The sequence below is a fragment of the Candidatus Uhrbacteria bacterium CG10_big_fil_rev_8_21_14_0_10_50_16 genome, assembly GCA_002774875.1.
Lineage (GTDB): Bacteria > Patescibacteriota > Patescibacteriia > UBA9934 > UBA11717 > UBA11717.
On sequence record PCYM01000005.1, the window covers coordinates 1 to 91,468 of the forward strand.

Here is a 91,468-nt window from a genome sequence, read left to right on the forward strand (position 1 = left end):
AGATCGTGAGCAACCATCCGTCATTGCGAGTTTCACGAAGCAATCTTATTTATTCAGCAAAATTCTGCAAAATCAATTAAGGTTGCTTTGTCGTAGGACTCCGCGCAATGACGACTGACTGAGATCGCTTTTTGCTGACTACGTAGATTCGAAATAGCAACGAACATTAAAAAAATATCACGCCGCCGCCCAGGAGGGACGACGACGCAATAGTCAGGGGGTCCGAGTTGTGATCCGTCCTCGGAGACGGTGGGGCGACCTAGGTGCGGCCACCGAAGGACTCGCGGCCCAGGCGCCGCAGAGCCTCCTGGACGATGGGGTCGCTCTTGAAGATACCACCGAGCAGGATGGGCTCGACGCCCAGCTGTTCGGCGAGCTCGGAGAGCACGTTCTTGATCTCGTTGATCGCCTTGCGGCCGAAGTTCTCGATCTTCAGCAGATCCTGCTCGGAGTTCATGAGCAACTCAACGATGTAGCGGACGCCGGCGTTCTGCAGGCAGTTGGCCGATCGGACGGACAGCTCCAGGGTGTCCACTTCGGTCATGAAGTAGGGGAGCAGGCGCCAGTCCGTGCTGGCGTTGGCCTCTCCCGGAGCTTCGCGTTCCACGGCGAAGCAGTCGTTGTTGTCGCAGGCCAGATCCACGAGGATCCGATCCGCATAGGTCAGACTCTCCGCCGGCACTTCCGTGAGGATCTCGCGGTTGCTGTCGGTGTTTACCGCCAGTCCCAGAGTGGGGTGGGTGTTGAAGGCGTTCTTGGCTTGCCAGCGCAGGGTCTCCATGCGTTGTTGCGCCTGCATCGCCGTCTGGACGGCGCCCATGTCCACGTAGTCGTGGAGCAGCTGGAGCTGTTCCTTGTGAGGTCCCAGTCGCAGGTTGCGCAGGGCCTTGGCCTCAACTTGGCGGACACGCTCTTCCTTGACCCCAAGCTTCTTGCCGACCTGCTTGAGGGTCATGTGCTCGAAGCAGCGGATCTGCAACACCTCCTGCTGTCGTGGCAAGAGGCTGTTGAGGGCTGTATCCACCACCGCTACCGCCTCGATGCCGTGATCCACGCGGGTTACGTCCCGCATGTTCATGCCTATGCGTTGCGCCAGCAGACGGGTGAACTCGTGCGCGTTGTCGATGACCACGTGGCCCCTGGCCACCTCCTGCTTGAGGTCGATGAGTACCTCCACTCCCCATGCTGGGGAAGCGGCCTTTCCGAACAGCGCACGCAGCAACGTGCAGATGCCGCAGGCGTCCCGACCTTCGGATGCGTAGGCGCAGGATCCCTGCACCGCGTACCGTGCGGTTTCCTCCATGTGGATGGCCGTCGCACGGATGTTGCTGAGTCCGAGAACTTCGGTGGCCTTGTCCTCCAGATCCTCGATCCCACGGAGCTCGGGGTACTGGAGCTCCATGGAGTTGTGGGCCCACTGGCAGATCGCGGACGCGTAATCCGTTCGGGCGGGGAACACCAGGTCGGGATCCTTGCGAAGAGCGATCCTGGTGTCGTAGGTGACGTTTCCGTCGGTGATGCCCAGGATCTGGGCGGTTGCGCCAGAGCCGAAGCCCAGACTTCGAAGGGCCACCACGCGCTTGCGGCGCAGGGTGACCGCGGGGTCAGTGGGAATGGGCATGTTGCCTCCTCGCTGTGTCTGCATTGCAGACGGTGAAACCATTTAAAAACCGTTTTTTCTATACCAATTTTCTGCAGAACTTTCAAGGGTTGCTTAGGCTTTGTATAAAAAGGACATTCGATATTTCCTGCGAATATCTCATTGACGCAGTAAACAAAAGACCCTCGTTCCTCAGGGCCTAGCTCTTTTGTTCACTTAGTCCATTTTTTATACAAAACCTTCGCTGCGACATCTGCCAATCTTTCTCCAAAATGGCCTTTGTGCTACCATCCCTTCGCAATAAGCATAATCAAATCTATGGCTTTAGAACTTACAACACAGAACTTTGATGAACAAGTAACCAACGCAGAAGGCGTTGTGGTGGTCGATTTTTGGGCTCCTTGGTGCGGCCCTTGTAAGATGATGTCGCCTGTTGTGGAGGAGTTAGCGGAGGAGATGGGGAACGTCACTATTGCTAAGGTTAACGTGGATGAGAATCAGGAGGTGAGCATGCAATTCAACGTACTGTCTATTCCAACGTTTATTATTTTTAAAGGCGGACAGGTAGTGGATCAATTTGCCGGTGCCATGGGTAAAGACGCCTTAAAAGCACGTGTTGAAAAGCATTTATAGTATGCGAGAGGTTGTTATTTTAGGATCGGGGCCGGCGGGATTGGCAGCAGCCATCTACGCGGCACGGGCGGACTTAAAACCGCTTGTTGTTTCTGGTCCGCAACCTGGAGGACAACTCACAACCACAACGGAAGTGGAAAATTGGCCGGGCGAACCAGACGGAATCGACGGCACCGCGCTGATCGAAAAGCTCAAAAAACAAGCCGCACGATTTGGCACGGAGTATAAGGAAGGATGGGTGACACAGGTGGATTTTGCGAGCTCGCCCAAGAAGCTGACGTTTGAAGGCGGGGAGGTGATTGAGACGCGGGCCGTGATTGTGGCCACGGGTGCGTCGGCCATGTACTTGGGTGTGCCGGGCGAAGAAGAACTTAAGAGTAAGGGCGTGAGTGCGTGTGCTACGTGTGATGGATTTTTCTTTCGCGATAAACAGGTGGTCGTGGTCGGCGGGGGAGACGTGGCTATGGAGGAGGCGATGTTTTTGACCAAGTTTGCAACCTCGGTGACGGTGATTCATAGGCGGGAGACGTTGCGTGCTTCCAAACCAATGCAGGAACGCGCGTTTGCCAATCCAAAAATAACATTTGAATGGAATACGGAAGTGGTAGAAGTGCTCGGCGTGGATCAGGGGCATATGACTGGCGTGCGAGTTAAAAACAATCAAACGCAAGAGGAGAAGACGATTGAGGCGCAAGGGTATTTTGCGGCCATTGGACACAAGCCAAACACAGATGTGTTTGCGAGTGCCTTGGAGGTTGATGCAAAAGGCTACGTGGTGCTGCAACCGGGATCAATGCGCACGAGTGTGGAAGGCGTGTTTGCGGCGGGGGACGTGGCGGACCATGTGTATCGCCAAGCAATCACAGCGGCAGGTACGGGGTGTGCGGCAGCGTTGGATGCCGAGCGCTGGCTAAGTGAACAGGTGCCATCTTAGAGAGAAAAAGTTGAGCCCCCGCTACCTGAGACGGTGCGGGGGCTTTGTTGTTGAGGCCGTCAGGCGTTCTGCCTGCGGTTGTGGGCGATAGCTTTGTTGATCTCTTCCTCTGCCGCGCGGACATCAGGGTCTGCTTCGGTGCTCGGCGGGATGATCCCGCCTACGATACCCGTGGCACGCGCGATCAGACCATTGTAGGTCTGCATGAGCTCTTGGAGTTGTTGTTGAGCGAGCGCGGCCTCCGATCTCGGTGCGGTTCGGATCACGTGCACGTCGTCCGACGTCTCGTTGAGGAGCTGGAGTACCACGCGGATCAGATCCCAGGCTTCATTGAGTCGAACCTGCAGGGTCTGAACAGCAGCGCCTCGATTGTTTATGTCGAGGTCTGTTGGCGCGGAGGTCTTGCTGGAACGCAAGCGCTTCTTCTCTGCGCGGATGCTCTTGGTGAGGTTGTCTACGCGCTCAAAGAGCCGGCCTAAGTACGACGGCGTTGCACCGTTCGTGTCGCCCAGCAAGTTGACGAGACAGAGTAGCTCCGAGAGCAACGGGTTGTTGCCCGCCGCTTGCCTAATGTACAGCAAGGCTTGATCCGCTTGGCGTCGTTGCGATCGTACGCTCACCAACTTCTTTTGTACTCGGCGATCGACTCCTTCACGTTGCCGTTGTTCACGTGCAACTCGTCGAGCGACTGCCGTACTGCTCCTCCACTCCGCGAACCAGCCTGCCGGAAAGCCAAACAGCTCGGCGTAGAGGAAGGTGGCCATCGGTTCAATTACCGGGACGTTGTAGGAGAACGATCCGTCGAAATAGGTGCCCACAACACAGACCCAAAGGGCGAGTGTGCAGAGACCAATGGTTGTGATGAAGATGGCGTCTGCTGCGTCGGCCGTTCCTTGACGAACCCTGTATGCCATTGCGCCTAAAAAGACGGAGATGGTGTAGCTGCACATCAACAGGACAAAAAACCACATGAGCGATTCCTCCCTTCAAAGATTTGATTCCGTGTTGAACATAACCGAATTGGTCTTTGGTGTCAATGGATGCTCGCGGTGGTGCAAAAATAAGGGACTCGGCAGGCCACGCCACTCTGCGCGCATTCGCACTCAGAAGACAGCTTGTCAGAGATAAGGTCTTGTAAGCATGGCGCCGACTTGTCCCTTATTTTTTGCACAACTCCTCGCTCCTGCATTACCTGAAGTGCTTCGTCGATAGCACTTATCTTCAAACACATGCGTTTTGAGAATACTCGTAAACTCGTATTTCAAAACACACGTGTTCTCGGGGACGAAGGCTGAAGTTCTAGATTTCTTCGTCGAGGAGGCTTATCTTCAAACACATGCGTTTTGAGAATACTCGTAAACTCGTATTTCAAAACACACGTGTTCTCGGGGACGAAGGCTAGACCTTGATCAGATCAAGATCGGATGAGATCAGAGGTTAGCTGAATTGATTCGATTCAGTTTGATGGGAATCCTGGTTTACCCCCCTCCTCACTGAGTAGGGGAATGAGGGGAGGTGTGATCTTGTGTGTCTGTTGGATCGAGAAAAGGTTCAAAATACTTTTGATTGTCGTTCGTCTTGAGCAAACCTAGGGAAATTGCTAGAGTACGCGGTATAAAACCTCCCGTTGGCAACATTTCTTATACTTCCTATGAAATACAATCACAAAGATATTGACGCAAAATGGCAGAAGCGATGGATGAGTGAGGGCGTGTTTACTATGGACGATGCGTCGGAGAAGGAAAAGTTTTACTGCTTGGTGGAGTTTCCTTATCCCTCTGGTGCGGGTCTGCACATGGGTCACCCGCGCAGTTACACCGCGCTCGATGTGTTGTCGCGCAAGCGTCGTATGGAGGGGTACAACGTGCTTTACCCAATCGGTTGGGACGCGTTTGGTCTGCCAACGGAGAACTACGCCATCAAAACAGGTCGTAAGCCGCAAGAAGTAACGACGGAGAACATCAACACGTTTAGACGACAGTTGCAGTCGCTTGGAATCTCTTTTGATTGGTCGCGAGAGGTCAATACCACGGACCCGGCGTATTACAAGTGGACGCAGTGGATGTTTTTGGAATTTTTTAAGGCGGGGATGGCGTACAAAAAAGCCATGGCGATTAACTGGTGTGTGCGTTGTAAAATTGGTCTTGCAAACGAGGAGGTTGTAAACGGCGTATGCGAACGCTGTGGCGGCGAAGTTGAAAAACGTGATAAAGAGCAATGGATGATTGCCATAACCCGGTATGCAGACCGGCTGATTGATGATTTGAAGACCGTGGATTATTTGCCAAAGATTGCCAAGCAACAAGAAGACTGGATTGGCAGGTCCGAGGGTGCCGAGGTGACGTTTGCATTAGAGGGAGATGTGAGTGAATATAATTTTTTGGGTCTTCATGCGTTTTGTGATGATTCGACATCCGCTTTTTGGCCCTGGTTGCAAAAAGAACTCTCAACTCGCGGAGGGACGCTGACGGTGTTAGATTTGCCAAATTCAAGCGAGCCAACTATTGCCAAACAGGTGCAGTACATAAGGGAGAACTATACCTTTAATGAAAAGACGATCATTCTTACGCACTCGCTTGGGGGGGTTGCGGCAATGAAGTTACTTCCAGAATTAGATCAATCTATTAAGAAGTTAATTCTCATTGCACCGCCCACCAATCCATCTCGGTTTATGGATAAAAAGCCTCGACCGGCGTTAGACGCTTGTTGCGATTGGTCGTTTGATTATCAGGCTATTAAAGATAAAGCGGGATCAATTATTGTTATTGCCGATGAGCAAGATCACATTGTTCCTTTGTCACAACCAAAACAGCTTGCAGATCAGTTGCACGCAGAATTTTTCATCTTCAAATCAAACACGCCTCATTTTAATGCTGTTGAGGAGCCGGTTGTACTACGTTCGATTTTGCCACACGTAACTGTCTTCACTACGAGGCCGGATACGCTATTTGGGGCGACGTATGTGGTGTTGGCGCCGGAGCATCCGTTGATTGCAGAACTTGCGAATAGGATTCAAAACAAAAAAGATGTGGAAGCGTATCAACAAGTCACAAAAGAAAAGACAGAGATAGAACGTGGAGATGCGACCAAGGAAAAAACAGGCGTGATGTTGAAGGGTGTGCAGGTGATTCATCCTGTCACAGGTGAAGTATTGCCCGTGTGGGTCGCAGATTACGTGCTAATGAGTTATGGCACGGGGGCGATTATGGCTGTGCCTGCACACGATGTACGTGATTATCAATTTGCAAAAACATATGGTTTGCCAATTCATCAAGTTATAGAAGCACCGATCGTTTCTGTTCCAAGTGGTATTGTGCATCAAACAGCAGGGCAACTTACAGAACCGATTGTTGTTGATGTCGCCTGTTATACGGGGGAAGGTGTATGTGTCAACTCAGACTTTTTGAATGGGTTGGAAATTGAGGCGGCAAAAGCAAAAATGATTGAATGGTTAGAGAAGGAGGGGAAGGGCGTGCGGAAGATTAACTATCGATTGCGCGACTGGGTGTTTAGTCGCCAGCGATATTGGGGTGAGCCGATTCCATTGGTGCATTGTGATACCTGTTCGCCGGAGACGGATGGATGGGTGGCGGTGCCGATTGAACAACTGCCTGTTACGTTACCGGATGTAGAGAAATATGAGCCGACGGATAGTGGAGAATCACCTTTGGCAACGATCACGGATTGGGTCAACACCACGTGTCCGGAATGTGGCGGTCCTGCAACACGCGAGACAGACACCATGCCAAACTGGGCGGGAAGCAGTTGGTACTTTTTGCGCTACGTCGATGCCCATAATCCGGATGCCTTTGCCGATCCACAAAAACTCAAAAGATGGATGCCTGTTGATTGGTATAATGGTGGTATGGAGCACACGACGTTGCACTTGTTATATTCGCGTTTTTGGAACAAATTTTTGTTCGATCGCGGACACGTGCCAACGTCCGAGCCGTACGCAAAACGCACAAGCCATGGATTGATCCTCGCCGAAGATGGAACCAAGATGAGCAAGTCAAAAGGCAATGTGGTGAATCCGGATGAACTCGTGGAGCAATTCGGCGCAGATGCGTTGCGATTGTTGGAGTTGTTTATTGGACCGTTTGCAGAGCCGGCGCCCTACAGCCACGCGGGGATGGTGGGAACCCGACGGTTTTTGGAGAAGGTAATGGATCTACCGGGCAAGGTTGTCGAGACGGAATCGGAGGAGGTGACGCGCGCGTTACATCAACTCATTCAAAAAGTTGGTGAGGATATTGAGACACAGGGGTACAACACGGCCGTGAGTGCGTTGATGATTTTTGTGAATGCCGTTGGTGACGGTGGAGGGCTCACAAGGCAGACGTTGCAAGCGTTTGCGTGTGTGTTATCGCCGTTTGCGCCGCATATTGCCGAGGAAGTGTGGAGCCAGGTGGGGGATGGGTTGGCGATGCAACAACCATGGCCGGCGTTTGATGCGGAACTGGCAAAAGACGTCGTGGTAACGTTGGGCGTGCAGGTGAATGGCAAAGTGCGCGGGCAGGTGACGTTGGCCGTGGATGCAACGGAGGCGCAGGCGCGTGCGGCGGCCGAGGCGGATGAACATGTACAAACCTATTTGCAGGGAAAGACGGTTAAGAAGTTTGTGTATGTACCTGGACGCATTGTGAGCTTTGTGGTGGTATAGCTCGCGTTATCCACACTTGCAAAATTTTATAGGGTTGTTATAGTTGCCTCAGTTCCGATTAGAAGTGAACCACAAAAACCTCCCCCTTGGGGGTGTTTTTGTTTATTTGTAAAAACGGGGTTTGGTAACAATAAGCAAGATCATCTCGTGAGCATAATCGAGAGCTCTCTCCGCGTGTCCCCTCGGCGAAACAAAAGGAGGGAGAAAAGAGTAGAGAGATGTTTGTAATCTTGTAATTCAATTTAGACTCAAACAAAAACTCATGACAAAATCCGCGGTGTTCCAATGCTTTCTTGTATTGTGGATCTTCTCTGTGTTTGTGCAACAGCTTGTGTTTCGCGATGTGTGGCCAGACGTTCCGGCAGGCGACATACATCTTGTTGGGGTTGTGCGCGAACAGGTGGATCAAAAAGGACTCATGCAACGTGTGCGTGTGTTGGTCGATTCAATCCCCGGTTTTGTACAGTTAGAAATTGGTCCGTATCCTGTGTTGCAAGTGGGGGATAGGGTTAAAACTGATTGCACGCTCACACCGATTCGTGATCTGAACTCTGAGGAGTTTCGCTATGATCGCTATCTTGCAAAGGAACAGGTGTATGTGGTCTGCACAGGTTACGGCTCGCCGCAAGTGATCGGGGTGGAAACGGGCTGGCGGCAATCCTTGGATCGGTGGCGTCAAGCGTTTGCAGGCGTGATTCAACAACATCTCCAAGAGCCTCACGCAAGCTTGTTGATCGGATTGTTGTATGGCGCGCGATCCACGTTGCCGACAGATCTTGTGGACGCGTTCAGACGAACAGGTACCATGCATATTGTGGCGGTGTCGGGATTTAACGTTACAGTGGTTGCTAACGCGATTTTATTGTTGCTAACGACGACATTTTTACGACGACAGCGTGCGTATTATTGTGTGCTCGCAGGGATTGGCCTCTTCGTTTTGTTTGCGGGTGCCGATGCGGCGGTGGTGCGCGCGGGAATTATGGGCGCGCTCGTGTTGACGGCAAAACAAATCGGACGGCCACGCGTAACGGTGACACTTTTTTTGATGGCCGCAAGCGTCATGCTGGCAATTAATCCTCGCATGTTGTTGGATGACGTAGGATTTCAACTTTCCTTTGCCGCCGCAATTGGATTGGTTACGCTTGGCCCTGTGTTTCAATGTTGGTTTGTATTTTTGCCAAAACGCTGGCAAATACGCTCCATTTTGTCCGAGACGCTCGCGGCCACCATTGCTACAATGCCCATCTCACTCTTACAGTTTAAGACGGTTTCACTGATTTCGCCGATTGCAAATCTGTTTGTGATCCCGTGGATTGTCCTTGCTATGTCGCTTGGAATGGCGGGGGCGGTGGTGTCGATGGTTGCCCCCAGCAGTGGCACGATTGCGTTTTTTCCCGTAGCCGTAATTTTAGAAATCATGCTCACCTTTGTGCGCGTATTTGCGCCACTTCCAATTATCGATCTCGCTCTATGAAACATATTCGCCTTCTCTGGATCATTACAGGTGTTGTGGTTGTTACCTCGGTTTTATTTGGATGGTTGGTGTGGCAACAGGCTTATGATCAATTACAATCGGCGCAACCGGACCTCACGGTATCCGTGTTTGACGTTGGTCAAGGTGATAGCGCCTTTGTGGAATGGGCAGACGGCACCCAGATGCTGATTGATGGTGGTGTTGACGGAACCGTGTTGAATCGATTGGGTGAGGTTATGTTGCCGTGGGACCGCTCCATTGACTATGTGGTGGCAACACATCCTCATGCGGATCATGTTGGTGGATTGATTTCCGTATTGGATCGGTATCAGGTTGCACATGTTGTGTTGAATAAACAGGTCTACGATTCGTCAGTAGCCGATGCATTTTTAGACGCGGTCATCAACGAAGGTGCGGACATGATTGATCCTAAAAATCTTGATCTGCAAGGGGCACGCGTCCTGTATCCAACAGATAATATTCCACTCCTACAGACAGACGATCCAAATGAAACCTCGATCGTGCTTGAGATTGATGAGGCAAATCAGCATGTTTTGCTTACAGGAGATATTGGAGAACAGGTGGAGGAGCAACTTGTTCAGGCAGGGGTATTGGATGACGTGGACGTGTTGAAGGTCGGTCATCACGGAAGTAAGTATTCTTCGTCGCGCGCGTTTTTAGAAGCAATTCAACCAGAGGTGGCACTTGTGTCAGCGGGGAAGGACAACGCGTACCATCATCCGCATCCAAGCGCTCTTCAACGGCTCATAAACATCGGAGCCGAGACCTATCGAACGGATCAAGATGGCACGGTCACCATTCGCTTTTTTAAAGACACCTACCAGCTCTTTACGGGAAACCCACGCTGGACATGGGCGCGTTGGAGTGCTATGCTCAGCGCAAATTGACCATAATACACACGTTTATGTCTATCGAACGCACAGTGGTGTTACTCAAACCAGACGCGCTACAACGCGATCTCTTGGGCCAAATCATTACACGCTTTGAACGCAAGGGATTAAAGCTCGTCGGTCTTAAACTTGCGCAGCCATCTGGCGATGTGTGGGATGAGCATTATTCTCATCATGTTGAAAAGCCGTTTTACCCGGGACTTAAAGCCTTTATGATGCATGGACCATTGGTCGCGATTGCATTGGAGGGAATCGGAGCGATCGACGAAGTGCGAAAAATCGTTGGAGCCACCAATCCTCAAGAGGCAGATGCAGGGACCATTCGAGCAGACTTTGCCATGAGTATTGGAGCAAACTTGGTGCATGCATCAGATGGAGCTGAGACGGCGGCAAATGAGCTTAAACGGTTCTTTAGTGAGGGAGAGTTGTTTACCTACGAGAAGATTTCCGATCAGTACATTGTTGCGGATTAATCACAGAACCCTGCGCTGTTGTGGCGCGGGGTTTTTGGTTGCTTGGTGGTGGAATTTTTGGTAGAATAAAAAAGCCTTACATTGGAGGGCTTTGTGAAATTCATGAGCGCGTAGAGAAGACGCGTGTGGTGTACTTCTCTGGGTGCAATGACAGATCTGTTTCTCATGAAAACCACTCCAGCTCGTCTGCGTTCTACATATCGTAGAGTGCGGGGGCCAATGTGGGGCTCCAAAACATCGAGACATCGCGGTCGCTATCGCGGTGTTTTGCTTTTTGACGTTTGAGAAGTCGTGTTATACTCGCAGAACTATGTTAAACCTCTTATTTGATCAACCCGCGTTATTCCTCGTCGTTCTTTTGGCGATTGTGTCGGCGCTTAGTTTTCATGAATTTGCGCACGCGTTTATTGGATATACGTTAGGAGATACCACCGCGCAGCGACTTGGACGGCTCACACTCAATCCACTTGCGCACATTGATTGGTTGGGATTACTCATGTTGGTCACGGTTGGATTTGGGTGGGGAAAACCGGTGCCATTTAATCCGCATAATCTCAAGTTTAAAACGTGGGGTCCGGTGTTTGTAGCATTTGCCGGACCTGCATCGAATCTTTTATTCGCGCTTGTGTCCACGGCATTATTTTGGGTGTTTGCCTATTCGGGTCTTTTGTCGGCGGACAATGCGCTTATGATGTTCTTTGGATTCTCGGTGGTCATTAATCTCGCACTCATGTTCTTTAATCTTATTCCGTTGCCGCCGCTTGATGGTTCAAAATTGTTGTTGCTTGTTCTCGACAAACCAAAATATGTGCAAGCGCGGTTTTGGATTGAGACACGGGGCTTTTGGATTTTGATCGGTGTGTTGGTTGTTGATTCGTTTACCGGTATTAACGCATTTGGATGGTTATTTAATCTCGTATCACGCGTGGCAAATCTCTTGCTCGGCGGTGCCTTGTTATAAGTTACCTCACTGTTTTAAAAAAAAGTTCGACCGGCCTCCATGTGGGGCTGGTTTTTAGGAAGAGCGATTGGAACGTCTACGTTGAATGGCCAGTGGATCATGTGGTCCACAAGGATTCCCACAACGACGTTTGCGAGCCCAAACCAGCTGTTTACGGGGTCAGCTCCCCAATGGAACAGGATGTCTCCACCGAGTCCAAGAATGGTCATCGTCAGAAGCACGCCAAAGGCGATTTTCTAATTACGGTTCATGAACGCAATGGACTCGTCTTGCAGTTGAGAGCAGAGGGACGAAATCGGATCAATGATCCCGACCATGAACACAAGGAACAGAATATACTCAAACATACGCACCTCCAGTGACAAAGCAGCGGTTTGGAGGAAAATGTTAATAGATAAAAGGAGATTTTGGTTTGTTTGACCCTCAATTGGTCGTTTCTTATTGACAAAATCAGGCCTATCTTGTATCTTCGCAGCATCTTATGGCGGCTCTACAAGCCAAAATGGATACCTTACTCATCGATCTTGTGCAGTACCTCTTAGGCGGAGGGAAGTCATCCACAAGACCGTAATCGTCATAAAATGCCTACCATTAACCAATTGGTGCGAAAAGGTCGCCCAAAAGCGAAGCATAAGAGCAAAGTTCCAGCTCTTGGTATTACGCAAGACAGTTTGCACCGCAAACGCGGGAAGCACGACGCTCCGTTCAAGCGTGGCGTGTGTATCCGTGTGTATACGGCAACTCCTAAAAAGCCTAACTCGGCTTTGCGAAAAGTTGCACGTGTTCGACTTTCAAATGGAATCGAGGTAACAGCCTATATTCCAGGAGAGGGTCACAACTTACAAGAGCACTCCGTGGTGATGCTTCGTGGAGGTCGTGTGAAAGACCTTCCAGGTGTGCGCTACCACATTGTTCGCGGTATGTATGATACGCAAGGAATTGAGGGGCGTAATCAGAGCCGATCTAAATATGGAACTCGACGACCGAAAAAGTCGTAAGGGACTCTTAAATACAGCCTATGCGAGGTAAAAAAGCCCCAAAGCGAATCGTGAATCCTGATCCAAAATTTGGAAACATGATGGTCGCAAAATTGATTAACTATGTGATGTTGGATGGAAAGAAGACGATCGCACAAGACGTTGTGTATAACGCGTTTGCCCTTATTTCCGAGAAGTCCAAAGTGGATCCGATTGATATCTTTACACAAGCCATGGATAACGTGATGCCAAACCTCGAGGTAAAAAGCAAACGTGTTGGTGGAGCCAACTATCAAATCCCAATGCCTGTGCGTGGTGATCGTCGTATTTCCTTGGCATTCCGATGGATCCTCAACGCAAGCCGTTCTAAGAAAGGTTCTCCTATGGCGGAGCGCTTGGCATCTGAGCTTATGGAAGCCGCAGAGGGAACAGGAGCTGCCGTAAAGAAGAAAGAAGATGTGCAACGTATGGCCGAGGCCAACAAGGCGTTCGCACACTTTGCGCGATAATTTGCAAGAAACAAGGACTGGGATGGAACGCTTCAGCGCTCGCCCAGTCCTCTTGTTCCTTTAGACTTGAATACAAACATTCTTTATATGCCCAGAGAGTTCCCGTTAGATCATGTTCGAAACATTGGAATTATTGCCCACATTGATGCGGGTAAGACGACCGTTACAGAACGCATTCTTTTTTACACCGGAAAAAAGCACAAACTTGGTGAAGTGCACGAGGGAGAAGCGACCATGGACTGGATGGAGCAAGAGCAGGAGCGTGGAATCACTATTACGTCTGCTGCAACCACGTGTTTTTGGAAAGATTACAACATCAACATTATTGATACCCCAGGGCACGTAGACTTTACCGTGGAGGTGGAGCGATCATTGCGTGTGTTGGATGGAGGTGTTGTGGTGTTCGACGGTGTGGCCGGCGTGGAACCACAATCGGAAACGGTGTGGCGACAGGCGGACAAGTACCGCGTGCCTCGTATGTGTTTGGTCAACAAACTTGACCGTACGGGTGCCGACTTCATGAAGGACTTGGATTCCATTCGTACACGACTTACCAAAAAGGCCCATCCTATCCAATTGCCAATCGGCGTGGAGAGTGATTTTATTGGTATTATCGATTTGTTAAAAATGAAAGCCTTCTTTTATCGAGATGATGAAGGAAAGGTGATTGATGAAGTAGAGATCCCAGATGAATACAAAGCAGAAGCCGACAAATGGCGCGCAAGTTTGGTAGAGGCGATCGTGGAGAATGACGAGATGCTCATGGAAAAATACCTCGCAGGAGAGGCGTTGACTTACGACGAACTTGTTGCGGGATTGCGTGCAGGTGTGTTGGGATTAAATGTTATTCCTGTGCTTGTTGGATCGGCACTAAAGAACAAAGGTGTGCAGATGTTGTTGGATGCGGTGAATATGTATTTGCCAGGTCCATTGGACGTGGAGCCTGTCGTGGGAACAGATCCAGACAATGCTGAGACAAAAATCCCAATTGTTGCCGGAGACGACCAGCCCGTTGCGGCATTGGCCTTTAAGATCGCAACGGATCCATTTGTGGGAAAGTTGGTCTTTATTCGCATCTATTCAGGTGTGCTTAAGTCTGGTTCTTACATTTTGAATGCATCGACCGGTCAAAAAGAGCGTATTGGACGATTGGTTAAATTGCATGCGAACGATCGAGAAGAGGTACAGGAAGGATATGCGGGAGATATTGTGGCGGCTGTTGGACTCAAAGAAGTTCGAACAGGACACAGTTTGTCTGACCTCGCGCACCCAATTTTGTTGGAGAGCATCACATTCCCAGAGCCGGTTATCTCGATCGCTGTGGAACCAAAAACCAAGGCCGACCAAGAGAAAATGGGAGTCGCCTTGTCAAAATTGGCAGAAGAAGACCCAACGTTCCGTGTGCGCACCGACTCGGAGACCAACCAAACGATTATTTCTGGAATGGGAGAGTTACACTTGGATGTGCTTGTGGACCGTATGAAGCGCGAGTTTAGCGTGGAGGTGAACGTGGGCGCACCGCAGGTTTCTTATCGTGAGTCTATTCGTGGTGAGGCAGAGGCCGAAGGCAAGTTTGTGCGACAGTCTGGTGGTCGTGGACAGTATGGTCACGTGGTCATTAAGATCGAGCCAAACGAGCCAGGAAAAGGATACGAATTCCTCAACGAGATTAAGGGCGGAGCTGTGCCTCGTGAATACATCGAACCAGCAAACAAGGGAATTCAAGAAGCATTGGACAGCGGTATTTATGCCGGTTACCCAGTGATTGATGTGAAGGTGCACATGATCGATGGTTCTTACCATGACGTGGACTCCTCCGAAGTTGCCTTTAAGTTGGCTGGGTCGATGGCGATTAAGGCTGCTGCGCTGAAGGCTGGCATTAAATTGTTGGAGCCAATCATGAAGGTGGAGGTGGTAACGCCTGAGGAATCTATGGGAGACGTGATTGGAGACCTTAATGCAAAACGAGGTCAGATCAGTGAGATGACGGACCGTGGTGAAGCAAAATTGATCCACGCGCTCGTTCCATTATCCGAGATGTTTGGATACGCAACACAATTGCGATCGCTCTCACAGGGACGCGCAAGCTCCTCTATGGAATTTGAGAAGTACATGGAAGTGCCAAACACAATCGCAGAGCAAATTAAGACGGAGCGAACAGGTGAGGGGGCACGATAGAGATTGATGAACGAATACAGTTTCGTTCACAAAACCGGTTCTCACGAGCCGGTTTTGTGTTTGTAAGATTAAGAAGGGCCAATGACTATCAGGGCTTGACAGATAGAATAAGTGTGCTACAAAGGGGGTATCGAACGATTCGATACAGACAACGATATGAAACTATTCACGACACAACTCTGGATGAGTCACCGCAGTGCGCCTCAGGGCGTAGTGGTTGATAAAGCATTTATTGCAAATGCAGGAGTTTGTGTTGAGCGAGATATTTTAAGAAATTGAGTTTATTTTTAAACTGGATTCTTAGAACGTCTTGCGCAATAGGCAAGACGTTTGTGTTTTAGGGTGAGATTGGTCTTTACAGCCCCGCAAATGCGGGAGAAAGGTGCAAATGGCCAACGTCGATGTAGATGATCTGCGGTCGGAAGGTCCTAGCAACTGGCGTGAGTTTCTGATTCTGACGAGCGGTAGCCTCCAGACCCTCAAGTGGGTTTGGGCGCATTTTGCTGGGTCGGAGGGTCGGAGCCGTGTTAAAAGTATGGCGGTATGGATGCTGCCAAATACGGCGTTCAAGCTGCTGCCGTTCTTGGCGATTGGACGATTGGTTACGGCGGTTCAGGAACAGGACACACCCGTGGCTCGCGTTGCAACGATAGGATTCTTCCTCTCGTTGGTTCTCATGGAGCTCACGGGAAATCGGATCCGCGCGCATCGCGAGAAGGCTTTGGCAGCCTGCGCTGTGCAGATCGACAAGCGACTCTCGGAGCTGTTCTTCCATCACGGCATTGGCCAGTTCTTGTCTGAGGGAAGTCGTCTGAGTGCGGCGAACGTAGAGAAAGCTCGCGGTCGCGTGTGGTCCGTCATGGATCTCATGATGTTTGAGGGGATTGCGGCCCTCATGGACATTGGCCTCGCCTACGTGTTGGTGTGGCTGTTGTCGCCGCGCAGCGGATTAGTTATGACGGGACTGTTTGTTATTCACGCGTTCTTCTCTGTCTATATGAGTGGGCGTGTGATGCGTGACGGCGTGCCGATTGATCGTGAATATCGTGCACATAACGTCTATCGGACGGACCGTTGGTCTCTCTTCCGACGCGTGATTATGGCCGGACGCGTAAGAGAGGAAATCGACTACATGACCGAGTGGATGGCTCGCATCTCACGTAAGGACAATGGCTTGTGGCTTTGGTTTAACGACCAGATCAGCATTCGTGGCGTCGTGATGTCTGTGTTCTTCAGCTTGTGCGTGTGGTGGGAAGTGACGTGTGCGTTTCAAGGTATACTCGCCGTTGCGTCCATGGTTCCTTTGTTCTCATGGTCGTACAACTTGTTCATGAACTTTTGGCGACTGGGACACATGGAGCGACAGCTCAACTGGAATATGCCGAGTGTACAGGCGATGGTCGTCGCGTTGACGATCCCAACCGATGTGCCCGTTAAGGCAGACGCCCTTCAGGTATTGCCCAACGGTCCACTCGGGATCGAATTGCGCGACGTGAGCTACGCGTATCCGTCTGAAACCTCTCCGACGGAGCTTGTACCTGTGTTAAGTCATGTAAATCTCGTGATTCCTCCGGGCTGCAAAGTGGGTTTGGTGGGTGAGACAGGGTCGGGCAAGTCGACGATCGGGAATTTGCTCTTGCGATTCATGGATCCTACGTCGGGAGCGATTCTGGTGAATGGGTACAATCTGCGTGATTTGGACTTGTCCAGTTATTGTCGCGCGATTGGCGACATTCCTCAGCATCCCGAGATTCTGGAAGGAACACTGAGGGACAACGTGCTCTACAATGTGCCTCTTGCGGATCGTGCGGCGTTTTCCGACGCGGACGTGTGGAGCGTGCTTGCAAAAGTCCAGTTGGCCGATCACAAGCGGTTCACGAACGGTTTGGATACGCGTCTGGGAAAGAACGGCATGAAGTTGTCTGGTGGTCAGCGTCAGCGGCTTGCCATTGCCTCGGCGATCATCCAGCACCTCCGATTCGTGGTGATCGATGAGGCTACGAGTGCCCTGGACGCCAAGACGGAACGCAGGGTCCAAAAGGGAATTGAGGCGATGCTGGGCGAGAACACCACGGCACTCATGATCGCACATCGGCTGCCAACGCTCAGGTTCTGTGACATGATCGTCATCCTTCGTCCGGCCTCGTCTCTGGCTCCTGGTGAGTCGCAGATTGAGTACGTGGCCACCTCGCTGGAGGACGCCTACGCGCATTCGCCCACGTTTAGGGGCTTTGCGGATGAACTGGGAATGGCCTTCTAATACGTTGCCTCGTCGGGATCTCCGGCGGGGCGCATATTTTTTATTGACGCGACCCTGTATCGTGATAACATCAACCCACTATGAGCCAACAACTACAAGAAATACTGCATTTTGCACAAAAAACAGGGGACAAAGTGATCGTTACAGACAATGAGGGAAAGGAGCCAATGGTGATATTGCCATTTACAGCCTATCAAAGTCTCGTTGAACGGCTGGGTTCGGTTTCCTTTACGCCCGTCTCTTCTGAGAATGAATCGGAGGAAATCGACGCATTAGCCGATTTACCTGAGGAATTTTTTGCAACAGAGTCCAACAACGTGGATGATCTTGCTTTAGAGATCCCAGAAGCCCCAACAAAGCAAAATCGCGATCAAATCTGGCCCGTTTCTGGATCAAAAAAGGTAGAAAATACGCCAGCTTTAGCGGAAACAGATACATCGGATGCGCCGGAGGAAGAGGAGCAATTCTACTTAGAACCCGTTGAATAGGCCTCGTGGATAGAATCGGTACCCAGGGTACTTGCACGGTTTTCGATTCCATGGTACATTCCGCTCGCATTTCTTTACTAACCTCATTCATATTTTGATAAGAACCTCTGTCCTCGGACAAGTTCAGTCTAATGTCATATGGCAGATGTATTCGAACGTGGGAAACCACATGTTAACGTCGGTACGATTGGTCACGTTGACCACGGTAAGACGACCCTTACGGGAGCAATTTTAAAAGTACTCCACGCACGTGGATTCAAGGCCTCGGCAGATTCTGTTGATGCTCTTGATAAGGCTCCAGAATCACGAAACCGTGGTATTACGATCGCGACCGCTCACGTTGAGTATGAGTCAGCAAATCGTCACTACGCCCACGTTGACTGTCCAGGTCACGCAGACTACGTGAAAAACATGATCACCGGTGCAGCTCAAATGGATGCTGCAATCCTCGTGGTAAACGCCGCAGATGGTCCTATGCCACAAACGCGTGAGCACATTCTTTTGGCTCGCCAGGTTGGAGTACCTACGATCGTGGTGTTCTTGAACAAGATCGACCAGGTAGATGATCCTGAATTGATCGACTTGGTGGAAGAAGAAATTCGTGATTTGTTGAAGAAATACGATTACGATGGAGACAACACGCCTATTATTCGTGGATCTGCGCTTAAGGCGCTTGAGAATCCTACAGATGAAGAGGCAGCAGCTCCTATTTTGAAGCTTATCGAGACATTAGACACCTATGTTGCGGAACCGGTTCGCGACATGGACAAGCCATTCCTTTTGCCAGTGGAAGATGTTTTCTCCATTGAAGGACGTGGAACGGTGGTAACGGGACGTATCGAGCGTGGAACTATCAACATCAACACGGAAGTGGAGATTGTAGGTATCGATGAAACGCAAAAGTCGACCGTTACAGGAATCGAGATGTTTAACAAGCAGCTCGAGCAGGGTCGTGCTGGAGATAACGCCGGTTTGTTGCTTCGCGGAATCCGCAAGGAGGATGTACAGCGTGGACAGGTGTTGTGTCTCCCAGGATCCATTACACCTCACACAGAGTTTGAGGCAGAGGTATACGCATTGACCAAAGAGGAAGGTGGACGTCATAAGCCATTCTTCAAAGGCTACAAGCCACAGTTCTACATCCGTACGACAGACGTAACAGGTGAGACCGTGGACTTGGGCGGTGCAGAAATGGTGATGCCAGGAGACAAGGTCAATATGCGCATCAAATTGATTGTGCCGGTTGCACTTGAGGATCAAACACGTTTTGCTATCCGTGAGGGTGGCCGAACGGTTGGTGCTGGAGTCGTTACAAAAATTCTTGACTAAGGGAATCGAGGGGCAGCATCGCTGTCTCTCTTTCTCGTGAACATCGTACCTTCTATATGGCTGAAAAAACGGCAACGGATCAAAGAATCCGAATCAAAATTCGCGCTTACGATCACAAGATCATTGATCAGGCAACAGCTACGATCATGAAAACCGCAGAGCGAACCGGTGCAAAGGTTTTGGGACCCGTTCCACTTCCAACCGCCCGTCGCATGTATACCGTCAACCGATCGACGTTCGTTCATAAAACGTCGCGCGAACAATATGAGATGCGCGTCCATAAGCGCTTGATCGATATTGTTCAGCCCTCCGAGCGGACCGTAGAGGCGCTCATGAGTCTCAACTTGCCATCTGGTGTGGACGTTGAGATCAAAATGTCATAAAAACAACCAGCTTTGCTGGACCCTGAGCTATGATCAGGGATGTGTGCATTCTGTGCTCACGTCCCTGGTCATAGACCCGGACTGTTTCCTAAAACATGGAAGAAAGATCTTACGTCAACGGTGACGAAGAAAACCTTCCAGGGTTAGACCGAAACAGAAGAAAGGATAAACTCGCTACAATAAAACCCCCGCAACTCTTGTGCCTACGTTGTGGCTAGAAGCCCGAATAGTCGACCCTCCGTGGTTGTGTATTTGGACTTCTGGTTTTTACTTAGAACCAGTCGGGATCAATCCGTGAGTATGTGGACCTGTTCAAGAAGAATAATCAACAATCGTTGGTTGCTCATCAGGAGGCGTGTCTGCATCGTTACGCGAAATCCCTAATTTAAGACGATATGAAATGCATCATCGGACGAAAACTTGAGATGACCCAGGTCTTCCGTGAGGATGGTACCGTTGTTCCTGTGACGTTGATCCAGGCCGGACCCTGCACGGTGACCGATGTGCGCACAGTTGACGCGAATGGCTATGCGGCTGTTCAACTCGGCTATGGCGTGCAAAAAGCTTCACGCGTGGCTAAGGCGCAGCTTGGACAGTGGCTCGAATCAGGACCATTCCAACTTGTGAAAGAGGTGCGCGTGAGTGACCCATCGAATTACGAAGTGGGTGCAACGGTTGACGCTTCAATTTTTGAGGCAGGAGATAAAATCGATGTGATCGGCACATCCAAGGGTCGTGGGTTCCAAGGTGTTGTGAAGCGTCACGGATTCCGTGGTTCTAAAACAACCCATGGTAACAAAGACCAACAGCGCATGCCGGGTTCCATTGGAGCCACGGGTCCACAGCGTGTGTTTAAGGGGATGCGAATGGCAGGACGCATGGGTGGTGATCGCACCACGGTACAGAACCTCGAGATCGTCGAGGTACGTCCAAATGGATTAGTCGCCGTAAAAGGTGCAGTTCCTGGAAGCCGAAACAGTCTTATTGTTCTAAAGAGCGTTAAGTAAGGGCTATGCAAATCGACATGTACAACACAAAAGGAGATGTTGTCGGTTCAGTAGATCTGAACGATAGTATCTTTGGTGTGGAAGTAAACGAGGCCCTCGTTCACGAGGCCGTCATGACGCAAAAGGCAAATGCCCGTGTTGTTTTGGCGCATGTAAAAGATCGAAGTGAAGTACGCGGTGGTGGTAAGAAGCCATGGCGTCAGAAGGGAACAGGACGTGCACGTCACGGATCCAGCCGCTCTCCTATCTGGATCGGTGGAGGTGTCACTTTTGGCCCAAACCGTCTTCGCAACTTTTCTCGCAAGATGAACCGAAAGGCTCGTCGCAAAGCTATGTTTATGACCTTGTCCGATAAGGTAGCGAACAAGGCATTCTTGGTGATTGATAGTTTGGAGATGGAAGGAAAGACCAAGGAAGTTGCTGCGTTGTTGAAGGCACTCCCACGACAGGGAAAACGCACATTGCTGGTAACCAAGCCGGAAAACGTGTCCGTTCGACGAGCGGCACAGAACATGTTCTTTACGCAAGGTATCGCGCCAAATAGTTTGAACGTGGTGGATATTTTGAAGGCAGGAACGATCATTATCGGGAAGGAAGAGCTCGAGACCCTTACTCAACACTTTGTAAAGGCCTAAGCGTATGGCAATTCTCAAACGAACAAAAGACGTGAAAGTCGAGGAAGCAAAGAACGAGAAAGAGGTCGTTGCAACCGCTCCCGTAAAGAAAGCTGCAAAAGCTCCAAAGGCAACGGCAGACAAGAAGACTAAAAAAACACAGGAGTCAGGTGATGCGTACCGTGTGCTCGTACGACCACTTGTAACAGAAAAATCTGCGCGTTTGGCTTCCGAGGGTGTTTACACCTTCCAGGTTGCAAAGGGCGTTGATAAAATCTATGTACGACAGGCCGTGAAGGCGCTTTACAACGTAGATCCTGTGCGAGTGAACATTTTGAATCAACGTGGAAAAGAGGTTCGCGTCGGAAGAGTGACGGGATCTCGCAACCACTGGCGCAAGGCCTATGTCTTTATGGGCAAGGGTCAGCACCTAGATGTCTACGAAGGCGTGTAATAAAGGGACTATGCCAATCAAGCGATACAACCCAACAACGCCGGGACGGCGTAAGTCAAGCGTCCAAACCTTTGACGATGTAACGGCCACAAGCCCGCTCAAGTCATTAACACGACCACGGAAGCAAAATTCCGGACGTAGTGGTGGAAAAATCACTGTGCGTCATCGTGGAGGTGGAGCAAAACGCAAAATTCGCGTTATTGACTTCAAACGAGAGAAATTTGATATTCCAGGAACGGTTGCAACGATCGAGTACGATCCAAACCGCAATGCCCGCATCGCGCTGGTGCATTACGCAGACGGAGAAAAGCTCTATATCCTTGCCGGTCATGGAATGCATGTAGGACAGGCGATCATTTCTTCCAAAAAGAAAGGACCCATGCAACCTGGAAACCGTTACCCATTGGAATTGATTCCTGAGGGAATGAACGTCTACAACATCGAGTTGCAGCCAGGAAAAGGAGGACAGGTGGTGCGAGGAGCTGGAACGACTGCCATGTTTATGGGAGTCGATGGAGATAACGCACAGGTGCGTTTGCCATCTGGTGAGGTACGCCTCGTCTTGCGACGCAACATGGCCACGATTGGTCAGGTGTCCAACATCGACTATCGATTGATCCGATGGGGAAAAGCCGGACGTATGCGTCACCGAGGCTTTCGTCCAACGGTTCGTGGAAAAGCCATGAACCCAGTGGATCACCCACATGGAGGAGGAGAAGGTGCACAGGGTATTGGTATGAAACATCCAAAAACGCCACAAGGAAAACCGGCATTGGGTGTCAAGACACGTCGCAAACAAGCTTCAGATAAGCTTATCTTGCAACGTCGTAACTCAAAGAAACGTTAATTGCTATGTCTCGAAGTCTGAAAAAAGGACCTGCTATCGACGAGCGCCTTCTTGCGAAGGTTGGCAAGCTTAAGGTGGGAGACAAAACGGCGGTTAAAACCTGGTCTCGTTGGGCGGTTATAACGCCGGCGATGGTAGGATTTACGTTCGGTGTACATAACGGCAAGCAACATGTTCCTGTGTCAGTTGTTGAGAACATGGTTGGTCACCGTTTGGGTGAATTTTCGCCAACGCGAAAGTTTGTTAAGCATGCTGGTAAGTCAGCTAAATAAAGCGTATGGAATCAGCAAAAGCAACCCTACGTTTTCTGAAGATTGCTCCACGTAAAGTACGTCTCGTTGCCGACATGGTACGTGGTGTAAGCGTGGATACCGCGATCGGACAGTTGACGCATAGTTCAAAGGCAGCTGCACGACCCGTTCGTAAGCTCATTGAATCTGCAGCCGCAAACGCGGTTCATAATCAGAAGCTACAGCGTGATGCGTTGATGGTACAGACAATCACGGTAGATGATGGACCAACGGCAAAGCGATCGATGCCACGTGCGCATGGACGTGCAACGGTATTGCGAAAGCGTACAAGTCACGTGAATGTGATTCTCTCTGAGAAGACTACTTCTCCGGAGGAAGAAGTCACTGTTCCTGCTGCGAAGGCCAAGACCGCAAAGGCTCCTGCAAAGGGTGCGGCGGTTGTCAAAAAAGCTCCTGCCAAGAGCACGTCAAAAAAGGAAGCCTAACGCATCGGAACTATGGGACATAAAGTACATCCAAAAATTTTCCGCATCTCGACCATCGAGTCGTGGGATTCGAAGTGGTTCTCCCCACGTAAGATGTTTCCAACCTTTTTAAAGGAAGACGTGTTTATTCGCGCCTACCTCAAAAAGAAGTTGCGTGAAGCGGCAATTCACAAGATCATCATTGATCGTTCACGCCAGACGTTTACGATCACACTTCACACAGCAAAACCAGGATTCATTATTGGTCGCGCTGGTGCGGGAGTGGAGGACCTCAAGAAGGAACTCAAGAAACGATTCTTCCGTGGAAGACGCGTAACGATCAATATCAATGTTCAAGATATTGGACATGGTTCACTCTCGGCAGCAGTTGTTGCAGAGCAGGTCGCCATCGACATTGAACATCGTATGCCGTTCCGTCGTGTCATGAAGCAGACCGTGGATCGAGTTATGAAGAGTGGAGCGGAAGGTGTGCGTGTGATTGTTGCGGGCCGATTAAACGGAGCAGACATTGCACGAAGTGAACGTGCGGGAGCAGGAAAAGTGCCTTTGCAGAATTTGCGAGGAAACATCCAGTATGCCAACACGCAAGCAAACACCATGTTCGGAGTGATCGGTATTAAAGTGTGGATCTATCTCGGCGAAGTCTTTGACAGTGTAGAAGAAGCGGAGAAACGTGCACGCAAGAGTGGTGATACTCGTGGTCGTGAGCGTGATCAACGCGGACCTCGTGATCGTCGACCAGCTCATCAAACACGTCGATAGCCTATGTTGATGCCAAAACGAATGAAGCACCGAAAGTGGCATAAGGGACGCGCATCTGGGAAGCGACTTGCAACTCAGAAGACGCGATTAGCCTTCGGTGACTATGGAATGAAAGCCCTTACGGAATCCTGGGTAACATCACGACAGATCGAGGCAGCACGTCGTGCAATGACACGCTATGTGAACCGTAAAGGACAAACGTGGATCCGCATTTTCCCAGATCACCCAATCACGTTCCATGGAAATGAGAACACGATGGGAAGTGGAAAGGGAGCGGTGGATCACTACGTGGCTGTGGTTCGAGCGGGTACGATCATGTTCGAGATCGGCGGCGTTTCAGAAGAGGAAGCACGTGAGGCGTTTCGTCTCGCGGCGCACAAGATGCCGATGAAGGTTAAGTTCATCAGTAATGCACGGTAGGATATGGAATACAAAGACCTAGCCAAAAAATCCGTGACAGATTTGCAGACACTCCTTGCGGAGAAGCGTGAATCCCTTCGGGAATTACGATTCCGTGTGGCAGCAAACCAGTTGAAACAGGTTCATTTGATCCGCGCCGTTCGTACAGAGATCGCGCAGATTATGACCCGTGTGCGAGAGATCAAGAATAAGGAGGTTTAAGACACGTGTATGACGAATAAAACAACCAATCGAATCATCCGTCGCCGTTTTACCGGTACGGTCGTATCAGATCGTATGGACAAGACGGTTGTGGTTCGTGTTGACTCGCCAAAAATGCACCCAAAGTACAAAAAGCGTTATACAACGTCCAAGAAGTACAAGGTGCACGATGAGGAGAATCAATGTGCTGTTGGTGATACGGTGTCGTTTGTTGAGTGTCGACCGCTTTCAAAGGATAAGCGTTGGCGCATTGTGCGATCGGCTGATTCTGCAGCTGTAACCGAATAGTCGTATGGTTCAGCATCGATCCATGATCAAAGTGGCAGACAATAGCGGGGCAAAGAAGCTTCAGGTGATCCGCGTTCTTGGAGGATATAAAAAGCGTTACAGCTTCATTGGAGACGTGATGACCTGTGTGGTAAAGGAGGCAGCTCCTCATGCCGCTGTTAAAAAGTCTGACATTGTTCACGCGGTACTTGTACGGTCTCGTAAGGAAACACGTCGTTCCAATGGAACGTACATCCGTTTCGACGAGAATGCCGCCGTGATCATTAATAAAGAAAACGGAGAGCCAAAAGGAACGCGTATCTTTGGACCTGTTGCTCGCGAATTGCGATCAGCCGGATTCACTAAGATCATTTCCTTGGCCCCCGAAGTCCTCTAGGCCTATGAAGATCAAGACAGGTGATACCGTCCAGATCCTTGCTGGAAAGGACAAGGGGAAGACGGGTAAAGTGATGCAGGTATTTCCTCCGATCAAGAAGGTTGTTATCGAGGGATTGAATCTTGCAACAAAGCATTTAAAAGGAAACGGACAACAACCGGGTAAAAAGATCCAGTTTCCTGCACCGATGAACATCTCAAATGTCGCCCTTGTGGGGAAGGATGGGAAGTCTGGACGTGTAGGATACGAAATCGCAGAACAGGATGGAAAAAAGACCCGTGTACGAATCCTTCGTAAAGCAGGTAAGCAGCAAAGCGTCTAGTGTATGGCACAACTCAAAGAATACTATAAAAAAGAGATTGTGCCCGCTCTTCAAAAGGAACTTGGTATCATGAATGTGAACGCGCTTCCCAAGATTGAGAAGGTAACACTCAACGTCGGACTGGGACGTGGTTTAAAAGATAAAGCGTACATGGATACGGTGACCTCAACACTCACACGTATTACAGGTCAAAAGCCTGTGTTTACCAAGGCACGCAAATCAATTGCAACGTTCAAAATCCGTGAAGGAATGAATATCGGTATGAAGGTGACCCTTCGGGGACCACGCATGTACGATTTCATCGAAAAACTTGTAGCAGTGACGTTTCCTCGTGTGCGAGACTTCCGTGGTATCGAATTAACGGCGGTGGATCAGGCAGGAAACTTCAACTATGGCTTCCGAGAGCACGTTGCGTTCCCAGAAGTTCCATCAGACGAAGTCGATCGTTTGCATGGTCTACAGGTCACGATCACGACATCCTCCAAGACACGAGAGAACGGGCTTGCCCTTTTCCGTGCGCTCGGGTTCCCCTTTAAGAAGTAACATGACGTTATGGCGAAAAAATCAATGATTGCCAGGGCGAATCGCAAACCTCGGTTTGCTTCGCGCGTCATTCGACGTTGCTGGAAGTGTGGACGATTGCGAGGATATATGCGTGACTTCGGCACATGCCGAATCTGTTTCCGTGAGTTAGCAAACCGCGGAGAAATTCCAGGAATCATGAAATCGAGTTGGTAGACTATGCCAATGACAGACCCAATCTCAGACATGTTGACCCGTGTCCGTAACGGACAGATGGCTCGACACAAACAGGTACGTGCTCCGTACTCTCAGTTGAAATTTGCGATTGCAAAAATCATGGAGAAAGAAGGATACGTACAAAAGGTCGAAGTGGTAGAGGCGATAAACCCACTCTTTCAGGACCTGATGCTGACACTCAAATACAATGAGAATCAGCCACAAATTCGTGAGATGAAACGTATCTCAAAACCAGGACGCCGTGTGTATGCAAAGGCAACGGAGCTTCCACGCGTGTTCTCTGATATCGGTATTGCCATCATTTCTACACCAAACGGTGTGATGACAAACAAGGACGCACGGAAGCGACGGTTGGGCGGAGAAGTCTTATGCGAAATCTTCTAAGCCTATGTCACGTATCGGAAAACAACCCATTCTCTTACCATCGGGCGTTGAGGCAACGGTAAACGGAATGAATGTCACAATTAAAGGAGGCAAAGGACAGTTACAAACATCCGTACACGCAAATGCGACAGTAGAATTGCGAAGCGGCGAGGAAGGAAACGAACTCGTTGTGACCATGGCGGATTTGGACAGTAAATTGAATCGTTCTTTGTGGGGAACAACTCGTAGCAACCTACAGAATATGGTAACCGGTGTGCAGACACCTTACCAAAAGAAATTAGAGGTGAACGGTGTTGGTTACAAGGTTGCTGTGAATGGTCAGACTATTCGCCTCGACGTCGGATTCTCTCACCCCGTTGAATACAAGTTGCCGGAAGGTATCTCCGCAGAAGTGGAAAAGAACCTCATTACATTGACCGGAATCGATAAGCAGATTGTTGGTCAGGTAGCGGCAGAGATTCGGAAAGTGCGAAAGCCAGAACCATATAAAGGTAAAGGCATTAAGTATCTAGACGAAATTGTTCGTCGTAAGGCTGGAAAGGCCGCGAAAGCCTAGCGTATGTTGAAAAAGCATGCACAAAAATTACGACGCGCGTATCGAACACGAGCGCGTATGCACGGAACGGAGGCTCGACCACGATTATCTGTATTTCGTTCAGCAAAGCACTTTGGTGCACAGTTGATCAACGATGATCTTGGAAAGACAATCGTTTCTGTGAACGATCAACAGTTTAAAGAAGCTGCAGGTAAGAATCCAACGGAACTTGCTGCGCACCTGGGAACCGCTCTCGCAGAAAAAGCGAAGGCAGCAGGTGTGGATACGATCGTATTTGACCGAGGGGCATTTGCCTATCATGGTCGCGTTAAAGCGTTTGCGGAAGCCGCACGCGTAGCAGGACTAACCTTCTAGTATGGCCGAAGAGAAAAAGACAACTCAACCAGAAGTAGCAGCAGAGCCTGTTGTTGCTCCTGTGGCCGCTGTAGAAAAAACGCCTGTAAAGACGGATGCTTCGGCTCGTCGTCGTCCGCCGCAAGGTGGTCGAGGAGCCGGAGGAGATCGTCGTCCTCGTCGTCAGCAAGAACGCGAACCACGTGAGTGGGAACAGCGTATTTTGGATCTTGCACGTGTGACGCGTGTAACAAAAGGTGGAAAACGAATGCGTTTTCGTGCCGCTCTTGTGATTGGTGATAAAAAAGGACGCGTTGGGTTTGGTGTCGCAAAGGGACCAGATGTGCAGGTTGCGATTCAGAAAGCGTTTCACCAAGCAAAACGTAATGTGATTACCCTTCCATTAGTTCATGGAAGCTTTCCACATCGCGTTGAAGGAAAATTTGCCGCTGCAGAAATTATCTTGGCACCTGCTCCAAAGGGAACGGGACTCAAGTCCGGAGGTGCCCCACGTCTTATCATGGAGTTGGGCGGTGTGTCTGACTGCGTGACAAAGATTTTGCGTGGAAGCAACCCAGCAAACCTTGCCAAGGCAACGTTTGATGCGATTCAACACATGATTATCCCAGAAGGCGTCAAAACGGATACGGATCAAGCAGCCGCAGAACGGAAGGCAAAGCGTGAGGATTCTGCAAAGAAGGTTGTGAAAGTTGAAAAGAAAGCTCCAAGAAAAGTTGCTCCAAAGGCAGCATAACGCGAGTATATGGCATTGACACTTCACACAATTAAACCCTCAAAAGGGTCTCAAACAACCACAAAGCGTCTCGGACGTGGTATTGGATCTGCACGAGGTAAGACATCCGGTCGTGGAATGAAAGGACAGGGTTCACGTTCTGGAAATAGCGGATCTTCTATCAATGGGCTTCGTCAGATGTTGCTCCGTGTTCCAAAAACACGTGGATTTAAGAGTCACAAGATTCAACCAGCCGCTCTTAACCTCAGTGCTCTTTCCAAGATGACGGAGACACTCATTACACCTAAGACATTGAAAAATGCCGGATTGATCACAGACGTAAAAGTCGGTGTAAAATTAATGGGTGATGGGGAGGCAAAACCTTCCATGCTCGTACGCGGATGTTTGGTCACGAAGGGAGCGCGAACGAAGATTGAGGCGGCAGGCGGAAAGATCGAATAACCCTGTATTGCTTGTATGTTTGAGAAACTCAAAAAAATCTGGGCATTAAAACCACTTCGTAACAGTATTGGGTATGTAGTACTCATGCTTACACTGTTTCGATTGCTCGCCCATGTACCAGTTCCGGGAATTGATGCAGCAGCTCTACAGAGTTTGTTGTCTGGCAGCCAATTTCTTGGTCTGTTGAATATCTTTTCTGGTGGTACGTTGGAAAGTTTCTCTGTTGTGGCGTTGGGTGTTGCACCATTTATTACGAGCTCGATTATCTTTCAGCTTCTCGTGATGGTGATTCCGGCATTGCAGCGATGGCAGAAAGACGGCGGAGAGGCGGGGCGACAAAAGTTGAATCAGATCACCCGTTGGGTCTCTGTTCCACTTGCGGCGCTCCAAGCGTATGGTTTTATCGCGTTGATCTCACAGGGTGGAGGCCAAGCAGGAACATCTTTTGCATTGATTCTTACAGGATTTAGCTTGTTTATGGCCATTTTGGTCATGACGGCGGGTTCTGTCTTCTTGATGTGGATTGGAGAATTGATGACAGAACGTGGAATTGGTAACGGACTTTCTATCTTGATTCTCTCTGGAATTGTTGCGGGATTTCCACGATTTATCCAACAATCGATTGCGACGTTTGATCAAAGTCGTATTGTGAGTTTGGTCGTGTTTTTAGTGATGGCAATTGCAACCGTTGTTGTTGTGACCATTATTAATGAAGCCGTGCGCAATATTCCAGTGAACTATGCACGTCATCATGAGGCGGGACGTTTGTCTCGCGGTGTTGCAACGCAATTGCCGCTACGCGTGTCGATGGCGGGTGTGATTCCAATTATCTTCGCAATTTCTGTCGTTTTGTTCCCAACGATGATTGCGCAGTTCTTTGTGGGCGCACGGTCGGTCTTTTTGGCAGATGCTGCACGGTGGGTGATTGAAACACTTGCCAACCAGTGGATCTACGGAATTCTCTATTTTGTGTTGGTCTTTGCGTTTACGTATTTCTATACGGGCGTTATTTTCCGACCTAACGAAATGGCAGAGAATCTCCAAAAACAGGGAGCGTTTATTCCCGGTGTACGACCAGGTGAGCCAACGGAGCGTTATCTTGCGCAGACCATGAATAAGATCCTGTTGCTCGGCGCAACGTTTCTTGCAGGTATTGCGGTATTGCCAGTGGCGATGCAACCTCTTACGGGCTCTCAGAGCCTCGTGGTGGGTGGTACGTCCTTGTTGATCATTGTTGCCGTAATCATCGACGTGATTAAGCAAACAGAGGCACAGATCGTGAGTTACGAGTACGAACAGTTGTAGAAAGAATAAGAGCCCCGAAAGGGGTTCTTTTGTTTTTACTGGGTTCATTATGCTCTGGTTGTTGTCATCGCTAATTATAAGTTAGTAACAGATTTGTCGTAGGTACGACAAAAGTGATACTCGGGAAGCGTGCAAACGCACGGAAGAATCGGCCTATTAGTAAATGAAATTAGACGAACATTGGCCAAGATGTGTTTTTGAAGCTGCAGGGAGGTACGACAGATATGTTATGATTGCTCAACTATGACCTTTGCAGCCTTTCTTCGATCGTTACGCAATAGTCGTTCAATACGTGATGCGCATCTCTTGCGAGTGGAAGTGTCTCGTTTGGCATTAGCTCACAATGCTCGAACGCTTAAGCAATTGATTGGCGGTCGATCATTGGCAGTTGTCCTTAAGTCAAATGCTTATGGACACGGCTTGCGTGAGGTGGGGAAAATCGCAGATGAACTCGATTCAATCGACTGTCTTGTAGTCGACTCAATTGTAGAGGCACGGATGTTGCGAGGAATTGGTGTGCGTAAGCCAATACTTATTATTGGGTATGTTCCAAAGTCGCGTTTGCAAGAGTTAACACGGTTGCGATCTGTGACGCTTGTGGTGACATCGCTGGATCAGGTACGCGATGTTGTGCGTCTTGTACATCGACCATTGTCGGTTCATATTAAAGTCGACACAGGAATGCATCGGCAGGGGATTGCTCCCGATCAGCTCCTGGAAACCATCGCGGTTCTCCGTACAAACAAGTCTCTCCATCTTACGGGGCTTGCAACACATTTTGCAGATGCAGATGGAGCGGATGAGACCATGACAATGGATCAAATTCGTGTGTGGAATGGGGTCGTTGAGATATATCGCAAACATGTTGGCGAGGGAGAGTTTCATGTTTCTGCAACAGCTGGAACGCAGTTCGTGGAGGAGACAACAGCGAGTCTTGTTCGATTAGGGATTGGATTTTATGGCTTGGATTCGGTGCGGGATCGATCACTTGATCTGAAACCGGCACTTTCTGTTTGGGCAAAGATTACGAGTGTAAAACATGTATATGTGGGTGATTCGGTTGGATATAATGCCACCTACACAGCAACGTCTGAGAGAACGATTGCATTGATTCCGTGTGGATACAACGAAGGTGTGGATCGTGCGTTGTCCAATAGGGGAACGGTGTTTTTTGGCTCAGCCGCTTGTCCGATTGTGGGTCGGGTGAGTATGAATATGACATCCATTGATGTGACAGATGTTTCGGGTGGTGTGCAATTAGAGGATGAGGTGGAGGTAATATCGGAAGATCGCGGAAAGGCGAATTCAGTGGAAGCGATCGCTGCCCTTTGTGATACGATTCCCTATGAGGTTCTTGTTCGTATTTCCCCAAGTCTTAAACGTTGGATTGTATGAAGGTAAATTTCGGTGGACGGCGTACCAAACATACGTTGTCGTTATTACAATCGGCAATCGTTGTGCCGTTGATCGGTTTGGTGGTCACGATCTCAATGGGATTGTTGTTGTATCGTGATGTTTCCGTGATGCAAGATTATGTTACGGTTCGAGCCGAAGTCGTGTCTGTGACAAGGAAGCATTCTTACAGATCACGCACAAAAGACTGGGTGGATCTAAGCTATACGGTCGACGCAATGGCGTATCACACGCATTATTATCGTCCACTACATGCAAAACCACCAATTGAGAAAGGAGAATATGTTCAGGTCGCCGTGAATCAACAATGGCCGGATTATGCCATTGAGATGCGAGATGATTGGGAGATGCGATTGTGGACGGGTTGGCTTGTCGGTCTACTGGTCATTGGAGGAATTGACGTTATTGCCGTTCTGGCCGTTGTTAAATACCTTAAAAGCAAGCGAACGGTCCTCTGATTGGATCTTTAACGAGAGTTTGCTACACTCGCATCAAATTACCTATGATTATATTACTACTTGGACCACAGGGAGCTGGAAAGGGAACACAGGGCGAGCGACTTTCAGAGACGCTTGGCTATCCGCTTATTGGTGCAGGCGCACTGTTGCGCGAAGAAAAAGCGAGCGGATCGGATTTGGGAAAACGGATTGGAGAGATTATCGACGCAGGGAATCTGGTGCCGCCCGACATGATCACGGAGATGTTGGACAAACGTTTGCAGCAGGATGACGCAAAGGAAGGTGTGTTGATCGATGGATATCCGCGTGATCCAGAGCAACTGCGACTTATGTTTGAGCGATTTACACCGGATCTGGTGTTTGTTCTTGAATTGGATGATCAAACAGCGGTTGAGCGTCTAGGTGGTCGGTGGATGTGTGCAGACGGGCATATTTATAATCTTCAATCTAATCCTCCAAAGCAGGCGGGCGTGTGTGATGTCGATGGAGGGGAGTTGTTTCAACGTGCAGATGATGAAGAAGGGGCAATTAGAAAGCGTTTGGCAATTTACCATGCCGATACAGCACCGCTTATTGCACAGATGGAAGAACGGGGGGTACGAGTAATTAAAGTTGATGCGTCACAGGATATTGATTCCGTGCAACGGGATATCTTGCAGACGGTTCAAGAAAAATAATCAGCCTTTTGGCTGGTTTTTGAATCGACAAATAGCAGAGATTTTGGTAATCTGTACCTAATTCTCTTATTTTTTGGTCGAATTATTACCTCTCTATGGCACTTATCAAATCAACTCACGACATTGAATCATTGCGAAGAGGAGGGAAAATCTTATCTGACGCACTTGGTGCGGCAGTAAAAGCGGTAAAGCCGGGCGTGACGATGCGGGAATTAGATAAAATCGCCGAAGATTCTATGCGAAAGGCGGGCGCGGAACCGTCGTTTTTAGACTACACGGCAGGTGGAGATACACCATTTCCCGCAACCGTTTGTATCTCACGGAACGAGGAAGTGATTCATGGACCGGGGGATCGAGATATTGCCTTGCGCGAAGGAGATATTGTGGGATTGGACATTGGATGTTGGTATGAAGGGTTGTGTACGGATATGGCAATCACTGTGCCTGTGGGCGAGGTAACGACGGACGCGCGATCGCTGATGAATGTTACAAAGATGTCCTTGCAGAAGGGGATTGAGGCGGCAAAGGCGGGAAAGAAATTGCAAACAATCAGCCAAGCGATCGAGAACACAATTAAGCCTCACGGATACGGAATTGTCACAAGCTACCTGGGGCATGGAGTTGGGCATGCCGTTCACGAGGATCCTATGGTACCGAATTTTGTTTCTAGCCAATTTGATAATCCGAAATTACGTGTAGGAATGGTTCTTGCGCTGGAGCCGATGGTGACGCTTGGAAGTGAAGAGTTGACATTGGCCGACGACGATTGGTCAGCGATTACGGTGGATGGATCAATTGCCGCCCACTTTGAGCAGACGATCGTGATTACAGAAACCGGTGCAGAGATTCTCACGCCTTTTCCTGAGGTATGAAGCGGATACTAGGAATTGATCTGGGAACCAAGCGACTTGGGTTTGCACTTGGCGAGCCGGTTACGGGAATGGCGGTTCCCTTGGACGTCGTGGAGTTGAACGGACAGGATCCCGTGCAGCTTGTGGCCGATATGGTGCGAGAAGATGGATATGACTTTATTGTGATGGGGGAGGCACGCACGGCCGATGGCGAGGCAACGCCGATGAGTGAGCGTGCGGCGGCGTTTGCAAAAGAGCTACAAGACGCCACAGGCGTAACGGTGGCACTCGTCAACGAACATCTTACATCGCGCGCAAGTGATACACTGGCAGAGGAAGCTGGCCGGTCGCGTCACGACGACGCGTTGGCTGCCATGCTCATTGTTCAAGAATTTCTCAACGAACGCCCATAATTGCCACCATGACCTCCGTCCTCACAGGATTTGTTCTCGCATGTCGTGACTACAGAGAGCACGACCGATTTTATACACTCTATACGCGAGAACGGGGCAAAGTGCAGGTCATGGCGGTGGGCGCGCGAAAGTTTCAAAGCAAGCTGGCGGCACATACATCACCCTTCACCGAGTTGACAGTTATGGTGGCGCATGGAAAGCTATGGCTAAAGCTTGCAGGTGTGGAGCGGGGAATGGACTTTGCGAGGATTCGCGAAGAATTATCCCTTTTTGGCCTAGGACTTGGGTTGAATGAGCTTATGCATCGCGCGATTGGCGACGGTGAGCCGGATGCAAGCTTGTATGCGTTTTTGGCAGATGCCTATGCATGGATTCAAACGCTTCCAGATCTCACTGGTACACGTTTGATGTTTGTGCAGAGTGCGCTTACGCTCAAGTGGCTGGTATTGATCGGGTTCGGACCTCATGCAGATGCCTGTGTTCGCTGCCGCACGCCACACGGAGAGATTTCACAGCCGTTTATCTCTACATCTCACGGCGGTCTGGTCTGTAATACATGTGTCCAAGAACAGCGATCCTCATTTGCCGATGCACAGGAGTTGACGCAAGAGGTTCTGGCGGCGCTCCGGTTCTTATCCTCTGCTCCGTTTGAAGCATTGCTCACAGATCGACTCGACCCGCTCTTGGATACGCTGATAGAAATTCAAGACGCCTTTACGCACTATCATTTAGAACGAGAATTACGTGTTCCTACATTTCTTCAACATATAGCAACGGTATGAAAACGACGATTTCACAACTTTCTACACAATTAGAGCAGGTCGTCGAACTTGCTGGTTGGACCTACGCATTACGGTCTTCTGGTAAGATCGCGTTTTTGCAGTTTCGTGATGGAACAGGCTACGTACAAGTCGTTTTTGAAAAAGAAAAGTTGTCCGACGCCGATTGGGAGTTGCTCACGCACCTGGAGCAAGAATCTTCTGTATCCGTAACTGGCACTGTCGTAAAAGACGATCGCTCGCCAACAGGCGTGGAGGTACAGGGGATTACGGTTGCGTTGGTGAGCACGTCTACAAACTACCCGATTACGCCAAAAGAACATGGCACAGATTTTTTGATGGATCATAGGCATTTGTGGTTGCGATCTAAGCGGCCGTGGGCTATGATGCGTGTGCGCGATACCATTGAGCGTGCAACGTCGGAGTTTATGCACGATCAGGATTTTCTGCGAATGGATGCACCTATTCTGACACCAAGTGCGTGTGAGGGGACAACGGAACTGTACGAGGTAGACCATTTTGGACGTCCAGCGTACTTGAGCCAATCGGGTCAGTTGTACTCTGAAGCGGGCATTTTTGCTCATGGTCGTGTGTATGATTTTGGTCCTGTTTTTCGGGCAGAAAAGAGCAAAACACGGCGACATTTAAACGAATTTTGGATGATGGATGCCGAGGCGGCATATGTCGATTGGCAGGAAAACATGCAAATTCAGGAGGATTTGGTGCTCTATATCATCAAACGTGTTCTTGAGGAGCGTCGTTATGAGTTGGAGACGATTCTAGAACGTGATGTGTCAAAACTAGAGATTATAAAGGGCCCATTCCCGCGAATCGAACATAAGACAGTCGTCAAAATGTTACAAGATGCCGGAAGCGATATTCAAGAAGACGAGGATTTGGGGGCTGACGACGAAACGATTCTCACCCAACAATTTGATATGCCTATTTTTGTTACTAAGTATCCGGCAAAAATAAAAGCGTTTTATATGAAGGCAGATCCAGAGGATGCGACACGAGCGTTGTGTAGTGATATGTTGGCACCAGAAGGATATGGTGAGGTCATCGGTGGGTCAGAACGAGAAGTAGATCTTGCACGATTGCAAGAAAAAATTCGCGCGCATAATCTTCCAATGGATCAATTTGAGTGGTACTTGGATTTGCGTCGCTTTGGTTCGGTTCCACATTCCGGATTCGGTTACGGGTTGGAGCGATTGGTGATGTGGTTATGTGGCACCAAACATGTGCGTGAAGCGATTCCGTTTCCGCGAACGCTCAATCGTCTTGAACCATAGTATGGATGAAGTGGTGTTGGGAATTGTTTGTCGAAGAGGGAAGGTCCTTCTCGTTAAGCGTCAAAGAGATGACGACTTTGTTTGGTCGTTGCCGGGCGGTAAAATTGAAGCAGGAGAGACAAAGGAATATGCGATTATTCGTGAAATTCGAGAAGAGTCGGGAGTTGACTGCGTGGCGGTGAAGGAAATTGGTCGACGTATCCATCCAACAACCGGGCGCTCATTGAGTTATTGGGAATGCCGTTACCACTCGGGTGTTCTCTATCCTCGCGTAAAGACGATCGAGGAGGTTGCTTGGTTTACAAGGGAGGAAGCGTTGGAACGATTGGGAACATCATTATTTGACCCGGCAAAGGATTTTTTGACAAGCTGTTCTGTTGATAAGGGTATTTAGGAGTCGCTGATTGACGAAGTGAGAAGCAGATGTCATTATTTATGTGTATGAAGAACCTCTATTTTATCCAGGAGAATAATAGCCGGCCCCAGCTGGCGTAGTTTTCTTGTAAATGAGAGAAAATAGGCCAGCCGCGGGGCTGGTATTTTGTTCTGGCCGAGAGGGCCGGAATGCGGTAGAATTCAATCAATTCTTTAATATGACAGAACGAACATTAGCAAAAGACACAGTAGAATTAGTTGGACAAACGGTGACAATAAAAGGGTGGGTCAACGCCCGTCGCAACATGGGAAAAGTGGCGTTTTTGGATATGCGAGACCGAACGGGTATCTTACAAGTTGTTGTCGTACCGGCTGAGTTGGATGATGCGTCACAAGGAAAAACGGACGAGATTCGATCGGAATACGTCTTGGAAGTAACGGGAGAGGTAAAGGCGCGCGGAGAAAAACAACGCAATCCAAATATGGTTACAGGAACGGTTGAGCTTCTTGCCAAATCTGTTCGTATCTTGAATGTGGCAGAGACCACCCCGTTTGAAATAGACAAAGACACGCGTGGGATCAACGAGGAGTTGCGACTTAAATATCGCTACTTGGATTTGCGCACGGAACGGATGCAAAAGAACATCCGCATGCGAGACCAGATTATTACGTTTTTCCGATCGTACATGCATGCCAATGACTTTGTGGAAATCGAGACACCGATTCTCATGAAGGGAACGCCGGAGGGGTCTCGCGAATACATTGTTCCATCTCGTTTGCACGCGGGATCATTTTACGTATTGCCACAGTCTCCACAGCAATTTAAACAACTGTCGATGGTGGCGGGGTTTGAACGATACTTTCAAATTGCGCGCTGTTTTCGAGATGAAGATCAACGAGGAGACCGACAGCCCGAGTTTACGCAACTGGACTTTGAAATGTCTTTTGTGACGCAGGAAGAAATTTTGGCCTACACTGAGGCGATGTTTATTGAGCTTGTTACGACACTATTCCCAGAGAAAACCATTACATCTGTGCCGTTTACACGCTTGTCCTACGCTGAGGCGATGGAATTACATGGAACCGATAAACCGGATCTACGTGTCAACAAAGAAGATCCAAATGAGTTGGCCTTTTGTTGGATTTTGGACTTTCCGATGTTTGAGACAATGGAGGACGGCAGTATTCAATCGATGCATCATCCGTTTTGTTCGGTGAAGGCGGAGGACGAAGCAAAACTGATGAGCGGAGAAGACATGATGTCTATTCGTACGAATGCGTACGACCTCGTGTTGAATGGATTTGAATTGAGTTCCGGATCTATTCGAATCCATACCGCAGAAATGCAAAAGCGAATTTTTGAGCTCTTGAATGTTAGCGAAGAAGAACAGAAGTTGCGCTTTGGCCACATTCTGGAGGCATTTACCTTTGGTGCACCTCCCCATGGAGGATTTGCCCCGGGGATTGATCGTATTGTTATGCTCATGATGGGCGAACCGAATATTCGAGAGGTGATCGCGTTTCCAAAAGATGGTCATGCACGAGATGTAATGATGGATGCACCGGGACCGTTGCCAACGCGCACGCTTGACGAAGTTCACATAAGTATAAAAAATGCGTAACGAGTACGCCGTTAACATTGAAGTATTCCAAGGGCCGTTATCGGTCCTTTTGGAGTTAATCGAGAAGCAGACACTAGAAATTAGCAATGTGAGCCTCGGGTCGATTACAGAAGATTTTTTGCGCCACATTGAGCAGGTAGAGGAAATTGCGCCACACGAGGTGGCAGATTTTTTGCTTGTTGCAGGACGGCTTCTGTATCTCAAATCAAAGCTCTTGCTCCCAGGCCTCGCGATCGAAGAAGACGAAGACGTGGATCTTACGGGTCAGTTAAAACTTTATCAACGATTTGCCGAGGCGGCGACTATTATTGCAGATCGTGCAGCATCGCAGCGAGTCGCGTATACTGCACCTAGATTGAAGATAGAGATTCCTGCATTTAGCCCGCCAACGCTTACGGCCGAGGAATTGGCGGCGGCCGTGCGAGCGCTTACGGAACGCGTCAAACCGTATGTGGATTTGCCGGAAAAAATGCTACAACGCACGGTCACCGTGGAGGAAAAGATTGAGCAGTTGAAGGCACGGATTCAACAAGAGGCAACCATTTATTTCCATGATGTAACGCAACGTGGATCCAAATCGGACATTGTCGCAAGTTTTCTCGCCTTGCTTGAGTTGCTCAAACAAGATATTTTGCGTGTAGAGCAAAAAGGACACTTTGATGACATTTCTATTACCCGCGTATGAACATCCCAACACGTAATTTAGAAGCGATCCTGTTTGCTGCAGGGAAGCCTATGACAAAAAAACAGCTGCAGCGTGTGTTGTCTATTGACGATGCGAGTCTTCGCGAAGTGCTTGATCAAATAGCACAACATTTAAACACGGAGGGGTCGGGTGTGCGACTCTTTGAGTCGGCGTTAGATGTGGCACTTGTCACAAACCCGGATGCGGCGGATGTCGTGCGAGACGTGTTACAAAAAGACGTTACGGGGGAGTTGACCAAGCCATCCATTGAGACACTCGCGATTATTGCCTACCGTGGACCAATTACCAAACCAGAGCTTGAGCAAGTGCGTGGTGTTAATTGTTCGCTTATTTTGCGCAACCTTCTTATTCGCGGGTTGATTGAGGAAATTTCGGAAAAACGCACTGTCACTTATGTTGTGTCGATGGAGTTTTTGCAGCATATGGGGTACGACCGTGTAGATATACTTCCAGACTATGTTGCTTTGCACGAACATGCACTCTTAAGTGCTCTCATGAAACAAGAAGGCTAACATGCGCGTAAACGCTGTTGTAAATGTGCTACTGGCGCTTGTACTTACGCCCTTTGCCATGACTCCCACGACGAGCCCTTCTTCTGTTGCACTCTCGGACGTTATTGCGCGTGCCGTGCAGATCGAAACGGGTTCTTTTCCATTAGCGGGACATCGCGGACCTCAGCGTGTAGACGTGCAAAGTCTCGGTGTGGTAACAGACGCGCCCAGCGTGTTGATTCGTGACGTAGAGACAGGGGTACCTCTTATGCAGCGCGGGGAAGAGATTAAACGTCCGATCGCAAGTATTACAAAATTGATGACAGCGCTTGTTTTATTGGAAGACTACACATGGAATTGGGAAGATGCGGCAACGGTCAAGCAAGAAGACGTGACGGTTGGCGGCCGTTGGTATTATCGATTTAATGACGCGCTGAACATGGAGGACTTGTTTACCATGATGCTGGTGGCATCTGGGAACAATGAAACACACGCGCTTGTACGAGAGGTTGGCGCAACACAGGAAGAATTTGTGGCAAAAATGAATCGCAAAGCGGAGCAAATTGGTATGCAAAATGCCACATTTGGAGATCCTATCGGGCTTGATCCTCACAACGCAGCCACGGCACAAGACGTCATGGTGTTATTGAACGAGGCGCTGCAACATGAGGAGATTGCCAGTCGTGTAGCACATGGGTCGGTTCACGTGGTTTCCGGGATTGGAAACGTTTATGATGTGGAAGGAACGAATGAGCTGTTCCATTCGTTTTTAAATCAGTCTCCGTATAAAGTTGTTGGAGGGAAGACGGGATCATTGGACGAAGCGGGCTATTGTTTGACGACGCGCATTGAGCGTGATGGACATTTGGTGGATGTAGTCGTGCTTGGTGCGAGTCAACCTGAGGCGCGATTTTCTGATGCAAAAGACTTGGTGAGCTGGGCGTTTGACGTCTTTTCTTGGGAGAGAGATTTATGATCGACATGGTTGTACAACAGTTTCAGGGAATCTCCCCTGCATGGGCGACGTTTTTTATTGCGATGTTACCGATTTTAGAGGTGCGAGGAGCGGTTGTGCTCGGTATTGAGTTTTTTCATTTGCCGATTGTTTCTGTTATGGGCCTCTCGTTTTTTGGAAGTGTGATTCCGGCAATCTTACTTCCGGCACTCCTTGAGATTGTTGAACGACCGTTGCGTAAAGCGGTTCCGTTTGTGGATCGATTGTTCGTTTGGATCTCGCAACATGTGGAACATCGCTATACGGATAAATACCGTGCGATGGGATCTCTGGGGTTAATCCTTTTTATTGCCATTCCACTTCCCGGAACGGGTGTGTGGACCGGTGCACTTGCGGCGTGGATTTTCTCCATTCCAAAACGCTATGCCATCCCGGCAATTATCATGGGCACAGGCGCTGCAACATTGATTGTAACGCTCACGACCCTCGGGGGTTTTGCATTATTTAGGGCTGTTGTATGAGAATTGGGATTGACCTGACGTGGCAGGGTAGTCAGCCAGCAGGTGTGGGAACGATGGTGGGAGAAGTGTTACAGGAGCTCGCATCTCGTAGAGAGATCGAGCTTGTTGTGTTTGTAAAACAGGGTGTGTTGCCTCAAAAAGAATATGGTCACGTGGTAGAAGTCTCGTTGGGTGTGGGGAAGCATTTGAACCTTTATTGGTCGATAAAACAAGCACGGTTGGATGTTCTGTGGCAGGTGGGAGATTGGTTACCGTTGTTATTGCCACGTGATTTGCGGACGATTCAAACGGTGCATGATCTTATCTCGGTGGAGCATCCAGAATGGTTTCCGCAAACAGGCGTCTCGCGTTGGTGGTCATGGAATATGCGGGTGAAGCACGCGATTCGGGGCGCAACCGTCGTCCATGCAATTTCAACGTGGACTGCCGGTTGTATTTTACGGTCTTTCCCAGAGGTGAAGGATCGAGTCGTGATGGCGTATCAGGGAGTACGAACACCGGAAAAAATTCAAAAAACGCTATCGAATGGGATTCATTATCCGTTTGTGTTGATCCTTGGAACGATTGAGCCGCGTAAAAATATTCCCTTTGCCTGCCAATCTTTTTTGCAATTTGCCCAAGAGTACCCAGAGCCTCACCTGGTGATTGCAGGGAAGGAGGGATGGAAGTCGGGAGCATCGATAGAGGCGATTTGCGCGTTACAGCAAGCCTTGCCGGGTCGTGTACATGTACGATCGTACGTGACCGATGAGGAGAAGTGGACATTATTACAAGAGGCGTCGGCGTTATTGATGATGTCACACGCGGAAGGGTTTGGACGACCGGTGATTGAGGCGATGTCGGTTGGAACTCCTGTGATTGCCTCGGCGAATTCTGCGTTGCAGGAAATTACTGAGGACGCCGGCGTGTTAGTCCCACCTGGTGATTTACAGAAGACCGCACGTGCGCTCTGGCGTGTGCTCTATCATCCGTTGCTTACAGACCGTTTGATTCCGCTCGGATTGGATCGCGCACGTTGCTTTTTGACAAGTCAGATGGCGGATCAAGTAATGGTAAGATTGAAGGTCGATTTGATTAATAACAAAACAACCTCCTAGGAGGTTGTTTTTGAGACCTAGAAATATCGCTGAAGGAACACGATGACGACTAGCTGCCCAATGAGACCATAGCGGAGCGGAACGTCTCCGGAACGATCAGAAATAAGATTGTGAAAGAAAAAGTGAAATCGATTAAACCACTCAAGCGATTGCACCTCCCACGCCTCGTAAATGCCATTAATAAAGTCGGGTAAAACCGATCCAATAATACCCATGGCAAGGACAAAGGAAAGTGTGTGGTCGGGAGAATATGCAAACATGAGTGAGACAACGATCAGGGCAGTGATTGCATCCATGATGACGAATGCAACGGCGCGCTTTTGCGCGGTCTTTGTTTTGTGGCCTTCATAGAGTTCGCGGTCTCCATGAGGGATGATGTCTACAAGGAAGTGGGATCCGAAGCCAAGGGAAAAGGCGAGGTAGGGGTCACCTGTGGCTCCGCCGATGATTGCGCCAATAACGGCGTGGGTGGTTAACGTCATAGTCGATGGGAGTATAACAAACTGACCCGTGAGATCAACCTTTGCTGTGGATGTTTGAGAAATACCCCAGTTATTTGTTGGTGCGAGTTTTTGCGAGGTTATAGTGAAGTAAGAATCTCGTTTGGTCGTCATCGCAGGTTTAAATGTTCTGATGAAGCAGCTATTTCTATTGGTCGTCATTGCGCGTTTACCGGGTTGTGATGAAGCAATGACGGATGGTTGTTTTTGATCAGATCACATGAGATCGATCAAGCCCTGTCGCAACCCAAGAACACGTGTGTTTTGAAAGATAGGGCCACAGCGCGAATCTTCTCAAAACATGCATGTCCGAAGATGAGCAAGCTCGGCGAAGGAATCAGGTGTGATGAATAATGTGGTTACGGTCCCTCTCCTGTTCAAAGTAAAACACCCATTACTGGGTGTCTTGCTTTGGTGATAGAGGGTGAATCGCCTTCACCTCTCAGCTCTTCAGCGCTTCGGGTTTGGTCCTGGTCTCGCGGCGCGTCCTGCTGGCCGCACATCGCTCCGACCGTTCGATTCCTTTAAACAGGACGCAGGTCCTGTTCTCTCCCTCGCCTCAAAGTAAAACACCCATTACTGGGTGTCTTGCTTTGGTGGGCGAAGAGGGAATCGAACCCTCACACTATTGCTAGTACAGGATTTTGAGTCCTGCGCGTCTACCAATTCCGCCATTCGCCCTCCGGTTTGTACGCAATACGAGAAAATCCGTGAGACCGTCTTTTCTGCGTAGGCGAGGGCACTGTACCTTAATTCTAGGGACCCGTCAACGGCTATTGACCCATCTTCTTATTCTTGGTATAGTGCCGCATGTCAGCGAGGCGGGGTAGCTCAGCTGGTTAGAGCGCAGGCTTCATAAGCCTGAGGTCGGGAGTTCAAGTCTCCCCCCCGCTACCACAGTGTTTACACGTGGATGGGGTCAGAGAGCTATTGCATCGTTTTCACAATATCGCGGGGTAGAGCAGTCAGGCAGCTCGCCAGGCCCATAACCTGGAGGTCGTGGGTTCAAATCCCACCCCCGCAACCAAAAACATCCGTCGCAGACGGATTTTTTTGTTGAAAGGGAGGATTTGAACCAGAGAGGAAAACTATGATAAAATGACTCTACTATGTCAACAGAACGACCATCCTTTAACGATGCGTTTCGCGTGTCTAAACGAGCACAAGAAAAAAACCCTAATGGGATTTACGCCGCAAGACGTGATTATTATACGTTGGGAGAGGAATGGAAGGAAAAGACAGAAAAAGAACTGAGTGAAAAAGATAGGTCTATTATTGAGGCAGCTCGCAATACGGTAGGTCAGGTAGTACGAAAATGGGTGCCGAGTGAACAGCTTCAAGACGATGTTCCGGTAGCCTTGTCTGATAGAAATGCCTTTATTGTGCATGGGGGGGCGATGGTAGAGCGTATTGAAGATTCTGACTATGGTGACGCGGATCTGTTTTTAGCCGCCGTGCACGAGCAGCTACATGCACGATCTTTTACGGATGCCGTTGTTACGAATACGTATAAAAAGACTCAGGCTGGTTTGGATATTATTATTGAATCTCCGAAAGAAACACGCCGTTATTTTCAGGGGTTGAACGAGGCTTGTACCATGGATTTAGAAACGCTTGGTTATGGACTACTCCCAGATGAGCACACATTTAAACAAGCCATTAAGGATCGTGCAGAGGAAGTTATAGCAACGATCCAAGAAGAGGATCCGTTAACTCGTATTCTAGAAACGATGCCTTGGATTGTGACCATGAAGCGACGCGAAGAAGATTCTGAAACATTCCGAGTACTCAGTCATTATTATGAGGATGTGTTTATTCGCTCGAGAATGACGGTGCATATTGCGAAGACGTTACCAGAAACCTATGCAGACGCGAATCAGGTAGGTGAGGTAATAGAGAAGGCCTATTTTACGGGTGACTTTCATGAGTTGAAGAGCGCGATTCGAGAGGTGTATGGACCAAAGGGGATGCTTATTGCCTCTAGGTGGCGGACGGTAGAAAAGTTTTATCCGCCCGAGGTGATAAAAAAAATAAAGCAATTTTTCTCTGGGAAAGAATGTGGAGATGTAGACCAATTACTTCGTGAAGTAGAAGTTTCCGTGTGCTCAACCTGTTTAGAAGAAACAGGTGGAAGCGTGTGTCTTCATTGTGGTGCAAAGCGAGAGATGGACCGAAAGAAGAATAAAGAAGAAACGATAGAATGTAAATTTTGTGGATCGTTCATAGGGGTCTCGAACGGTGTTTGCCGTGAGTGCGGTTCATAAAAAAGGTGTCCCCCCGCACCGAGGTGGTGCAGGGGGAGCAGGAGATTTCGAATCTAGAGGAAGACCATGAACACCCCGCGAAGGATGTGCGACGTGGTATCTTCCTGAGGAGCTACGTAGTACTGGAGGCCGATGAGGATGGGCCCGACCGTTGCCGTGACCTGTGGGCCAAAGGTCACGCCGGCGTTGAGCTGCTCCACCTGGAACCCCACGTGAAGTGGGAGCTTCCACGGAGGCGTGAAGCTCGCTTCGTAGTAGCCGTAGTAGTCATGGACGTCCTCGGCGAAGTAGCCATCTCCCTCCAGGAAGATGGCGATGGCGTCGTCCAGGAGGTTGATGCCGAACCAGAACGACGCTAGCGCCGCTGTGCCTCCGCTTGGCGTCCAGTGCCCCGCCACGCCCACCTGGGGCGAGAACCAGACCGTGGCGTACTTCTCCTTGAACGTGAACTTGGGCCCCACGTACCCGAACAGGGCGTGGGTGCCGTCCTCGGGAACCCAGAACAGGTGCCCCGACGCACGCATGGAAACGTGCTCCGCCTTGTCCATGGCGTGGCTCTCGCCGTGGACCGCGGTGAGCACCTGGAACGGCGCCAGAACGTCCTCAGCACGAGCCGGGGACGCTGCGGCCAGGAAACCGATCAACAGAACAATCAGCATGCGATTCATGAAGTCCTCCGGGAATGGGTGAATAGCGGGCGAACCTTAGGATATTTGTGGCTATTTGTCAATACATTGGTTCGTCCACAGGGTGCAAACTCCTGGATTTGCTATACTTAACGCGTTAAACACTATGGCGCAAGTCTACGCAATCGTAAACCAGAAGGGAGGAGTTGGAAAAACCACCACGACCTTAAATCTGGGGGCTTATTTGGCTGCGGCCGGTAAGCGGGTACTCTTGGTGGATTTGGACCCGCAAGCAAACGCAACATCTGGTTTGGGGATCAACCATCAGGAGTTGGAACAAGGTTTGTACGATGTACTCATTGGGGAAAAATTACTCGCAGACGTACGATTCCAAACGCCGCATGAGGGTCTTCACGTGGTCCCAACGAGTCAAAATTTGGCCGGTGCAAGCATCGAACTTGTGGGGCAAGAACAGCGCGAGTTTAAACTCTCGCAGGCCCTGCAAACCGTTGCCGACGAATACGACTACATCCTCATCGACTGCCCACCGTCGCTCGGACTCCTGACGCTTAATGGATTGGTTGCCGCGGATCATGTGGTGATTCCTATTCAGGCGGAATACTATGCGTTAGAAGGATTGGGACAGCTGTTACGCACCGTTGAGTTGGTGCAAGAGAATCTCAAGCCAGAACTCAATGTGTTTGGTGCGGTGATTACCATGTATGACTCGCGTACCAAGCTATCCAAAGATGTTCTTACAGAACTCTACAAGTATTTCCCTAATAAAATATTCCGCTCGGTGATTCCGCGTTCGGTGCGGTTAGCGGAGGCTCCCAGTTTTGGACAAACAATTCTCGGTTACGATCCAGGAGGAAAAGCGGCACGCGCGTACGAGCGACTTGCAACAGAATTTCTTCTGCGAGATGAACAGAATACGCACGAAGCAACAGTATGAAAAAATCAACAGGTCTTGGAAAGGGTCTCGGGTCGCTCATCCCAGAAAAACCACATCGTGTAGAAGGTGGCTCAACGCGCATGGTAGAAACCGTGGTGAGTGTGTCGTCGCATCCAGAAACAACGTCTGGACGCGTTCTTGAAGTATCGGTAAATGCGATCGTTCCAAATCCACGTCAACCACGTACGTATTTTAGTCCAAGCGAGTTAGAGGATTTAATTGCGAGTATCAAGACGTACGGAATCATTCAACCACTGGTGGTGACGCAAACGCAGAATGGGTATGAGTTGATTGCGGGTGAGCGACGATTACGTTCCGCTAAAGCCGCTGGATTGGAAATGGTCCCGGTGGTTGTGCGTACGGCAACTGAGCAAGAAAAATTGGAATTGGCATTGATTGAGAATATTCAGCGTCATGACTTGAGCGCCGTTGAGGAGGCACGATCGTACAGGACGCTCATTGATTCGTTTGATCTTACACAAGAGGAAGTCGCAAAACGATTAGGTAAAAGTCGTAGTGCGATTGCCAACACGGTACGGCTGCTTGAGTTAAATGACGAGATGCTTCAGGCATTACAAGAAGGGGAGATTACACGGTCTCATGCACGTGCGTTACTTGCACAGCAAGATCTTGTCTTGCGCGATCAAATGTTTTTGCAAATGCTGAGTGGTGATATGACGGTACGTGAGGCAGAGGAGATGTCGACCGTTAAACAGACACGCAAGAAAGTGGCAGCCGTGCAGGATCCTAATCTGGCAGAGCAGGAACGCACATTGGAATCTATCTTTGGCACAAAAGTGCGGATTGAAGAAAAACCAAACGGGAAAGGAAAAGTGATGATTGAGTATTATTCCAAGGATGATTTGTTTGCCATTTTGGATCTTGTTGGAACTGTCCAAGTATAAATGATCGTTTAAAAAAAACACCGAGCACGCTCGGTGTTTTTGGTTTATTTTTTCATCATGTTGTCGATCCATTGTTTGACCTTGCTCTTGGTAGCGGATCGGATTTTGTTGCGTGCCTGGCTGGTTTTAACAAACTCGAGCCACTCGGGATTTGGGTGTCGACGCGATTTGTTGGTAATGATGGTGCACATATCGCCTGATTTTAACTCTGTACTCAACGGAACAGCTTGATCATTTACCTTGGTCGCCACACAGGCGTTACCAATTTCTGTATGAATCGCATAGGCAAAATCGACAGGGGTAGAACCTTCCGGTAGGTCGATTACATCTCCCTCGGGGGTGAGGACAAAAATACGGTCTTGAAATATGTCGAGCTTCACGTCTTCGAGTCGTTGCAAAAAATCTTGTCCAGCCGCCATCTCTTTTTGAATGTTTGCAAGATCATCAATCCACGGCATGGTCTTAAGAGGCTTTTGACTCCCATTGGATTTGTAATGCCAATGCGCCGCAATTCCATATTCTGCATGGTCGTGCATCTCTTTGGTACGAATTTGAAACTCCACGATGCCGCAGTTTTCGTCAAACACCGTGGTGTGAAGTGATTGGTACCCGTTGGGCTTTGGCTGGGCAATATAGTCCTTAATCCGACCTTTAAGCGGCGGCCAATGGGCATGGAGCACACCGAGCACGGCGTAGCAGTCTGCAATGTCTTGGACGATTATGCGAATGGCGACGAGGTCGTAAATCTTGGTGACGTCTTGGTGATAACGCAAAAGTTTTTTCCAAAAACTGTACAGAAACTTTTTGCGTCCCATGACGTCAATGGCCTGAATTCCGGCCTCTTCCAGTAAACGCTTTGCTTCCTGGATTGTTTTAGTAAGATCACCTTCACGAAGCATTGCGGTTTTTTCTAGGAGTTCTTTTGCTTCTTTGAATTCCTTAGGCTCGGCGTATTGAAAGGCTGCATCTTCTAGACGTCCTTTCATGTCTCCCATTCCTAATCGACTTGCAATGGGTGCGTAGATCTGCAAGACCTCCTCAGCAATACGCGCGCGTTTTTGTACGGGTCGCGCATAAAGTGTTTCCGCATTGTGGAGGCGATCGGCAAATTTAATAAACACCACGCGGACGTCTTCGGCCATCGCTAAAAACATTTTACGAAGGTTTTCTGCGTAGCGTTCAATCCCGCGGTATTTAACCTTTCCAAGCTTTGTAACGCCCTGCACCATGTTCGCAATATCTTCTCCAAACAAAATTTGCACGTCCTCGATGGTGGTAGATGTGTCTTCGGGAACATCGTGCAAGAGCCCTGCGGCCACGACACTAAGGGGCAATTCCATCTCGGCAAGGCGAACGGCGGTAGCAATGGGGTGCACAAGGTAGGGAGCACCCGTATAACGACGTTGTTCGCCGTGTGCGGTCTTAGCAAAATCATAGGCTTGGCGTACTAAACTCAAATCTGGATCTTGGTAATGCGCGTGAATCGTGCGTTCAAGATCGTCCCAGCTCCAAAGTCGTTCGGTGAGGGTCGTTGTTTCCATACAAGAGATCGTAACCTAGCAAAATTTTGTTGTAAAGCGAACAGGCCTGCGGTAGACTGGCAACATTGAATCGCAACGTATGAGTGTATGGCAAAACGAACAAAAATGACACGCGCCGATAAAGAGGCGCTTGGGGCAGAACCGGGCGATCCTAGTGTTGATGTTCTGTCAGACGAGAAGAAGAAGGAGCAATTAGAGCGGGCGCAAGATCAACGATTACATACGTTGTTACACGCGGTTCGATTACATAAGCGTCTTGGCACCCTCCTGGAGAAGATTCCTGTAAACAAGCGCTCTCCCGGGCAGGTTGCACATGACGTAAATGCACAATTGAGGGAACTGGTCCCCTTGTTTGAGACGTCTGGGATTGTGACAGCAAGCATGAGTCAACAAGATATCGACGCACTTCGTCTCTCGCTACTCGTGATCCCAGAGGGAAAGTCTTCTGTTGATATTGTCCGTGAAGGTCATCAAAAATTAGAAAAAGCATTAAATGCTATTCGGTCTGCAGCAAAAATTGCACCGGAGGATCGTGATATTGTTTCAGCAAACCATTTGGAAAATAAGGTTGGTCTATTGCGTCGCACGCGAGGGATTGAGCGTGGTATTGGACGATTGCAAACGGAGTGGCGTGCCCGTGGACCGAAGGCTCCCAAGAATGCCGCTGAGGCGGCAGCGGTCCTTAAGCCATTTATTGAAAGTTCTGCAGAGGTACTGACGATTGCCTCCCAGGGTGATCCAAAGGAAGTGAAGGTATTTGTGGATCAATTGCTTGCGGAGTTGCAAAAGGTTTCATCTCTTCGCGAAGCGTATGTCTTAACGCGCGAAAAATTACAAGGGGTCCACGATCTGGTTTTGGAGAATTTGTCGGGTGATCATGTTCGTGAGCAACAGCTCCTGCAAGGTGTGTTGGACGAGGAGGAACAATGGCATCAACGCGCGCAACATCCAGGGAAAGAGGCGAAAGTTGCATGGGATGCGGCGTACAAGCAGGCACGAGAAGAGGCAAGGGCGGCAATTGATGCGCATAAGAGTGCACCAACGACTGCGGAGGATACGGTGGATGTGGATGCAGCCGTGGCAACTGAAACGGTTGACGGAGACTCCGCGATTGTCGAGGACGTGCCTGTCATGGAAGAGATACCGGAAGAGGTAAAGGTTGAAACAAGACCGTCGGCGGATTTGGCGGAAAAGACACGTCGGCTCAAAGAGTGGGATACACTTACGCGACAATTTGCCTCGGCGCAGATGTTTTTGTTGAACCCGGAGTTTGCCACGGATGCCGATATCTCGCAGGCGGATCGTGCGCGAACAGTAAACGATATTGTTCGACGTGCGCTTATTACCTCCGAACACACAGGTGTTTCCACGGCTGATTTGGATATGCTTCGCGGATTGTTGGTCAAGGACACGGATGTAAACGGGAAGACGTGGCAAAAGCAATTACACACGATTGAGAAAGCCTTGCAGCAGTTGCGAGGACGATCATTGAATCAATTGAAAGTGACCGTGGAAGAGGAACAGCGGACGCAGGAGGCCTTGGATGTGGCACGTGTGTCGGCGCCTGTTGAGGAGGTTGTCGAAGAACCGGCCGCTTTGGATGCGATTGAACCTGTTACCGAGCAAACGTTTGCGCAGTATTGGGAAGAGTTGCAGGAGGAAGATTCGTCCTATGCAAATGCGTTAGGGATGGATGGGGCGTTGAATTTGTGGGAAGAGACCGCGGGGGCGGTGGATGCAGAGTCTACGGAAGAACCACTGGATTCAGATCCATTAGAACATGCAGAGAATACATCAGATGTGCTGCCATGGAGCGATGAGGATGTCACGGAAGAAGTGGATCAGATTGGTGCCAAGCAGTTGGAGAATATTTGGGAAGGTAGGGAAGTGTTTGGGCCTGTTGAGCGTCCAGTGTCGGGTCCTATACGATCGGAACCGAAGGAAGAGGAAGTTAACATGGAAGATACATTAGATGTGCCGCCGGTGGAGGAGACACTTTATATTGGATCGCCAGATGATGCTCCGGAGGTATTGAGCGAAAATGTTGTACAGGCGTTTGAATCGTTGTTTAAAAAGCGTTATGGAGAGTCTGCGCCGGATGGAGTGGTTGTAACACGGGGAGAACGACGTGGGCAAATGGTGGTGTCGGGCGCACGGTTGGATTATATTTCCAATGAAAAATTGAGTTACAAGAGTGATGAGGATCGGGTCGTTATCTCTAAGGACGGGTGTTCTTTTATGGTGATCGATGCCATGGGTGGCATGGGGAATGGGGATATTGTGGCGGACGTGCTGGCGGCGCACGTTGCCGCAGGGGAGGATGAGGATTTATATCAATCGATTGTTGCAGCACAACGGGAGCTTTTGAATATGCAACGTGATTACAAAATTGACGCGAGAAGTGGCGCCTGTTTTGCGTCGGGGGAGCTTACATTACAAGGAGACGACGTGGTGTTGGAGACCATGCATATGGGAGACGTACGTTTGGTGGTGCGTGGCGCCGATGGAACGGTTCGGTTTGTGTCTCGCGATTTCTCTCATGTTCAGGATCTGGTCGATAACGGAATTATTGAGGCGGATCGCGCGCTCTATCACCCAGATCGTAATAAGGTGACGAGCGCCGTGTCTGCGGATTGTGTTCCAAAAAAAGATGGGTTGATTTATGACCGAGAAACGAAGCGAATTATTGCGGCGGTACAAGATCTTGTAGATCGTGGGTTGAAGCCGGAGACGGCAACGGCATTGTTGGAAAAAGCGTGGGAGGAGATGCAAAAAGGACTTCACATGACGGATGCTATTGGTCGCGCAACGATTGTTTTGCAAGAGGGTGACGAGGTGTTTGCGCTCACGGATGGGTATACGGACAATTTTACAACGGAGGAGTTGTTGGATCTTTTGGATACGCATGATGGAGATTTGCAGATTCTTGATATTCTTACAACTGCACGTGTAGAGGCGTACGAGAAAGGGAATGTTGGGTCATCGGTGTATCGACAAGTACATCCAACATTCGAAGATGGCTATAAAACACTACCCAAGGATGACGATCGCGGTTTGATGCGACTTAAGGTTCGTAATCTGTCGGATTTAAAGGGGTATCTAAAACAAATGAAGAGAAAAACAGGAACACCGCAACCAAACGGATCTCCTTCTGATCCAAATCCTCAGACAGAATTGCCGGTGTTGTATACGGGGGAAAGAGATGAGGAGACAGAAATACTACCTCCAACGTCGATTCACGATCGTGAGAGGGATCGTTTTACGGATGTGATAGACGTTGAAGAGGAGGATGGATTGGAAAAAGGACGAGAAATGAGACAATTGCCACCTCCACCGCCAGATGTGTTTGATCTGCACGAAGCGGCCCGAGGTGGGCGTGATGCAGAACGTATGGTGGCGCTCGATGCAGCGCGACGGGCGGCGATGGAGGAAGAAGAGGAGGAGGAAGAAGCGGGTGAGGGACTTGCGGCGGCAGCCGTGTTGGCCGCGGCGGCGGCAGCACGTGCGCGGGCCGGAGATGGGGGAGGTGGTGCCGGATCTCCACCGGGTCTTGGAAGAAGAGCGTTAGATGCGTTTAGTGGTTCCTGGGGATCGCTCTTAGCAGACACAGCGCTCATTAACTGGGGCGGAGGATTGCTTAAATGGGGTACAAATCTTCCCGGGCGTGCGATGGACGTGGGCGACGAGATTTTGGATCGTATACAAGATTTCTTCCACGGGTTGTCCTTTAGCTGGTTGCCGTTTAGCTCTAAAAAGACGTTTAAGGACCGTGGAAAGCTCGCCATGACGGCAAAAGAGAAAGATGACTTTGACGCTTCAAAGAAAAAAGCTGCGTAATTACGCAGATTTTTTGGTACGCGGAGCGCGTGTCTTTTTTGGTGTGTTAAGCAGTTCCGTTGCCTGTTCGGGCGTAATCGTCAATACCGTGTAGTCGGCCTTGGCTGGCAAACTGCGCGATTCCTCGCCTGCTTTTATGTAGGGACCAAATCGTCCCATTTGCGCGGTGATCGGTTCTCCTTTCCATTCACCGAGTGTTCGTGGAAGTGAGAGTAGCTGGAGCGCGGTCTTAAAATCGACATCCTCAAGAACCATTCCTCGTAGGAGACTTCCGCGTTTTGGTTTCTCTTTGTTCTTCTTCATCTCCTCTGTTTGCTCACCAAGCTGCACATAGGGACCAAATCGTCCCGTGCGCAGCGTGACATCTAGCCCTGTCTCTGGATCTTTGCCAAGCGACTCGGGCTCCACCTCTTCACGTTTGGATCCATCTTTGTTGAGCGGGATGGTGTGCTTACATGCGGGGTAGTTGGAGCAGGCCATGAACTTTCCAAAGCGACCAATCTTGATCACCATGGGGCTCTGACATTTGTCACAGACCTCATCTGTGGTTTCCTCGGTCAACTCTTTTTTATCGAGTGATTTGTCTTTCTCAATGAGCGTCTTGTGAAACGGTTTGTAGAACGCGTCGATCACAGGTACCCATGCGGTTTTTCCTTCTTCGATGTCGTCAAACTTCTGCTCCATGTCGGCAGTAAAATCTTTGTCGACGATGTGTGGGAAGTGCTCCACGAGCAAGTCATTAACCGTGTAGGCAATGTCTGTTGGCGCAAGACGCTTGGCCTCATCGCGTTCCACGTATCCACGATCGATAATGGTAGAAATGGTTGGCGCAAAGGTAGACGGTCGTCCAATGCCGTGTTCTTCCAATTCTTTGACGAGCGTTGCGTCGGAATAACGTGCAGGTGGCTCGGTAAAATGTTGCGTGGGTTCCAATCGTTGCAGGGTGACGGTATCGCCTTGCTGCATGCTTGGCAGTAGCAACTCCTTGGTGGTGTCTGGGTAGAGTTTGAGGTACCCAGGGAAGGTAATCACGGATCCTGTGGTACGGAACGACCCTACATCTGAGCTCATAAGCACGGTGTCCTTGGTCAACAAGGCTTCCTTCATCTGTGTGGCAACCGCACGACGCCAAATAAGGTCATATAACTTATATTGACGAGGGTCGAGGTGATCTTTGAGGGACTCGGGTGTACGTGTTGGATCGGAGGGGCGAATGGCCTCATGGGCCTCTTGTGCTCCCTTGCTTCCATTTTTAAATACGCGCGGCTTGGAGAGGGCGTATTCGGCTCCAAACGTGGCTTGCACGTAGGCATTGGCTTCCTGCAAAAATTGTTCGGACAGGTTGAGCGAGTCGGTACGCATGTAGGTAATGAGACCCGTCATTCCTTCTTTTCCAAGACGGATTCCCTCGTACAACTGCTGTGCTAAGCGCATGGTTTGCTTAGAACTAAATCCAAGACGACTGTTGGCATCTTGTTGTAATGTAGAGGTACGGTACGGAGGTTTTGGTTGCTTCTTTGCGGCTTTTTGCTCAATAGAATCAATAACGTAGGGGCTTGCGAGCAATGTCTGCGTCATGGTCTGCGCATGCTCGGCGGTTTTGATATCCATTTTACCAACCTTCTTTCCTTGGAAGGTTGCGAGCTTTGCTTCAAACTCGGTCTCCGTATGCTTCATGAACGCGTCCAAGGACCAATACTCCTCTTTGTTAAACGCGTCTCGTTCACGCTCGCGCTCCACTACAAAACGCATGGCTACGGATTGTACGCGACCCGCCGAGAGTCCTCGCGCAACTTTGTTCCACAAAAATGGTGAGAGCTCATACCCAACGAGGCGATCCAGCACACGACGCGCTTGTTGTGCGTCTACGAGGTCGAGGTTGATGTGGCGAGGCTGACTCATAGCCCGCTCAATAGCGGACTTGGTAATTTCGTGAAAGACAATGCGCTTTGCCTTTTTTGGATCGATCTTTAACACGCTTGCCAAGTGCCATCCAATAGCTTCTCCTTCGCGGTCGTCATCCGTTGCGATGTAGATTTCTTCGGCCTTGGAGGCAAGGGATTTAAGCTCTGCGACACGAGCTTTTTTGTCGGCAGGAACCTCATACTGAGGGGCGTAATCTTTGTCGATCTCAATGCCCATTTTTGACTTTGGAAGGTCGCGAATATGACCAAAAGAAGACGTGACCTCGTAGGCGGCGCCCAAAATCTTCTTGACGGTTTTTGCTTTTGTTGGAGACTCAACGATTACAAGACGTTTTCCCATAGATGGTGGTTTCGCAAGGGATAATGCGGGACGGGGGGCGGTCTGTCAAGTTTTGTGTTCATATTTTTGTTCTGTTTCCTGTGTTTCTGTGGGTTTCCTTTGTTTTACCTCCCCCTTAGCAAGGAGGGGACGGAGGGGCGCTGGGTTGTTTGGTCTGTTATCTGTTTTTGTCATCCTGAGCGGAGTGAGTTGCACGAATGGAGTCGAAGGACATTGGCCGTGATTTCTAGGAGAGATGCTTGCGAAGATATTGGCCAGGGTCCTTCGGCGGGCTCGGGATGACGGATTGGGATGACGGATAGGTTGATCACAACTTCGTAGGATCGCAATGATGATCAAAAAAATGTTCGTATCAAATATCCTTACGAACTGACACAACGGGTAGATGAAACAAGATCGGCGGTTAGATTGTGGGATGCGATATTGAAACAAGGAGACTAATAAGCACGCACCACGTAGCCGCCGGGGAGGATTTGCACGAGACGTTTGAGCTCCATGAGGGTGAGGTGGCCGGCAAGACTGGTGACGGGCATTGCAAGCGTGCGAGCAAGGTCGTCAATGAGGGTGGGTTCGTGGTCAAGCTGATCCAGAATGGATTGATCCTGTGGGTTTGTTGAGATGCTGTGAGAGACCACCTGCGCAGCTTGGGATGCCTCGAGATCTATCACCTCCAACACGTCGTCGGCGCAGGTGACGAGAGTGGCGCCTTGGCGGATAAGGGCGTGGGTACCTTCGGATCGGTCTGATGTAATCATACCAGGCACGGCGCAGACCTCACGGTTTTCCGAGAGGGCACAATCGGCAGAAATGAGACTACCCGATTTAAGCGTTGCCTCTACAATAAGAATGGCGCGTGACAAACCAGCCACAATACGATTGCGCTGTGGAAACTGATAAGGTTCTGAGGGCGTCCCAATGGTCTGCTCACTCATCAAACATCCGCCAGAGGCTAGAATGTCGCGTGCCAGCTGTACATGGAACGTGGGAGAGATGTGGGACTCGTCTAAGCCTCCCGCCAATACCGCGATGGTGTATCCGCCGACTTCCAGTGTCGCTTTGTGCGCGTCGCCGTCAATCCCAAGTGCGAGCCCCGAGACAATCCCAAATCCGTGACGTGTGAGATCGCCCGCAAGACGTTTGGCAACAAGGTGACCATAACTGGTTGCGCGGCGTGAACCAACGATGCTTATGAGAACTTGATCGGCTGCAGGAAGCGTTCCTTTGAAGAAGAGCAGCGGAGGAGGGTCGTGTATTTCTTTGAGCAATGTTGGGTAACGCGGGTCAGTCCATGTAAGGAATTGTACTTGGTGCTGCAAGAGAAGTTGTTCTTCTTTTGCCAGATCGAATGTGTGCTGAGTCGTGTGAATACGCTGACAAATAGCGGGAGGGATGTTGTGTTGATCGATGGTGTCAATGAGCGTTTGAGGAGATTGCAAACGCAACAGCACGCGTCTTACATGCGTGCTGTGGAGGACATGGGCGCGCGCGAGCACGAGCCATGCAAAACGGAGATCTTGATCCATGGGTCCTGGGTTTAGGTACGATCCAGGGGAGGGGCCACGATACACTCGTGGAGTTTATGGATAGATTGCTGAATAAGTTGATCTAATTGTTGACGTTCTGACTCGGTCCATTTGCCGAGCACAAAATCTTCTAATGCGACTTGTGAATTGTCTCCACGTCCGATGCCGATGCGTAATCGCCAGAAGGCGTCGGTTCCTAAGTGCTGTACGAGTGACTTAAGACCATTATGGCCTGCGGTCCCACCTCCTTGTTTGAGGCGAATGTCGCCAAAGGGGAGATCGGCTTCGTCGTGCACCACAAAGATAGCATCGGGAGCAATGTTGTAATACTGCGCGTAGGATTGCACCGCCTCGCCGGATTTGTTCATAAACGTTTGCGGCTTGAGGCAATGAACCGTTACGCCGTCCACGGATGTTTTGGCCGTAAAGGCCTTGTGGGCGTTGTCCTCTTTCCATGTGCCATCCGCAAATGCGTCGAGTACCTGGAATCCAATATTGTGTCGTGTGAGTTCGTATTCCATGCCGGGATTTCCAAGTCCCACTAGGAGCACCGTGTTAAACCTTTTTACTTGGGATGGCATAAAAAATAATCGGTGTTCCCGTGAACCCAAAGGTCTCACGGAGACGGTTTTCCAAGAAACGTGAGTAGGACGCGTGCAGAACATCTGTACGCATGCCTTTAATCACCAATTCAAACCGGGGAGGATTGATTCCAACTTGCTTCAGTCGGAAAATCTTAGGGTGTGCCACGCCTTTCCCACGTGCAGGCTTATGACGCGAAATAGTTTGATTGAGGAATTTATCCAAAGCGTTATCGTCGATGGTTCGCTCACGTTCTTTGAGAATTGTATCAAAAAGCGGGAAGAGCTTGTGAATACGTTGACGTTCTTTTGCAGAAATTGTCAAGATGGGGGCAAAGCGGATAAACGGAAGATGCCCGTAAACGTAGCGTTTCATGTTGGCGACCGCCTGCGTTTCCTTGCCTTCCATAAGATCCCACTTGTTGACCGCAATCACACACCCTACGCCGGCCTGGCGAATAAGACCTGCAAGTTTCTTCTCTTGTTGGTCGATGGGCTTAGTTGCATCTAGCACGAGCACCACAATATCCACACGCTTTAATACTTCTAACGTTTGTTTGACACCCGCGCGCTCCAATCCCTGTGACACACGTGCCTTGCGACGTACACCGGCCGTGTCTACAATAATGTATTGCTTGTTATCAAACTCAACCAACGTGTCGTTTGGCTCACGTGTTGTATGTGCGATTGGGGAGGTAATGAATCGTTCCTCACCCAAAATTTCGTTGATGATGGAAGACTTACCCACGTTTGGTTCACCAATAAACGCAATCTTAGGAAAAAATTCTTCCTTGTAATCCTCTACGTGCTTACCGAGTTTTTGAAACATTTCAAAGAGTGTGTCGAGTAAATCACCTAACCCGTTTCCACGAACGGCACTGACAGGGCGAGGGATTTCTAATCCTGTGCGATACCACTCAGGTTCTGTGACGGTTTCTTTGGTGCGACCGTCTGCTTTGTTGCCGACAACAATCACGGGCTTGTCGGACCCAATGAGGCTGCGAGCAATTTTGAGGTCTTGTTGTAGGAGCCCTTCTTTACTGTCGAGTACCATTAAGATGATATCCGCCTCTTTCATGGCAAGCTCTGTTTGATGTTGGACGACGTCGTCGAAGGTTTCTGTTTTGTCGTATTCGATTCCACCCGTGTCTACGATTCTAAACAGCTGACCACGCCACAACACGAGACCATCTTTGCGATCACGCGTGGTACCAGGAACATCAGAAATCATGGCGCGACTTGTTTCTGTGAGACGGTTAAAGAGCGTCGATTTGCCGACGTTAGCGCGTCCAACCAGGACGGCGGTGGGGAGGGTTGTTGGAGAGGCTTTCATGTGGCGAGGGTAGGGGCTGTTGAACAAACGTTGCGATCGAAGGTGATCAAAATCGAGGAAATGCTCAAAAAATCCTCAGAATGCGTACAGACGTTAGCGCTGTACGAGATTTGCCGAATTCTGCCCTAAAACGATCAAAAAGTCAACTGATGGAGCCACGCTTCCGTCACGGAGGCCCTCATCCTCTAAGGTAATGGTTCGAGGGGTAAGATCGTCGGTAAATAGCCAGCCGGTGACCGTTGTGGCGACGTCGGCTTTTAAATAGGCCTGTAACTCCTTAAGCGCCTCTGGATATTGTCCTTCGGTGAAGTCATAAATGACCGTATGGTCCCAATCGCGGTTGTTGGAATTGGCGACGGAGGCGACTTCAAATCCTTGCCCCTCTAAGAGCTGCGAGGTTCTAAATGCGAGTCCACTGACGTCGGTTCCGTTCTCTATACGAATGCGTACGAGCTGCTGTGGAATGGAATCGGGGGTAACGGGTACAAACGCGGGATTTTCTTCAAAGACATTTGCCGCAATCGTACGAATACCCGACCAATCGTCGTTGTCGGGGAGCAATACGTAGGCGCCGTTTAGGTTTGTCTCGTAAAGCGGACTGTCTGGGCCGGAATCAAGAACATAATGAGTGATTTTCTCCGGGTCCAAATTACGTGCAAAGGTTGCGAGGCGGAGAATCTCCCACGTGCTTAAGTTAGTCTCGATGCTTTCCTTGACGGTGCCAATGAGATCACTAATGCGTTTTGGATTTAAAATCGTGTTGGCAGAAAAGAGTTTGTCTTTAACAGCGAGGAGAATTTTTTGTTGTCGACGAGAACGAGCAAAGTCGGATCCTTCTCCATTCGTGCCGTGACGTGAGCGTGCGTATTGCAATGCGGTCTCTCCGTCCATGTGTTGCCAGCCGGTGTCAAATCGAATAGTCTGCGTGAGGTGATCACTTGTAGGATAGGTGGGATCTAAAAACGCTGTTTCTACGTAAACATCTACGCCGCCGAGCGCATTGAGGAATTTCTCAAATCCTTGAAAGTCAATGCGAACGTAGTAGTCGATCTCTTGTCCAATCAAACCCCCAATGACGCCGGACGCGTATCGCGCGCCGTGACCTGGGTCCTCCAACTCGCCAAAATAGTTGGCGTGATTAATTTTGCGCCAGCCGTAACCGGGGATGGGGATCGCAAGATCGCGTGGGATGCTCATCATGCCAACGTCTCCGGTGGACGGTTTGAGCGAGGTAAAAATAATCGTGTCCGACAAATCGGGACCATCGTGTCCGGCACCACCGATACCCAATAACATAACGTTGACGCGGTCTGTATCTTCTCCAATAAGGGTTCGATCTCCACTCGTCACAAAGGAGGCAAAGGACCTAAAAAATCCCACCTTCTCTCCTGAGTCTGATGCAAGATCAGTTTTGGTCATAGCAAACGAAAATCCTATGCCAATAAGCGCCCCAATAAGAACGGTAAGAAAAAAATAACGTCCAAGCGCCCAGGGACTTGGTTTGGGATTTGGATTGAGTTCAAAGTGGTCTTTGAGGAGATTGATGCGAGGATCATTCATGGGCGCATTCTATCCAAGTTCCCCCTTTGGTGCAACCCTTGATTTTTCCGAAAATTCGTGCTAGTATGCGTTTATATTAGCATTTAACATGTTTACAAAAAAAACACCGACAGAAGAGAGTGCTCCAGTGACCCCGTCCCTCTTGGTCCGTATTTTTGGGCCTGTGATTGGTGGCGTTTTGTTGTTTGGATTGGAAATTATTCAGATTGTCGTGATTGCGGCGGCGATCATTATTCCGATCCGCTACTTTTTGGTGCAACCGTTCTATGTGCGTGGGGCGTCTATGGAACCAACGTTTGAAGATCGAGAATACCTGTTGATCGATGAGGTCAGCTATCGCTTTCATGAGCCAGAACGCGGAGACGTGATTGTGTTCCGCTATCCTCGCGACAAGACGCAGTTCTTTATTAAGCGGATCATTGGATTGCCGGGCGACACAGTGCGTGTGCAAGATGGAAAAGTAACGGTGATTGACTCGGCCCATACAAACGGTGTCGTACTCCAAGAAACCTATGTGTCACAACCGGTGACCTTGGGAAGCGAGTATGTCACCTTAAACCCGGATGAATACTTTGTCCTTGGAGATAATCGTCCGGCAAGTATGGATTCACGCAGTTTTGGTCCTATTAAGTCAGAACATATTGTAGGGCGTGTCTGGTTACGCGGATTACCGCTGGATCGCTTCTCGATCTTTGAGACCCCTACCTACGAAGCCCTTACCGAATAATTATGGCAGACAGCAAAGACGTGGCAGCAGATAAAAAGAAAGTAAAAGCATTAGAGACATTGCGTGGTATGCGCGACATTCTTCCGGATGAGCAAATCTACTGGGAGTACTTCCGTCGTAAGGCGCGTGAGATTGCGGAAACGTATTCTTACGGCCGCATTGAGACACCGATTTTAGAGCAGGAGAAATTGTTTAGCCGCACCTTGGGTAAACAAACGGATGTGGTGGAGAAAGAGATGTATTCCTTTGATGATAAAGGTGGAGACAAGGTTGCTCTGCGACCAGAGGCCACCGCGTCCGTGGTACGCGCCTACATTAATCACGGTATGCTCAACCTCCCTCAGCCGGTAAAGATGTGGTACATGGGACCGATGTTTCGGTACGATCGTCCACAATCGGGACGGTATCGACAGTTTTATCAGTATGGATTAGAGGTGATTGGTGGAGGAGATTCTGTGGTGGATGCGCAACTTATTTTGATCGCAACCAAGTTGTTTGAAGATTTGGGGCTCAAAGTAAAAGTGGAGATTAACTCGATTGGGACCGCCCAAACGCGACAGGAGTATAAGATTGAGTTGGTGGCCTACGCACGGAAGAACAAAAAAGATTTGTGTGAGGATTGTATGCGTCGTATGGCCAAGAATCCGTTGCGACTCTTGGATTGTAAAGTGCCGGCCTGTCACGAGGTGATGAAGAACGCGCCACAGATTGTGGATTGGCTGGACGACCCGTCGCGCGATCACTTTATGGAGTTGATTGAATATTTAGATGAAGTTGGTGTGCCGTATGTGTTGAATCCGCACCTTGTACGTGGGTTGGACTACTACAACCGAACGGTATTTGAGATTGTGCCAGACCGCGGAGATGATTCCGAGCCAGGGTCGCAATCCGCCCTTGCCGCCGGCGGACGTTATGATGAGTTGGTGGAGATGATGGGAGGACGCGAGGAGACACCGGCCGTTGGATTCGCGGTGGGAATCGAGCGTGCTATTTTGGAGATGAAGCAGCAGAACGTGGAACCTCCTGCATTGTCAGCGCCAGATGTGTTCTTTGCCCAGCTTGGAAAGGAGGCGCGTCGGACATCGCTGCGCTTGTTTGAAGAGGTACGCGCGGCAGGATTCAATGTAGTGGAGGCGTTTGGGAAGGCAAGCCTCAAGGCACAGTTGGAGAGCGCTAATAAAGTTGGTGCGCATGTGGCCGTGATTTTGGGCCAGCAAGAAGTGCAAGATGATACAATTATTGTGCGAGATATGGATTCGGGGTCGCAAGAAACGATTCCGATTGAGAAGTTGATCGACAACCTCAAACGCATCCTCAAGTAATAAAAACACCACCCGCGAGGGTGGTGTTTGTGATAAGATTTGATTAAGTGTCGATGGATCGTGAAGAATTGTTGAGGATTAAGATAAGTTTATGGATAATACGGAATTGAATAACGAAATCATTATTTATACTGGCGACGGTGGTCAGCCGATTATTCAGGTACGAATTGAAGGGGAGACCGTGTGGCTTAGTCAAACGCAATTGGCAGAATTATTCGACACGACGAAACAAAACGTCAGCCTTCATATTCAGAATATTTACGAAGAAGGCGAGTTAACAAAAGAAGCAACTGTCAAGGAATACTTGATTGTTCAAAAAGAGGGGAATAGGGAGGTTTCACGACGGATTGAACATTATAGTCTCGATCTTATTATTTCTCTTGGCTATCGCGTTAGATCGAAGATTGCTACACATTTTCGCCAATGGGCCACGGCACGACTTCGTGAGTATATCGTGAAAGGCTTTACAATGGACGATGAACGGTTAAAAGGAAATGGCGGCGGACAGTATTGGAAAGAACTTCTTGATCGCATTCGCGATATTCGTTCCAGCGAAAAGATGCTTTATCGTCAAGTGCTTGATTTGTATGCGACGAGTATTGATTATGATCCGAAAAGTACTGAGTCAATAATATTTTTTAAAGTCGTGCAAAACAAATTGCATTACGCGACGAACCAACACACGGCCGCAGAGACCATCCATGAACGCGCGGATGCAGAAAAAGATTTCATGGGACTTACAACGTTTGCAGGAGCAATGCCTGTATTATCAGAAGTTGGGACGGCTAAAAATTATCTGACAGAAGATGAACTTTTCCGTTTAAATCGTCTCGTTTCAGCATTTTTTGATCTTGCAGAAATTAAAGCACAAGAGCATACAGCAATGCACATGGCCGATTGGGTTGCAGAGCTTGATAAATTTGCAGAGAACTTTGGTAAGGGTGTGCTCACCGATGCGGGTTCCGTTAGTCACGAACAAGCGAAAAAGAAAGTAGCAGTAGAATATCGTAAGTATCAGGCGAAGACCCTTTCCCCAGTTGAAGAAGCGTATTTGGAGAGTGTGAAGGCGTTAGGAAAGGAAGTGGAGAAGCGAGTAAAAAAGTAATTCGTCGGTACGTACATCGACTAATTGTTGAGCTCCACACCCCATTATTACATTGCGTCTGGAGGGGTTGAGTGGTGTTTGTGATAAGATTTGATTGATGTATTTCAAAATCCTATTTTGTTCTAAGAACATTGTCCTATGAAAACACTGTCAGATTTAACAACAAAGATTGTAGCTTTTAGGGATGCTCGAGATTGGAAACAGTTTCACAACCCAAAAGATTTAGCACTATCTTTAGTGTTGGAGGCCGCAGAGGTTATGGAACATTTTCAATGGAAAAATTCAGAAGAAATGGAGAAATATGTCCAAACGAATAAATCTGATATTGGTGATGAACTAGCGGATGTTTTGTATTGGGTTTTACTAATGAGCCACGATCTCGATATTGATATTTTAGACGCACTTGAAAAGAAAATATTAAAAAATGAAGCAAAGTACCCGGTCGATAAAGCAAAAGGGCTGCACACAAAATACACGGAGCTTTAATATGCAGGCCATAAAGACATTTGCTTTTTCTGATAGCGGCTTTGAAACAATTAAAAAAGATCATTATGGTTTAGATTGGCCGGTTGTTTATTTTATTGAAAATGGGAAGGAGGCTTATATTGGAGAGACAATCCACCTTTATTATAGGAGCAAGGAGCATTATAAAAATAAGGAGAGACAAAGATTGCATCAAGTTCATGTTGTGACAGATGAGGAATATAACAAGTCTGCAGCACTTGATATTGAATCTTGGTTAATTCAATACATTGCAGCAGATGGTATTTTTAAATTACAAAATGGCAATGCAGGGTTAAAGAATCATGAATATTTTGATCGGGAAAAATATTTATCAAAATTTGAGAATGGCATTTGGCCTAAGCTAGTAAAGATGGGTCTTGCGAAGAATAATCTAGTCCAATTAAAAAATAGCGACCTTTTTAAGTATTCACCTTACAAAACGTTATCTGCAGACCAAATAGCATTTGTAGAGGCTCTTGTGGATGAAATAGCTCAAGAGAAATTAACGTTTGTGGTGCGTGGAAGACCGGGGACCGGCAAGACTATCGTGGCAGTATATTTAATGAAATATTTGAAGGAAGATAGTCGCACGTCGCATCTAAAAGTGGGCTTGGTTATTCCGATGACTTCATTGCGTAAAACGTTAAAGAATGTTTTTAAAAATATTGTGGGGCTGTCACCTTCAATGGTGATTGGTCCGGCTGATACAGTAAAAGCAGAGTATGATTTGTTGTTAGTTGATGAGACGCATAGGCTGCGACGTAGAAAAAATATTACTAACTATAAGGCTTTTGATGACATAAATCGTCATTTTGGATTTGAGAATACCGGCACCGAACTAGATTGGATTCAAGCATCTGCTATGAAACAAGTTTACTTTTATGATGAGCAGCAGAGTGTCAGACCTTCTGACATTAGACCTTCTCAAATTGCACGTCTGCAGGCAAAGGAGTTCACGTTGCAGTCTCAAATGAGAGTAAGAGGCGGAGAGAGATATCTGGCGTTTATTGATAGTTTATTTGGTGACGGAGACATTCGTTCTGTAGATTTTCCTCAATATGATCTCAGGATGTATGAAGATATTTCTTTGATGGTAAAAGAAATAAAGGAAAAAGATGAAGCCGTGGGTCTCGCGCGTATGGTTGCTGGATACGCTTGGTCGTGGAAGACGAGGAATTTAAAACCTCACGATGAAGGATTTGATATAGAAATAGATGGGGAAAAATTGCGTTGGAATTCTACAAATGCTGATTGGGTTAACTCGGAAAATGCAGTGAACGAAGTTGGATGTATTCATACTGTACAGGGGTATGATCTCAATTATGTTGGGGTGATTATTGGTCCGGAACTAAAATGGGTAGACGGTAAGTTTGTACTTGATAGGTCGAGCTACTTTGATAAGAATGGACATAGAGGGGTTGAAAACGAAGAGGAGATTATTGGGTATGTGTTGAATATATATAAAACCTTACTCACTCGTGGAATTATCGGTACATTTATCTATGTGGTGGATCCCGGATTACGCAATTATCTAAAAAATATTTTAAATCAAGCCCCAAAACCTCAATAAACAGCCCAGGGTTGACGGATTTGTGGGTGTCTGTTAGAATGCGGCTACGTTGAATCGAGAAAACTATGTTTGAAGTCAAACGAAAACAAGGAGAAAGCTTTGATGGGATGTACCGACGTTTCCAGCGTCGCATCCAAAAAGGCGGACTCGTTAAAGAAGTGCGCCGACGTCGGTATGATGACCCGACGCCGAACTTTACTGGACGTAAGTTCAAAAAAGTTCGTGGAATCAAAATCGCTCTTAAGCGTGGATGGTTGATTAAAACCGGAAAGGCAACAGAGGAAGATTTTCGTCCAAAGCGTCGTCGTCGATAATCAAAGCCCCCGAAAGGGGGTTTTGTGCTATGCTGGGTCTATTGAAGTTAATTATCTCTTTTGTATGTCTATTCAAGAAAAAATTTCCGAGGATTTAAAGACGGCCATGAAGGCACGTCAGGCGGATGTGGTTACGTCCCTCCGTGGATTGCAATCAGCGCTTAAAAATAAGCAGATCGAACTTCAGCGTGATTTGGAGGAGTCGGAAGTTTTGGAGGTACTCAAGTCGTCGAGCAAACAGTTAAAGGATGCCATGCAGGATTTTGTGAAAGGGGAGCGACAAGACCTCATCAGCAAAACCCAGGCGGAGTTGGACCTGATTGCGCAGTTTTTGCCAACGCCAATGGAGCGCGCACAAATTCGTGAGCACGTGGTCAAGATCGCCTCGGAGGTCGGTGCAACCACGCTTGCCGATATGGGTAAGTTGATGGGGGCCGTGGTAAAGGCGATTGGCGCCACGGCAAACGGGGACGACGTCCGCAAAGAAGTAGATGCGTTTTTAAAAGAGGAATAGTAATAAAAAGAAACGGGGATCATAAATCCTCGTTTTTTTTGTGATAAAATTTGGGCGTATGTAAATCAAACGCATGAATGACTATAAGACCATTAAAATAAACTTTTAATTGATACAGATCAATAAACTATGTCAGAAACATGGCAATTTATACCACCGTCAGAAGGTGAGGGTGCTCAGAAACAGGGAGTACACGCAGTTGGCAGTGTAGAGGATTTGAGAGGAAACCCTATTGGAGAGGGAGGAAACTCCCGGGTTTTTGAAGTAAAGGGGCATCCCGATCAAGTGCTCCTTCGGGTGGTTACGGGTTTTTTTAAGAAAACACCAGAGAATTTAAGCAAGAGAGTGGCAGAAGGAAATGCGGTGAAACAACGCATGGCCGCACTGCCTCAAGATGTTCATGTGGCAAAAATACTTAAGGCATTTGTAGAAGGTACGGACTACTATGAACTGCAAGAGCGAGCTGTTGGAAAACCTCTTCATGATCGTAACGAACATGCGGAGCAGTGGTTAGAACGTTTGAAGCTGTTAGCAAATGCGCCATTGGATCAGTACGAGAGAATGATCCATGATCTAAACACGCTTACGGATGTTGGACTTGAAGTTGATCCAAGTAAACCAGATAACATCTTTTACGATGCAGATGCCGGATTTACATATATTGATTTGCAGATACCGTCGAGGGCAGCGATTGCCTACACGCCTTTTGTACAGCTTGTGTATGGCTACTCGCCGGCAGCGCAATTTACAGAAGAGGCAAATACAGCCATTCGCATGATTGAGCAAAAGCTCAGAGAAGCGGGTGATAACCCAGAACAATCGCGATCCTCTTTTGATGCCATTCAGTCATGGATGGAGAAAAAGAAGGGGACGTCAGATGAAGTAATCGTTCCTCTCTCTCAGCCTTTGGCATCTGAGGATGAAATTTGGTAAGTTGACCCCATGTTTCTTTGCAAGCCCCCCTTGGTTTGGTACAATATTTGTGTCCAAAATTACTCATTCAATGCATTAGACTATGTTACATCCTGAATCGGGAAACGTAAACCTAGAGCTGGAATCTGAGAGTACAGAAAAACTACATGCCCGCTATCGCGCTTTGATGCGAGAACAAGATGCGTCGACCAATGCTATGATGCGTGATCAAGGGTTTGATCCAAAGGTTCGTGATCGAGATGTTCAAATCAGAGAGGAGCACGAACATGTGCGTGCTCTTTTGGAAGCACGTGGAATGACTCCTGAGCAAATGCAAGAAGACTAGTAGTCGATTTGATCGTGAGTGAGACGTCTATTTTGATGTGTGCACAAGGCATTTGGAGCCATGAAGCAGAAACGGTAAAAGATTTCTGCTTTTTTATTGGTAACGTAGGCGTATGTATAGAAGGATGTGAATGGTTATGATAAGAATTGTCCCCAGTTTGCGCTCACGCGATCTGCAATAATCGGGTACAATGGAGTTAATCACCGGCCAAAAAGCACATGAAGAATTGGCTCCGATCCTCACTTATTCCATTCGCCTGCATAACAACAATGGTTGTTATGGGTTTTCTGTTTTTGCCGATACACACCACGTTTGCACAAGATGTTGCGGTACAAGGGTTGCAGACGGTGGGTGACGCGTCGGGGTTGGGTCAAGAAGATATCCGCGTGATTATTGGAAACGTGATTCGTATTGCACTGGGATTCCTGGGTTTGGTGGCGGTGATCATTGTTATTTACGGTGGCGCGCTTTGGATGATGTCAAAGGGGGATCCGGCAAAGATCGCAAAAGCTCAATCGATTTTAGTGAATGCAGGTATCGGTTTGGCGATTATTTTGTCGGCGCTCATTATTACGCAATTTGTATTGAACGCGCTCGCGGATGCTACGGGATTGGGAACAGGTACTAGCACGTCCAGTGATTTGATTACGATTGATCCGCTCAGTAGCTCACTTGGTAGTGGAATTATTGATTCGCACTATCCGATGCGTAATGCGCAAGACGTCCCTCGTAATACATCTATTGTTGTCACATTCCGCGAGGCGATGGATGCAGCAAGTCTGATGGATGGGTATACAGGTGATCCGTCGATTGCATTACCGTTACGAGCAGGTTCCGTAGTGATTTATCCTACAAACCTCGGCGAAAGTTCCGCATTGCCTCCCGCAGACGTAAATGTGTCTGTAACACCAGACCTCAAGAGCTTTGTGTTTGATCCAGCCCCCTACCTTGGTAGCGCGTTGGAAGACACGGCCTATACGGTGGAGTTGACGAACGATATTCAATTGGCAAACGGCGACTCGGCATTTACGGGCGCATTCGCGGATGGTTATTCGTGGCGCTTTAGGGTGTCTACGGAGTTGGATCTTATCCCGCCCACCATTGAATCCGTGATTCCGATTGCCTCGACCACCAATGCACGCAATATTTTGATTCAAATCAATTACTCAGAACCCGTGAATCCTATTTCTGCGTCGGGTCCAACGTCTTCCTTCTCAAACATTGTGGCAACGGGTGCTGCGGGGACGATTGCGGGGAGCTGGGGATTAATGAATCAATTTCAAAGTAATGAGTTTGTCTCAGACCTTGCGTGCGGCACTAACTCGTGTGGTGAGGTGATTTATTGCTTACCCTCCAATGACGCGATTACGGTGGATGTGTTAGCAGCAAGCTTGGCGGCAGAACCTCCAGCAGCTTTGTTGCCTCCAAATGGCGTGATTGATATGGCGGGGAACTCGTTAGACGGGAATAGCGATGGAGCGGCAACGGGTCCAAGTACGGATAGCTACACGTGGAATTTCTCCACGAATGATTCCATTGTGCTTGTTCCACCACAGGTTGTCTCCACAACACCTGCTATTACCCCGGGTATGCCGGGGCAGAATGTGGCGTTTGATCAACCGGTGCACCTGTTGTTTGATTCCTTGTTGTCCTTGAATACCGTGAATGCAGATGCATTACAGCTTCGATCGCCTACGGAGAATCTATGGTTTACGTTTCGTTCGGTGGTGAGCGGGTATCCAAATCCAACCAACCCGGCAGTTACGATTCCGTCTCACGAAGTGACGGTGTTGCACGGGGTCTTTTCCAGTGAGCAGATTTATGGCGTGGAGGTAGACTCGTCGCTTAGAAGCATTTATCAAAACTGTTTTACGCCTTCACGCAGTCAGACATGTACTGGTGGGGAAGCCAATTGCTGTAACGACGAATCACAGTCTGGTCTTTGTTCCTATCCGCACTTTACCTTATGATGATCAAATCAAAATACTGGTCATTTGTAGGACTCCTTGGAATGATCGTGCTCGGAGCGTTTTTCGCGTCGCACCCAGCTCTTGCGCAGACGGCAGCGGATTTTGGACTCAACAACCAATTTGATCCAGGACTTGGAACACAAGATCCCCGTATTATCATTGCCAATGTTATCCGCGTGGTTTTGGGATTCCTAGGTATTGTGGCTGTGTGTATTGTGATGTATGGCGGGTTTGTTTGGATGACAGCTAGCGGCCGGGAGGGGGTTATTGCAAAGGCACAGAGAATTATTGTGAATGGAGCTATTGGGTTGGTTATTATTCTATCTGCATTTGCGATTACGCAGTTTGTCTTAAACACACTTTTGGATGCAACGGGTGCAAATAATAGCGTTAGCGGTTCCGAGTTTGATTCGACGGGTGGTCCGCTTGGGGGTCCGTCGTTTGGTAGCGGCTTTACGCTCAGAAGCGTTACACCATCTGGTGTGGTGCCGATTCGTAACGTTGTCGTGCAAATCGCGCTTTCTTCCAATGTTAATCCAACAACGGTTAACGACAACGTAGTGGTTCGGCCCGTAGGATCTACGACGCCCGTTGTGGGAACATTTGTGGCTACGGGGCCGGTGATTCGTTTTACCCCTGAGGCTGCCTGCCCAAGCCCAAACAGCTCGCGGCATTGTTTTACCGCCGATACCGCATTTGAAGTGATTATTGCCAGCGGATTAAAGAGCCAGAATGGATCATTTGTTAATTGTGGATTTACGGGATGCTCGGAAACATTTACAACGGGTAGCCTTGTGGATGTAACGCCGCCGACGATTTCTATTACCTACCCATCCAATGGAGATAGCGTAAGCACCTCGCCGGACGTTCCGGTGACTATGACGGTGGGAGACGACGCAGGAATTGGATTAATTGAAGGGTTTGTGGACGCGGTGTCCATTGGAACAGATGCACCAATGAGCCTCTCTACGGATTACGTGTCGGTGGTTAATTGGTCAGCATCGAGCCTGGTGCCGCAATCGTCACATACAATTGGGGCAACAGTAACGGATATTGCGGGGCAGAGTACAAATGCGAGCAGTGTGAATGTGATTGCGCGGCCAGATCATTGTTTTGACGGGGAACAGAACGTTGGAGAAACAGGACTTGATTGTGGAGGTGACCCTACATTGGCAGATTATTGTGGTGCTTGTTCTGGCGACACATGTACGACGGATGCCGACTGTTCTACGGGGCATTGTGTGGATAGCGTTTGTGTAGAATTGCCACAAATTGTGAGCGTGTCTCCGGACAATGGAGCTCCAGGAAACTACATTACAATTACGGGTGAATCACTTGGATCCACCGTGGGGTCCGTTAAATTTCTTGGAGACCTTGCAACGGACGCAGATGATATTACGGCAGGACTTGCCTGTAGCGCGTGGTCAGCCACGGAGGTGATTGTGGCGGTGCCGTCCGTTCCAGGCGCGTTTCCGATTGGGCCAATACAAATTATAACGGTCAGTGGACAGACGGATCGCACGGACGACACGAATGGTCCCTACTTGCCTGATTTTGAAATTAATACAACCGTGCGTCCTGGTTTGTGTTCTGTAGCGCCTATGAGCGCACAGTCTGGTGAAGCTTTTGCCGTGACGGGTGTGAATTTGGGAAGCGGCGGTCCCGGAACGGAAGTCTATTTGAGTACGGCGCTTGTGAGCAGCGTTTCCGATTGGACCACAACACGATTTAACGCGATTGTGCCTCCAACACCCGTGGGAGACAAAAACCTCACGGTGCGTGTTGGGGCGGAAACAAGTAATCCATTGAGCTTTTCTGTTGAATCACCAGACGCGGGCCAAGCCCCGATTATTTCCTACATCACGCCAGAAGCGGGACCGCCGGGAGAATATGTGACGATTTTCGGCTCCAATTTTGGTGGGTCTGGCAACGTCTATTTTGTGGATCCGCTCACGGGGAATCAGGCTGTAGGATCCGTTGATTTCCCAGATGTGTGTACCGTTGCTGCATGGACGCCGACCGCTATTACCGTCAAAGTACCGGATACCTACTTGGTGCCGTCTGCCGCGCCGATTGCCTTCTCACCTCACAACTTGCGCGTGGAACGTACACCGTCTCTTGTGAGTGCGGATGTTGGCTTTGCGATTGTGTCGGGAACGCCAGGTCCTGGTATTTGCGGTGTGACTCCGGTTGCAGGTCCAACGGGGGTTACTATGAGTATTTTTGGAGAAAATTTTGGATCATCTGCAGATACGGTCACGTTTTATAATGCACAAAATGCAACAACGACCAGCTGGAGCGATGAAGAAATTCATGTGGAAGTTCCGCCTACTGCCGTTACGGGGCCTGTGGTTGTAACGGTAAGCGGAGATGATAGTAATGAAGCAAACTTTGAGGTGGGCGCTTGTAGTCCAACGAACGACACCTGTTCCACGGGGAACCGATGTTGTGCGAATACGCTTTCTTGTACGCCGGTGGCGGTAGATTGTGAGGTAACCGTGCCTACGACCAACTACTTATTTGAATGGGTCACGGGTCCAATTCCGGTTGTGCCACGTGTGGTTCGGCAGTGTGACGATGTGAGTTTGATTGACCGTATTGTAAGTCCTTCGCCTTGGGATGGACGGTCTCGAGGAGACGAGGTCTGCTCTAACGCACAATTGTCGGCCGCGTTTACCGTGCCAGTCATCAATTTGAACAGTACGACTATTTTGATCCAGGAGTGTACGGGGGAAGACCCTGCAACACCGTGTGCGAGTGTTGCGCCGTCGGTCGTGCCGGGAACGTTTGAGCCACTTTCTGATCGCTTCATATTTACGCCGGCAAGCCCTTGGAGTCCAGCGACCACGTACCAGGTCACGCTTACCACCGGTATTATTGCGGCAGGTCCAAGCGGGGAACCGTTGTCTGCACCGTTTGTGTGGACCTTTACCACGCGTGAGAATACGGCACCATGTGCGATTGAGCATGTTCTGGTAACGCCTGGTCAATCTGTCCTTACAGAGCAGGGAAATGGAGTTGTAGATACGGACACGGACACAGGTGATGTTCAGTTGGTCGCAAGCGGTATTGGATCTGACGCCTGTGTGTTATTGAATATTACGGAACCGATGAGTTGGTCAACCGCCAACAATGTCGGTGTACCTGTTTCTCCATCTGTGACATTGGTTTCCTCATCGGCAGCGTCAGATACGGTACGTATTGCACGCGCCGATAACGAGACCGTTGGAGGACCTGTGAGTGCGATTGCTACATTAATTGCGCAGGGCATTCACGGACTCGGATTAGTGACGGTTAATTACACTGACCCAGAGGTGAGAAATTTTTGGCCAAATTGTGATACAGCTTGTGTGAATGCACAGATTGGCGCCGAGTTTAATACTCGCATGGATGCGTCGTCACTCAGCTCTTCCTCGATTCACCTTAAACAGTGTCAAACGGAGTTGTGTCAGCAGTTTGTTGCAACGATTCCTGTAACAGTACAGACGTTGTCACCAGATGGACGTACGCAGGTGATTACACCCTCTGTTACGTTGGCAGCAAATACGTTCTATCGGGTGATTTTGGACGGCAGTATCGCGAGCTCTTCTGGCGTTCCTCTTACAGGCCTCAATTATAGTCATGGATATTCTTGGACGTTCCGCGTGAGTCCAAATGGAGCCTTGTGCACCGTGGATCATGTTACAACAACGCCGGCGTCTGCAACCTTGCAAGCCATTGGACAACGACAGGCGTTCCAAGTGACACCTTTTGGACCGGCAGATACCTGTTCGGAAGGAGGACAGCGTCTTAGCTCTGTGAGTTACGATTGGGCGTGGGACTCCTCCAATGGCACGACAGCCTTTTTGTTGGGCGACCCTACAGGTGCACTCGATTTGGGCACCGCTCCCGGGTGTACGAGTTCGTGTGTATTGAGCGGGTCGGCGTCTAATGTGCCGGTTTGTGGAGATGGTTATCGTAATCCACAATTTGAAGAGTGTGACGATGGAAACATTACACCGAATGACGGATGTTCTGCGTCGTGTTTGTGGGAAGGTCTCCCTGCATGTGGCAACCCAAGCGATCCTTACTGTTGTGGTAACGGCGTACAAGATCCACACGAAGAATGCGATGACAGCAATGCAACACCAGACGATGGATGTTCTGCCGTTTGTTTGAACGAGGGTTCCGCTTCTGTAGGATCTCAATGTGGAAACGGATCACTCGCATATCTCTCATCGATTGGTGGAGAGGATTGCGACGATGGAAATAATAGTGGAGGTGATGGATGCTCCGCGCAATGTTTGTATGAGGGGTCAAGTTCGCTGTATCCTGCGAGTTGTGGCAATGGCCTTTTGGAGACTACGGGCGGGGAGGAGTGTGACGATGGAAACGCGCTCAATGGTGACGGATGTTCTTCGAGCTGTCTTACAGAAGCGGTGGCCTGTGGACCAAGTTTGGCTACAGCCTGTTGCGGCGATAACGTTTTAAATACAGGAAATAATGAACAATGCGACGGAACGGAAGGATGTACGAGTACCTGTCGTTTTGCAGGGTCGTCTTATACCTATTCCGTCCCTTCCTTCTGTGGAGATGGGGCAATTGGTATTGGCGAAAATCAGTTATGTGAAGGATTGGGCGGAGATGGCCGTGTGGATGGAATGCAGGTGGCCGAGGTTTCCGTGAATATTGCGTCGCAAGACTTACCGGTTAATGGCCTGTATTCTACAGAAATTGATGCGCAGGAGCTCGTTTCGACAGAATCAGATGCATCCACGTTGAATGTACAGTGTACGTGTGAGGCATCCAATGAATGTCCAACGGGCGGTACCTCATTTGCGTGTGGCGAGGCGACAGGATGTTGTGCACCACGACCTGCGTTCCCAACCTTTTACCCAACGGGGTCTGACACGTGTCGTAATGTGGAGGTGCGCGTGTTATTTAGCCAGTTAATGGATTCAGCAAGCTTGATGGAAGGTCAGACACTTCCGGCGGTAGATGCTGCATCTGATCCTACGGAAATTCAAATGCCAACCATTGGATTGCGTATCCCGTCTATAACAAGCGAGGCTGCGTGTTCGGCAATGAATGGATATACCTATATTGCTTTGTCACCGATCGATCTGCCGTTTGTTCCGGCATTTGTTGATCGCTTGTTGACGCGCGTGTTGGCCTTGTTCCACACACACTCGGCGGATGCCTTGGCTTCTGGGTGTTATTTCCCGGCGTCCTTAGTTCCTATTGCATACGGTGATCATACAGAGGTTATTGTGCGCTACAGCGCTGCGTTGGAAGCAGGACAAGTTTACGAGATTGTTGTTGTGGGCGATGCGGATCCAACGGATGCGACAGAGGCAGGTGTGCGCACAACGGCTGGAGCAGGATTAAATGCGCCAAGTGGAGAAATTATTGGATCCTTTAAAACGGGAGAATTTATTTGTGACCTAGATCTTTTGCAGGTACAGGACACAACAGGAAACGGCTTGTTCTTGCAAGCCAACAGTGAGCACACCTACACCGTTGAGGCGCTTTCACGTGTGAGTAACGTGAATGTTCCTGTAACACCGTTGCCGGGTATCTATGATTGGAATATTGCCTGGTCAGTGCCGGCGTCGAGCAATATTTTGGCCGTAACGGGAGATGTGGTTGCACCAAGTGGGGAAGTAATCGGAGAAGGGATCACAAGTGGGCAAATTTCTGGTAATGAGGATGTTTCGGCAATTGCGACCATCACAACAGATATCCTGCATGATCCGTCTATGGCGGACAGCACGGTTTCTGATTCGCTTCATTCACGTGTGTTTTTATGTGAGGTTCCATGGCCAGACAATGTCTCTACACCAGGATCGTTTGAGGCACCGCTCACTGATACAGAGGGGAACAACGATACCTTGAATCAAGGAGCCTTTTGGTCCAACTTCTCTACGTTGTATTGTCGGGCAGATCTTGCACCTTCTACGGCAGCGCTTGGAATTCCTACGGCATACGCGCAAACAGGTGTGCTTCCAAATTTTGAAATCATCCAACCGGCGTTACCACCACCGGGCGTGGACAAAGAATTTATTTTGCGCCATCCAACAAAGCCGGAGGCAATTGGTATCCGTATTATCCGCAACGAAACATTCTTACCTGTTGATCAGTGGTATTACGCACAAGAGTTTGCAGGAAGTCCCTCTGCGACCACGGTGGATGGCTACCGTGCGATTCAGGATGGGGGAACCATTTACGTGGGGGCTGCCAATATTCGCAGCGGAGGCGACATTGATCCAACCATTTACACCATCTCACACAGTCAAAACGCCGGACCGGAAACCATCGACGTCTTTAATCAACTTGTTTCTAACTTCCAATTCTTGGCGGGAGAAGAGGACCCCTACGCCGTGTCTAATACACGCGTGTGTTTAAATGAACAGCAGGATCCCGTGGCAAACCCAGACGGTGGCTTCTTTACCTGTTCTACAGATGCGCAGTGTGTTGTCTTTACCTCAGACCTTGCGGCGTCTTGTGATTCGTCGCGTGATAAAATCCGACGCGATATTGCGCGTATTGAGGATTTGCGATCCGTGGAGGCACGCACAACTCAGTACGGAGAAGAACACCGACACTGTTCGGTGACCACAAACTTACTTTGTTTAACCGACAGTAATTGTCCGGGAACGGAGAGTTGTAACGCTGACATCCCACTAGTGGATGCGGGTTCCTTTATTCGCGGATGGTCGGTGAGTGCGTGGCCTTCGTGGTCGTCGGAACTCGGTAATACGTTGGGGACAGCACTGCCCGTGGATCCAATCAACGCATTTTCTTCCTGTCCCGTATCGGATGGATATGACGCGTCGAGCTGTTGGAACGGGTCCAGTAATTTATTCCAATGTCCTGAGGATTCGCATGTGTATCGTTATCAACGAAACGGCATTGAGAACCTCACGTTATCTGTGGACCTAGAAACACAGACTACAGATACGGGGTCACTCACTTGGACGGAATCACCAGCAGCCCTGGCATTAAACACCACATTAATTTTTGGAAATCACCAGATTATTGGGGGTCTTCCAACACCGCTTACCTGTAATGGATCTACCTATGGCGCGGGGGGTGTCTGTGGAGATGGAGTGATTGGAGAGTTGTCTCCTGGCGTTCCGGAGGTCTGTGAGATTGGTCAGACAGACACGGAGATTTGTACGTACGACTTTAACGGTGATGGAAACACGGATGCCTCAGAGGTGGGCGTGCGCGCAACCACATGTACAACCAGTTGTTCCGCCTACACGAGCGATTCCAACGGAGACGGATTGCCAGACTCGCCTTGCATTCAGTTATATTGTGGAAATGGTGTCGTGGAGGTAGGTGAAACCTGTGACGACGGATCCTTGAATGGATTCTACGGGTACTGTTCCACGCAGTGTAATTACAACGCGGCTATTACACTTATGTGTGGAAACGGTGCCGTGGAGGGCCCAGAATTCTGTGACAGTGGAGCGGTCAATGGTCAGTATAGTCTAACGGGTGGTATCTGTGCCTGGGATTGTTCGGGGCCGGGGCCTCGGTGTGGAGACGGGCTCATTAATGGCGCAGAGCAATGTGACAGCGAGGTGGGTAGTTGGCAAGGGGCGCTGTGCTCCGATACACGAGAGCCTTGTACCAATAACAATGACTGTTCGCCAGGAGCCACCTGTGGCGATGGAAACGCTGGCAACGATGGAAATCAATTTACCTACAGTGCGGCCTATGACGCGTGCCCATTGATTGGATTCTGCGTAGGTGGATTGCACCCAGACGCGGTGTGTAATCCGGCAACAGGTAGTTTGGTGAGCGCTGCGGGCGCTTGTGACGATGGTGGTGGTGTGTGTACACAGTTTGAGACGGCTCGATCGCGTACGTGTGAAAGTGACACGTCAACGATTACAGCGTGTCAGTGGGATACATGGACGAGTTGTTTGCAACAGGGATCGTGTGGCGACGGCGTGCTCGATCCGGGAGAAGGCTGCGATGACGGCAATACCTCAAACAACGATAGCTGTACCAATGTGTGCCAACCAAACGTCTGTGGAGACGGATTCCTTAATCCAAGTTTGGAGAGTTGTGACCTTGGGACAGGTATTAACGGAACGGTTTGTGCTGCCAATTATGGCGGCGTCTGTAACTTCTGTACCAATTCTTGCTCCTATCAAGCGGTGAGTGGCGGCTATTGTGGAGATGGAACTGTGCAACCAGAGGGCGGTGAGATCTGCGATGGAAATGCGCCGATGTATTACTATCAATTTAACACGAGTACAACAGATGCATATCGCGGATCCGTGTGTTACACCGTTGGTGCGTCAGATCCGGCACATCCCGGCGCGACGTGTCAGGTGTTAGGTGTGTGTAATGGTGGAACAAATAACGGATCAACATGTTCTCTTCTTTCTACATTCTTTGGCAATAGCTGTTTGGAGCTCAATGATGGAGGAACGTGCGTTGCATCGGAGTGTGAGTCAAGCTGTTCTAACTCGTGTCCGTTTAATTACCAATCCATCTTTGCACTCGCACAACCATGGCACAGCTTTACGAATGCGGCGATTCCAAACCAGGGATTTGGTGATTCGATCGAGCTGTATAGTTATGAGACTAATGGAACCTGTAGTGATAACAGCAATGCAGACTATGCGGGTGAGCCGTGTCAGGTAGACGCACACTGTAACCTACCAAACCAGAACAACGGTACGTGTCAGTTTTTGAATGCGCCAGACTACGCCAAAGTGCAGTTCCCAGATTGTCGTGTAGGCGCGTACATGTTGGCGGACGTCAATTATGAGTTTACCTATCCAGATTTGGACGTGGTCTTTGTGATCGATCAATCGTCTAGTATGTCTCGGGAGACGCTTGGGTCTGGCACACGCTGGACCGTGATGATTGAGGCACTCAATAATGCTGTGAGTACACTCTATGCAGAGTATCCGGGAACATTACGAACCGGTATTGTGACGTTCGGTGGACGTGGATTGGATTCGGTCGTACCTGCCTCGGGTTATGACTTTAATGCGTCTACGACGGACTGTGTTAATGAATCATTCTGGAATCCTTCTTCTGGTACGTTTGACTGGCCAGAAGACTGGGAACAGATTGAGGCACTTGCTCCACTTCCATCGTCGCGTGCAACGCATTTAGACACAGGTGCCTGTATGACGATTGCACCCACCACGAGTTTGGCTGCTGTGCTAGCATCTGTCAACCAAATTCCTGTTCCACCAACTCCAGAGGGACAAGGATATAGCACGCCAACAGCTGCAGGATTAGCGCGTGCCAAGGAGATTTTGCTTCAGTATCCCGTAACACATAAGCGTATAGCGATTGTGTTGTCCGATGGAAATGCGAGTTGTAACGGAGCAGATATGGACTCGGCTGCGTGTCAGATCGTTGTACAAAATATTTATGATCAAGCAAGCCAGATCAAGAATCAGGGAATCGATGTGTATTCGGCGTACTTTAATGATGATCTTACTTCTACCACAGCACTACGATACATCCGCGCTTTCGAGATGTATTCGAGCGACTGTCCTGCCTTTGATGGAACGGGATCGTTGCTTAGTCCAGGTAATTTGATTATTTCTACGGAAGAACCTTATAACTTCTCCAATACAACAGGTCTTCGTTGGTACGGTCGTTACAATCGTTGTACAGAGGATCCAGCATTCTCCTATGTAGGAGATGCGGTAGATTCCATGGATGTCATGTTCCAAACAATTATCGATAACATTATTAACGCACGTGCCGTTATCGGAAATGGCTCGACGCAGGTTGCCTCAACGCTTATTTCGGAGGGGCCACGTGTAGAGATCTCACTTCCTGAGGACTTTGTATGCCCAATTCCAGGAAATGGTCAGATTGACCTCAAACTACAATTCCCAGGAGAGGGGACGGTGACGCTTGAGAACTTCCAATTCCTTTATTGCTCCGAGTAATATGTCGTTTCTAAAACAACAACGAGGGTACGTGCTTGCCGGCATTATTGGTGTTGCGGCTCTGGTTGTTGTTGCGTTGATATTTGTGAACGTTAGAAAATCCCATGCGCCGCTTGCGTTACTTGCGAATCAGCTGCAGGAGAGTAAGGATCATGTTGCTAACGGCCGTATTGCCTGTGAATCAGAACAAGACCCAAAAATTTGTTTGCGCCAAATGGTGATCGCAGAGGCAAAAAAGGTTGGATCGGCGGACCTTTGTGACACACTAGAGGAACCAGATGCGAGTACGTGCGTAGAAATCGTGGCTTATGAGACACGGGATCGAGAAGCTTGTAGGCCTCTTGGGAAAGAACGACGTAATAGCTGTGAGGATGCCGTGACGCTCAGGATCGCAAAGGAAGAAAAGGATGTTCGACTCTGTGATGGCGTTCAGGATGTAACCATACAAGAAACCTGTCGATCGTCGATCACGGCAGAGATTGTGGCCCTTGGCGCGTGCGAGGAATACGGCGTGCGACCGGAACTCTGTGATGCACTGGGACGCTTACAGGATGCGGTTGATAGAGGCGATCTTACGTATTGTGAGACGTTCGACGAAGAAGACGCACGTTTGGATTGTTTGGAAGCCGTGGGAGAGACTTCATTGGACGCGGAAACTGAGACTGTAGATACGGACCGCGATGGCCTGGATGATGCTCGCGAGATAACACTTGGAACCAACCCAAACGTACCCGATACCGACAGCGACGGCCTGCCAGATGGAGATGAAGTAAATGTGTATCATTCAAACCCACTCATTGCAGATACGGACGGAGACGGGTACTCTGATGGCATAGAGGTTCAGAATGGATTTGATCCAAACGGCTCCGGCTCGCTATAATGGTTTTAACCACCTACTCATACTAAAACGACTATGTTTGACGACGTCCCAACAAATTTACCTACTGGACCATCGGATCCTGTTCCTGCTCCAGTACCGACTCCTGCGTCAGTACCGACCCCGACAATGGATCCTGCTGCACCAATTATGGATGAGGGAGTTGAATTACATGGGTCACCAGATGGTACGGTGAGTATGCCAGAACCGTCGGAGCCTGCTGCACCTGTTGTCGCTCAAAAGCCAGTGACGGCTGCTGCGGCACCATCGCCTGCGGTTGAGGACCTGTTTGCCGATGTTCAAGAGCCCGTTTCTGGAAATGTGGCGATGCCGTCTGCAGTTCCAGTTGCCGGTGCACGTGCATCAACAGGAAAAACGAAAAAAATGATTATTATTGTTGTAGTTGTGCTGGTTGTTTTGGGTGCTATTGGAGCGGTAGCAATGTTTTTGATCAATGGATCTAAGGAGAACGTTGATGTATTAAATGAGCCCGTGACCCCCACGACAACGGTTCCGGAGGTTGTTGTTCCTGAGGCGCCGGTAGAAGACGTATTGCCAAATGACAAACTTCCAGAAGTGGTAACCCCTGTGGAAGAACTCGATACGGATAGTGATGGACTCACGGATGCCGAGGAGATCCGCTATGGAACCATGATCAATAAACCAGACTCTGATAGCGATGGATTGTTTGATCGAGAAGAAGTGATGATTTATCACACAAACCCACTTGTCGCCGATACCGATGGAGATGGATTCTTGGATGGAGCAGAGGTACAAAGTGGTTACGATCCAAATGGTCCAGGACGTTTGACAGACCCTCTACAATAAAATGGCACAGGAGGTAAAAACACAGACGACACCAACCGCGGAACGCCAAACACAGGCGTTCCAGGTTTCTGTTATGCCCAAGGAATTTAGGGGGAAGGAGGGACTTGTGCGTCCCTATGTGACGCAGCAACCTGTCGTTATCACACCACCCACACCTAAGGTGGTTCCGCGTCCTGAACCCGTGCATCGCGTGACACCTCAACAGGCCCGAACACAAAAATTAGTACAACCACCCAAGCGTAAGAAAGCTCCGGTACCGTGGGGATTGATTATTGGTGGGGTTATTTTATTAGCTGTTTTGGGCGTAGGGGCTTATTGGATGCTTCGTGATACAACGCCGGCTGTCGTGGAGCCTGTACGAACACCGCCACCTCCAGCTGTCGTGGTGCCAACACCTCCCGTGGATACAAAGCCACCGATTGTCACAGAGCCGGAACCCGTCTCTCCTACGGATCCGTTTGCCGGTGTTGCTCTCCCTGGGCAGGATACGGATAGCGATGGATTGACCGATATTGAGGAAGTCGTCTACGGGACGGAGGCAAATCGACCCGATACGGATCAGGATGGATTCTTAGATGGAAACGAAGTTTTCAACCTGTATCATCCAAACGGTACGGCGCCACAGACGTTATTGGATACAGGAGCGGTCAAAATTGTGCAGCCAGACGGATACCAACTCCATGCACTTGCGCGATGGACACAGCAGCTCAACACAGTTTCCGGTCTTGTGGTGATTACGGCACCTACGGGGGAGTCGTTTCAGGTTCTCCCTCAGACGGTTGCGGCGAGCGAGACACTTAATTCCTGGTATACAAAAACCGTTGCCATTGCAGATCAGCAGCCGTTGGGAGCCTTTAGAACAAAGCAAGGATTTGTAGGAGTCTGGACAGAGGATCATTTAACAGCCTATGTTCGATTCTCGGATCAGCAGATACTTGTATTTACCTATAATCTTGGGAACGCCATGCGCATCCAGTACAGGCAAACCTTTGAAATGATGATCAATAGCTTGACGAAGAATGAAGAAGTTTTATGATCACATTTGCTATCAACTACGGAGGTCTCAAAGGAGGACAGCGCCTGCCTGAGGATCGCATTAAGCGGTTACTCCGCGCAACGCAACGACTGAGTCATGTGGAAGGGAGACAGGAGATCTCAATCGCCTTTGTGACGGCGCATGCCATGAAGCGGCTTAATGAGGCTTATTATGGAGGGCACGGGGTGACGGATGTACTCGCGTTTCCCTCGGAGGGGATCGAGGAGGCTCGAGGCTACTTAGGTGAGATCCTCATCTATTATCCACGTGCAGAGAAGCAAGCGAAGGAGCACGGGACTACGGCTCGTGCCGAAGTTGAGCTGCTGCTTGTACACGGTCTCTTACACCTCCTTGGTTATAATCATGAGACAGTTCAAAAGAAAGATGTGATGTTTAGACTGCAGGACAGAATATTAGCCGCTTCTCACTAACCTATGACTCGACGATCCTCCTTTTTATCTAGTATTCGACATGCGCTTCGAGGAGTCTATGTTGTGTTCAAAGACGAGAAAAATTTTCGTGTTCAAGCATTTTTTGCTGTTCTCATTTTGTGTGCAGCCACATTGTTGCATGTTCGTGTATGGGAATACGTGCTGCTATTGTTGCTCTCTTCGGCCGTTCTTATCCTCGAGTTGTTTAATAGTGTGATCGAGCGCATTGCGGATGGCCTCAAGCCACGGCTGCAGCCTATTGTGCGCGATATTAAGGATCTTATGGCAGGAGCAGTCCTTTTGACGGCTATTACAGCGGTGATTGTGGGAGTGATTATCTTCCTTCCATATTTTGTGGAATTGTTACAAGCTTGATCGTGCACCCGCAGACAGGTATAATAGCCCCGCTATGAGATCAAGCCCTCTTTTGACAGGTGTCGATATTGGATCGTCCATGATTCGTATCGTTGTAGGCCAACGTGTTCAAAAGGAACACGGGGTTTCTGATATCACAATCCTTGGTGCGGTTGAGGTTCCATCGCAGGGAATTTCCAAGGGATCCGTGACGAGTATTGATGATGCCGTTGCGAGTATTTCAAAATGCTTAGAACATGCAGAACGCATGACGGGACAACCATTGCAGAGCGCGTGGGTCGGTATTGGCGGAACGCACATTATTGCGCAAGAGAGCAAAGGGGTAATTGGTGTAGCGCGTAGCGATGGAGAGATTCGTGAGGAAGACGTAGACCGAGCCATTGAGGCAGCACGCACGGTGGCGACACCTAGCAACCATGAGATTTTACACGTGATTCCAAAAAGCTTTACGGTGGATGGTCAGCGCGGTGTCAAAGATCCCGTGGGAATGACAGGCATTCGTTTAGAGGTGGATGCACTCATTATTCAAGGGCTGACCTCGCAGATAAAAAATGTTACCAAGGCTGTGTATCGTACAGGCCTCAATATTGATGACCTTGTATTTTCTATCCTTGCAACGGGGGAGGCGGTATTGTCACAAAAGCAAAAAGAGCTTGGAAGTGTGGTGATCAATGTTGGTGCCCAAACCACAAGCGTAATTGTGTACGAAGAAGGAGATGTTTTGCATGTGGCTGTGTTGCCAATCGGTGCGGATCATATTACGTCTGACATCGCGATTGGACTCAGAACGTCTATTGATGTTGCCGAGCAAATTAAGCTATCCTACGGGACGGCATTGACGGCGCAAACGGACCGAAGTAAAAAGATTTTGGTAAGTGAATTTGGTGCCCTTGGGGACGAAAGTTGTACGCATCAGTTTTTAGCAGAAATTATTCATGCGCGTGCGGAGGAGCTGTTTGAAAAAGTGGATGAGGAGCTTGTTCGAATCGATCGTTCTGGTTTGCTCCCAGCAGGTGTTTTTTTGACAGGCGGCGGAGCTAAATTGCCAGGCATGACCGAGGTGGCAAAGGATGTATTACGACTCCCCGTAACCCTTGGAACACCGATCGGTGTCTCGTCTGCCGTGGAGCAAGTACACGATGTTGGATTTGCAACGGCTATTGGTCTCATAAAATGGGCGCAGGAGATTGAGGGACATAAGGGAGGCTCCATTGGTAGTGTTATGGATCGACTCAAAAATATGGATCAGTTGGGAGGCATGATGAAAGGCTGGGTAAAAGGCCTGATGCCATAAGGTTCCCTGCGGAGACAGAGCTTCGGCTCTGTTTTTTTGTTTGCCAAATGGAGGTGAACACATTTCTTGCGTTGACCAGTTGGGAACGGGTGGTATAATTCCTCCATCACAAAAACTGTTCAAGCTGGGGGAGCTGAACACAATTGGTATCCGAATTAACCCCGCTCTATGGCTGAAGTAAAACCACAAATCGAAACGTTCGCGAAGATCAAAGTTATTGGTGTTGGAGGAGGTGGAAATAGTGTTGTTAATCGCATGGTGGCATCCGGTGTAAAAGGTGTCGAGTATATTGCGATCAACACAGACGCGCAGGCGCTCCACCATTCCGCTGCGCAAATAAAATTGGCAATCGGTAAGTCCGTTGCACGTGGACTGGGCGCTGGCATGAATCCAGAGATCGGATATCGCGCGGCTGAGGAAAGTCAAAATGAAATCCGCAATGCCATTAACGGAGCGGACATGGTGTTTATTACGGCAGGTTTGGGTGGAGGAACAGGATCCGGTGCGGCGCCACATGTGGCAAAACTTGCACGAGACGTGGGAGCTCTCACTGTTGCGGTCGTAACAAAACCGTTTACGTTTGAAGGGGCGCAGCGAAAGCGGATTGCCGATGAAGCATACGAGAATCTTTCAGCCCACGTGGATACGATCATCACAATTCCAAACGATCGGGTTTTGCAGATTATTGATAAGAAAACGAGCCTGGTTGATGCCTTTCAGATTGTGGATGACGTTTTGCGCCAAGGTGTGCAGGGCATCTCGGATCTTATTACGATTCCAGGACTCATTAACGTTGACTTTGCGGACGTAAAAGCGATTATGTCCAATGCAGGTTCGGCACTCATGGGAATTGGATCGGCATCTGGAGAGAATCGTGCTGTGGAGGCCGCAAAACAGGCGATTGCGAGTCCGTTGTTAGAGATCTCTATTGAGGGTGCAAAAGGAATTCTGTTTACGATCACGGGAAGTGCAGACCTTGGAATGCATGAGGTTGCTGAGGCTGCCAAGGTTGTTACCGGATCTGCGGATGACGACGCACGTGTGATTTTTGGGGCAAACATTAGTTCAGCGCTTACGGATGAAGTTATCATTACGGTTGTGGCAACGGGGTTTGAGGGAAATGAAATGACCTCTGCTGTGTATGGAACAAGTGTGGTACCGGTTGCAGGGACATGGACACCACCCGTGACACGTGTGCGACCAACAATGGAACGACCTCAACAACGTATGATGGAGGATCTTGAGCCAACGCCAAGTCCAATGACCAAGCGTGTTTCCAGCGATGAATCGGCGGCAAGGAAAGCTATGCCATCAGATCCGATTGTGGCTCCCGCTCCTGTTCACACGACTTCTTCATCGGAAGATCAAGCGTCGGATGAGGATTCAATCGACATTCCTGCATTCATTCGCAAAAAAATGATGTAATGGGTAAAACCCGCTTGTGTTACGAGCGGGTTTTCTCTTGATTTGCTATAATGGGCCTATGAACTGTCCGGTGTGTAATAAACAGACGAAGGTTGTAGACACGCGTCTTTCCTCGGATGGCATGGGGATTCGTCGACGTCGTGAATGTTTGGCCTGTTTGTATCGGTTCTCGACGGTAGAAGAGGCGGAGCTCATGGATCTAACGGTGGTAAAACGTAATGGACGTCGTGAGGCGTATTCTCGAGACAAGATACTTAAGGGGATCCTTCGTGCATTGGAGAAGAGACCCTACACGGATCTCCGCCTCAAAAAATTGATACACACCATTGAGCGAGATATACAGCGCAAGAAGGTTCCTGAGCTGACGTCGGATGAATTGGGAGCCATTGTCATGTATCGATTACGTACGTTTGATAAAGTGGCCTACATCCGTTTCGCAAGTGTTTATAGACAGTTTGAAGACGTAGAAACATTTCAGCAGGAGTTGAACGCATTAATTCGGAAACGTACGCAAGAGCATACGTAAGGGGGCTTGAACACAATAACCGTGTCTTCTATATGTCACGAACAAAAATTGTCTGCACCATTGGTCCGGCTTCTGAAAAAGAGGCGACACTTAAAAAAATGATCCTCGCTGGCATGCGTGTAGCTCGTTTGAATTTCTCGCATGGGACGCATGAGCAGCACCAAGGATTTATTGAGACAATCCGTGGACTTTCGGCTTCCATGAACATTCCCGTAGCCATTATGCAGGATCTACAGGGGCCCAAAATTCGCGTGGGGGCGCTGCCGGCTGCGGGTCTTAAATTTGGCGAAGGAAAGACCGTTCATTTTTCTCCAAAGGCCAAAGAGTACAACGACCGCGATCAGTTGATTCCTGTTACGTACGGAGGATTTGCGCGTGATGTTAAGGCACACGACCGCGTGATGATCGATGATGGGAATGTGGTCTGTCGCGTCACAGCGGTCCATAAAGGGACGGTTTCTGCACGTGTGGAGGTTGGAGGACTTGTCACCTCTCACAAGGGTGTTAACTTGCCGGACTCATCGGTGCGCTTGTCTGCGCTCACGGCTAAGGATCAAAAAGACGTTGCTTTTGGTGTGCGTGCGGGCGTGGATATGATCGTGCTGTCATTTGTGAGTAATGGGGAGGATTTGAGTAAATTACGTGAGCTTATTAAACGCGAGGAAAAGCGTCAGGGGATTAAGCCAAGCAATATTGAGATTGTGGCAAAGGTGGAGCGCGCAGATGCCATTCATCATATTGACGATATTATTGAGGAAGCGGATGCGATTATGTTGGGGCGGGGAGACTTAGGTGTGGAGATTCCTGCCGAGCAAGTCCCATTGCATCAAAAAGAAATTGTCCATAAATGCCGATGTGCGGGTGTTCCGGTGATTGTGGCGACGCAAATGTTAGAGAGTATGCGGGACAAGCCTCGTGCAACGCGTGCGGAGGTGTCGGATGTGGCAAATGCCGTTATTGACCATACGGACGCGATCATGCTCTCAGCGGAGTCTGCTACCGGAAAGTACCCGGTAAAGGCTGTAGAGACGCTCGTGACGGTTGCAGAGGCTACGGAGGCGAGTGTGTATAGCCAGGTGCGGCCCGATCAGCTCTGCGTGGATGAGACTGACATGGCGCTTGTGGATCAGATTCGCGTGGCAATGGAAGGGGACAAGGTGGAGGCGATTGTATCGGGCATGCAGTTTGGAGACGTGGCCTTGACGCTTAATCGACACAGACCACAGGTTCCAATTTTTATTGCGGCGGTGGACGACAAACAGGCAAGGCAGTTGAGTCTGTGTTGGGGAGTGACACCGTTTGTGCTCAAGCGTGCAAGAAGCGCCGATGCGTTTCAAAAAGCTGCCCGTGCAGCATTAGAAGAACAAAAACTTATCAAGAAGACCACGCAGCTCCTGTTTATTACAGGTGCTTAGTAAAAACCCCACACAAACGTGTGGGGTTTTGGTGATGCAGATGATTCTCAACGGGCTGGTCGGCTCGCGGTGCACGGTTGAGGTGAACGGCCGGCATGTGGGAAAGAGCGTAGAGGCGGTCATATGTCTCCAGCGAGAAATTCTCGGTCTTGCTGAGAGCGAAGTGGACGGCAACTTTGGCCCCGGTACCCGCAGCGCCCTGCGGGAGAGGTTCGGCATCGACGTGGATGGCATTCCGTTGCCGATGGTAACCATCAGAATGTACACCCAGTGGATGGGCCCAGACCACGTGTGGATCAAATACTGGCCACCGAGGCAGAAGCGTTAGCCGAGGGAACGTTCCAAAAAAAATCGCTCTCGGGTACGAACTCCCAGGAGCGGTCTTTATTTTACGGCAGAGGCGCTGCCAAGCTAGATTTGTTTATTTTTTTAAAATAAGTTTCTTGCAATAAAACGCGCGACCGGAACTAAATTTTAGATATTGTTCAAAATGCTCCGCTCCTGTTTTTGTTGCGAAAGCCGCATACCAAATGAGAGTCCATAGTAGAGATTTTTTTGTATGTTGTGACTTCCCGGTATTGTACTCGCGTAAACGCTTCTCACTATCTTGACCAGTTGATCCGTAATAGTTTCTTCCATTAATGTTGCTTTGAAGAATATACACAAAATATATACTTCTATATTGTACAAAACAAACACGACCTCAATGGGGTCGTATTTGTGGTTTGGTCCTCCTTCGCTCCTGCGGAGCTTTGGAGAGACATCCCCCATTGCACGTCTTTGACGAGCGGCGGGGGATGGCGGGGTGGACGCGATTCGAACCACTCGGGTCGTCCCGCCTGCCTTTCAGCTAAGATTAGTCAAAAAACATGATTATTTACTTCTAATAAGTAAAGTTTCTTACAAATTAGTGAAGGATGGTATATTTGATTGACAGAAAGCCTGTTTTCTGTTATATTTAGCCGTTGTTCTTTACCATCTGACAAGTTCCAATATCTCTTGAGAGTGGCGTTTTGCAGTTAGTGCAGACTTCAAAACGCCACTCTTAATGGACAAAGGCAGGTTTCCGTGAGCGCATAAGGCGTGATTGGAGGCTAGTCGGAGTTGGCACAAGGAGGCAGGTCTTATGGCCGGTCCCGATCCTGACCAGAACGCTGAGTTCTGGCGTCGTTTTCGCCGCTTCGGCGGCACCGATCCTATCATGAAGGAGCTCCTCGGAGACGATAAGCTCATGGAGTGGTGGATCACGTCGCTTAACGAGCGACGCAACTCCAACCCGTTCGAGATCTCTGTGAAGGAGTCCCTCGATCGTCTGCGAGCCGCCTACAACGACACCTTCTGCCCGCTGGGCGCGAAGGAGCCGACGTCTTCGGAGCTCACCCACCTCGAGCGCATGGCGCCCAACTGGCCCAAGGGCAAGGACGCCTTCCGCAGCTTCCAGGTGCGGCCGGCGGCCTTCGGCGAGGGTCGCGATGGGGTCATCAAGACCTTCGAAGCGACCTGCGCGAGCGTCAAGCACATCCACGATCCCAAGTTCTGGCGGTGGGAGTTGCTCCTGTCCGGAGCGCACCCGTACCGGGGCGAGGACGTGGAACGCCTGCGGCTCCTGGGCGGGAACGATCGGCACAAGCCGGGGATCTGCTGGGTCACCTTCGATCTGTCGGAGGGTCGACAGCGCACCGACATCACGTCCGTGCGAAGCAGTCGGTCGCTCTCGGACGCGGGCATCTTCGCTGCGCGGATGTTCCCGGATCGCGCCAAGGCGATCGACTACAAGGAAAAGCCTGCCTGGTTCTGCGCCGGCTACGAGTTGAACGTCCCCGAGAGCGATGATGAGCCGTGGCAGGGCGTGCCCTGCGTGCGCCGCAGCCTGCGCGATGGCACGGTGCGCCTGGACGCCAGCTGGTGCAGCGGTGCCAACTCGAACTACTCGGTGCCCTCCGTCGGGGAGTAGGCACTGGGAACTTGAACGCTTTGCGCTCGGAGGTTCTTGGGACTTGGCACTGTCACTCGCGAGTGACGTGTCTTGTCCCTTGACCCTTCGTTCGCGAAGCGAACTCGCCACAAAAAAAGCGCACGCGCTCTACGTGGCACTGCGGCATCTGGAAAACGCTCAATAGAAGAGCGTCACTCCCAGGTGCCGCTCTTCTATTCCAATTAATTTTGGTAAACTAGTAATGGAAAGTAGGTCAGTGAGCTAGTGTTCATCCCCCTTCGCTAAAGCTACGGAGGGACAAGAGGATACTGGTCACCGAAATCTCTTGTTTCCCAATATGCCGACAGAGTTTCATTGTTCACGGATAATGAAAGTGTGCGGTGGGATCAACAAGCACTCCGCATTTTATCTTGGAATCAGCCTTCGCCAAGGCTTCGGCCGACGGGTCAGCCTTCAGTGAGGGAGTAGGTTCCGCATAAAATTCAGAAGTTGGATGCGTCTGGCTTCGGTGTCTTGGAAGGATGAGATGTAAAGTGAGGTGTCCCCGAGAACGATGATGAGCCGTGGCAGAACGTGCCCTGCGTGCACCGCAACCTGAACGATGGCACGGTGAACCTGAACGCCAACTGGTGCAGCAATGCCAACTCGAACTACTCGGTGCCCTCCGTCGGGAGTTCTTATGTAGCAAAGAAGCGCTCTATCGCGCTTCTTTGTCTTCCTCCGTTTTTCTGAAATCCTCCTGAGTGCGTTTGATCCAGCCGCCTAACATCTTTCCTGTTTCAATAAGTCTGGACTCAATATGGAGATATTGATTGTTCCCAATACACTTGCAGTCCTTGGATAGTCGTACAAGGAGCTTAATAAGATCAAGTTTTGCGCTTGCTTGTTGCAGAGCCGTTAGCTTCTCCTGGTCTTTGGTATTTGCGCTGGCGGTAAGGACCAATTCAAGTACTGTTAAAGTATGAAGCGAGACGCGTTCGCCTAGAGCGTATCGTTGTACTTTTGGAAACTTTTCTACGATCTCATTCCACTCAGCATAAATATCGTAAAGCGTATGAACAATTGGGATGTCGCCAGGACCTCCACCGAGCAACTTTCGCTCTTTCCTAATAGTGCGGGGGGGGGGGAGAAATAGGTGTCTTCATAGGTCAGAAAATAATGAGTTATTTTTGCAGATCACTTCGATAGAAAACCTTTTTATCGCATGGGAGCGTTTTCGTAAAGGTAAGCGAAGCCGCCAAGACGTGATGTTATTTGAATGCCATCTTGAAGACAACTTGTTTGCCTTACAAGCCGAACTTGCATCAGGTGCTTACCAGCATAGTCCCTACGAGCGATTTACCATTCATGATCCAAAACAACGCACTATTCACAAGGCCGATGTAAAAGATAGAGTTGTGCATCAAGCTATCGTAAATATTATCGAACCCTTATTTGAGAAACGGTTTATTTATGACAGTTATTCATGTCGCGTAGGAAAAGGAACGCATGCGGCGGTGAAGAGACTGAGGACGTTCTTGCTCAGAGGTAGTACCAACAACACAAAAATAGTCTACGCTCTCAAATGTGACATTCAAAAGTTCTTCGCAAGTGTGAATCATCAAAAGCTACTTCATCTTCTTGAACGGCACATTTATGATCACGAAACTATGAAGTTACTTACTGGAATCGTAGAGAGCTTTTCTACCTCTCCTGGAATGGGAATACCTCTGGGCAATCTCACGAGCCAGCTGTTTGCAAACGTCTACCTACATGAGTTGGATTGGTACGTTAAACAAGAACTCAAGATACGCTACTACGTCCGATATTGTGATGATTTTGCACTGCTCGCAGAATCTCCGGAAGAATGCGGTGTATTGACTGAACGAATTGAGACGTTTCTTAATAATCATCTCCACATGCATCTGCATCCAAACAAGGTACATGTGAGAACCTGGAGGCAGGGCGTGGATTTTCTCGGATATATATTACTACCGCACGCAACCATTCTACGACCGTCGACGGAGCGCAGAGCATTACGAAACGCTACTACAGATAACACGTCATCGTATCTTGGTTTATGCAAGCACGCCGATGCACATCTGGTTGAGAAGATGATTCGCAATATGACTAGTGGGTAATTGTATCGTGTTTCTATAAATAACAACCAAAACAAGCCGGTTCGCTTTCATGGGTACTTGTACTCACACCAAACACAAAACCGCCACATGGGCGGTTTTGTTGTGGGGACACATCCCTATAGGTCGCCCCGT

The 91,468-nt window shown here is 49.3% G+C and carries 88 protein-coding genes and 3 tRNA genes; 78 read left to right on the top strand and 13 right to left on the bottom strand.

Features of this window, described 5'->3' with window-relative positions; all coding sequences use genetic code 11:
* Positions 1 to 259 precede the first annotated feature (259 nt).
* On the bottom strand, positions 260 to 1,663 hold the full coding sequence (locus tag COV06_02510; protein ID PIR47532.1) for a hypothetical protein: 1,404 nt from the start codon (positions 1,661 to 1,663) through the stop codon (positions 260 to 262).
* 255 nt (positions 1,664 to 1,918) lie between these two features.
* On the opposite strand from COV06_02510, the gene trxA reads away from it, so the two are divergent.
* Positions 1,919 to 2,233 carry a thioredoxin gene (gene trxA, locus COV06_02515; GenBank protein PIR47533.1) on the top strand — a complete coding sequence of 105 codons (315 nt, stop codon included), beginning with the start codon at positions 1,919 to 1,921 and terminating at the stop codon, positions 2,231 to 2,233.
* Position 2,234: 1 nt separating this feature from the next.
* On the top strand, positions 2,235 to 3,167 hold the full coding sequence (gene trxB / locus COV06_02520; GenBank protein PIR47534.1) for a thioredoxin-disulfide reductase: 933 nt from the start codon (positions 2,235 to 2,237) through the stop codon (positions 3,165 to 3,167).
* 59 nt (positions 3,168 to 3,226) lie between these two features.
* Here the strand turns inward: trxB and COV06_02525 are convergent, their stop codons facing one another.
* A complete protein-coding gene (locus tag COV06_02525) occupies positions 3,227 to 4,138 on the bottom strand; it encodes a hypothetical protein (GenBank protein ID PIR47535.1) in 912 nt (303 codons plus the stop codon).
* 680 nt (positions 4,139 to 4,818) lie between these two features.
* Here COV06_02525 and COV06_02530 point away from each other — a divergent pair.
* The 47 genes from COV06_02530 (at position 4,819) to COV06_02760 (ending at position 41,982) form a co-directional block, all read left to right on the top strand.
* Positions 4,819 to 7,830: a leucine--tRNA ligase gene (locus tag COV06_02530; protein ID PIR47536.1), complete on the top strand. Its 3,012-nt coding sequence runs from the start codon at positions 4,819 to 4,821 to the stop codon at positions 7,828 to 7,830.
* 262 nt (positions 7,831 to 8,092) lie between these two features.
* Positions 8,093 to 9,304: a hypothetical protein gene (locus COV06_02535; GenBank protein ID PIR47537.1), complete on the top strand. Its 1,212-nt coding sequence runs from the start codon at positions 8,093 to 8,095 to the stop codon at positions 9,302 to 9,304.
* On the top strand, positions 9,301 to 10,212 hold the full coding sequence (locus COV06_02540; protein ID PIR47538.1) for a hypothetical protein: 912 nt from the start codon (positions 9,301 to 9,303) through the stop codon (positions 10,210 to 10,212). Before COV06_02535 ends, COV06_02540 begins: the two co-directional genes overlap by 4 nt.
* Positions 10,213 to 10,229: 17 nt before the next feature.
* A complete protein-coding gene (locus COV06_02545; GenBank protein PIR47539.1) occupies positions 10,230 to 10,688 on the top strand; it encodes a nucleoside-diphosphate kinase in 459 nt (152 codons plus the stop codon).
* Between the two features lie 310 nt (positions 10,689 to 10,998).
* The gene (locus COV06_02550) at positions 10,999 to 11,649 is read left to right on the top strand and encodes a hypothetical protein (GenBank protein ID PIR47540.1); all 651 of its coding nucleotides are present in this window, start codon (positions 10,999 to 11,001) and stop codon (positions 11,647 to 11,649) included.
* Between the two features lie 170 nt (positions 11,650 to 11,819).
* Positions 11,820 to 12,011, top strand: coding sequence for a hypothetical protein (locus COV06_02555; protein ID PIR47541.1), 192 nt, complete (start codon positions 11,820 to 11,822; stop codon positions 12,009 to 12,011).
* Between the two features lie 219 nt (positions 12,012 to 12,230).
* Positions 12,231 to 12,647: a 30S ribosomal protein S12 gene (locus tag COV06_02560; GenBank protein ID PIR47542.1), complete on the top strand. Its 417-nt coding sequence runs from the start codon at positions 12,231 to 12,233 to the stop codon at positions 12,645 to 12,647.
* A 20-nt stretch (positions 12,648 to 12,667) separates the two neighbouring features.
* On the top strand, positions 12,668 to 13,135 hold the full coding sequence (locus COV06_02565) for a 30S ribosomal protein S7 (GenBank protein ID PIR47543.1): 468 nt from the start codon (positions 12,668 to 12,670) through the stop codon (positions 13,133 to 13,135).
* Between the two features lie 87 nt (positions 13,136 to 13,222).
* Entirely contained in the window at positions 13,223 to 15,313 is a 2,091-nt protein-coding gene (gene fusA / locus COV06_02570; GenBank protein PIR47544.1) for an elongation factor G, read from the top strand.
* A 388-nt stretch (positions 15,314 to 15,701) separates the two neighbouring features.
* The gene (locus COV06_02575) at positions 15,702 to 17,573 is read left to right on the top strand and encodes a hypothetical protein (protein ID PIR47545.1); all 1,872 of its coding nucleotides are present in this window, start codon (positions 15,702 to 15,704) and stop codon (positions 17,571 to 17,573) included.
* A gap of 80 nt (positions 17,574 to 17,653) precedes the next feature.
* Positions 17,654 to 18,061: a hypothetical protein gene (locus COV06_02580; protein PIR47546.1), complete on the top strand. Its 408-nt coding sequence runs from the start codon at positions 17,654 to 17,656 to the stop codon at positions 18,059 to 18,061.
* A gap of 138 nt (positions 18,062 to 18,199) precedes the next feature.
* On the top strand, positions 18,200 to 19,390 hold the full coding sequence (tuf, locus tag COV06_02585) for an elongation factor Tu (GenBank protein PIR47547.1): 1,191 nt from the start codon (positions 18,200 to 18,202) through the stop codon (positions 19,388 to 19,390).
* A gap of 56 nt (positions 19,391 to 19,446) precedes the next feature.
* Positions 19,447 to 19,773 carry a 30S ribosomal protein S10 gene (locus tag COV06_02590; protein PIR47548.1) on the top strand — a complete coding sequence of 109 codons (327 nt, stop codon included), beginning with the start codon at positions 19,447 to 19,449 and terminating at the stop codon, positions 19,771 to 19,773.
* A gap of 395 nt (positions 19,774 to 20,168) precedes the next feature.
* Positions 20,169 to 20,780: a 50S ribosomal protein L3 gene (locus COV06_02595; protein PIR47549.1), complete on the top strand. Its 612-nt coding sequence runs from the start codon at positions 20,169 to 20,171 to the stop codon at positions 20,778 to 20,780.
* 5 nt (positions 20,781 to 20,785) lie between these two features.
* Positions 20,786 to 21,415: a 50S ribosomal protein L4 gene (locus COV06_02600; GenBank protein ID PIR47550.1), complete on the top strand. Its 630-nt coding sequence runs from the start codon at positions 20,786 to 20,788 to the stop codon at positions 21,413 to 21,415.
* A 4-nt stretch (positions 21,416 to 21,419) separates the two neighbouring features.
* Positions 21,420 to 21,848, top strand: coding sequence for a 50S ribosomal protein L23 (locus tag COV06_02605; GenBank protein PIR47551.1), 429 nt, complete (start codon positions 21,420 to 21,422; stop codon positions 21,846 to 21,848).
* Positions 21,849 to 21,858: 10 nt separating this feature from the next.
* Positions 21,859 to 22,695 (top strand): 50S ribosomal protein L2, encoded by an 837-nt coding sequence (locus COV06_02610; GenBank protein PIR47552.1) that lies wholly within the window; start codon positions 21,859 to 21,861, stop codon positions 22,693 to 22,695.
* Between the two features lie 5 nt (positions 22,696 to 22,700).
* Complete coding sequence (locus tag COV06_02615; protein PIR47553.1) at positions 22,701 to 22,967, top strand: 30S ribosomal protein S19; 267 nt, start codon at positions 22,701 to 22,703, stop codon at positions 22,965 to 22,967.
* Between the two features lie 5 nt (positions 22,968 to 22,972).
* A complete protein-coding gene (locus COV06_02620) occupies positions 22,973 to 23,431 on the top strand; it encodes a 50S ribosomal protein L22 (protein ID PIR47554.1) in 459 nt (152 codons plus the stop codon).
* A 12-nt stretch (positions 23,432 to 23,443) separates the two neighbouring features.
* Positions 23,444 to 24,193 carry a 30S ribosomal protein S3 gene (locus tag COV06_02625; protein PIR47555.1) on the top strand — a complete coding sequence of 250 codons (750 nt, stop codon included), beginning with the start codon at positions 23,444 to 23,446 and terminating at the stop codon, positions 24,191 to 24,193.
* A 3-nt stretch (positions 24,194 to 24,196) separates the two neighbouring features.
* Positions 24,197 to 24,613, top strand: a complete 417-nt coding sequence (locus COV06_02630; GenBank protein ID PIR47556.1) for a 50S ribosomal protein L16 — start codon at positions 24,197 to 24,199, stop codon at positions 24,611 to 24,613.
* A 3-nt stretch (positions 24,614 to 24,616) separates the two neighbouring features.
* Positions 24,617 to 24,814 (top strand): 50S ribosomal protein L29, encoded by a 198-nt coding sequence (gene rpmC, locus COV06_02635; GenBank protein PIR47557.1) that lies wholly within the window; start codon positions 24,617 to 24,619, stop codon positions 24,812 to 24,814.
* Positions 24,815 to 24,823: 9 nt separating this feature from the next.
* Positions 24,824 to 25,102: a 30S ribosomal protein S17 gene (locus COV06_02640; protein PIR47558.1), complete on the top strand. Its 279-nt coding sequence runs from the start codon at positions 24,824 to 24,826 to the stop codon at positions 25,100 to 25,102.
* A 4-nt stretch (positions 25,103 to 25,106) separates the two neighbouring features.
* A complete protein-coding gene (locus COV06_02645) occupies positions 25,107 to 25,478 on the top strand; it encodes a 50S ribosomal protein L14 (GenBank protein PIR47559.1) in 372 nt (123 codons plus the stop codon).
* A 4-nt stretch (positions 25,479 to 25,482) separates the two neighbouring features.
* Positions 25,483 to 25,800: a 50S ribosomal protein L24 gene (locus COV06_02650; GenBank protein PIR47560.1), complete on the top strand. Its 318-nt coding sequence runs from the start codon at positions 25,483 to 25,485 to the stop codon at positions 25,798 to 25,800.
* Positions 25,801 to 25,803: 3 nt separating this feature from the next.
* Positions 25,804 to 26,343: a 50S ribosomal protein L5 gene (locus COV06_02655; protein ID PIR47561.1), complete on the top strand. Its 540-nt coding sequence runs from the start codon at positions 25,804 to 25,806 to the stop codon at positions 26,341 to 26,343.
* A 9-nt stretch (positions 26,344 to 26,352) separates the two neighbouring features.
* Positions 26,353 to 26,538 (top strand): type Z 30S ribosomal protein S14, encoded by a 186-nt coding sequence (locus COV06_02660; protein ID PIR47562.1) that lies wholly within the window; start codon positions 26,353 to 26,355, stop codon positions 26,536 to 26,538.
* A gap of 3 nt (positions 26,539 to 26,541) precedes the next feature.
* On the top strand, positions 26,542 to 26,943 hold the full coding sequence (locus tag COV06_02665) for a 30S ribosomal protein S8 (protein PIR47563.1): 402 nt from the start codon (positions 26,542 to 26,544) through the stop codon (positions 26,941 to 26,943).
* A 4-nt stretch (positions 26,944 to 26,947) separates the two neighbouring features.
* The gene (locus COV06_02670) at positions 26,948 to 27,499 is read left to right on the top strand and encodes a 50S ribosomal protein L6 (GenBank protein PIR47564.1); all 552 of its coding nucleotides are present in this window, start codon (positions 26,948 to 26,950) and stop codon (positions 27,497 to 27,499) included.
* A 3-nt stretch (positions 27,500 to 27,502) separates the two neighbouring features.
* Positions 27,503 to 27,853, top strand: coding sequence for a 50S ribosomal protein L18 (locus tag COV06_02675; GenBank protein PIR47565.1), 351 nt, complete (start codon positions 27,503 to 27,505; stop codon positions 27,851 to 27,853).
* A 1-nt stretch (position 27,854) separates the two neighbouring features.
* Positions 27,855 to 28,586: a 30S ribosomal protein S5 gene (locus COV06_02680; GenBank protein ID PIR47566.1), complete on the top strand. Its 732-nt coding sequence runs from the start codon at positions 27,855 to 27,857 to the stop codon at positions 28,584 to 28,586.
* 9 nt (positions 28,587 to 28,595) lie between these two features.
* Positions 28,596 to 29,027, top strand: coding sequence for a 50S ribosomal protein L15 (gene rplO, locus COV06_02685; GenBank protein PIR47567.1), 432 nt, complete (start codon positions 28,596 to 28,598; stop codon positions 29,025 to 29,027).
* Positions 29,028 to 29,042: 15 nt separating this feature from the next.
* Positions 29,043 to 30,332, top strand: coding sequence for a preprotein translocase subunit SecY (locus COV06_02690; GenBank protein PIR47568.1), 1,290 nt, complete (start codon positions 29,043 to 29,045; stop codon positions 30,330 to 30,332).
* A 243-nt stretch (positions 30,333 to 30,575) separates the two neighbouring features.
* Entirely contained in the window at positions 30,576 to 31,727 is a 1,152-nt protein-coding gene (gene alr, locus COV06_02695; GenBank protein ID PIR47569.1) for an alanine racemase, read from the top strand.
* Entirely contained in the window at positions 31,724 to 32,203 is a 480-nt protein-coding gene (locus COV06_02700; protein PIR47570.1) for a hypothetical protein, read from the top strand. Before alr ends, COV06_02700 begins: the two co-directional genes overlap by 4 nt.
* Before the next feature lie 44 nt (positions 32,204 to 32,247).
* The gene (locus COV06_02705) at positions 32,248 to 32,880 is read left to right on the top strand and encodes an adenylate kinase (GenBank protein ID PIR47571.1); all 633 of its coding nucleotides are present in this window, start codon (positions 32,248 to 32,250) and stop codon (positions 32,878 to 32,880) included.
* Between the two features lie 95 nt (positions 32,881 to 32,975).
* Positions 32,976 to 33,752, top strand: coding sequence for a type I methionyl aminopeptidase (gene map / locus COV06_02710; GenBank protein ID PIR47572.1), 777 nt, complete (start codon positions 32,976 to 32,978; stop codon positions 33,750 to 33,752).
* Positions 33,749 to 34,144 (top strand): Holliday junction resolvase RuvX, encoded by a 396-nt coding sequence (locus COV06_02715; protein PIR47573.1) that lies wholly within the window; start codon positions 33,749 to 33,751, stop codon positions 34,142 to 34,144. The genes map and COV06_02715 overlap by 4 nt, the downstream gene beginning before the upstream one ends.
* Positions 34,145 to 34,152: 8 nt before the next feature.
* Positions 34,153 to 34,926 carry a DNA repair protein RecO gene (recO, locus tag COV06_02720; protein PIR47574.1) on the top strand — a complete coding sequence of 258 codons (774 nt, stop codon included), beginning with the start codon at positions 34,153 to 34,155 and terminating at the stop codon, positions 34,924 to 34,926.
* Positions 34,923 to 36,215 (top strand): asparagine--tRNA ligase, encoded by a 1,293-nt coding sequence (locus COV06_02725; protein PIR47575.1) that lies wholly within the window; start codon positions 34,923 to 34,925, stop codon positions 36,213 to 36,215. Before recO ends, COV06_02725 begins: the two co-directional genes overlap by 4 nt.
* Positions 36,163 to 36,609, top strand: coding sequence for a hypothetical protein (locus COV06_02730; protein PIR47619.1), 447 nt, complete (start codon positions 36,163 to 36,165; stop codon positions 36,607 to 36,609). The genes COV06_02725 and COV06_02730 overlap by 53 nt, the downstream gene beginning before the upstream one ends.
* A gap of 199 nt (positions 36,610 to 36,808) precedes the next feature.
* Positions 36,809 to 38,212: an aspartate--tRNA ligase gene (gene aspS / locus COV06_02735; GenBank protein PIR47576.1), complete on the top strand. Its 1,404-nt coding sequence runs from the start codon at positions 36,809 to 36,811 to the stop codon at positions 38,210 to 38,212.
* A complete protein-coding gene (locus tag COV06_02740) occupies positions 38,205 to 38,897 on the top strand; it encodes a hypothetical protein (protein PIR47577.1) in 693 nt (230 codons plus the stop codon). Before aspS ends, COV06_02740 begins: the two co-directional genes overlap by 8 nt.
* The gene (scpB, locus tag COV06_02745; GenBank protein ID PIR47578.1) at positions 38,894 to 39,430 is read left to right on the top strand and encodes an SMC-Scp complex subunit ScpB; all 537 of its coding nucleotides are present in this window, start codon (positions 38,894 to 38,896) and stop codon (positions 39,428 to 39,430) included. The genes COV06_02740 and scpB overlap by 4 nt, the downstream gene beginning before the upstream one ends.
* A gap of 1 nt (position 39,431) precedes the next feature.
* Positions 39,432 to 40,385, top strand: coding sequence for a hypothetical protein (locus COV06_02750; protein ID PIR47579.1), 954 nt, complete (start codon positions 39,432 to 39,434; stop codon positions 40,383 to 40,385).
* Positions 40,382 to 40,885, top strand: coding sequence for a ligand-binding protein SH3 (locus COV06_02755; GenBank protein PIR47580.1), 504 nt, complete (start codon positions 40,382 to 40,384; stop codon positions 40,883 to 40,885). The genes COV06_02750 and COV06_02755 overlap by 4 nt, the downstream gene beginning before the upstream one ends.
* Positions 40,882 to 41,982 (top strand): hypothetical protein, encoded by a 1,101-nt coding sequence (locus COV06_02760; GenBank protein ID PIR47581.1) that lies wholly within the window; start codon positions 40,882 to 40,884, stop codon positions 41,980 to 41,982. Before COV06_02755 ends, COV06_02760 begins: the two co-directional genes overlap by 4 nt.
* Positions 41,983 to 41,999: 17 nt before the next feature.
* Here COV06_02760 and COV06_02765 read toward each other — a convergent pair whose 3' ends face one another.
* Together COV06_02765 and COV06_02770 are read right to left on the bottom strand one after the other, a co-directional pair.
* Positions 42,000 to 42,596, bottom strand: a complete 597-nt coding sequence (locus tag COV06_02765; protein ID PIR47582.1) for a hypothetical protein — start codon at positions 42,594 to 42,596, stop codon at positions 42,000 to 42,002.
* A gap of 480 nt (positions 42,597 to 43,076) precedes the next feature.
* Positions 43,077 to 43,163: transfer RNA gene (locus COV06_02770), tRNA-Leu, on the bottom strand.
* Positions 43,164 to 43,302: 139 nt separating this feature from the next.
* Here COV06_02770 and COV06_02775 point away from each other — a divergent pair.
* The 3 genes from COV06_02775 (at position 43,303) to COV06_02785 (ending at position 44,746) form a co-directional block, all read left to right on the top strand.
* Positions 43,303 to 43,379, top strand: a tRNA-Met gene (locus COV06_02775).
* Between the two features lie 53 nt (positions 43,380 to 43,432).
* Positions 43,433 to 43,509, top strand: a tRNA-Met gene (locus tag COV06_02780).
* 82 nt (positions 43,510 to 43,591) lie between these two features.
* Positions 43,592 to 44,746, top strand: coding sequence for a hypothetical protein (locus COV06_02785; protein ID PIR47583.1), 1,155 nt, complete (start codon positions 43,592 to 43,594; stop codon positions 44,744 to 44,746).
* Between the two features lie 53 nt (positions 44,747 to 44,799).
* On the opposite strand, the gene COV06_02790 is transcribed toward COV06_02785, so the two are convergent.
* Positions 44,800 to 45,414: a hypothetical protein gene (locus COV06_02790; GenBank protein ID PIR47584.1), complete on the bottom strand. Its 615-nt coding sequence runs from the start codon at positions 45,412 to 45,414 to the stop codon at positions 44,800 to 44,802.
* Between the two features lie 124 nt (positions 45,415 to 45,538).
* Between COV06_02790 and COV06_02795 the strand changes: the two genes are divergently transcribed.
* Positions 45,539 to 46,327, top strand: a complete 789-nt coding sequence (locus COV06_02795) for a chromosome partitioning protein ParA (protein ID PIR47585.1) — start codon at positions 45,539 to 45,541, stop codon at positions 46,325 to 46,327.
* Positions 46,324 to 47,232, top strand: a complete 909-nt coding sequence (locus COV06_02800) for a hypothetical protein (protein PIR47586.1) — start codon at positions 46,324 to 46,326, stop codon at positions 47,230 to 47,232. The genes COV06_02795 and COV06_02800 overlap by 4 nt, the downstream gene beginning before the upstream one ends.
* Before the next feature lie 44 nt (positions 47,233 to 47,276).
* Here the strand turns inward: COV06_02800 and COV06_02805 are convergent, their stop codons facing one another.
* Positions 47,277 to 48,773, bottom strand: a complete 1,497-nt coding sequence (locus COV06_02805) for a hypothetical protein (GenBank protein ID PIR47587.1) — start codon at positions 48,771 to 48,773, stop codon at positions 47,277 to 47,279.
* Between the two features lie 87 nt (positions 48,774 to 48,860).
* On the opposite strand from COV06_02805, the gene COV06_02810 reads away from it, so the two are divergent.
* Positions 48,861 to 52,610, top strand: coding sequence for a hypothetical protein (locus COV06_02810; protein PIR47588.1), 3,750 nt, complete (start codon positions 48,861 to 48,863; stop codon positions 52,608 to 52,610).
* Here the strand turns inward: COV06_02810 and COV06_02815 are convergent, their stop codons facing one another.
* The 5 genes from COV06_02815 to COV06_02835 all read right to left on the bottom strand — a co-directional run bounded on the left by COV06_02815 (position 52,611) and on the right by COV06_02835 (position 59,872).
* Positions 52,611 to 54,875 carry a DNA topoisomerase I gene (locus COV06_02815; GenBank protein PIR47589.1) on the bottom strand — a complete coding sequence of 755 codons (2,265 nt, stop codon included), beginning with the start codon at positions 54,873 to 54,875 and terminating at the stop codon, positions 52,611 to 52,613. It abuts the gene before it with no gap.
* A gap of 437 nt (positions 54,876 to 55,312) precedes the next feature.
* Entirely contained in the window at positions 55,313 to 56,398 is a 1,086-nt protein-coding gene (gene dprA / locus COV06_02820) for a DNA-protecting protein DprA (protein PIR47590.1), read from the bottom strand.
* Positions 56,399 to 56,409: 11 nt separating this feature from the next.
* Positions 56,410 to 56,979: an aminoacyl-tRNA hydrolase gene (locus tag COV06_02825; protein PIR47591.1), complete on the bottom strand. Its 570-nt coding sequence runs from the start codon at positions 56,977 to 56,979 to the stop codon at positions 56,410 to 56,412.
* Entirely contained in the window at positions 56,954 to 58,312 is a 1,359-nt protein-coding gene (gene der / locus COV06_02830; GenBank protein PIR47592.1) for a ribosome biogenesis GTPase Der, read from the bottom strand. The genes COV06_02825 and der overlap by 26 nt, the downstream gene beginning before the upstream one ends.
* A 93-nt stretch (positions 58,313 to 58,405) precedes the next feature.
* Positions 58,406 to 59,872, bottom strand: a complete 1,467-nt coding sequence (locus COV06_02835; protein PIR47593.1) for a hypothetical protein — start codon at positions 59,870 to 59,872, stop codon at positions 58,406 to 58,408.
* Between the two features lie 88 nt (positions 59,873 to 59,960).
* Here COV06_02835 and lepB point away from each other — a divergent pair, with 88 nt between their 5' ends.
* The 21 genes from lepB (at position 59,961) to COV06_02940 (ending at position 87,608) form a co-directional block, all read left to right on the top strand.
* On the top strand, positions 59,961 to 60,599 hold the full coding sequence (gene lepB, locus COV06_02840; GenBank protein PIR47594.1) for a signal peptidase I: 639 nt from the start codon (positions 59,961 to 59,963) through the stop codon (positions 60,597 to 60,599).
* Positions 60,600 to 60,601: 2 nt separating this feature from the next.
* Positions 60,602 to 61,921 carry a histidine--tRNA ligase gene (locus COV06_02845; protein ID PIR47595.1) on the top strand — a complete coding sequence of 440 codons (1,320 nt, stop codon included), beginning with the start codon at positions 60,602 to 60,604 and terminating at the stop codon, positions 61,919 to 61,921.
* Between the two features lie 91 nt (positions 61,922 to 62,012).
* Positions 62,013 to 63,026 carry a cell filamentation protein Fic gene (locus COV06_02850; GenBank protein PIR47596.1) on the top strand — a complete coding sequence of 338 codons (1,014 nt, stop codon included), beginning with the start codon at positions 62,013 to 62,015 and terminating at the stop codon, positions 63,024 to 63,026.
* A gap of 138 nt (positions 63,027 to 63,164) precedes the next feature.
* Positions 63,165 to 63,512 carry a nucleotide pyrophosphohydrolase gene (locus COV06_02855; GenBank protein ID PIR47597.1) on the top strand — a complete coding sequence of 116 codons (348 nt, stop codon included), beginning with the start codon at positions 63,165 to 63,167 and terminating at the stop codon, positions 63,510 to 63,512.
* 1 nt (position 63,513) lies between these two features.
* On the top strand, positions 63,514 to 65,100 hold the full coding sequence (locus COV06_02860; protein ID PIR47598.1) for a hypothetical protein: 1,587 nt from the start codon (positions 63,514 to 63,516) through the stop codon (positions 65,098 to 65,100).
* Between the two features lie 65 nt (positions 65,101 to 65,165).
* Positions 65,166 to 65,414, top strand: a complete 249-nt coding sequence (rpsU, locus tag COV06_02865; protein ID PIR47599.1) for a 30S ribosomal protein S21 — start codon at positions 65,166 to 65,168, stop codon at positions 65,412 to 65,414.
* A 64-nt stretch (positions 65,415 to 65,478) separates the two neighbouring features.
* On the top strand, positions 65,479 to 65,928 hold the full coding sequence (locus COV06_02870) for a hypothetical protein (protein ID PIR47600.1): 450 nt from the start codon (positions 65,479 to 65,481) through the stop codon (positions 65,926 to 65,928).
* Positions 65,929 to 66,057: 129 nt separating this feature from the next.
* Entirely contained in the window at positions 66,058 to 66,861 is an 804-nt protein-coding gene (locus COV06_02875) for a hypothetical protein (protein ID PIR47601.1), read from the top strand.
* An 82-nt stretch (positions 66,862 to 66,943) separates the two neighbouring features.
* A complete protein-coding gene (locus COV06_02880; GenBank protein PIR47602.1) occupies positions 66,944 to 67,186 on the top strand; it encodes a hypothetical protein in 243 nt (80 codons plus the stop codon).
* A 218-nt stretch (positions 67,187 to 67,404) separates the two neighbouring features.
* Positions 67,405 to 69,156, top strand: coding sequence for a hypothetical protein (locus tag COV06_02885; protein PIR47603.1), 1,752 nt, complete (start codon positions 67,405 to 67,407; stop codon positions 69,154 to 69,156).
* Positions 69,153 to 79,073, top strand: coding sequence for a hypothetical protein (locus COV06_02890; protein ID PIR47604.1), 9,921 nt, complete (start codon positions 69,153 to 69,155; stop codon positions 79,071 to 79,073). Before COV06_02885 ends, COV06_02890 begins: the two co-directional genes overlap by 4 nt.
* Before the next feature lies 1 nt (position 79,074).
* On the top strand, positions 79,075 to 79,953 hold the full coding sequence (locus COV06_02895) for a hypothetical protein (protein ID PIR47605.1): 879 nt from the start codon (positions 79,075 to 79,077) through the stop codon (positions 79,951 to 79,953).
* 33 nt (positions 79,954 to 79,986) lie between these two features.
* On the top strand, positions 79,987 to 80,778 hold the full coding sequence (locus COV06_02900; GenBank protein PIR47606.1) for a hypothetical protein: 792 nt from the start codon (positions 79,987 to 79,989) through the stop codon (positions 80,776 to 80,778).
* 1 nt (position 80,779) lies between these two features.
* Positions 80,780 to 81,814 carry a hypothetical protein gene (locus tag COV06_02905; protein ID PIR47607.1) on the top strand — a complete coding sequence of 345 codons (1,035 nt, stop codon included), beginning with the start codon at positions 80,780 to 80,782 and terminating at the stop codon, positions 81,812 to 81,814.
* Positions 81,811 to 82,245 (top strand): rRNA maturation RNase YbeY, encoded by a 435-nt coding sequence (gene ybeY, locus COV06_02910; protein PIR47608.1) that lies wholly within the window; start codon positions 81,811 to 81,813, stop codon positions 82,243 to 82,245. Before COV06_02905 ends, ybeY begins: the two co-directional genes overlap by 4 nt.
* Before the next feature lie 3 nt (positions 82,246 to 82,248).
* Positions 82,249 to 82,620: a diacylglycerol kinase gene (locus tag COV06_02915; protein PIR47609.1), complete on the top strand. Its 372-nt coding sequence runs from the start codon at positions 82,249 to 82,251 to the stop codon at positions 82,618 to 82,620.
* A 34-nt stretch (positions 82,621 to 82,654) separates the two neighbouring features.
* Positions 82,655 to 83,914, top strand: coding sequence for a cell division protein FtsA (gene ftsA, locus COV06_02920; GenBank protein PIR47610.1), 1,260 nt, complete (start codon positions 82,655 to 82,657; stop codon positions 83,912 to 83,914).
* Between the two features lie 168 nt (positions 83,915 to 84,082).
* A complete protein-coding gene (locus COV06_02925) occupies positions 84,083 to 85,339 on the top strand; it encodes a cell division protein FtsZ (GenBank protein PIR47611.1) in 1,257 nt (418 codons plus the stop codon).
* Positions 85,340 to 85,397: 58 nt separating this feature from the next.
* Entirely contained in the window at positions 85,398 to 85,865 is a 468-nt protein-coding gene (locus COV06_02930; GenBank protein PIR47612.1) for a transcriptional regulator NrdR, read from the top strand.
* Between the two features lie 32 nt (positions 85,866 to 85,897).
* A complete protein-coding gene (gene pyk, locus COV06_02935; GenBank protein ID PIR47613.1) occupies positions 85,898 to 87,280 on the top strand; it encodes a pyruvate kinase in 1,383 nt (460 codons plus the stop codon).
* Positions 87,281 to 87,314: 34 nt separating this feature from the next.
* On the top strand, positions 87,315 to 87,608 hold the full coding sequence (locus COV06_02940) for a hypothetical protein (GenBank protein PIR47614.1): 294 nt from the start codon (positions 87,315 to 87,317) through the stop codon (positions 87,606 to 87,608).
* Between the two features lie 93 nt (positions 87,609 to 87,701).
* On the opposite strand, the gene COV06_02945 is transcribed toward COV06_02940, so the two are convergent.
* Positions 87,702 to 87,953 carry an excinuclease ABC subunit C gene (locus COV06_02945; GenBank protein PIR47615.1) on the bottom strand — a complete coding sequence of 84 codons (252 nt, stop codon included), beginning with the start codon at positions 87,951 to 87,953 and terminating at the stop codon, positions 87,702 to 87,704.
* 453 nt (positions 87,954 to 88,406) lie between these two features.
* Here COV06_02945 and COV06_02950 point away from each other — a divergent pair, with 453 nt between their 5' ends.
* Positions 88,407 to 89,234 carry a hypothetical protein gene (locus COV06_02950; GenBank protein PIR47616.1) on the top strand — a complete coding sequence of 276 codons (828 nt, stop codon included), beginning with the start codon at positions 88,407 to 88,409 and terminating at the stop codon, positions 89,232 to 89,234.
* 679 nt (positions 89,235 to 89,913) lie between these two features.
* Here the strand turns inward: COV06_02950 and COV06_02955 are convergent.
* Entirely contained in the window at positions 89,914 to 90,327 is a 414-nt protein-coding gene (locus COV06_02955; GenBank protein ID PIR47617.1) for a hypothetical protein, read from the bottom strand.
* Here COV06_02955 and COV06_02960 point away from each other — a divergent pair.
* Complete coding sequence (locus COV06_02960; GenBank protein PIR47618.1) at positions 90,284 to 91,336, top strand: RNA-dependent DNA polymerase; 1,053 nt, start codon at positions 90,284 to 90,286, stop codon at positions 91,334 to 91,336. The two genes, COV06_02955 and COV06_02960, sit on opposite strands and share 44 nt — an antisense overlap.
* Positions 91,337 to 91,468: the final 132 nt, after the last annotated feature.

Excerpts from the sequence above, each read along its gene's own strand:
- COV06_02595 (PIR47549.1), top strand. The coding sequence starts at position 20,169 with ATGAAATGCATCATCGGACGAAAACTTGAGATGACCCAGGTCTTCCGT.
- map (PIR47572.1), top strand. The coding sequence starts at position 32,976 with ATGGCACTTATCAAATCAACTCACGACATTGAATCATTGCGAAGAGGA.
- COV06_02855 (PIR47597.1), top strand. The coding sequence starts at position 63,165 with ATGAAAACACTGTCAGATTTAACAACAAAGATTGTAGCTTTTAGGGAT.
- COV06_02810 (PIR47588.1), top strand. The coding sequence starts at position 48,861 with ATGGCAAAACGAACAAAAATGACACGCGCCGATAAAGAGGCGCTTGGG.
- COV06_02625 (PIR47555.1), top strand. The coding sequence starts at position 23,444 with ATGGGACATAAAGTACATCCAAAAATTTTCCGCATCTCGACCATCGAG.
- COV06_02650 (PIR47560.1), top strand. The coding sequence starts at position 25,483 with ATGAAGATCAAGACAGGTGATACCGTCCAGATCCTTGCTGGAAAGGAC.
- COV06_02640 (PIR47558.1), top strand. The coding sequence starts at position 24,824 with ATGACGAATAAAACAACCAATCGAATCATCCGTCGCCGTTTTACCGGT.
- COV06_02550 (PIR47540.1), top strand. The coding sequence starts at position 10,999 with ATGTTAAACCTCTTATTTGATCAACCCGCGTTATTCCTCGTCGTTCTT.
- COV06_02525 (PIR47535.1), bottom strand. The coding sequence starts at position 4,138 with ATGTGGTTTTTTGTCCTGTTGATGTGCAGCTACACCATCTCCGTCTTT.
- COV06_02905 (PIR47607.1), top strand. The coding sequence starts at position 80,780 with ATGGCACAGGAGGTAAAAACACAGACGACACCAACCGCGGAACGCCAA.
- COV06_02590 (PIR47548.1), top strand. The coding sequence starts at position 19,447 with ATGGCTGAAAAAACGGCAACGGATCAAAGAATCCGAATCAAAATTCGC.
- COV06_02610 (PIR47552.1), top strand. The coding sequence starts at position 21,859 with ATGCCAATCAAGCGATACAACCCAACAACGCCGGGACGGCGTAAGTCA.
- COV06_02665 (PIR47563.1), top strand. The coding sequence starts at position 26,542 with ATGCCAATGACAGACCCAATCTCAGACATGTTGACCCGTGTCCGTAAC.
- COV06_02690 (PIR47568.1), top strand. The coding sequence starts at position 29,043 with ATGTTTGAGAAACTCAAAAAAATCTGGGCATTAAAACCACTTCGTAAC.
- COV06_02655 (PIR47561.1), top strand. The coding sequence starts at position 25,804 with ATGGCACAACTCAAAGAATACTATAAAAAAGAGATTGTGCCCGCTCTT.
- COV06_02700 (PIR47570.1), top strand. The coding sequence starts at position 31,724 with ATGAAGGTAAATTTCGGTGGACGGCGTACCAAACATACGTTGTCGTTA.
- COV06_02645 (PIR47559.1), top strand. The coding sequence starts at position 25,107 with ATGGTTCAGCATCGATCCATGATCAAAGTGGCAGACAATAGCGGGGCA.
- COV06_02885 (PIR47603.1), top strand. The coding sequence starts at position 67,405 with ATGAAGAATTGGCTCCGATCCTCACTTATTCCATTCGCCTGCATAACA.
- rpmC (PIR47557.1), top strand. The coding sequence starts at position 24,617 with ATGGAATACAAAGACCTAGCCAAAAAATCCGTGACAGATTTGCAGACA.
- COV06_02930 (PIR47612.1), top strand. The coding sequence starts at position 85,398 with ATGAACTGTCCGGTGTGTAATAAACAGACGAAGGTTGTAGACACGCGT.
- COV06_02760 (PIR47581.1), top strand. The coding sequence starts at position 40,882 with ATGAGAATTGGGATTGACCTGACGTGGCAGGGTAGTCAGCCAGCAGGT.
- COV06_02835 (PIR47593.1), bottom strand. The coding sequence starts at position 59,872 with ATGAATGATCCTCGCATCAATCTCCTCAAAGACCACTTTGAACTCAAT.
- fusA (PIR47544.1), top strand. The coding sequence starts at position 13,223 with ATGCCCAGAGAGTTCCCGTTAGATCATGTTCGAAACATTGGAATTATT.
- COV06_02890 (PIR47604.1), top strand. The coding sequence starts at position 69,153 with ATGATGATCAAATCAAAATACTGGTCATTTGTAGGACTCCTTGGAATG.
- COV06_02530 (PIR47536.1), top strand. The coding sequence starts at position 4,819 with ATGAAATACAATCACAAAGATATTGACGCAAAATGGCAGAAGCGATGG.
- COV06_02740 (PIR47577.1), top strand. The coding sequence starts at position 38,205 with ATGCGTAACGAGTACGCCGTTAACATTGAAGTATTCCAAGGGCCGTTA.
- COV06_02815 (PIR47589.1), bottom strand. The coding sequence starts at position 54,875 with ATGGGAAAACGTCTTGTAATCGTTGAGTCTCCAACAAAAGCAAAAACC.
- COV06_02805 (PIR47587.1), bottom strand. The coding sequence starts at position 48,773 with ATGGAAACAACGACCCTCACCGAACGACTTTGGAGCTGGGACGATCTT.
- COV06_02575 (PIR47545.1), top strand. The coding sequence starts at position 15,702 with ATGGCCAACGTCGATGTAGATGATCTGCGGTCGGAAGGTCCTAGCAAC.
- COV06_02545 (PIR47539.1), top strand. The coding sequence starts at position 10,230 with ATGTCTATCGAACGCACAGTGGTGTTACTCAAACCAGACGCGCTACAA.
- COV06_02705 (PIR47571.1), top strand. The coding sequence starts at position 32,248 with ATGATTATATTACTACTTGGACCACAGGGAGCTGGAAAGGGAACACAG.
- COV06_02540 (PIR47538.1), top strand. The coding sequence starts at position 9,301 with ATGAAACATATTCGCCTTCTCTGGATCATTACAGGTGTTGTGGTTGTT.
- COV06_02895 (PIR47605.1), top strand. The coding sequence starts at position 79,075 with ATGTCGTTTCTAAAACAACAACGAGGGTACGTGCTTGCCGGCATTATT.
- COV06_02555 (PIR47541.1), top strand. The coding sequence starts at position 11,820 with ATGGAACAGGATGTCTCCACCGAGTCCAAGAATGGTCATCGTCAGAAG.
- COV06_02725 (PIR47575.1), top strand. The coding sequence starts at position 34,923 with ATGAAAACGACGATTTCACAACTTTCTACACAATTAGAGCAGGTCGTC.
- COV06_02785 (PIR47583.1), top strand. The coding sequence starts at position 43,592 with ATGTCAACAGAACGACCATCCTTTAACGATGCGTTTCGCGTGTCTAAA.
- COV06_02615 (PIR47553.1), top strand. The coding sequence starts at position 22,701 with ATGTCTCGAAGTCTGAAAAAAGGACCTGCTATCGACGAGCGCCTTCTT.
- COV06_02660 (PIR47562.1), top strand. The coding sequence starts at position 26,353 with ATGGCGAAAAAATCAATGATTGCCAGGGCGAATCGCAAACCTCGGTTT.
- rpsU (PIR47599.1), top strand. The coding sequence starts at position 65,166 with ATGTTTGAAGTCAAACGAAAACAAGGAGAAAGCTTTGATGGGATGTAC.
- COV06_02915 (PIR47609.1), top strand. The coding sequence starts at position 82,249 with ATGACTCGACGATCCTCCTTTTTATCTAGTATTCGACATGCGCTTCGA.
- pyk (PIR47613.1), top strand. The coding sequence starts at position 85,898 with ATGTCACGAACAAAAATTGTCTGCACCATTGGTCCGGCTTCTGAAAAA.
- aspS (PIR47576.1), top strand. The coding sequence starts at position 36,809 with ATGACAGAACGAACATTAGCAAAAGACACAGTAGAATTAGTTGGACAA.
- COV06_02600 (PIR47550.1), top strand. The coding sequence starts at position 20,786 with ATGCAAATCGACATGTACAACACAAAAGGAGATGTTGTCGGTTCAGTA.
- lepB (PIR47594.1), top strand. The coding sequence starts at position 59,961 with ATGTTTACAAAAAAAACACCGACAGAAGAGAGTGCTCCAGTGACCCCG.
- COV06_02880 (PIR47602.1), top strand. The coding sequence starts at position 66,944 with ATGTTACATCCTGAATCGGGAAACGTAAACCTAGAGCTGGAATCTGAG.
- COV06_02800 (PIR47586.1), top strand. The coding sequence starts at position 46,324 with ATGAAAAAATCAACAGGTCTTGGAAAGGGTCTCGGGTCGCTCATCCCA.
- COV06_02825 (PIR47591.1), bottom strand. The coding sequence starts at position 56,979 with ATGCCATCCCAAGTAAAAAGGTTTAACACGGTGCTCCTAGTGGGACTT.
- COV06_02730 (PIR47619.1), top strand. The coding sequence starts at position 36,163 with ATGTGCGTGAAGCGATTCCGTTTCCGCGAACGCTCAATCGTCTTGAAC.
- COV06_02620 (PIR47554.1), top strand. The coding sequence starts at position 22,973 with ATGGAATCAGCAAAAGCAACCCTACGTTTTCTGAAGATTGCTCCACGT.
- COV06_02960 (PIR47618.1), top strand. The coding sequence starts at position 90,284 with ATGTCGCCAGGACCTCCACCGAGCAACTTTCGCTCTTTCCTAATAGTG.
- COV06_02860 (PIR47598.1), top strand. The coding sequence starts at position 63,514 with ATGCAGGCCATAAAGACATTTGCTTTTTCTGATAGCGGCTTTGAAACA.
- COV06_02580 (PIR47546.1), top strand. The coding sequence starts at position 17,654 with ATGAGCCAACAACTACAAGAAATACTGCATTTTGCACAAAAAACAGGG.
- COV06_02535 (PIR47537.1), top strand. The coding sequence starts at position 8,093 with ATGACAAAATCCGCGGTGTTCCAATGCTTTCTTGTATTGTGGATCTTC.
- COV06_02755 (PIR47580.1), top strand. The coding sequence starts at position 40,382 with ATGATCGACATGGTTGTACAACAGTTTCAGGGAATCTCCCCTGCATGG.
- COV06_02900 (PIR47606.1), top strand. The coding sequence starts at position 79,987 with ATGTTTGACGACGTCCCAACAAATTTACCTACTGGACCATCGGATCCT.
- COV06_02675 (PIR47565.1), top strand. The coding sequence starts at position 27,503 with ATGTTGAAAAAGCATGCACAAAAATTACGACGCGCGTATCGAACACGA.
- scpB (PIR47578.1), top strand. The coding sequence starts at position 38,894 with ATGAACATCCCAACACGTAATTTAGAAGCGATCCTGTTTGCTGCAGGG.
- COV06_02790 (PIR47584.1), bottom strand. The coding sequence starts at position 45,414 with ATGAATCGCATGCTGATTGTTCTGTTGATCGGTTTCCTGGCCGCAGCG.
- trxB (PIR47534.1), top strand. The coding sequence starts at position 2,235 with ATGCGAGAGGTTGTTATTTTAGGATCGGGGCCGGCGGGATTGGCAGCA.
- COV06_02870 (PIR47600.1), top strand. The coding sequence starts at position 65,479 with ATGTCTATTCAAGAAAAAATTTCCGAGGATTTAAAGACGGCCATGAAG.
- der (PIR47592.1), bottom strand. The coding sequence starts at position 58,312 with ATGAAAGCCTCTCCAACAACCCTCCCCACCGCCGTCCTGGTTGGACGC.
- COV06_02950 (PIR47616.1), top strand. The coding sequence starts at position 88,407 with ATGGCCGGTCCCGATCCTGACCAGAACGCTGAGTTCTGGCGTCGTTTT.
- ftsA (PIR47610.1), top strand. The coding sequence starts at position 82,655 with ATGAGATCAAGCCCTCTTTTGACAGGTGTCGATATTGGATCGTCCATG.
- COV06_02670 (PIR47564.1), top strand. The coding sequence starts at position 26,948 with ATGTCACGTATCGGAAAACAACCCATTCTCTTACCATCGGGCGTTGAG.
- COV06_02850 (PIR47596.1), top strand. The coding sequence starts at position 62,013 with ATGGATAATACGGAATTGAATAACGAAATCATTATTTATACTGGCGAC.
- COV06_02750 (PIR47579.1), top strand. The coding sequence starts at position 39,432 with ATGCGCGTAAACGCTGTTGTAAATGTGCTACTGGCGCTTGTACTTACG.
- ybeY (PIR47608.1), top strand. The coding sequence starts at position 81,811 with ATGATCACATTTGCTATCAACTACGGAGGTCTCAAAGGAGGACAGCGC.
- tuf (PIR47547.1), top strand. The coding sequence starts at position 18,200 with ATGGCAGATGTATTCGAACGTGGGAAACCACATGTTAACGTCGGTACG.
- COV06_02875 (PIR47601.1), top strand. The coding sequence starts at position 66,058 with ATGTCAGAAACATGGCAATTTATACCACCGTCAGAAGGTGAGGGTGCT.
- COV06_02510 (PIR47532.1), bottom strand. The coding sequence starts at position 1,663 with ATGGTTTCACCGTCTGCAATGCAGACACAGCGAGGAGGCAACATGCCC.
- COV06_02925 (PIR47611.1), top strand. The coding sequence starts at position 84,083 with ATGGCTGAAGTAAAACCACAAATCGAAACGTTCGCGAAGATCAAAGTT.
- COV06_02845 (PIR47595.1), top strand. The coding sequence starts at position 60,602 with ATGGCAGACAGCAAAGACGTGGCAGCAGATAAAAAGAAAGTAAAAGCA.
- rplO (PIR47567.1), top strand. The coding sequence starts at position 28,596 with ATGGCATTGACACTTCACACAATTAAACCCTCAAAAGGGTCTCAAACA.
- trxA (PIR47533.1), top strand. The coding sequence starts at position 1,919 with ATGGCTTTAGAACTTACAACACAGAACTTTGATGAACAAGTAACCAAC.
- COV06_02940 (PIR47614.1), top strand. The coding sequence starts at position 87,315 with ATGCAGATGATTCTCAACGGGCTGGTCGGCTCGCGGTGCACGGTTGAG.
- COV06_02605 (PIR47551.1), top strand. The coding sequence starts at position 21,420 with ATGGCAATTCTCAAACGAACAAAAGACGTGAAAGTCGAGGAAGCAAAG.
- COV06_02715 (PIR47573.1), top strand. The coding sequence starts at position 33,749 with ATGAAGCGGATACTAGGAATTGATCTGGGAACCAAGCGACTTGGGTTT.
- COV06_02560 (PIR47542.1), top strand. The coding sequence starts at position 12,231 with ATGCCTACCATTAACCAATTGGTGCGAAAAGGTCGCCCAAAAGCGAAG.
- COV06_02680 (PIR47566.1), top strand. The coding sequence starts at position 27,855 with ATGGCCGAAGAGAAAAAGACAACTCAACCAGAAGTAGCAGCAGAGCCT.
- COV06_02765 (PIR47582.1), bottom strand. The coding sequence starts at position 42,596 with ATGACGACCAAACGAGATTCTTACTTCACTATAACCTCGCAAAAACTC.
- COV06_02795 (PIR47585.1), top strand. The coding sequence starts at position 45,539 with ATGGCGCAAGTCTACGCAATCGTAAACCAGAAGGGAGGAGTTGGAAAA.
- dprA (PIR47590.1), bottom strand. The coding sequence starts at position 56,398 with ATGGATCAAGATCTCCGTTTTGCATGGCTCGTGCTCGCGCGCGCCCAT.
- COV06_02630 (PIR47556.1), top strand. The coding sequence starts at position 24,197 with ATGTTGATGCCAAAACGAATGAAGCACCGAAAGTGGCATAAGGGACGC.
- recO (PIR47574.1), top strand. The coding sequence starts at position 34,153 with ATGACCTCCGTCCTCACAGGATTTGTTCTCGCATGTCGTGACTACAGA.
- alr (PIR47569.1), top strand. The coding sequence starts at position 30,576 with ATGACCTTTGCAGCCTTTCTTCGATCGTTACGCAATAGTCGTTCAATA.
- COV06_02565 (PIR47543.1), top strand. The coding sequence starts at position 12,668 with ATGCGAGGTAAAAAAGCCCCAAAGCGAATCGTGAATCCTGATCCAAAA.